Source organism: Phenylobacterium sp., assembly GCF_965229015.1.
Lineage (GTDB): Bacteria > Pseudomonadota > Alphaproteobacteria > Caulobacterales > Caulobacteraceae > Phenylobacterium.
The window spans coordinates 498358-609957 of record NZ_CBDDIM010000001.1 but is presented as its reverse complement, the minus strand read 5'-3'; the positions used below and the strand labels follow the sequence as shown (position 1 = coordinate 609957).

Sequence of the window (111600 nt, the reverse complement as noted above, 5' to 3'; positions counted from 1 at the left end):
CCTGCGACGGAGCCCTGGTGGCGACCCCGGCCGGCTCGACGGCCTATAATCTATCCGCCCACGGACCGATCATTCCCCTGGACGCCAAGGTCCTGGCGCTCACCCCCATCAGCGCCTTCCGGCCGCGGCGCTGGCGCGGCGCCCTGCTGGCTCACACCGCCAAGGTCAGTTTCGAGATTCTGGAGGCCGACAAGCGGCCGGTCAGCGCCGTGGCCGACAATTTCGAGGTCCGCGACGTGCTCGAGGTGCACGTCGCCGAGGCCCGCGACATCAGCATGCGCATGCTGTTCGACGCCGGCCGGAGTCTCGAGGAACGCGTGCTCGCAGAGCAGTTTTCCGTTTGATCTCCGGAGGTTCCCGCCTCATTCGTTGTTAACGCCTCCAATCTAGGCTTTCATCGACTAAGTGCAGGAGCCGAGTCGTGAGCCAAGAGAATTCCGGTCAGGTGATCCAGGTCCCCAACACCCTCCGCCTGAAGGTGGGCGGCCGGTTCGGAGCGATCGATCCCAGCGCCATCGCCAAGGCGGAAGCCGCCCTCAAGAGCCTGTCGGGCAACTTCTCCCAGTGGCTGAACGACGAGGTCACCAAGCTCGAAGGCGCCCGACAGCGGGTCAAGACCGAGGGCATGACCCCCGAGACCATGGAATTCCTCTATCTGCGCGCCCACGACCTCAAGGGTCTGGGGACCACCTATGAGTTCCCGCTGATCACCCGCATCGGCGCCTCGCTCTGCCGTCTGATCGACGACAAGGACAAGCGCATGCAGGCGCCCATGGCCCTGATCGACGCGCACATCGACGCCATCAAGGCCGCCGTGCGCGACGAGATCAAGACCGACGACCATCCGGTCGGCAAGGCCCTGATCCAGGCCCTGGAAGCCCGCGTCACCGAGACCGGGCTGTAGGCTAGCGGCCCCCTCTCCCGCTGGGAGAAGGAAGACACTCACATCACATTGGCGAGCGGCTCGGCGACGATTCCGTAGCCGGCGTCGGCCGGCAGGGTCAGGACGCGGCCCTCGGGGCGCTCCTCGATCTTCGGCAGGACGGTGACCAGGGTACGGCCCTGGGCGCGGGCCATGCAGTCGGCGGCGCTGTTGGCCTCGGCCAGCAGTTGCACGTTCATCCGGGTGGGGAAGATCACCTTGCGCTCGCCGGCCTGCGCCAGGCGCAGCACCTCCCCAGGCTCGATCCATTCGGCGTCCACCGTCTCGCGCCCGTCGCAGGCGGCCAGCTGGTCGGCGGGCGCGAGGGCCGCATAGAACCAGGTGTCGAACCGCTTGGGGGTCAGGGGCGGGGTGATCCAGCGGGCGAAGATGGTCAGGGCGTGGAGGTCGAGCTTGGCGTCCAGGTCCTTGACGACGTCGAGGAAGGCCAGCTCGCCGCGGTCCACCGCCTGGCGCACGTCCATCGGCGCGATCTGGTCGCCCATGGGCGAGCCGTCGGTGTGGGAGGCCAGCAGGATCCCGGCCTCCTCGAAGACCTCGCGGATGGCGGCGATGCGCAGGCCGCGCTGGTCGGCGTCGAAGTCGACATGGCCGAGGGTGTGCTCGGCCCAGGCCGGATCATGGTCGCCGGCGTGGGACTTGCCGCCCGGGAACACCAGGGCGCCGGAGGCGAAGTCGATCTGGTGATGGCGCTTGACCATCAGCACCTCGAAGGCGGGGTCGTCGCGCAGCAGCAGGATGGTGGCGGCGGGCTTGATGTCCGCGTCGGGGGCGATCTCGGTCATGTCGCCAGCTTGGAAGCCCGCGGCCCCCCGCGCAAGCCTGAGTGTCAGGCGCTCTCCGACAGGCGCACGGTCTTGCGCGCCTCCTGGGAGATGCGGTCCATCTTCTCCAGCAGGTATTCGACGTCCTCGCGGGCGGCGTTGGCCGGCTGGGTGAGGAACCGCTGCAGCATGCGCTCCTGGAACCGCTCACGGTCCTTGGCGCCGCCGTCGAACTCCATGGAGTGGAAGGTGTCCACCCCGGCGCGGAAGGCCGGGAACAGGCGCGCCGGCAGGCCGGCCCGCTCGTAGATGGCCCGCAGGCCCAGCGGGCCCGCGTCGTGGATCATCAGCCAGGTGCGGTGGTGCGGCACGCTGGCCAGCTCGGCCAGGCTCCACTCGAAGAAGGTCATGTGGCCGTGGGCCAGGGCGCGCAGCAGCAGGGAGGCGGTGAGCCGCTCGTGCTTGTGCAGGTGGCCCACGAAGCTCTTCACGTCCGGAGCGCGGCCGGCCTGGTCCACCAGGTCGATGGTGGCCCGCTCCTTGGTCCCCATGGCGATCTCGAGGGCGACCTCGGCCGACAGGGCGTGGTGGTTCAGCAGGTGGTCGCGGACCTCCTCGCTCACCAGGTCGATCAGCTTCTCGGTGACCGCCAGCGGCAGGACGTTGCGATAGGCGACGGCGGCCAGCACCCGCTCGGACTTCTCGAAACGCTCGATGACCTTGGCCAGGGCCCGATCGGCGAAGTCGGCGTTGTCGTTGGCGCAGGCGGCCTCCACGGCGCGCTCCACGCCATACTCGACGATGGCGTTGGTGACGGTCTGGGAGACTCGGGGGCGCTTGGCGATCACCACCTGGCGGACGGGGCCGCCGAGCCGAACGATCTCAGCCAGGTCCTCGTCGGTGAAAACCGGCGAGGCGGAGAGCATCGGCAGGGAGATGCTCTCGACGTCCTTGGCCAGCTTCAGGGCGACGTCGCGCGGCACGACGGTGGAGTTCTTCAGGGTGACGGCCAACGCCCGGCGCACCAGCTCGGCCGCGTCGGCGGCCATGACCCGCAGGATCTCCTGGGCCTGGACCCGCTCCTCCCCGGTCAGCTCGTAGCGGTCGATGTTCCGGCACAGCTTGTGGGCCGCCACGGCGCGCTCGTCCGGGGTCGCGCCCTTGACCAGGGTGCGTATGTCGTCGTCCGTCAGCGCGGCCCGCGTGGTCGCCATGTCTGCACCTGTCCCCGATCCGGAATCACCGGAGTCCCTCACAATCATAATGCCTGGTTAGGCTTAATGATCGGTTGCCTCGCACAGGCCGACGGAAGCTGTGGATTAACGGTGTCGGGTAACCTCCCGCCAACCCTGTGGCACTACCTTACGTGGCGACATCTCCCCCGAGGCGCCCCATGGCCACGACCACAGACGATCGGACGGCCGAACCCGTGAGGGGCGGACAATCGGTGAACCAGCAGGCTTTGGAGGCGCAAACCGCCCTCCTGCCCTACGCCCTGGCGGTCTTCGCCGTCAGCCTTCCGGCCTATGTCTGGGCCGGCAGCCACGCGGTCAACGCCGTCTGGATGACCGGCACCTTCGCCATCTTCGCCGCCGCCTGGGGCGCATTCTACGGCGTGGTTAACTGGCTGAAGGACCCCGAGGCCGCCGCCAACACCGAGATGCGTGGCCGGATCCATATCCTGGCGGCCCTGATCTGGGCCCTGGCCGTGGCGCAGATCGCCGCCTTCTCCGATGGCGCCGGCCCCGCCCGCGAACCCCTGCTGATGACGGCCCTGGCCGCCTCGGTGGTGATCATCTTCTTCGCCTCCCCCTGGCTGCCCAGCCTGCTGATCGTCGGACCGGCCGCCGCCGCCGGCCCATTGATCGCCCTCTTCTCGCGGCCGCAGGACCGCGACCTGGCCAGCAACGCCTGGGGCGCGGTGGCGCTCGCCATGGCGCTGGCCCTGATCCTCAACCGCATCCTGCGCCGCCAGTTCGCGCTCGCCGCCGAGCGCGAGATCCTGATCGCCGACCGGGCCGGCAAGGTCGAGGAGGCGCGGCGCCTGGCCCAGTCCAAGTCCGACCTCGTGGCCACCCTCAGCCACGAGATCCGCAACGGCCTGACCGGCGTGGCCCACGTCCTGGCCGCCGCCGCCGGCCGCAACGGCCGCGGCGCGCCGTCCCGCGAGCAGCTCACCGCCGCCCTGGACGCCGCCAACGACCTGATCTCGGTGCTCAACACCACGCTGGATTCCGAGACCGCCGAGGCCGGCCGCCTGTCGGTGGACGCCCGGCCCTTCGACGTCGTGGCCCTGCTACGCGATCTGGTGCTGCTCAACCGCCCCAACGCCTCGGCCAAGGGGCTGGAGCTCTCCCTGCACGTCGCCCCGGACCTGGCCGAGGCCTCCGCCGGCGCGGCCCTGGCCGACGCCCACCGCGCCCGCCAGATCATCGCCAACCTGATCGGCAACGCCGTGAAGTTCTCCGTCCGCGGCCGGGTCGAGGCCCGGGTCGAGCTGACCGCCGCAGGCCGCCTGGCCGTCGAGATCGCCGACACCGGCCCGGGCCTGGCCGCCGACGAGCTGGAGCGCGCCTTCGAACCCTTCCACCGCATCGAGCGCACCAGCGCCGGCACCTCGGGCGCGGGCCTGGGCCTGTCGCTGGCCCGCCAGCTCGCCCGGCTGATGGGGGGCGACCTGACGGCCCACAGCGCCGTGGGCGTCGGCAGCTGCTTCCGCCTGGAACTGCCCTATGACCCCGAGGCCACGGCCGAGCGGGTGATCGAGACCGCCGAGGTCGCCCAGCAGCCCGACCCCGCAGAGCGCCGCACCCTGAAGGTGCTGATCGCCGAGGACGACGCCCTGAACGCCGCCATGCTGCGGGCGGTGATCGAGCAACTGGGCCACCAGGTGGTCCACGCCGTCGATGGCCGCCGCGCCTTCGACCTGGCCAAGATCTGCGACTTCGACCTGCTGATGATCGACGGGCGGATGCCCAACATGGACGGCCCGGCCACCATCGCCGCCATGCGCGGCCTGGAGGACGGCAAGGCCGGCGTGCCCATCGTCGCGGTGATCGGCGGCGACGCCGACGAGGCCAAGGAATGTGTCGACGCCGGCGCCGACGCCGTGCTGCGCAAGCCGGTCAGCGTGGCCGCCGTGGCCCGCGCCGTGGCCGACGCCATCGCCGTCACCCGCCGGGACAGCCCGCAGGCGCGCCTCACCGCTTGAGGGGCGGGCCGCCCTCCCCCACTATGATCCCCAACCAACAAGGTGGGGAACGCGCGTGCTGCTCAAGGGTCTGAAGGTCGTCGAGTTCGCCTCCTATATCGCCGCCCCCGGGGCCGCGGGGATCCTGGCCGACTGGGGCGCCGACGTCATCAAGGTGGAACGCCCGCAGGGCGACCCGATGCGGCACGTCTTCGCCGACGCCAAGAGCGAGCTCACCGGCAATCCCACCTTCGGCATGGACAACCGCGGCAAGCGCGCCGTGGTGCTGGACATCGCCAAGCCCGAGGGCCGCGACGCCCTGGCCCGCCTGGCCGCCGAGGCCGACGTCTTCCTCACCAATGTGCGGCCCGTCTCGCTGAAGAAGTACCGGCTGGACGAGGAGACCCTGCGGGCGGCCAACCCCCGGATGATCTACGCCGTCGTCACCGGCTATGGCCTGGAGGGTCCCGACGCCCACCTGCCGGGCTTCGACGTCACCGCCTTCTGGTCGCGGGCCGGGGTGGCGCGGATGCACACCCCCAAGGGCTCCGACCCCTTCATCCTGCGCACAGGGGTCGGCGATCACACCACGTCGCTGGCCACCACCTCGGCGATCCTGGCGGCCCTCTATGAGCGGGAGAAGACCGGGGTGGGCCGGCTGGTCTCCACCTCCCTGCTGGCCACCGGGACCTATGTGGTGGGCTCGGACCTGGCGGTGCAGCTGGTGTTCGGCAAGCTGGCCTCCAACCGCCCGCGCACCGATCCCTTCGATCCCCTGGCCAACTTCTACAAGAGCCGCGACGAGCGCTGGTTCGTGCTCAACCCCCGTGGCGGCGCCGCCGACTGGCCGGTCCTGGCCACGGCCTGCGGCCGGCCCGACCTGCTGGAGGACGAGCGCTTCAAGGGCGGCAAGGCGCGCAAGGCCAACAACCGCGACCTGGTGGCCGAGTTCGAGGCCGCCTTCGGGGCCCTGGACTTCGACGAGATCGCCCGGCGCCTGGACGAGGCCGACCTGGTCTGGGCCCCGGTCCAGACCCCGGCCGAGGTGGCCGCCGACCCGCAGGTGGCCGCCGCCGGCGCCCTGATCGCGGTGGAGGACGGCCACGGCGGCACCTATCGCTCCCCCAACGCCCCGGCCCGCTTCCCCGGCGTCGACGCCACCCAGCGCCCCCCGGCCCCGGGCCTCGGGGAGCACACCCGCGTGGTTCTGGAGGAGATCGGCTACTCGGCCGCGCAGATCGACGCGATGATGGCCAGCGGCGCGGCGGGATAGGGGCCGGCTACCGGCCAGATCACGGAGGCTAGGGGTCCACCTTCGGGCTGGCGGCCAAAGTCGCAATTCGACCCAACTCGGACGCTGCTGCCGAGGACCAGTTCCTCGTTCGCTACTTCTCGCAGAGAAAGACGCCGACGTCCTTCGTCACCGTGAGGGTTCCGCCGCCGGCTTCGAACGCTCGGTCAATCACATTGCGAAGAGCCGCGGCTTCGTGATCCGAAGCCCTGTCGCCCGGGGGGCTCGAAGTGAGGTAGCTGAAGATGTCGGCGGGCTCGGTGCATGTCAGCGCGTCGGGGTAGCGCAGCAGCCGTACCTCCTTGAAAGCCGCCTCCAGCAGTGCTCGGCCGTTTTCCAGTGCGAACGCCCCGCTGCCGTCGCCGCCGCTCTCCTCACCGAAAACCTGGCGTTGCAGATCAAAGACCTGATGCATGTTCCTCAGGCCGTTGGTGGCGACGACGGCGAGGCCGCCGGGACGTAGGACGCGGACGATTTCCGCTACGCCATCGGCGGGGCTGGGCAAGTGGTAGAGCATATGGCTCGCCACTACCGCGTCAAAGCTCGTATCAGCGAATGGCAGGGCAGAGGCGTCTGCTACTTGTCCCTCCACCCGATCCCAATAACCTAGCCCTTTCACCCTCTCGACAGCCTCGGCGACCATACCAGCCGAGAAGTCGGTCAACGTCAGCCGCAAACTCGAGCCGACGAACTGGCGCGCGTCAGACCAGAACCAGCCAGCTCCACAGCCTACTTCTAAGATGCCGCCAGTGACCGGCCAACAGGGTTGACTTGCCAACCAGGCGAACCAGTCACCGCGCCCGTATTTGGCGTGAATGTTCGCGCGCGCCGCCAGCCGATCGGAATTGGAGTACTGAGTGCCGAGAAGGTAACGCCGGCTCGTCCACTCACCGTGTTCTTCTGTCATCGTTTGAACCTTCCAAAGCGGAAGCACCGGTCTCTATCGTTCCGCACCAAGGCCCGCTACCCACCCGTTGCCGAAGTTCGGCATGTCTGCTCAGCATGGCCAATGCGGCTGAACTTCGATGAGATCGTTGAGACGGTTGCGGCCAAACCTAAGCCGCTCCTGGTGGCGGTCGATGGCCTACCACTAGCTGGCAAGTCGACGCTGGCTGAGCGGCTCGTCAGGGAACTCGGCGCGGAGTGCCTCTGGCTCGACGATTTCGTGAAGCCAGAGGGGGAGTGGCCCTCGAGGAACAAGCCATCATTTCCCTTCGACTATGTTCGCTATGATGCGTTCATGGCAGCCATACATGCGTTGGCGCGCTTTGGCCGCTGTTCCTACCACCCTTACGATTGGAGCACCGGCTCCGTGTCCAGCGAGCTCAAGGTAGTGTCGGCCGAACGCCTTGCGGTGGTGGAGGGCGTTTCGGCCCTGCACCCCGATCTGGCGCCTCTCTACGATCTGAGAGTGTGGGTGGAGAGTGACCCGGGGACTACGCTCTCGGCGGCGTTCGACAGAGGTGTCGGTGTATGGGCGCGCGAGTGGGAGACGATGTTCCTGCCAAGCGCTATGCTCTATCTGCAGAGCGACCCCAAGACGCGAGCGGACGTGATCGCCGCCGGTAGAGGATCAGCCGGGTAAGCTCGGCGTCTGCTCCCCACCCATAGCTGACCTGCGGGACGTCTGCTCTCGGCGCATTGCGCGAATGTCCGCTCATCGGATCGAAGCGAGCGACTGCTTTCGACCCATAGCGGTAGTTGGGAACGTCCTCTGCGCGATGGTAGGATGACTGCTACTGCACAGGAGAGTTGGCGCGGTGGATGATCCTCAAAAAATCTGGGGCGACTACTACGACCGCATCAAGCGCCGGCGGATGGCGGAGGCGGGCTTGTTGTGGGCAGAGATCGAAGCTGCCGGGATCACGGCAGACACCGCGTTCATCATGGACTTCACTCACTTCGGTAGTGTTCGCGGCGATGTAGATGACCTCGCGCGGCAACTATCGGAAAACTACGACACCAAGGTCGTGGCTCGGAATGAGCCCAGTTACTGGGACGTCAAAGGCACCACGCGACCAGACGGAGTTTGCCTCACCAAGGCCCAATACCTCGCCTGGGTGGAATTCATGGCGGATGTGGCGCATTCGTATGCATATGTATTTTCCGACTGGACGCTTGAAGCCCCAGCGCTCGGTCGAAGTTTTCGGAGCGCTCATTTAGACGCCGACTAGTCGGAAATTGCGGCGAGTGTCCGAATTCCACCCATCTGTGACCTTCCGAAGGTCTGCGTCTTGGCGAGGCCTGCGATGTCTCCTCGAACCCCGAGATGAACGCCAAGCCTGCGTCCGATCTCTAGCTCTTATTGTCCCGGGCGTCCGACAGGACCCGCAGCATCTCGCTGGAGAAGATCGAGCCTGACAGGCGGGCGCTGGTGGAGCCGCTGTCGGGGCTCTGGGAACCGCGCAGGATCAGGTCCACCAGGGCGTCCTGCTCCTTCATCCGCTCGGTGCGCCGGGCCGAGGCATATTGCAGGAAGCCGTCGTCGGCCGGCGCGGAGGGGGCGTCGACGCCCTTTCCCATGCCGCCGGTGCGGGTGAGGTTGGCGTAGACCTCCGCCACCGTGGCCGCGCGGCCGTCGCGGTAGAAGATCGAGCGGTTGGCCTGGGCGGCGTCCGGGAACAGGGCGGCGGCCGAGGCGCCGGGCCGGGTGTTGGCCGCCTCGATCAGCCGGGCCGAGCCCTGGGGGCCCAGGAAGTGGGCGGCGTAGAGTTCGCCGGCCGTGGGGGTGCGGCCGGTGCGGCCCTTCAGATAGGAGGCGTGGTCCGAGGCCAGCTCGCCGGCCATCAGCGAGGCGGCGTGGGGATCGAGCCGCAGGTCCATCACCGCCTTGCGCGCCTCGGCCCCGTTCACCGAATAGCGGCCGTCGGACCCCTTGGTGATCAGGTCGGCGTAGCGGGCGTAGCCGTACTTGGAGCCATGCTGCTTGAGGGTGGAGAGCCAGGTCTGCTCGACGAACTGGAACAGGCCCGCCGCCGAGGACGAGGCGGCCTTGGCCTTGGGATTATATCCGCTCTCGCGATTGGCGGTCTTCATCAGGAAGGTGAAGTCGACCCCCGTCGCGTTGGACGCGCGTTGGATGGCGGCTTCGACCGCGCCCCTGAGACCCTGGATCGCCATGGTCCCTGGTGTGACGCGTCATGGTTAACGCCGCGCTAACCATGCTGCGGCGCAGGCGCGCAGTCAGGCCACGGCCGCCTCGGCCGGCCCGTCCCCGGCCCCCCGGTTCAGGCAGTCATCGAGGATGCTCAGCAGGCGGGACAGCTCGATGGGCTTGGCGATGAAGTCGTCCATGCCGGCGGCGAAATAGGCGTCGGTCTCGTGGGACAGCACGCTGGCGGTGACCGCGATGATCGGGGTGCGAGCCCGGCCGAGCGCCTGCTCCCGGGCGCGAATCCGCTGGGTGGCCTCCAGGCCGTCCATGCCCGGCATGTGGATGTCCATGAGGATCGCCGACCAGGCGCCGGTCTCCCAGGCCTCGATGGCCGCGGTTCCGCTGTCGACGGCCACGATCTCGATGCCGATCTGCTCCAGCAGGGTGCGGATCACCAGGCGGTTGGTGGGATTGTCGTCGGCCACCAGAACCCGCAGGGCGTCGTCGAACTCGGGATCGGCCTCGTCGGCGGCCGTGGCGGCGGGCGCCTCGGTCCGCGGCAGCGGCACACTGAAGCGGAAGCAGGATCCCTCCCCCGCCGTGCTGCTGAAGTCGATCTCCCCGTCCATCAGGGCCAGGATGTCGCGGCAGATGGCCAGGCCCAGGCCCGTGCCCCCGAAGCGGCGGGTCGTCGAGGCGTCGGCCTGGACGAACTTCTCGAACAGTCGGGGCGCGCGGTCCGCCGCGATGCCCAGGCCGGTGTCGGTGACGCTGACCCTGAGCTCGTCGCCCACGGCGTCGATGTGCGCGGTGACCGAGCCGGCCTCGGTGAATTTCAGCGCGTTGGCCAGCAGGTTGGAGATCACCTGGCGCAGCCGCACCTCGTCGCCATATCGCCAGCCCTGGGCCTGCGGCGTCACCTCAAGATGGAAGGCAAGGCCCCGCTCGGCGGCCAGGCCGCCATAGAGGGCGCCCAGGTCCTCGGCGAACCGCCCCAGGTCGAAGGGCGACGGCGAGAGCTCCAGGCGGCCGGCCTCGATCTTCGAGACGTCGAGGACGTCGTTGATGATTCCCAGCAGGGCGCGACCGGAGTCCTGGATGGTCGACAGGCGCGCGCGCTGCGGCTTGGACAGGGGATCGCCGGCCATGGCCTGGGCCATGCCCAGCACGCCGTTCAGGGGCGTGCGCAGTTCGTGGCTCACGGTGGCCAGGAACTCGGTCTTGCTGCGGCTGGCCCCCTCGGCCACCAGCACCAGGTGCTGGGCCTGGATGCGCAGGGCCTCATTGATGGCCAACTCCTGCTCGATCTGCCGGTTCAGCGCCTCGGCCGCCAGCCTGGCGCGGACTTCCCGGAACACCACGCCTCGCGTCATGGTCGACAGGCCGATGGCGCCGAAGCAGCCGGCCAGGCCGACGAAGGCGTATTGGGCTGTGGCGCCCGGGCCGATCTCGCCGGCGAAGATCACCAGGGCGACGAGGGCGGCGGCGACGCAGGGATAGAGAACGCGGCGGCTGGGGCCGACGGTGGCGAAGCCCAGGGCCATGATCACGAAATAGATCAGCTTGGGTGGCTCGAAATGCAGGGCGAGGTAGGCCACCACATTGGCGATGATCAGCAGGTTGGCGCCCAGGGTCAGGGCTTCCAGGCCGGGATAGGAGACGTCCTGTCGGCCGCACCAGGCGTAGCCGGCCAGGCAGAAGGCCGAGGCCCCGGCGGCGAGCCCCACCAGGGTGAGTAGGGCAGATCCGGTCTCGTAGAAGGGATGGCTGATCGAGATGATCAAATAATAGACACTGGCCGCAAGTAGATATCCCCGAACCACCGGGCGATATACTGACGCGAGCTCCGAGGCTGGCAACGCCAGGCGGCTATTGATGAGCATGTTCTGAACGAATCCCAGCCGTGCCCTGCATGTATGGCCGAGCTGGAATTTAATTCAAGTTAATGGGCGTTATACTCAAGCTGAGTAACCCCGAATACTTGCGACACTATGTCGCGTATCAGCGGCCGCGGGGCCACAACCTGACCTCCCGCCGGACAAGGTTTAGCTTCCCCAAGGTCAAGCCTCCGCCATGTTCGGGGCGCGACCCTGGAGCCGGTGACAAGAACAACAAAGGGAGGTCGCCATGGTCGTCCAACACCCACTGCTCGCCGGACACCCGCGGGATTCGCACGCCAGGCCCCAGCTCTCGCGGGCCATGACGGCGGCCATCGGGGTCTCCATCGCCGCCCATCTGGGCCTGGTGGCCTATCTGGCGGTCCAGCGGTTCCAGGCCCCGCCGGAGCCGGCCGCGGTCGCCCCCGACCCCGGCTTCAAGGTGGAGATCTACACACCGCCGGCCAAGCCGATCCTCGAGACCAAGCCGGAACTGCACCTGCGCGAGACCCCGCGCCCCGACGTGCCCCCAGTGGCGACGATCCAGGCGCCCCCCACGCCGCCCACCGTGCTCGAGACCGGTCCGCCCCCCACGACCATCGCCCAGACCGTGACACCGCCGAAGGTCATAGACCTGCCGGCGCCGCCGCCGGTGATCACCTCGCCCACCTGGCTGCGCAAGCCGGGCGCCCGGGAGTTCGCCCGCTTCTATCCGGAGAGCGCCATGCGCCGGAACATCGAGGGTGGGGCGACGCTCGCCTGCCTGGTGGGCGGCGACGGGTCGGTGAGCGCCTGCCAGGTGATCGGCGAGAGCCCCGACAACGCCGGCTTCGGCCAGGCGGCCCTGAAGCTCGCGGCCTATTTCCGCATGAGCCCCCAGACCCGCGACGGTCAGCCGGTGGACGGCGCCATCGTGCGCATCCCCATACGGTTCGACCTGGGGAACTGAGCGGGTCGGGCCTGTTCAGTAGCTCTTGGGCAGGCCCAGCACGCGCTCGGCGATGTAGTTCAGCACCATCTCGCGGCTGATGGGGGCGATACGGGCGATCATCACCTCGCGGAAGTAGCGCTCCACGTCGTATTCCTTGGCGTAGCCCATGCCGCCGTGGGCCAGGACCGCGGCCTCGCAGGCGTTGAAGCCCGCCTCGCCGCCCAGGTATTTGGCCGCATTGGCTTCCGCCCCGCAGTCGCGACCGGCGTCGTAGAGGGCCGCGGCCTTGAAGGCCATCAGGTTGGCGGCCTCCAGCTCGGCCCAGGAGCGGGCGAGCGGATGGGCCACCCCCTGGTTCTGGCCGATGGGCCGGCCGAACACGATGCGCTCCTTGGCGTAGGTCGCAGCCTTGGCCAGCGCCGCGCGGCCCAGGCCGACGGCCTCGGCGCCGAACAGCACCCGCTCCGGGTTCAACCCCTCCAGCAGGTAGTAGAAGCCCCGCCCCTCCTCGCCGATCAGGTCGCCCTCCGGGACCTCCAGGCCGTCGATGAAGACGCTGTTGGACTCCACCGCCTTGCGGCCCATCTTCGGGATCACCGTGGCCGAGATCTTCGAGCGGTCGAAGTCGGTGTAGAACAGGCTGAGCCCTTCGGTGGCCTTGCGCACCTGATCCTTCGGCGTGGTGCGAGCGATGATCAGGATCTTGTTGGCCCGCTGGGCCATGGTCGTCCACACCTTGCGGCCGGTGATCACATAGCCGTGGTCGGTGCGCACCGCCCGCGTCGTCAGGCTGGTGGTGTCGAGGCCGGAGTCCGGCTCGGTGATACCGATGCAGATCTTGTCTTCGCCCGAGATCAGCCGCGGGATGGCGCTGCGCTTCAGCGCCTCGGAGCCGAACTTGGCGATGGGCATGGGACCGAAGATGTTCAGGTGCAGGGCGCTGGCGCCGGAGAACCCCGCCCCGGACTGGGCCACGGCCTGCATCATGATCGCCGCCTCGGTGAGGCCGAGGCCCGCCCCGCCCAGCTCGGTCGGCATGGCCGTGCCCAGCCAGCCGCCGGCGGCCATGGCGGCCCAGAAAGCCTCCGGGAACTCGCCGGTGTCGTCGGTGCGCCGCCAGTACTCAGCGTCGAAGCCGGCGCAGACTCGGGCCACGCTGTCGAAGATCGCCTGCTGCTCGTCGCTCAGCCAGAAGGTCATCTGCCGTCCCTAGATGTTGTCGAACCGCCCCGGATCGAGCCGGGCGGCATAGGGACCGACATCCCCCTCCGTCACGCAAGCGGCGATGATCCTGGCCACCAGGGGGGCCAGCAGCCAGCCGTTGCGCCGCGCGCCCACCGCCAGCAGCACCCCGTGATGGCGGCCCCGGCCCACCATGGGCAGGCCGTCCGGCGTGGCGGCGCGGACCCCTGTCCGGGCGGTGACCTTCGCATCCTTCACCGCCGGGAAGAGGCGCGCGCCGGCCTCCAGCAACCGGGCCACCTGATCGGCCTCGACGGCGAGGTCTTCCGCCCCGACCTGCATCGTGGCCCCAAGGGTCAGGCCGTCCGCCGCAGCGGTGACATAGGCCCCCTGCCCCCGAACCACGATGCCGCCATAGGCCGGGCCTTCGGTGCGCAGGATGTGGCCCTTGATCGGGGCGAGCCGATCCAGCAGCGGCGCCATGACCGCCAGGTCGCGGCCCATGCCGGTGGCGATCACCAGTCGCTCGGCGCCCTCAAAGCCATCGGCGGCGCGGGCGTGGAAGCTGACGCCCGCGGCCTCCGCGGCCCGACGCAGGGCCACGAGCGTCGCGGCGGCGTCGATGCGCCAGTCCTCGCGGGTCAGCAGGGCGTGGCCCCAGCCGGGCGCGAGCCCCGGCGCCAGGCCGATCATGGCGTTGCGCGCCAGCTCGGTGGGATGCAGGCCAAGTTTGCGGATGCCGGCGTCGGCGGCGTGGAGGTAGGCGGCGTCGCCGACGGCCATCGCCCCCGCGCGATCCACCGTGACGCCGATCCGCGCCTCCAGGGCCGGCCACAGGTCGCGGGCCGCCAGCATCAGGTCGAAGTGGCCCCGCGTCTGCGCGTCCAGCACCGCCTCGAACACCGGCGCCAGCATGCCGGCCGCGACGGCCGAGGCCGTGCCGCCCTCCGGCGACGGATCATAGACCGCCACCTCGGCCCCGGCGTCGGCCAGGGCGAGCGCCGTCGTCAGACCGAGCGCGCCCGCGCCCGCGACCGTGATCCTCGGCTTGCGGCTCATGGGCCTAACCAACGAGCTTCGGCCCCGAAATCAAGTCATTCTCACGCCGAGGGCGAGGCGCCGCGCCGATAGCGGGCCAGGCCGAGGCTGAACAGGGCCACGGCGATGGCGGCGTAGAGCACCGCCCCGAACACCACCACGGCCAGGGTCTGGCCGCTGGGATGGCGCACCATCCCCATGGGCGCCAGCACCACGAAACCCGCGGGCAGGATGGTGAAGGCGATGGTCTTCACCGCCCCCCGGTAGATCGACCCCGGATAGCTGGAGAACAGCAGCATGAAGTCCGTCAGGTCGCGGGCGAAGCTGCGGGCGCCCGCCGCCCAGAAGGCCAGGCTGGCGAAGCTGATGCTGGCGCTGACATAGACGGTGGTCCCCGCCGCGATGGCCAGCAACAGGGCCGGCAGGTCGCTCCAGTCCAGCCGGGCGAACACCGCGAGCACGAAGATGGCGCCGGCCAGGTCGCCCCAGGCCGTGGCGATGCTCTCGCGGGCCAGCAGGCGCGGGATCAAGGCCTTGGGCTGGGTCAGCAGGGCGTCCAACTCCCCGCGCAGCAGGGTGGCGGCCAGGTCGCGGTAGCCGCCGAAGAACACCCCGGAGATCCCCACCACCGACATGGTCAGTCCGAACAGCAGGGCCATGTCCTGCAGCCGCCAGCCGCCGATCGACCGGAATCCGGCGAAGAACAGCACCCACAGGGTCAGGAAGAAGATGTCGTTGACGATCATCCCGCCCACCTGGATCGCGAAGTTGCCGCGGTCGGAGAAGGAGGTGCGGATCGCCGCGGCCGACTGGGCGGCATAGAGGCGAAGGGCGCGGATCATACCCCGCCCTCCCGCAGCACCTTGGCCAGGCCGGCCCGCCAAAGGGTCAGGCACAGCAGCGACAACAGACCGATCCAGAGCATCTGCCAGGCCGCCGCCGTCAGGAACATGGCTCCTGACGGATGCAGCGCCTGGACCCCGGCCCAATAGAGGTGGGCGGCGAAGGGGGTGGCCTCGCCGATCTTCCGCAGCCAGTCGGGATAGAGAGTGATGGGGGCGAACAGGCCGCCCAGCAGGAACATCAGCTTCTGGATCACCAACTGCACGGGCAGGATCCGCCGCGTCCAGAAGGCGCACAGCCCCGCCACCGCGTAGAGCAGCATGCCCACCGTCACCGCCAGCACGCCCAGGACGAACAGATAGGGATAGGTGGCGGCGGGCGGTCCCTGGCGCCCCGTCACCGTCAGCCAAGCCACCGCCGTGACGCCGAGGGCCGCCAGCCGCACCAGGGTCCCGCCCAGGCTCTGGGCCAGGCCCTGCAGCAGATAGAACTTCGGCCGCAGCAGGTGGGGCTCCAGGCCACCGGAGCGGATGTCGTCCTCGAACCTCAGATGCACGGCGGGCAGGGCCAGCGTGATCCACTCGGTCGCCAGGACGTAGAGCACCAGGTCCCCCTTCGGCAGGGGGATCGCGCCGGCCACGGGCTCGGCGGCGACCTTGTCCCAGAGGGCCGAGAGCACGGTCATGATCAGGACGTAGAACAGGCAGCGCCCGGCCAGCACGGTCCAGCCGGCCATCGCCTGGCCCGCCCCGATCCGCAGGGCGACGGCGGCGGCGGTCAGGTCACGCCGCATGGGTCGAGGCGTAGATTTCGGCGATCACCTCCTCCATGGGGGGATCCTCGATGGTGACGTCCTCGATCCCGCCGTCGGCCAGGGCCGCGGCGATCACCTGCTCCACGCGGGTCAGCTTCGTATCCACCTCCAGGATGGTGGCGTGGGCCTCGGAGGGCCTGCGCGTCACCCCGGGCAGGTTGAGCGACACCCCCTGCCCCGCCGACTGGAAGGTGATGATCTTGCGCCCCAGGAAGCGGCGGCGCAGCTGGTCAGTGGGCTGGTCCACCACGATGCGGCCCTGGTTGACGACGATGACCCGGTCGCAGACCAGCTCGATATCGCGCGTGTCGTGGCTGGTGAGCAGCACCGCCTGGCCGTGATCGCGGGCGTGCTCGCGGATGAAGTCGCGGATCGCCGCCTTGGCGGTGACATCCAGGCCGATGGTGGGCTCGTCCAGGAACAGCAGGTTGGGACCATGCAGCAGACTGGCGGTGATCTCGCACCTCATCCGCTGGCCCAGCGACATCCGGTGCACCGGCTGGTCCAGCAGGTCGGCCAGGGCGAAGCGTTCCGTCAGTTCGCCCAGTCGCTTGGCGAAGGGCGCGGCCTCCTGGTCGTAGATGTGGCGCAACAGGGCGAAGCTCTCGCGGGCCGGCAGTTCGCCCCAGAGCTGGGAGCGCTGCCCGAAAACCACCCCGATCCTGTAGGCGAGCGCCTTGCGCTGCTTCCAGGGTGTCAGGCCCAGCACGCTGGCCTCGCCGGAGGAGGGCTCCAGGATGCCCGACAGCATCTTGAGCGTCGTGGACTTGCCCGCGCCGTTGGGGCCGATGATGGCGACGCGCTCGCCCTTGGCGATCTCGAAATCGACGCCGGCGACGGCCTCGACCGTCACATGTTCAGGGGAGAAGGCCTCGAAGAAGCCACCGCGCCGCCTAGCGTAGCGGTAGGCCTTGGAGAGCGACTTGACGGTGATGACGGCGGACATGGCGGGCTTCGATTTCCGAGAGGGTCGATGGGTCTGGCGAGAGGCAGGCAAGCGGCGTCGGAGCCCGGTAATTGAGCTCTTCGCCGCACGGCATCTGGCCAAACAGATGGGTCATCGTCTCAGGTCGAAAACCCGCGAACAGGTTCGCGGAACGGGGTCATGTCTAGACGGCGATTCCGGATTTCACAACCAGGGCGCAACGAAGCTGCGCCCTGTGTGGCTTTCGCGCACGCTCATGCCTCAAGGCCTGCCGTTGGCTCAACGGGTTGCGAACTGCGTTACTAAGACGCCCTAGCGCCGCCAAGGCCGAGCGGCTGACGGCGCTGGGCGCCGACCAGGTGGTCAACTACGCGGAGATCGCCGACTGGGGCCGGCACGTGAAGAAGGACCTCACCGGCGGCCTGGGCGTCGACTGCGTCGTCGAGGTTGGCGGTCCGGCCACGGTCACCCAATCCCTGCACGCGGTGCGCTGGGGCGGCGAGGTGGTGCTGATCGGCTTCCTGACCCAGGACAATCCGGGCGTCGACTATTTCCACCTGAAGGGCAGCGGGGCAGTGGTGCGCGCCATCGGGGTCGGCGATCGCGCCGCCCTGGAGGACCTGGTCCGCACCGTCAGCCAGACGGGGATCAGGCCGGTGATCGACCGGGTCTTCACCTTCGACGAGGCCCAGCAGGCCTTCGAGCACCTCAAGGCCGCCCGCCACATCGGCAAGATCGTCATCAAGGTCGCCTAGCGGCGGCGGAACAGGGCCTCCAGGCCCTGGATCACGTCCTCCATCAGCCCGCCCTCGGTGTCGATAGGGTCGGCCAGCATCATGGAGGCCGCGCCGTGGCCGCAGGCCCAGACGGCGAGCGCCACCTTGTGGATAATGTCGGCGTCGCGGTCCTGCTGGGTGGGCGCCTGGGCGATTGCCGTTTCCAGCACGGCGAAGACGCGATCGCGGGCCGCGGCCACGTCAGGGTCGGCCAGGACCGCGGGGTCGAACATCAGGCCGTAGAGCGCTGGCTGAGCGCGGGCGAAACCGAAATAGGCCAGGGCCGTGGCCCGGATCGGGGCGTCGCCGGCCGTGGCCGCCGCACTCCGCAGGGCGGCCTCGAACTCGCCGAAACCCTCGGCCGCCAGTCCCGCCAGCAGGGCCTGCTTGGAGGCGTAGTGGTGATAGACCGAGCCCGGCGCGATGCCGGCCCGGGCGGCCAGGGTGCGCAGGTTCAGCTTGCCGAGCCCGCCCTCCTCCAGCAGGGCGCGGGCCTCGTCCAGCAGCAGGGCCCGCAGGTTCCCCACATGATAGCCGCGGCGGCGCGCGACCCCGACGGGCGGCCAGGGCATCAGCGGCCCTCCCCACGCAGGAGGTCGATCGCGGAACGGCGAGGCATCTGGTGCTCCGATGGATAGGTGATCATTGTTCAGCGGATTGCCCCCGGTTGTCGAGGCCGGGAAGCGCGGCGCGCTGGGATACGGGAGGAACGGCGATGAGCGGCGAGGTTCGGATCGAGATCGAGGCGCGGCCCGGCGGCGCCTGCGTGGCCCATGTCATCCTGGACAACGCCAGCAAGCTCAACACCCTGGGCAGCGCCCTGATGAAGGAATTCGCCGCGCGGATTGGCGCGCTGGCCAAGGACGAGAGCCTGCGGGCGGTGGTGCTGACCGGCGCGGGGGACCGGGCCTTCATCGGCGGCGCCGACATCGACGAGATGGCCGGCCTGGACGCCACGACGGCCCGGGCCTTCATCACTCGTGTCCACCGCTGCTGCGCGGCCCTGCGCGACCTGCCCGTCCCGGTGATCGGCCGGATCAACGGCTACGCCCTGGGCGCCGGCCTGGAGGTCGCCGCGGCCTGCGACCTGCGCGTCGCCGCGGACGGCGCGGTGTTCGGCATGCCGGAGGTCAAGCTGGGCATACCCTCGGTGGTGGAGGCCGCCCTGCTGCCGGCACTGGTGGGCTGGGGCCGCACCCGCCAGATGCTGCTGCTGGGGGAGACCTTCAGCGCCGCCGAGGCCCAGGCCTGGGGTCTGGTGGAGGCGGTGGTCCCGGCCGCAGGCCTCGACGCTCAGGTCGAAGCGTGGATCGAAAGTCTCCTGGCCGCCGAGCCGGCCGCGGTGCGTCTGCAGAAGGCCCTGATCCGCCGCTGGGAGGACCTGCCGATGAAGGACGCCATCGCCGCCGGAATCGACGCCTTCGAGGCCGCCTGGACCACCGACGCCCCCGCCCGGGCCATGTCGGAGTTCCAGGCCGCGCGGGGGGCCCGGCGAACTAACCATTGATCACCTAGGGCCTCGCCGCTAGCCTTTCCCCAACGACAAGTTGGAAACGGAACACATGGGCGCGGACTTCAAGGTCGCCATCCTGGGCGCGGGCTTCGCAGGCCTCTGCATGGGGCTGAAGCTGCGGGCCAGGGGCGAGACGTCCTTCGTGATCCTGGAAAAGGCCGACCGGGTGGGCGGCACCTGGCGGGAGAACACCTATCCCGGCAGCGGCTGCGACATCCCCAGCCACCTCTATTCCTATTCCTTCGAACCCAATCCCGACTGGCCGGAGATCTTCTCGGCCCAGCCCGACATCCTGGCCTACATCGAGGACGTGGTGGAGAAGCACAGTCTTTCCAGCCACCTGCGCTTCAATTCCGATGTGGTCTCGGCCGCATGGGACGACGGGGCGGCGTTGTGGCGGATCGGCATGGCGGACGGGTCAAGCCTGACCTGCGAGACCTTCGTCACCGCCTGGGGTCAGCTCAACCGCCCCAAGCTGCCTCCGATCCCCGGCCGCGACGATTTCGCGGGACCGGCCTTCCACTCGGCCCAGTGGGACGCCTCGGTCGATCTGGCCGGCAAGCGGGTGGCGGTGATCGGCAACGGCGCCAGCGCCGTCCAGTTCGTGCCGGAGGTGGCCAAGGTCGCCGGATCCCTGACCCTGTTCCAGCGCTCCCCCAACTGGATCGTGCCGCGCATGAACCGGCCCTACACCGCCGCCGAGAAGGCCCGCTTCCGGGCCGAGCCATCCTTCATGGCCAAGGTGCGCGGCGACATCTTCGAGATGGCCGAGGCCCGGCTTGAGGCCAAGCGCGCCGGGACTCTGCCGGTCGAGGAGGTCCCCATTCCCCTGGCCCACCTGCACGCCCAGGTCACCGACCCGGACCTGCGGGCCAAGCTGACCCCCGACTACGAGATCGGCTGCAAGCGCGTCCTGATCTCCAACGACTTCTATCCCGCCCTGACCCGGCCCAACGTGGAACTGATCACCGAGGCGATCAGCGCCATGACCCCACGCGGGGTGGTGGACGCCACCGGCCGCGAGCACCCGGCGGACGTGGTGATCTACGCCACGGGCTTCGAGACCCGCTCCTTCGTGGGCGACACCGGGATCACCGGGGTCGGCGGCCTGCGGCTGAGCGATGTCTGGATCGACGGACCGGAGGCCTATCTGGGGCTCTCCGTCACCGGTTTCCCCAATCTTTTCATGCTGTACGGGCCGAATACGAACCTGGGGCACAACTCCATCATCTTCATGATCGAGGCCCAGGCCGACTATGTGCTCCAGGCCCTGGAGGTCATCGCCGCGGCCGGCCCGGTGTCGGTGCGTCAGGAGGTCTCCGACGCCTACAACGCCGACCTGCAGAAGGCGCTCGCCACCACGCCCTGGGCCGGCGCCTGCACCAGCTGGTACAAGACCGCCGACGGCCGCATCCTCAACAACTGGCCTCACACCGCGCGCGCCTACGCCGAGGCGGTCGCGCGCTTCGAGGTCCAGGACTACGAGTTGGTGCGGGCGGTCCAGCCGGCCTGACCCGCTCGCTCCACTGGGTGGGGAAGCTCAGGCGGCGGCCGAGGCCGAGCCGACGGCCTCCGGCGCGGCCTCCAGCGCCGCCTGCAGGGCGGCGAACAGGCGCGCGGCCTCGATGGGCTTGGCCACGAAGCCGTCCATGCCGGCCTCGGCGTATTCCGCCACCTGGTGCGCCATGGCGTTGGCGGTGAGCGCGATGATCGGCGTGCGCGGCCGGCCCTCGGCGGCCTCGCGGGTCCGGATCACCCCGGTGGCGGTGGGGCCGTCCATCTCGGGCATCTGGACGTCCATCAGGATCACGTCCCAGGTCTCCCGCGCCCAGGCCTCGACGGCCAGCGCGCCGTTGTCGACCACGGTGGGATGGATGCCGATCTGGTGCAGCAGGGTCTTGAGCACCAGCTGGTTGACGGTGTTGTCCTCGGCGGCCAGCACCCGCAGGGCGCCGACCTCCATCTCGCCCGCCTGCGGCTCGTCGGCGGCGGGGGACGGAAGGGCCAGTTCCGCATCGCTCTTGGCCAGCGGCAGGGTGACGACGAAGGTGGTTCCCTGCCCCGGCGTGCTGTGGGCGGCGATCGCCCCGCCCATCAGCTGGGCGAGTTCGCGGCAGATCGCCAGGCCCAGACCCGTGCCGCCGTAGCGGCGGGTGGTGGAGGCGTCGGCTTGCTCGAACTTCTGGAACAGGCTGGCCAGGCGCTCGGCCGGAATCCCGATGCCGGTGTCGGCCACGGTCAGGGTCAGGCCGCCCTCGGTTCGCGTCACCGAGACCCGGACCTCGCCCGTCTCGGTGAACTTCAGCGCGTTGGAGACCAGATTGTAGAGGATCTGCCGCACCCGGGTGGAGTCGCCCACATAGACGCCGCGCGCGTCGCCATCGACCGCCAGGTCGAAGGACAGGCCTTTCTTGTTGGCGATGGCTGTGAAGGCCGCGTGCGCCCCGCGCGCCAGGTCGCTGATATCGAAGGCGGTCTCCTCCAACTCCAGCTTGCCGGCCTCGATCTTTGAGAGGTCCAGGACGTCGTTGAGGATGTGCAGCAGGGTCTCCCCGGACTGGCGCACCACGTCCAGGCGGGTGCGTTGCAGGGGGCTCAGCTCATCGGCGGCCATGGCCTGGGCCATGCCCAGCACCCCGTTGAGCGGGGTGCGGATCTCGTGGCTCATGGTGGCCAGGAAGGTGGACTTGGCCCGATTGGCGGTCTCGGCGTCCTCCTTGGCCTGCAGCAGGGCGCGCTCGGCCTCCTTGCGTCCGGTGATGTTCTGCAGGGCGCCGATCAGGCGCACCGGACGTCCGTCCCCGTCGGTGATCAGGCGGCAGGCGCCGGAGGTCCAGACCTCCCGGTCGTCGGCGCGGATCACACGGTACTCGGGACGATAGGCCTCGCCGTGCTCGACGTGCCGCTTCCACTGCGCCTCGACATCCGTCCGGTCCCGCGGATCGATGGTGGCGTAGATGTCCCGATAGAGTTCGTCGTAGGTCTTGGGCTCGGTGAAGAAGGTGTCCTCGGCGCCGGCCTTGATCAGCTCGCGGCGGACATAGTCCATCTCGTAGACATGGATGTCGGCGATCTCCATGGCCAGCGTCAGCCGCTGCTCGGACCGCTCGGTCCGCTCCAGGGCCTCCACCAGGTGGGTCACGTCGTGGCTGGCGGCCACCATGCCGCCCACCTCGCCCCGCGCGTTCCACCAGGGGGCCAGCTCGACATTGGTCCAACTGGGACGGCCCTCGGCGTCCTGGCCGGCCAGCCGCTCCTCGCGGATGGTCTCCCCCGCCAGGCAGCGGTCATAGGCGAAGCGCCAGCGCTCGGCCCAGGGCGTCACCTCGTAGAGGGTGTGACCGACCACGTCTTCGGGAACCCGGCTCACCTTCTCGGCCCAGCGAGGGCTGCAGCAGAGAATTCTCTGGTCCCGGTCGGTCAGCACCACCGCGCCCGGCAGGGCCGCGACGACGGCGGCCAGGGTCGCGGAGATGGCGTCGCGCTCGCGCAGGCTCTCTTCCCGGGCGCGGGTGGCCTGGGCGCGGACCCATTCGTCGGCGATGAAGGCCGCGAGGTCCTTCAAACGGCCGGCGAGGCTGGAGTCATAGGGCTTCACCTCGGTCCCCGTCACCGCCAGCACGCCGGGCGCGCCGCCGTCGGCCAGCTTGATCGGGGCGGCGGCGTAGAACCGCAGATAGGGCGGCGCCAGGACCCATTCGAGATCGGCGAAGCGCGGGTCGCGGCGGCCGTCCTCGATCCAGAGCGACTGGCCGGTCTCCAGCACGATGGCCGCGCCCGGATCGAGGGGGTGGTTGCCGGAGGGATCGCGGCTGCGCCAGGCGCGGCCCCCCTGCACCAGGATCACCTGGGCGTCGACGGGGCCGAACAGGGTCTTGGCCAGGCGGGTGGCGCGATCGCAGACCTCCTGGCTGAGATCCAGCTCGAAGGGACGCTGGGCGCCGGAGTCCGTCTCCGCGCTCGTCGAGATGAGGTGTTCCATTGGCCTCCCCCCGGCTTCTGGCGCGCTTTTCGTCGCCGAGCGTCATCCCGCCAGGGTTAAGGGCGTATTTATACGGTGCGTCAAAAAGACCACGACTTCTTGAAATGAGGAGAAGTCAGGCCCGCGCCGACGCCGCCGGCCAGGCCCAGCTCTCGAACTCGGAGGGGTGAATGAACTCTTTGCGGAACCAGGGCCGCTCGCGGGCGTCGAAGATCGACACCAGCCACTCGGCGACCCGGGCCACCCGCGGCGACTTCACGGCGTCGCGATGGTGGCAGAGCCAGAGGGTGCCGCTGGCCAGCGGCGGGATGTCCAGCATCACCAGGTCCTGGGTCATCCGCAGGATGGCGGTGGGAATGGGTCCGATCCCCGCGCCGCGCTGGATGGCGTAGAGCATGGCGGTCGAGGAGTTCACCACCAGGGCCGGGGCCGCCAGCTCCATGAAGGCGCTGGTCTTGGCGTGCCACTGGCCGCGCTCGCTGACCTGGGCCGAGTGGGCGATGAAGCGGTGACCCACCGCGGCCTCCAGCTTGGTGGGGGCGCCATAGGTGTCGATATAGTCCTGCGAGGCGAACAGGGCGTAGTGCAGGGTCGCCAGTTCGGTGGCCGCCACATCGGGGGCCCCGCCGCCGTCGGTGAACTGGATCGACAGGTCGATGTGGGCGTCCACCGGGTTCTCCCGGTAGAAGCCGCAGTCCATGGCCAGGCGGATGCCGGGGCTCTCCTTCATGAACTCCGCGATCTTGTCCCCCAGCAGGAAGCCGCCGACGCCCTCGGGGGCGGCGATGGTCACTTCGCCGGCGTCGTGGCGGTCGGCCTCCAGGGCCAGGCGCTCGATGTCCACCGAGGCCCGCTGCATGGACAAGGCCCGATCATAGATCCGCTCGCCGGCCCGGGTCAGGCTGACCCCGCGCAGGCCGCGGTCGAACAGCCGCACCCCCAGCCGGGTCTCCAGGTCGTCGATGCGGCGGGTGATGGTGGGCTGGCTGGTGCGCAGGCGGCGCGCGGCCGCGCCGAAGCTGCCGGCCTGGGCCGCCGCCACGAAGGTCTTGATGTCGTCCCAGTCGGCGCGTCCGCCGTCGTGATTTTCCATCCAACCCAACCAGAAACGTGGCGCCCCCATACGAAGTTCTGGGCTGCACGCGCTCGCCCCGAGGCTCTACCAAAAGCCGGCTTCACACAAGGCGCGTGACCAGCATGCCCGCCACCACCGACTTCGCACAAGCCACCCGCGACACCTTGTCGGGCCTGGGCCTGACCCTGGCCACGCCGGGCGAGATCGTCGAGGGACACGCCATCGCCGCACGCACGGTGAGCCCCGTCATCGCCAGCGTCGCCACCCTGCAGGCCGTCCAGGACCGTACCCGGGGCTCATCCTTCGCCTATCGCGACCCCGACGGCCGGCTGGCCGGCGTGCTCTGCGTCATCCCCCTGACGCGGGCCGCCGCGCCGGAGCTGGCGGCCGGACGGTTCGACGGGATCACCCCGCCTCTTGCCCAGGCCGCGCGGCCCGGCGAGCGGGTGATCGCCGTCTATGGCTGGGGCATGGCCGGGATCAGCTGGCGCGGCCGGGCCGTGGTCATGGCCGGCGCCGTGGCCATCCATCGCGAGATCTTCGACACCGTCCCCCTCTATGGCCGGGCGGCGACGCCCGGGGGCGAGCGCGCCCTGTTGTGGCGTCTGGGCGCCCGCCCCGTGCCGGGCCCCGGCGGCCTGGTGGTCTGCCCCGCCTGGACCGTCCACCGGAGGGCCGCCTGATGACCGCCAATGTCCGCCTGCCCCTGGAGGCGCGCGCGCCGGCCGAGGTGGACGAGGGCCAGCTGGAAGTGGCCGTCTGCCGCACCCTGGCCGACCTGATGCAGGCCATCGCGGTGCGCACCCTGGTCTATATGGGCGAGCAGGCCTGTCCCTATGACGAGGAGTTTGACGGCAACGATTTCGCCGGCGCCACCCACCTGGTCCTGCGCCGCAACGGCGAACCGATCGGGACCCTGCGGGTGCGCTGGTTCGCCGACTTCGCAAAGGTGGAGCGGGTGGCCGTGCGCAAGGAACACCGCCGCGGCCGGGCCACCCTGATGCTGATCCTGGCCGCCAAGAAGCTGGCCGAGAAGAAGAACTACCGGAAGATCCTCGGCTACGGCCAGGTGCGGCTGATCCCGTTCTGGGAGCAGTATTTCAACGCCTATGTCCGCCCCGCCCGCGACGGCTTCGTGGTCTCCGACCACGACTATGTGGAGATGGTGGTGGAGGGCGTGCCCCCGCCGGACGCCCTCACCCTCGACTCCGATCCCTACGAGCTGCTGCGGCCGGAGGGCGCCTGGAACGAGCCCGGCGTCCTGGACAAGTCGGCCGGTCGCGCCCCCAGCAATCCGGGCGCCTTCGCGTGATCTTCGCCCCGGACTCCTCGGCCCTGATCTGCCTGGACCTGCAGCGGGAGCGGCTCGCCGGCGAGGGCGCCGCGGGCGCCGTGGCGGCCTGCCGCGCCGTGCTGGAACAGGCCCGGCGGCGGCGCTGGCCGGTCCTGCACGTCCACAATCGCCACGCCCAGTTCGCCGGCGGCCGGCCGATCCCCGGCCTGGAGCCCTTGCCCAGCGAGGCGGTGTTCGCCCGCCAGGGTCCGTCGGCCTTCACCAACAAGACCTTCAGCCAGACCGCCCAGGCGCTGGGCGGTCCCCTGGTGCTGGTCGGCTTCTCCCTGGCCGACACGGTGATGGCCACCGCCTTCGCCGCCGCCGACCGGGACCTGGCGGTCGATGTCGTCGAGGATGCGGTGGGCGGCGATCCCGCCACCCGGCGCGTCCTGCTCAAACCCCTTGCCGCCCTGGCGCCCCGCACTCGGGTGCTGACCTTCCGTGACCTGTTTCTCGAGGACGCCACGCGGTTCGCCGCGGCGAACATGCCATGAGCGATTTCAAGACGCCGCTGAGCTTCCTGCCCGAGGGCCCGCCCCAGTGGACGGCCGAGATGGAGCTCGACGACCAGACCGCCGAGTTGCTGGAAATGGCCAGCCTGCTCAGCGCGCGGGACATGGCGACCCTGTCGGTGATCGTCCGCCGGGCCGCCGAAATCTCCGAATCCGAGGGCGAGGACGTCGCCATCGCCGTGCTGGACCAGATTCACGGCATCCTCGACGGCCGGGTGTCCGACGCCTGAGCCGCCGCCGCGACGGTCCGGCTCGCGCGCCGCACGTCATCAGGTTCCGATCTGCGCGAGGCTGCGACCCCTGATAGGCGAGAATTAACCCTGGGGTGCGGCCCTATGTCTTACGCCAGACAAATCAGTGGCGAGGGCCCCTTCGCAGGTGCAGAAAGGCCACGCGTGTTTACGCATCCGTGACCATAAGGACATGTCTGTGAGCGAGAACCTGGACGAGGCGGGCCCTGATCCCATCGACGTCGCCGTTGGCCACCGCATCCGCGTGCGGCGCAAATGGCTGGGAATCTCCCAGTCGAACCTGGCCGAACACCTGGGCGTGTCGTTCCAACAGGTCCAGAAATACGAACGCGGGGCCAACCGCACCTCGGCCTCCATGCTGGTCCGCATCGCCGAGAAGCTGGAGACCACGGTCGCCGAGCTGGTGGGCGAGAACGACCGCCCGAGCGGTGACGAGAGCCTGTTCGAGAAGCTGGCCGTGCCCGGCGCCGTCCAGCTCCTGGAAGCCTTCGCCAGCGTCCAGCAGCCCTCCCTGCGCACCGCCATCCTCAACCTGACCCGGTCCCTGATCGAAGAGACCGAGGAACCGGCCCCCAAGCGCGCGCGCTGACGCGCTAGGGCCGCTCGGCCGCGAAGGCCAGGTGGTGCAGGACGATCCCGGCGGTCGTCGCGACGTTCAAGGAATCAAAGCCCGTGGCCATGGGAATGGCCACCGTCGTCGCGCGCGCCAGGACTGAGGCCGCCAGGCCCGGCCCCTCCGCCCCCAGCAGCACGGCGGTCTTCGCCGAACGCCTGAGGTCCACGAGCCGGGTCGCGCCGCTCGGGCTCAGGGCCACGGTCGCGAAGCCCGCGCGCCCAAGCTCCTCCAGCAGATCCCCCGGCCCCGTCGCGAACGGGGTGACCAGGACCGCCCCCACCGAGACCCGGATGGCCTTGCGGTACAGCGGGTCGCAGCAGCCGCTGTCCAGCAGCACCGCGTCGACGCCGAAGGCCGCGGCGTTGCGGAACAGGCCGCCCATGTTGTCGTGGTTGCCGATGCCCGACAGCGCCAGGACGAGCGCCCCCTCCCCCAGCCCCGCCAGCATGTCGGCCGCGCTCGGGGCGTCGCGCCGCCGGCCCAGGGCCAGGATGCCGCGATGGATGTGGAAGCCCACCACCGCGTCCATGGCCGCCTGGCTGGCCGCATAGACCGGCACGTCGACCGGAACCTGCTCCAGCAGGTGCGCCAATCCCGCCACCCGCTTCTGCGCGATCATCAGCGAGACCGGCTCCACCAGGGTCGAGCGGGTCAGGACGTTGAGCACCACCTCGCCCTCGGCCACGAACAGTCCCTCGCGCCCCACCAGGTCGCGTTCCCGCACGTCGCGATAGGCCGCGACGCGCGGGTCGGCGGGGTCGTCGATCGGGATGATCACGAAGCGGCGTCTACCAGATCTTCACCCGGTCGGCGGGCGCCAGGTAGAGCTTCTCGCCCGGCTTGGCCCCGAAGGCCGGATACCAGGCGTCCAGGTTGCGCACCGTGTCGGCGCGGTATTCGCCGGGCGAATGGCCGTCCGTCAGCAAGGCGCGGCGCAGGGCGGCCTCACGGGCCTTGGACCGGTAGTTCTGGGCCCAGCCCAGGAAGATCCGCTGGTCGGCGGTCACCCCGTCGATCACCGGCGCCGGCGCGCCCTTCAGCGACAGGTGATAGGCGTCATAGGCCGTGGCCAGGCCGGCCAGGTCGGCGATGTTCTCCCCCAGGGTCAGGTCGCCGTTCACCACCAGGTCCGGCAGCGGCTTGTAGGCGTCGTACTGGGCCGAGAGCTGCTTGGCCGAGGCCTTGAAGTGGGCCATGTCGGCGTCGGTCCACCAGTTCCTCACATTGCCGTGCGCGTCAAACAGGGCGCCGGCGTCGTCGAAGCCGTGGCTGATCTCGTGGCCGATCACCCCGCCGATGGCGCCGTAATTCACCGCCGGGTCCGCCTTCGGATCGAAGAAGGGCGGCTCCAGGATGGCGGCCGGGAAGCTGATGGAGTTCTGCATCGGCGCGTTCAGCGCATTGACCGTCTGGGGCGTCATGTACCACTCGCCGCGGTCCACGGGCTGGCCGAGCTTGGCCAGGTTGCGGCGGTATTCGAAGAGCTCGCCCCTCTGCCAGTTGCCGTAGGCGTCGCCGGCCACGATCTGCAGGCCGGAATAGTCGCGCCACTTGTCGGGATAGCCGACCCCAACCTGGAAGTTGGCCAGCTTCTCGTGGGCCTTGGCCTTGGTGACCGGGTCCATCCAGTCCAGCCGGTCGATGCGCTTGTCGAAGGCGGCCAGGATGTTCTTCACCATGCCCTCGACCTCCGCCTTCGATTCCGGCGGGAAGTACTTGGCGACATAGAGTTTTCCGATCGCCTCACCCAGCGCATTGCCGGTGAAGTCGACGCCCCGCTTCCAACGGGCCGACTGCTCCGGCGTGCCCGACAGCGCCGTGCCGTTGAAGGCGAAGCTCTCGTCCACGAAGGCCTTGGAGAGATAGGGCGCGCCCCGCTCCACCGTGTGGAAGGCCAGGTAGTCCTTCCAGGCCGCCAGCGGCTCGGACGCCACCAGCCTGGCCTCGCCCGTGATGGCGGTGGACTGCCAGGCGCCGAACATGGGTTGGCCCGCCAGGCCGGCGGCGGTCAGGAAGGCGTCCCAGTCCATGCCGGGCGCCTTCTTGGAAAGCTCCGCACGGGTCCATTGGACGTTGGTCTTGGGGATGTCGAAGGTGTCGGCCGCGGTCCAGTGGGTGGCCGCGATCTTGGTCTCCAGCGCCAGGACCCGGGCCGCGCGGGCGTCGACGTCGCTGAAGCCGGCCAGCCGAAGCTGGTTGGCGACGTGGGTCTTGTACTTGGCCCGCAGGTCCACGTACTTCGCGCCGGCGTCGAGATAGTAGGTGCGGTCGGGCATGCCGAGCCCGCCCTGGATGATGTAGGGCAGGTAGCGGCTGGTGTCGTTCAGGTTCTCCACCACCCACAGGCCAAACAGCCGGTCGGTCTTGGTGTTGGTGGCGTTCATGACGTCCACGTCGGCGCGGATCGAGCCGCCGAGCTGGGCCGACAGATCCTTGCGGGTCTTGATCGCCGCGATCTGCGCCAGTTCCGGGGCCAGGGGCGTGGCGCCCTTCGCCTCGACGGCCGCCTCGTCCATGAAGCTCGCATAGTAGTCGCCGATCATGCGGGCCTCGGACCCGGCCGGGCCTTTCGTCTTGGCCGCGGTCTCGATCAGCTCGACGGTGCGCTTGGAGGCCGCCTCCCGCAGGACGGCGAAGGTGTTGTAGCTGGAGCGGTCGGCGGGGATCTCGGTGGTCTTCACCCAGGTCCCGTTGGCGTAGCTGAAGAAGTCGTCGCCCGGCTTCACCGAGGCGTCCATGCCGGCGGTGTCGAAGCCGAAGGTCCCGTAGGCGGGCTTGGGCTTCGGGGCCTCGGCGACCGGGGGCGGCGTGGGCGCGGATGGCGCGGCGGCCGTGGTCGCGCAGGCGGCGAGGATCACCGGCGCGCAGGCGGCCAGCAGCAGGGTTTTCAGATTGGTCATTCAATTGCTCCCAAGGGACCGGGCGCGTCACGGCGCGCTCTCAGCGTTTGAGCCTTCATACACCGGCGCGGCGATTTGGGCGCCCGGCGCGGATTAATCTTCTGTCATGCGAGGCGGTTAGCTACCGCCGCACGTCCAGCCCGCTCGCCGACAGCAGGGCCTCGACATCGGCCAGGGTCGCCAGATTGAAGTCCCCGGGGATGGTGTGCTTCAGGGCCGCCGCCGCCACGGCGAAGTCCAGGGTGTCGGCCTCGCTCAGGCCGGCCAACAGGCCGTGGATCACCCCGGCGGCGAAGGCGTCCCCGCCGCCGATGCGATCGATGATGGGGTTCAGCGGCCGGCTCTCGGTGCGCCAGGCGCCCTGGCGGGAGAACAGGAAGCCGGTCAGGTCGTGGTGGTTGACCGTGTGCTGCACCCGGTCGGTGCAGGCCAGGCGCTTGAGGTTGGGCCAGGCCTTGAAGGCCCGCTCGGCGGCCCAGCGGCGCAGGCCCTCGGCCTCGAGGCCCTCCGGGGCGGCGGTCTTCAGCACCAGGGCGATGTCGCGGTGGTCGCCGAACACCAGGTCGGCCTGGCTGAGCATCTCGGACAGGATCGCCGGGGCGTCGCCGTTCCAGGCCTGCCACAGGGTCGCGCGATAATTGCAGTCCATGGAGACGGTCAGGCCCAGGCGGCGCGCGGCGCGGACGGCGTCCACCGCGGCCCCGGCGGGGTCGGGCCCGATGGCGGCGGTGACCCCGGAGACGTGCAGCCAGCCGGCCCCCTGCAGGGCCGCCTCCCAGTCGATGGCCCCCGCCCCGCGGCAAAAGGCGGAATCGGCGCGGTCGTACAGCACCTGGGCGGTCCGCTGCCCGGCCCCGGGGGTCAGGAAATAGAGCCCCATCCGGCCGGGTATCCGGGTGACGCCCCCGGTGTCGACCCCATGGCGGCGCAGTTCGTCGATCGCCGCCTGGCCCAGCCCGTTGTCGGGCAGGACGCTGAGCATGCGGGCGGAATGGCCGAAGCGGGCCAGGGATACCGCCACATTGGCCTCGGCCCCGCCGAAGCAGACCTTCAGGCTCGGCGACTGCAGCAGGAGCTCGTTCTCGGGCGCGGCCAGGCGCACCAGCACCTCCCCGAAACAGACCACTTGTCCCGCCACGCGTCTCTCCTGTCGGCGCGGCGCAGGGGCCGCGCGCCCTACCCTAAACAAAGCGGCGCGCCGGGGAACCGGCGCGCCGAAAGTCTCTCCTCGGGGGGATGGTCTAGTAGGTGTAGCGCACGCCCAGCAGGTATTCCCGGCCGGTGTGATGGTAGAAATTCACCAGGTCCCGCTCGCCGTTGAACTGCTCCTGGAACTCGTCGGTGAGGTTCACCCCTTCCAGGGTGAATTTCAGGTGGTCGTTCCAGGTGTAGGTGAACGAGGCGTCGACGTTGAAGGTCTCGTTGGTGCCGTCATAGGGCACCGGCAGGGCCGCGGTGTTCTCCTGCCCCAGGACGCGGGTCAGGTACTTGTCGCGGTGACTGGCCGAGACCCGGGCGCTGATCTTCTCATCCTCATAGTACAGGGTGACGTTGTAGGCCTTGCGCGACAGACCGGTCAGGTCGGTGGTGGCCACCGTGGCGCCCGCCGCGTTCAGGTAGTTGATGGACGACTTCACGCTCGTGTAGTTGGCCAGGATCCCGGTATTGGCCAGCGGGCCCGGCAGGAAGCTGAAGGGCTGCTGGAAGCTGATCTCGAAGCCCTTCACATCGCCGCCGGGGGTGTTGATCGGGGTGGTGAAGTTCCAGGTGGCCGAGGGACTGCAGCCCACCGTGGCGCCGCAGGCGGCGGTGGCGACGCTGTCGGGGATGCCGAAGCTGTTGCCGCTGAACACCTGCTGGGTCGAGAGGGTCTGCACGAAGGTGTCGATCTCCTTCTTGAAGAAGGCGACGCTCAGCAGGGCCTCGGGCCGGTAGTACCACTCGAAGGACAGGTCGTAGGCCTTGGCCCGGAACGGATCGAGGTTCGGGTTGCCGGCGGTGACGCTGCGCGAGGAGCCGGAGACGCTGACGCTGGCCCCAGGGGTCAGGCTGCCCAGGTTCGGCCGCGACATGGTCTGGGCCGCGCCGAAGCGGATCAGGAAGTTCTCGAAGGGCTCGATCACCGCGTTCAGGGACGGCAGGGTGTCGTCGTACTCGCGGTCCACCGTGATCGGCACCGGGGCGCCGGCCAGGAAGGTGTAGCCCGAGGCCGACTGCTGGGTCTTCACATAGCGCACCCCGATATTGCCGCGGAACGGCATGCCGGCCAGCTCGGTGTCCCAGTCGGCCTGGATGAAGCCGCCCTTGTCCTTCTCTCCCACGGAGTTGTTGTTGGAGAGCGACGGCTCCTTGCCCAGCCGCCAGGCCCCGCCGAAGGCGGTGGGGTCGTTGAGCATGAACAGGGAGAGCGCGGTGAAGTAGTTGGGCGAGATCCAGGTGGTCGGCGTGCCGGCCGGAACCCCCAGGCCCTCGGTGGGCAGGGTCACGGTCTTGGCGTAGCTGGAGGTCGGGATCGCCAGGACGCCGGCGGGAACCGTGGTCTCCTGGTTGGAGGAGGTGCCGTTGGAGCGGCGCATCTCGGTGGTCTCGAACTCGTACTTCTTCCAGGACAGCCCGCCCTTGAAGGTCAGGATGTCGTTGGCCTTCCACTCGCCGTCGAAGGAGACGGTGTCATAGGTATTCACCGCCGTCTGGGGCCGCATCCGCACCTGGGTCAGGGTCCAGGCGCCGGGATTGGCCAGGTCGGCGTTCCCGTAGCTCAGCAGCGGGGCGCGCCCCTGGCCGTAGTCGAACTTGTAACCGTCGACGTTGAACTGATCCCAGATGATCGTGGTCTGGATCGGGTTGTCGTGATCGGACTTGGAGTGGCCGGCGACGGCGTGGACCTTCAGGCTGTCGGTGAGCGAATGGCTGAAGTCCAGGGAGTACTGGGTGAAGGTGGTGGACAGCTCGTCGTAGCGATCCTCGATCCGCAGGTCGACGTCGTTGAAGGTGCCGGCCGTCATCACCCCGTTGGTGATGGTGGAGGACACCACATTGGTGTCGGCGATGCCGCAGGAGGTGTTGACGTTGGCCGCGGTGCAGGCGCCGCCGACGCTGAAGGACGGGGCCTCCAGGAACTGCTCCTCGCGGTTGCCGTCCAGCTTGGCATAGAGGTAGTCGAAGGTCAGCTCGGTGGCGTCGGTCGGCTTCCACTGCAGGGCGAAGGTGGCGCCCAGGCGCTCCTGTTCCTGGTCATAGCGATCATAGCGCGGGAAGCGCGGGTGGAAGGCGGCGTTGTTGGCCGCCGCCGCCGGATTGACCGTGGCGGGCAGGCCCGCGCCGTTCGGCAGGGCGTCGAAGCCCGGCGAGAACGAGGTGCCCGGCGCCCAGCGCACCGTCGAGGTGCCCACGTCCAGCAGCGAGCGCTTGGTGTAGGCCAGGCTCAGCAGGGCCCCCAGCGTCCCGTCGGCCCAGGTGTTGGAGATCATGCCGGCGGCGCGGGGTGAGGCGTCCTCCGACAGCGAGTTGTAGCTGGCCTGGGCCGAGGCCACGAACTTGAACCCGTCATAGTCCAGGGGCCGGGCGGTGCGCAGGTCCACGGTGGCGCCCAGGGAGCCCTCCTCCGTCTCGGCCGCGGCGGTCTTCTGCACGGTGATCGAGTTGAACAGGTCCGAGGCGAAGATGTTGAAGTCGAAGTTCCGGCCGCGGTTGGTGCCCCCCGAGGCGTCGGTGCCGCCGGCGGTGGAGAGCGCCTCCATGCCGTTGATGCGGACCCGCGTGAACTGGGGCCCCAGGCCGCGCACGGTGATCTGACGACCCTCGCCGCCGTCGCGGGTGATGGCCACGCCGGAAATCCTCTGGATGGATTCCGAGAGGTTCAGGTCTGGGAACTTGCCGATGTCCTCGGCCAGGATGGTGTCGCCCGCCGTGGCGCTGCCGCGCTTCAGCTCCAGGGCCTGCTGCAGGCTGCCGCGGAAGCCGGTGACGACGATCTCCTCGACTTCCGTCTGCTGCGCGAAGGCCGGCGCGGCGACGGCCATGGCCAGAGCCGCCAGGGACGCGCCACTGAGCAGCGCGCGCGTTTTCGTCCAAGACCCAGTGCGGACCATCTGTCCCTCCCTGTGCGAAGCCGCCTGCGACGTGACGCCGTCAGACGGAGGGCGCCAACCGGCGCATCCCCGCGTTTCCCCATTTATGACACCGGTGTCATTAGCCGCTACGAGCCTCTGACACCGGTGGCAATGAGAATAGCCATGGTTCTGTCTTATTCGCAAGACCGGTCGCTCGAAACGCGAACAGCCGGCGCCTCAAAGCTTTGCAGTGCGCTGAAACCGCCACGCCGACCGGGTTTGGATGCGACAGGAGATGGGCCGGTCTCCCCGCCCCCAGGGCCGGGCGACAGCCTAGGGACCGAGCGGCGCCGACTGCGGGTCGGGCTTGGCCTCTTCGGGATTGAGGGTCGGGCGCGGCAGGTCCAGGCCCATGGCCTTGGCCAGCTTGATATCCAGGCCATAGGGGTCGGACCGGTACACCACCACCCCGGCCTCGTTCACGAAGGCCGAGTGATAGAGCAGCCGCACCGGGATATCGGCGCCGAGCTGGACGATCCCGGTGTCGCCGGTGGCCAGCACCGCCTCGAAGCGGTCGCTCACGCCATAGAGACCGGCCAGGTGGCGCGCGAAGTCCACGGCGTTCTCCACCCGCACGCAGCCGTGGCTGCGGTGACGGGCGGCGCGGGCGAACAGGCTCTTGGAGGGCGTGTCGTGCAGATAGATGGCGTAGGGATTCTGCATGTCGAACTTCACCTGGCCCAGCGCCGCCTTCGGACCCGGCCGCTGCACGACCCGTCCGTTGGTGATGTACATGTTCTCGCGGCGCAGATAGGCCGCGCCGCGCGGCAGGATCTCGGCCCGCGCGATGCTGGCCGGCACGTTCCAGGGCGGATTGACCACCAGCTGGCTGAAGCTCGATTGCAGGCTGGGGGTCTGGCGGTTGGCGCTGCCCACCACCGTGCGGCCCGACCAGTCGGCGACCCCGTCCCTGTAATAGGTGAAGAAGGCGCCCGCCGTGTTGACGTCGATCCGCGTCCCCGGCGCCTCGCGCCGCAGCCAGCGGCGCCGCTCCAGGTTCAGCACCAGCTGGCGGGCGTGGTCGGTGGGGCCGGCGTTGAGCACGCCGATGGTGTCGTTGCCCACCTTGCCGGTGGCCTGCATGCCGTTCTCGGCCTGGACCCGCTTCAGGGCCTCGACGATCGGCGCCGACAGGATCTGGGAAGCCAGGGGCGGTCCGGTGAGATAGCCCAGGTCGTAGAGCCGCTGGGCGATCATCGGCACGCGGTAGTCGGCGACGCCCGGCAGGATGGCGGCGCCGGTGGGAATGGCCGCGACGCCGGCGCGGGTGATCAGGGCCCGCAGGGCGACATAGGCGGCCGACAGGGCCTGGTACTCGGCGTCCCGGGGCGGCAGGCGGTCGAGCCAGGCGCGCAGCTCGCGGCGGTCCAGGGCCTGGGACAGGCCGGCGATCACGTCGGTGCCCTGGCGCTCCAGGGTGAACAGGCCCTGGGACGCCGCGGCGGGGTCCACCAGGCCACGGGCCAGGCCGTCGGCATAGGTGATGGCGGCCAGCGTCAGGGCGACGTCGCGGCTGGCCAGGTCGCGGCTGGGGGCGGGCTGGAAGGCCGCGCCGTCCAGGCCGTGGCGGATGGCGCCTTCCAGGGCCGCGGAAAAGGCCTTGGCCTGATCCTCGGTCCAGGCCAGCGTCCAGCCGCGCAGGCTGTAGAAGCGTTTGGCCCGCGGATCGGTGGCCAGGGCCTGCAGGACCAGGGGATCGATGACCGGCGAGGTCGGCGCGAGGGGGAACAGTTGCGCCCGGGCCGCGGCCGGTCCAGCCAGTCCCAGGCCCAGGGCCCACGCGCCCAGTTGGCGGCGTGTGGCGCGCGCCGGCTGTTCCGTCTCGTCCCCCGGGCGCCCGTCTCTGGCGCCGTCGCCCCCGAACAACATCAATTCCAGCTCACACCTGTATGCCTCAGCTATGGGGCAACGCGCGAACCGCGACTAGGTCGCTCGCGCCACAGGTGATCCTGCAAAATGGCCTCAGCGGGCCAGCCAGCCGCCGTCCACCGGCAGCAGGGTCCCGTGCACGTAGTCGGCGGCCGCCGAGGCCAGGAACACCGCCGCCCCGCCGATGTCGTCGGGCCGGCCCCACCGCCCGGCCGGGATGCGGGCCAGGATATCGCGCGAACGCACCTCGTCGGACCGCAGGGCCTCGGTGTTGTTGGTGGAGAAATAGCCCGGCGCGATGGCGTTGACGTTGATCCCCTTGCCCGCCCACTCGTTGGCCAGGGCCTTGGTGACGCCGGCCAGGCCGCTCTTGGAGGCCGCGTAGGAGGGCACCCGGATGCCGCCCTGATAGGACAGCATCGAGGCGATGTTGATGATCTTGCCGCCCCGCCCCTGCTCCATCATCCGCCGGCCCACCGCCTGGGTGAGGAAGAAGGTGGTCTTCAGGTTGACGTCCATCACCGCGTCCCAGTCGTCCTCGGTGAAGTCCACGGCGTCGTTGCGGCGGATGATCCCGGCGTTGTTCACCAGGATGTCGATCCCCCCCAGGTGCTGCACGGTCTCGGCGACGATCCGGCCGATGGGCTCCATCGTCGAGAGGTCGGCTGCGATGTCGTGGAAGCGCCGGCCCAGGGCCTCGACGGCGAAGCGGGTGTCCACCGGCGGGGTGCGGCCCACGGCGGCGATGTCGGCGCCCGCCGCGGCCAGGGCCGTGGCGATGGCCTGGCCCAGCCCCGTATTGGCGCCGGTGACGATGGCGGTCCTGCCGGTCAGGTCGAAGGGGGACATGGGCCCTACTTCAGCTGGCAGATGTCGAGGACGTGCATGTCCGTATAGTCCAGATTCTCGCCGCCCATGGCCCAGATGAAGCCGTAGTTCGAGGTCCCCGCCCCCATATGGATCGACCAGGGCGGGCTGATCACCGCCTCGTCGGCGCCCACCACGATGTGGCGCATGGCCTCGGGCTCGCCCATGAAGTGGAAGACCTTATTGTCGCCGGCCAGGTCGAAGTAGAAATAGATCTCCGAGCGGCGGTCGTGCAGGTGCGGCGGCATGGTGTTCCACACGCTGCCCGGCTTCAGGAAGGTCACCCCCAGCAGCAGCTGGGCGGACTCGCAGACGCCGGGGATGATGTACTGGTAGATGGTCCGCTCGTTGGACGTCGCCGCCTCGCCGCGCTCCAGCGGATTGGCCTGGCTGATGGCGATGTGCTGCAGCTTGCAGACCTTATGGGCGGGCGTTGAGGCCAGGTAGAACTTGGCCGGGTTCGCGCCGTCCGTGCTCTCGAAGGTCACGTCGACGACGCCCATCGGAATGTAGAGCCCGTCGCGGGACGCCATGTCGAAGGCCTGGCCGTCGACGGTGATCCTGCCGGCCCCGCCGACATTGACCACCCCCAGCTCGCGCCGTTCCAGGAACGGATGGCCCGCGGCCGAGGCCGGCTCGCTCTGGGCCGGCAACTTCACCGCCTTGCTCACCGGGGCCGCGCCGCCGATCACGAAGCGCTCGTTGTGGCTGTAGTTCAGGCTGACCGTGTCGGCCGTGAACAGGTCCTGCACCAGATAGCGGTCGCGCAGCTCGTCATTGCCGGCGCCCTTCATCATGTCCGGGTGCGTGGCGTGATAGGTTTTCTTGAACATGATCAGGTCCTTGCAGGAAGGTCTTAGGCCGCCAGGCGCTTGCGCGGGCGGTCCAGCTTGTAGGCGCGTTTGGGGAGATTGTAGGCGAGGTCCACGGCCAGTTCGGCGGCCTCGTCCTCGTCCATGCGATGCTCGGCCACCAGCTTGGCCAGGAACGAACAGTCCACCCGACGGGCGACATCGTGGCGGGCCGGGATCGACAGGAAGGCGCGCGTGTCATCGTTGAAGCCGACGGTGTTGTAGAAGCCCGCCGTCTCCGTGGTCTGCTCGCGGAACCGGCGCATGCCCTCGGGGCTGTCGTGGAACCACCAGGCGGGGCCCAGCTTCAGGATCGGATAGTGTCCGGCCAGCGGCGCGAGTTCGCGGGCGTAGCTGGTCTCGTCCAGGGTGAAGACGATCACCGAGAGATCCGGCTCATTGCCGAACCGGTCCAGCAGGGGTTTGAGCGCCCGCACATAGTCGGTCGGCGTGGGGATATCGGCGCCCTTGTCGCGGCCGTAGCGTTCGAAGACCTGCCGGTTGTGGTTGCGGAAAGAGCCGGGATGGATCTGCATCACCAGGCCATCCTCCAGGCTCATGGCCGCCATCTCGGTCAGCATCTGGGCGCGGAACAGCTCGGCTTCGGCGGCGGTCGCCCGGCCGGAGACGATGGTGTGGAACAGGGCCTCGGCGGCCACCGGGGACAGGTCGGCGGTCGCCGCCGTCGGATGGCCGTGGTCGGTGGAGGTGGCCCCGGCGTCGGCGAAGGCGGCGCGGCGAACGCGGTGGGCCTCGAGATAGCCAGCCCAGGACAGGACATCCTGCCCCGACAGATTGGCGAACCGCTCCAGGGCGGCCTGGAAGTCCTCGTGCTCGGCGTCGATCACCGGATCGGGCCGGTAGGCGGTGATCACCTGCCCGCCCCAGCCGCTCTCGCGGATCGCCAGGTGGTGCTTGAGGCTATCGGCCGGGCTCTCGGTGGTGGCCAGGGCCTCGATGTTGAAACGGTCGAACAGGGCCCGCGGCCGGAAGGCCTCGGTGGCGAGCTTCTCATTGATGGCGTCGAAATAACTGTCGGCGGTCTCCGCGCCCAGCCGCTCGGTGAAGCCGAACACCTCGGAGAACACGTGGTTCAGCCAGAGGGCCGAGGGCGTTCCTCGAAACAGGTGCTGGGCGCTCGCGAACAGGCGCCAGGCCTCCCGCGGATCTGCGTCCGACGGTCTGGCCTTCGAGGCGATCCCCAGCGTCTCCAGGGGAATCCCTTGCGAATAGAGCATCCGGTAGAGGTAGTGGTCGGGCGCCAGCAGCAGTTCGGTGGCGTTGGAGAACGGGGCGTTGGCGGCGAACCACGCCGGGTCGGTGTGGCCGTGGGGCGAGATGATCGGCAGCCCCCTCACCTCCCGGTACAGTCGCCGCGCGATGTCCCGCGTTCCCGCCTCGGCGGGGAACAGCCGGTCGTCGTCGAGGATCAGCGGCCTGGGCATCAGGGGTCTTGGGCGTTTCCGGAGGCGGTCTGAAGCCGCTCGTGTGCACCTAAGGTAACCGGTGTCATTGACCCGCGCAATGGCCTGGGGCGGGGATTCACCCCTAGGCTAGGGGCGAGACCCAAGCATGGCGGTGCATCTGGTAGACCTCCTGCGAGGGGGCCGGGAAGTCGGGGTCGGCGAAGGCCCCGAGGGCCACGGCCACAAGCTCCGGCTTTCGACTGGGGCGCCAGAACACCGTCGACCCGCAGGTCCCACAGAAATGGAAGGTGATGGGAAAGCCGGAGTCGGCGTCGCGGGCATAGGCCACGGACTCGCCGGTGATCGTCGTCGCGCTCGCGTCGTAGAACACCGCCACCCCGAACGGCCCGCCGGTCCGCCGCTGGCAGTCCAGGCAATGGCACAGGGACACCTTGCGGGGCTCGCCCTGGCAGGCGATCTGAACTTGGCCGCAGCCGCACCGCGCCGTTCGCATCATGTCGCCACTCCTTCGGACTCAGGGCTAACCTGATCGGGGAAACGTTGAACCGATAGGCTGGGCCCATGGCGGACTTCAAGGACCTCGACGACCGCGCCTGGTCGGTCCGCGAGCTCTACGCGCAGCTGGAGACCGAACGCTACGGCCGCCCCTGGAGCCGCGAGGAGGTGGCCCTGGGCTTCGTGGGCGATGTCGGCGACCTGGCCAAGCTGGTCCAGGCCGCCGAGGGCGTGCGCGCCATTCCCGACGCGAAGGCCAAGCTCGCCCACGAACTGGCCGACTGCCTGTGGAGCGTCATGACCCTGGCGCGGCTGTACGAGGTGGACCTGGAGGGGAGCTTCCTGAGCACGATGAATGAGTTGGAGGCGCGGCTGAAGCCATGATCGGCTTCCGGCCGCTGGCGGCCTCCGACTTCCCGATGCTGACCGGCTGGCTGGCCGAGCCCCACGTCCGGCGCTTCGTGCAGAAGACCCCGATGAGCCTCGACGCGGTCACCGCCAAGTACGGGCCGCGGGTGCAGGGCGAGCAGCCGATCATCTGCCACATCGCCTGCGTGGACGGCGTCCCCTTCGGCTACCTGCAAGCCTACCGCAACCGCGACTGGCCGGACGCGGCCGACGGCCAGACCGACGGGATCAGTCCGGACCTGTTCATCGGCGAGCCGACGTTCCTCGGGCGTGGATTGGGCCGCGCCATGCTGGACGCCTATGTGCGCGACCTCGCCCTGCCCCACTTCGCCGAGACCATCGCTTACATCGCCCACGACCTGGCCAACACCGCGGCCCTGGCTTGCTCCCAAGCAGTGGGCTTCACGCCTCTGCGCGAGTTCGTCGAGGACGGCGAGCCGATGCTGTTGTTGCGGTTGGAGCGGTAGGCGCCTCCCCCCAGTGTCATCCCGGTTTCCGCGCAGCGGAAGACCGGGACCCAGACGCACCGATCTATCCAGCAAACCCCGCGCATATGGGTCCCGCACGTCCGCGCTGCGCGCTCCCTGCGGAATGACACGGATTGTTCGTGTCGTTCGTGAGGTTCGTGGTCGATCTTCTTGTTTCCACGGCGCCTAGGCCGCCTCCAACCGCCGCGCCTTGCTCCCCGCCTTGTTGGAGAATTCCAGCACCCCGTCCTCGATCTTGGTGAAACGCAGGTTCATCAGGTCCAGCGCGTAGTTCTGGTGCAGCTTCCAGGGCGCCTTGGTCCCCTGCTTGGGGAAGCTGGCCATGGCCCGCTGCACATAGCCCGAGGAGAAGTCGAGCCACGGGACCTCGCCGATCGTGGGATCGGTGTTGCGCGGCGTGACCTGGCGGTTCCCCATCCTGCTCATGTGGTTCAGCAGGCGGCAGACATACTCGCAGGTCAGGTCGCACTTCAGCGTCCAGGAGGCGTTGGTGTAGCCGAAGGCCGAGGCCAGGTTCGGCACGCCCTCGTACATCATCCCCTTGTAGGACAGCGTCTTGCCCGGATCGACGGGGCGGCCGTCGACGGTGAGCTTCAGGCCGTTCATGGCCTGCAGGACCAAGCCGGTGGCCGAGACCACGATGTCGGCCTCCAGCACCTTGCCGGACTTCAGCTGGATCCCCGTCTCGGTGAAGGTCTCGATGTGATCGGTGACCACCTCGGCGGCCCCGCTCTTGATGGCCGCGAACAGGTCGGAGTCCGGCACCAGGCAGATGCGCTGGTCCCAGGGATTGTAGGTCGGGGTGAAGTGCTTATCGACGTCGTAGTCGGGGCCCAGCTCCTTGCGGACCATGCCGACGATCCCGGCCTTCACCTTGGCCGGCTGCTTGCGGGCGTAGTTGTAGAAGAACATCCCGAACAGCACCTTGCGCCAGCGGGTGATGGCGTAGGCGAGCTTGCCCGGCAGCTTGTCGCGCAGCCAGTTGGCCGCCCGGTCCTCGGCCGGCGCCGAGACCACATAGGTGGGGGAGCGCTGCAGCATGGTGACGTGGGCGGCGGTCTTGGCCATCTCCGGCACCAGGGTCACCGCCGTGGCGCCCGAGCCGATCACCACCACCCGCTTGCCGGCGTGGTCGATGTCCGGCGTCCACTTCTGCGGATGGACCAGCTGGCCCTTGAAGCGCTCGACGCCGGGGAATTCCGGGGTGTAGCCGCCGGCGTAGCTGTAATAGCCGCCGCACAGGAACAGGAAGTTCGCGCTGACCGTGGCGGCCTTGCCATTGGTCTCGATCTGCACGGTCCAGCAGGCGTCCTCGGTGGACCAGGCGGCGGACTTCACCTGAGTCCCGAAGCGGATGTGCTTGTCGATCCCGAAGTCGCGGGCCGTCTCGCGGATATAGTTCAGGATCGAGGGGCCGTCGGCGATGGCCTTGGCCTCGGTCCACGGCTTGAAGGCGTAGCCCAGGGTGAACATGTCGCTGTCGGAGCGGATACCGGGATAGCGGAACAGGTCCCAGGTGCCGCCGATGGCGTCGCGGCCCTCCAGAATCGCATAGGTGCGGTCCGGGCAGTTGGTCTGCAGGTGATAGGCCGCGCCGATCCCCGACAGGCCCGCCCCCACGATCACCACGTCAAAGTCCGCCATACCCGATCCCCAAATTTCCTGAACCGCCACTTAGACACAGGCCCCGCGCGGAAAGGAAGACCCCTCTAGGCTTCCCCGATCCATGCCAGGTCCGGCCGCGACAGCCGCAGCAGGTACATCCGACGGTCGAGGGGATCGAGGTCGGTGCGTCGTCGCACCGGCGGCGCGCCGCGCACCGGGCGGTAGTGGTCGGTCTCGGACTCCAGCACCCCCTCGCCGCGGGTCAGGCCCGGCAGCCGCTGTTGCAGTTCATGGACCCGCGCCGCCGGGATATCCCCCTCCAGGCGACAGACGGCCCCCTGCATGAGCGGCGGCCGGGGCGCCGCCTCCAGCCGCGCCAGCAGGGGCAGGAGGGTCCCCAGGGTGTCGCCCGGGATCTCCAGCTCGAAGCGGTGCATGGGCTCGCACACCACCGACCCGGCCTGCTTCAGGGCCGCCATCAGCACCAACGGCGTCAGGTTGCGGAAATCACCGGCCGTGCTCGACATGCTCTTGTCGAAGATGGCGTGCGAGTGGCTCTGGCGCGGCTGGTAGCCGGAGTGGGTCATGGTCACCACGCAGTCTGTCACCGGCCAGCCGTACAGCCCCTGGGCCAGCGTCTTATGCACCGTCTCCTCCACCGCCTTGTGGAAGGCCAGGGGAATGGACCCCAGTTCCACCTCCAGGCGGAACACCACGCCGGAATGCAGCGCCCCCGGCTCGATCCGCAGGCCCACCGTGGCCAGGAAGGGATTGGGCTTCTGTCGCAGGACCTCGGCGGCCGACCCGACGCCGGCCACCCGCTCGATGCACAGGGTCGTCGTGGCCTCGAAGGCCACTTCCACCCCGAACTCGCCCGCCAGGGTCTCGGCGATCACCTCCTTCTGCACCTCGCCATAGAGGGAGACGAAGACCTCCTGGCGCAGGTCGTCCTGCCGCAGGCCGATCAGCGGGTCCTGTTCGGAGAGCTGGGCGAGCGCCGCCAGCATCGCCCCCTTGTCGGCGGCGCGCAGGGGCCGCACCAGGGTTTCCAGGGTGGGCGCGGGGAAGTGGCGAGCCGCCGCCCCGGGCCGGGGCTCGCCGATCGCGTCGCCGATCCGCACCTCGGCCAGACCCCAGACCTTGCCGATCCGCCCGGCGGCCAGGGCCTCGGCCCGAACCGCGCCGCCCCGCTCGAAGACGCTCAGCGCCGTGACCTTGCCCTCGCCGTCCTGGCCGAAGGTCACGCGGTCTCGCGTCCGCAGGGTCCCGGAGAACATGCGCACGAAGGCGATCTTCTCCCCCGCCGGTCCGCGCTCCACCTTGAACACCGCCCCGGAGACCGGGCCCTCAGGCTTGCCGCGAGCGGCGGGCAGCAGTTCGGCGATCCCGGCCATCAGGGGCGCGATCCCCGCCCCGGTGATGGCCGAGCCAAAGAAGACCGGATGCAGCTGCGCCCGCCCGGTCTGCACCGCCAGGGCCTTGCGCAGGCCGCGATAGGACAGCGCCCCGCCCTCTACATAGGCCGCCAGGATCGCGGCGTTGTGGTCGGCCAGCCGCTCGGCGAGCAGGCCGATGAAGGCCGCATCGTCGCCCCCGAAGGGCGTCACCGCCGCCTCGCGTCCGCCCAGGCTCAGGACCGCGCCCATCGGAACCGCCGCCCGGGTCAGCCGCTGGCCGATGGCCGCCAGCAGGGCCGCCTCCTGGGCGCCGCGGCGGTCGATCTTGTTGACGAAGATCAGGGTGGGGATGGCCAGGCGCTGCAGGGCGCGCATCAGCACCCGGGTCTGGGCCTGCACCCCCTCCACCGCGGAGACCACCAGGACCGCGCCGTCCAGGACGCTGAGCACCCGCTCCACCTCGGCGATGAAGTCGGGGTGGCCCGGCGTGTCGATCAGATTGATCGTCACGTCGTCGATGGCGAAGGACGCCACGGCGGACTTGATGGTGATGCCCCGGCGGCGTTCCTGCGCCAGGGAGTCGGTCTGGGTGTCGCCGCCGTCCACGCTGCCCATCTGGGCGATGGCCCCGGCGGCGTAGAGCAGGCGTTCTGTAAGGCTAGTCTTTCCGGCGTCGACGTGCGCCAGGATCCCAAGGTTGAGCGTTCGCATGCAGCGTCATGTCCTGTCGATAGGGGGCTCCTCTCTCGATGGTCATGATGCTTTGGCGCACGGGGCTCTCCGGGTTCGGTGAATGAGGCGGTCAGTACGTCAGAGGTCGCCGGACTCGGCAACCCGCGTTCTCGCAAGCGGCGCCCGCGCAACCCCAGGTGTGGCTTTCGCGTCCAGGCTCGGCTTTCGTCGCCGCCGCGCGACGTGCGGAGCCGGGGACTAGGCGCGCGCTTTTTCTTCGACGCCCTGTCGGCCCCGGGCATACTGGTTCGTCCTAGCCTCGATCAGGGACGCTCCGATGCTCTACGCCATCCTCTGCTACAACACCGAAGAGATCGTCACCGGCTGGACCCAGGCGGAGGACGACGCCGTCATGGCGAGCCTCGACAAGGTCCACCAGAAGCTCATCGACGAGGGCCGCTTCGGCCCCGCCATCCGCCTGATGCCCACCACGGCGGCCACCTCCCTGCGCCGCGAGGAAGGCCTGGTCCTGGACGGCCCCTTCGTGGAGACCAAGGAGCAGCTGCTGGGCTTCTACATCGTCGTGTGCAAGGACCTGGAGGAGGCCCTGGACACCGCGCGCCAGCTCACCAAGGCCAATCCGGCCTCGGGGGGCGGCTATGAGGTGCGGCCCCTGCGGCTGTTCCTGCCCGGCGTGCCCGGGATCGGCGCCTCATGAGCGACCTGGCCTGGATCGAGCAGGCCATGACGGCCGCCCGGCCCCAGGCCGTCGGCGCCCTGCTGCGCTATTTCCGCGATCTCGACACCGCCGAGGAGGCCTTCCAGAACGCCTGCCTGCGGGCGCTGAAGGCCTGGCCGGAGAACGGCCCGCCCCGCGATCCGGCCGCCTGGCTGATCATGGTGGGCCGCAACGCCGCCATCGACCAGGTCCGGCGCCAGAGCCGCCAGACGGCCCTCCCCGCCGAGGACCAGATCTCCGACCTCGACGACGTGGAGAGCCCGCTGGCCGACCGCCTGGACGGCGCCCACTACCGCGACGACATCCTGCGGCTGCTGTTCATCTGCTGCCATCCCGACCTGCAGCCCACGCAGCAGATCGCCGTGGCCCTGCGCATCGTCTCGGGGCTGTCGGTCAAACAGATCGCCCGCGCCTTCCTGGTGAGCGAGAGCGCCATGGAGCAGCGGATCACCCGCGCCAAGGGCCGCATCGCCCGGGCCGATGTGCCCTTCGAGACGCCCGGCGCCGTGGAGCGCTCCGAGCGCCTCGCCGCCGTGGCGGCCATGGTCTACCTGGTGTTCAACGAGGGCTATTCCGCCGGCCCCGACGAGGTCGCCGCCCGCAGCCCGCTCTGCGAGGAGGCCATCCGGCTGTCGCGCCTGCTGCTGCGCCTATTCCAGGCCGAGCCGGAGATCATGGGCCTGACCGCCCTGCTGCTGATCCAGCACGCCCGGACGGCCGCCCGCTATGACGCCAGCGGCGAGATCATCCTGATGGAGGACCAGGACCGGTCCCTCTGGAACCCCGGCATGATCGCCGAGGGCCTGGCCCTCATCGACAAGGCCATGCGCCACCGCCGCCCCGGCCCCTACCAGATCCAGGCCGCCATCGCCGCCCTGCACGCCCGCGCGGCCACGCCGGCCGACACCGACTGGCCGCAGATCGACCGGCTCTACGCCCACCTGGAGATCCTCACCCCCTCCCCGGTCATCACCCTGAACCGCGCCGTGGCGGTCTCGAAGGTGGCCGGCCCCCAGGCCGCCCTGGACCTGATCGAGCCCCTGGCCGAGCGGCTGGCGGGCTATTTCCACTTCTTCGGGGTCAAGGGCGCCCTGCTGCTGCAACTCGACCGCAGGGACGAGGCCCGCGAGGCCTTCGGCCGCGCCATCGCGCTGGCCAACACCCCGGCCGAGGCCGCCCACATCCGCCTCCACCTCGACCGCCTGCAGCAGGACAGCGCCGGCGCGGCCTAGGGGACAGATCGACAAGTCCAACGACGGGAGACCCGACATGACCGCCGACGCCCAACACGAACTCGTCCTCGAACGCGTCTTCGACGCCCCGCCGGAGAAGGTCTTCCAGGCCTGGACCGACCCCGCCATCCTGCCGCGCTGGTTCGCGCCCCGGCCCTTCACCACGCCCAAGGTCGAGATCGACCTGCGGCCCGGCGGCGTCTTCAACATCCTGATGCGGGCCGAGGACGGGACCGACTATCCGAACCCGGGCCTCGTCCTGGAGGTCGTGCCGAACCGCAAACTGGTGACCACCGACGCCTTCGGCCCCGGCTGGGTTCCCGCCGGCCAGCCCTTCATGGTGGCGGAGGTCACCTTCGAGCCCCTTGAGGGCGGGAGGACGAAATACACCGCCCGCGCCCGCCACTGGACCGCCGAGGCCAAGGCCCAGCACGAGCAGATGGGCTTCCACGAGGGCTGGGGCCAATGCGCCGACCAGTTGGCCGAGGTCCTGGCCACGATGTGACGCCCGCGGCGGAAATTCCGCGGCCGCCTGTCGGATCGCCGTCGCCCCGCTCGTCCTAGGATCACAGCGCCGCAGGGGCGCGCACATCGGAGAGCCGATATGACCCAGACCATCGATCCCGTGTTCAAGGGGGTCATCCCCTATCTCAGCGTCGAGGGCGCCGGCGCGGCGTCGGAGTTCTACCAGAAGGCCTTCGGGGCCAAGGAGCTGGCCCGCCTGCCCGCCGACGACGGCAAGCGGTTCATGCACATCCACCTGGAGATCAACGGCGGCTCGTTGATGCTCAGCGACGCCTTCCCCGAACACGGCCACGCCCACCAGCCCTCCCACAGCTTCACCATGCAGCTCGTCGTCCCCGACCTGGATGTCTGGTGGAAGCGCGCCATCGCCGCCGGCGCCACGGCCTCCACCGAGCCCCAGGTCATGTTCTGGGGCGACTATTGGGGCGCCCTGGTGGACCCGTTCGGCGTCCACTGGGCCTTCAACCAGCCCGTCGAACAGGCCTGAAAATACAGGGAAAAGGGGGAGCAAGCTCATGTCCGCTGAAACCACCTCGAAAGCCATGGTGTGGACCGGCCGGGTCCTCACCGGCCTGTTCGCCGCCTTCATGGTGATGGACACCGGGATCAAGCTGGTCCGCCTGCCCGTGGTGGCCCAGACCCTGACGCAACTCGGCTATCCGCCGGAGCAGGGTCTGGCCATCGGGATCATCGAGGCGGTCTGCCTGGCCCTCTATCTCTGGCCGCGCACGGCAGTCCTGGGCGCCATCCTCTTCACCGCGGTGATGGGCGGGGCCATCGCCAGCCACATGCGGCTGAACGACCCCCTGGTCAGCCACACCCTGTTCGGCGTCTGGCTCGGTCTCGTGATGTGGGGCGGCCTGTGGCTGCGCGACGCACGGTTGCGGACGATGATCCCCCTGCGCCGCCCCTAGGAGAACCTCGTCCCAGGCGCCCGACCTGTCGATTTCGCGGCGCCTGGTTCGTCGTTGTGGCGAGGCCGGCCTGTCGCCGCCTCAGAGGAGGACCCGTCCCATGCCCCGCTACCTGCTCACCATCTACCAGCCCGACGGCCCGGCCCCGCCGCCGGAGCGGCTCGGCCCGATCATGGCCGACCTGGCCCAGGTCAATGCCGACCTGCGCGCCGCCGGAGGCTGGGTCTTCGCCGCCGGCCTGACGCCGGGCGCCCCGGCCCACGTGCTGCGGCTCACCGACGGCCAGGTCCAGATGACCGACGGCCCCTTCGTGGAGGCCAAGGAGCATGTGGGCGGCTTCACGGTGATCGAGGCGGCCGACCTCGAGGCCGCCCTCGCCTGGGGCGCCCGCTTCGCCAAGGCCATCACCCTGCCCATCGAGGTTCGCCCCCTGCAGGCGAACGGCTGAGCCTCAGTGGGCCTTGGCGGGCCCGATCTTGTGGACCAGGTGCAGGACGCCGACGATCACCGCGCCCACCGCCAGGCCCACCAGGGCCGAGCCCGCCGCGAAGCCGATCCAGCCGGTGATCTCGCCGACCCCCGGGACCTGACCCGCCCAGTGCGACAGGCCCTCCACCAGGTGCGGGATGGCGTTCCAGCCGAAGTGCTCCAGGCCGTGCACCAGGATGCCGCCCCCGACCCACAGCATGGCCGCCGTGCCGATGGTGGACAGGCCGGCCAGGACCGGCGGCATGGCCCGCACCAGGCCGCGCCCCAGGGCCCTCGCCGCCCGGGTGCGCCGCTGGGCCAGGTGCAGGCCGATATCGTCCATCTTCACCAGCAGGCCCACCACCCCATAGACTCCGATGGTCAGCAGCAGGCCCACGAGGGCCAGGGCCGCGGCCTGGATGGCCAGCGGCCGGGCGGCGACGTCGGCCAGGGCGATGAACATGATCTCCGCCGACAGGATCAGGTCGGTGCGGATGGCGCCGGCCACCTTCTCCGCCTCCAGCTCCGTGGAGGAGAGCGCCAGGTCGTCCTCGTCGTCCCCGGCCTCGTGCGGCAGGAAGACCTCGAGGATCTTCTCGCTGGCCTCGAAGGTCAGGTAGGAGCCGCCCAGCATCAGCAACGGCGTCACCAGCCACGGCGCGAAGGCGCTGAGCGCCAGGGCGCCGGGCAACAGGAACAGGAACTTGTTGCGCAGGGAGCCCATCGCGATCTTCCAGACGATGGGCAGCTCGCGGTCGGGGGTGAAGCCCATGGCGTAGCCCGGCGTCACCGCGGCGTCGTCCACCACCACCCCCACGGCCTTGGACCCGGCCTTGCCCGCCGCGCCGGCCACATCGTCCACGGAAGCCGCGGCGATCTTGGCGATCCCCGCCACGTCGTCCAGCAGCGCGGCCAGGCCGGAAGCCATCAGTCAGTCCCTCGAGAGTCGGTCCGCCTCAAATCGGTGAAAACGCCGAAGGCTCCAAGCGGAAACTCGGCCTCCCTCGCCCGGCCATGACCTGGCGGGTAATGGCGCGGCCTCCCCCCGCGCCCTAGTCTCGCGCCAGGATGAAGACGGGAGGGAACCCCATGACACGCTTCTGGCGGACCTGGATGACGGGATGGTGTTGGGGCGTCGCCCTGTTCGGCCTGGTGCTGGCCGGGGCGGGGCTGGAGGCCACCAGCGGCCCTACCCGCCTGATCTTCGGCCTGCTGGACGGTCCCGAGGCCCTGGAGCTCAACGCCCAGATGCGGTTCAGCGTCGCCCTGATGGGCGCCGTCACCCTGGGCTGGGCGCTCACCCTGCTGGCGGCCATCGGCGCGGCGCACCAGCTTGGCGAGCGCGCCCGGACCACCTGGCGCGGGATCACCGCCAGCCTGCTGGTCTGGTACGTCCTCGACAGCAGCCTGTCCGTCGCCACCGGCTTTGGCCTCAACGCGGTCTCCAACACCGTGATCTTCGCGGCCTTCCTGGTTCCGATCCTGCGCGGCGGGGTCCTGCGCTGACCCCGCCGTAAGCCCGGGTTAACCACAAGCCGCCAAGAGTCCCCGTCTCCCGGAGACTTCGATGACGCGCCTGGCCCTGGTGATGATCGCCCGCGACGAGGCCCACCGTATCGCCCGGGCCCTCGACAGCGCGCGGACCCACGTCGACCTGATGATCGTGCTGGACACCGGCTCGGTTGACGCCACCGTCGACGTCGCCCGGGCCTGCGGCGCCCAGGTCCACCACTTCGCCTGGGTCGACGACTTCGCCGCCGCCCGCAACGCCTCCCTGGACCTCTCGCCGGCCGACTGGAACCTGGTGCTGGACGCCGACGAGTGGATCGAGGCCGGCGCCGAGTGTCTGGCCGCGCCCCTGCCCCACGACGCCATGGGCTGGGTGCGCCGCGACAACCGCCTGGACCAGTCCGGCGCCGACACCTTGGCCCAGACCTGGATTCCCCGCCTGCTGCCCCGCGGCGTCCGCTACGAGGGCCGCATCCACGAACAGCCGATAGGCCCGGCCAAGGGCGTCCGCCTGCCCCTGACCCTGGGGCATGACGGCTTCACCGCCGAGAACCTGGCCCGCAAGGGCGACCGCAACGAGGTCCTGCTGATGGCCGAGCTGCGGGACCAGCCGGAGGACCCCTATCTCTGGTTCCAGCTCGCCAAGGAACTGCAGGTGCGCGGCCGCCCGCCCCAGGCGGCCTTGTGCTTCACCGAGTCCCTGCGCCTGGCCCCCGCCGACGTCCCCTGGCGCCACAGCCTGGTGGTCCGCGCCGTCACCGCCCTGAAGGAGGCCGGCCAGCTCGACGAGGCCCTGGAGCTGGTCCGCGCCGAGACCCCGGCCTGGACGCTCTCGCCGGACTTCCACTTCGCCGCCGGCGATCTCTATCTGGCCTGCGCCACCGCCGCCCCGGACCGGGCGGTGGGCGAGTTCCTGCCCCTCGCCGAGGCCGCCTGGAAGACCTGCCTGGAGATCGGCGAGCAGCCGCACCTGGACGGCGCCGTGCGCGGCCGCGGCGGCCACATGGCCGCCCACAACCTGGCGGCCCTGTACGAGACCTTCGGTCCCCCCGAGGCCGCGGCCAGGTACCGCCAACTCGCCGACGCCGGCTGAGGCCCGCCATGCTCGATCGGCGCTGCCTCTTCGTCCTGCCCCTGCTGGCCGCCGTGGCGACCCGCGCCTGGGCCGCGGCCGAGCCCGTCAAGATCGCCTTCGTCGATACCGGCAACACCGGCCGCAGCCTGATGGCCGAGACCCTGGCCCGGGCGCTCGCCGCGCGGCGGAACCTGCCCATCGCGGTGATCTCGCGGGGCCTCGACGTCGACCCCTTCGACGAGGCCCCGGAGCTCAATGCGCGCCGGCTGATGGCCGGGCGCGGCTTCGACGTCGCCGACCACCGCGCGCGGCGCCTGGAGGCCGCCGACGTCGCCCATGCCGACCTGATCCTGACCATGACCCCGGCCCACGCCGCCAAGGTCGTCGCCCTCTATCCGGAGGCGGGGTCCAAGACCTTCACCCTGGCCGCCTACGCCGCCGGGACCGACACCCCCATCCCGGACGCCTGGGGCAAGCCCATGGACGCCTATCGCGCGGTCCTGGCCCAGCTCGACCTCTACCTGCCGCCGGCCCTGGCCAGGGCGGTCCGGTCAGCCCCCCTTCCGCAGGGGTCTTGAGAAGCCGGTCTCCGCCGGGCTGAAGCCGGTGGCCTGGCAGAATTCCGCCAGGCCCTCGGCCTCCAGCGGGGCGGCCAGGACCAGGTCCCCGCAGCCGGCCATCCGCGCGGCCTGGGAGGCGGCCTTCAGCAGCAGCCGCCCGATCCCGCGCCGCCGGGCCTCGGGCGCCACCAGCAGGGCGCTCACCACCCCCTGGGGCCGGTCGGCCAGCAGGCCCTGACGCGCGTGCAGCACGATCAGCCCGCTGGGCGGCCCCCATTCGACCGCCAGCAACACCGTGGCCCGCTCGGCCCGCATCCGCTCCAGCCGCGCGGCCACCGCCGCGGGCGGCGCCCCCAGCAGTTCGGCGAGGCCCGGCGCGTCCACCGCGTCGGCGGCGCGAATCTCCAGTCCATGGCGGGTGGTCAAGCGTCTCTACCTCGGCGCCGGGCGGCGTCCCTGACCCTAGCCCGCCGCGCTGCGATCGGCGACAGGGGTTGCGCCCCCAGCCTTGGCGCCGGGGTGATCGAGATCATGCTGTCGCGGTATCGGGCCTGAGGCGGCCCCTGCCCCGCCGCCCCGGCTGGGCTATACCGGTAGCCCGGCCGCAGCGAGGAAGCCCCGTGACCCCCGTCCCCATCGTCTACTTCTCCGACGTCCTCTGCGTCTGGGCCTATATCGCGCAGCTGCGGATCGACGCCGTCCGCCGCGCCTTCGGCGACCAGGTGGTGTTCGAGCACCGCGTCTGCTCGGTGTTCGGCGACACCGCCCGCAAGATCCCCGCCGCCTGGGGCCAGGAAGGCGGCTACGAGGCCTTCAACGCCCACCTGCGCCACGCGGCCGCCGCCTTCCCCGAGGTGGAGCTGAACCCCGAGGTCTGGCTCACCGCGCGGCCGGCCTCCTCCTGGGGCGCCCACCTGTTCCTCAAGGCCGCGCAGCTGCACGAGGCGGCCGGCGGCGCCGCGCCAGGCCTGGCCGAACAGCTGGACCGCGCCCTGCGCCGCGCCTTCTTCGTTGAGGCCCGCGACATCGCCCGCCGCGAGGTCCAGGACGAGGTGGCCGCCGGGCTCGGCCTCGACCTCCCCCGCATCGGGGCCGCGATCGCCGACGGCCGCGCCTTCGCCGCCCTGGCCAGCGACCACCAGGACGCCGAGGCCATGCGCATCCAGGGCAGCCCCAGCTTCGTGCTCAATGACGGCCGCCAGAAGCTCTACGGCAATGTCGGCTTCCGCATCCTGGAGGCCAATATCCAGGAGCTGCTGCGGGCCCCCACCCCCACCCAGGCGAGCTGGTGCTAGGGGCGCCCTAGGCCCAGCGCTGCGCCGCCTCGTCCCGCAGCTGGCGCTTGAGGATCTTGCCCGAGGCGATGCGCGGCAGCGGCTCGCTGGCGAAGTGGAAGTAGCGGGGGATCTCGAACCGGGCCAGGCGCGGCGCCAGGAAGGCCCGCAGCTCGCCCTCGTCGATGGGGCTGCGCGCATAGATCGTCGCCCCCACCTCCTCCCCCAGCCGGTCGTCTGGCACGCCATAGACGCTGGCCTCGATCACCTCGGGGTGCTCCAGCAGGGCCGCCTCCACCGCCCCGCAGCCGATGTTCTCCCCGCCGCGGATCACCAGGTCCTTGATGCGGTCGACGATGTAGACGAAGCCGTCCTCGTCCACATAGGCCACGTCCCCGGTGCGCATCCAGCCGTCGACGAAGGTCTCGGCGTTGGCCTCGGGCCGGTTCCAGTAGCCGCGCATGATCGAGGCGCCGCGGATCTGCAGCTCGCCCCGCGTTCCCGCCGGCTGCTCCACCCCGGCCTCGTCGACGATGCGGATGTCCAGCACCCCCGACACCCGCCCCGAGCTGGCCGGATGGGCCAGGTAGTCGGCGCCGGCGATACTGGTGCCGATGGCGTTGGTCTCGGTCATGCCCCAGCCGGTGTTGGGCGCGGCGTTGGGGAAGGCCCTGTCGATGGCGCGCACCTGTTCCGGCGCACGGCTCGCCCCGCCCCCGCCCACGGCGATCAGGGAACTCAGGTCGCGCCCCTCGCGCCGGGCGATCTCCACCAGGTCGCCGGTCACCGCCGGCGGACCGTTGAAGCCGGTGATCCTCTCGCGCTCGATGATCTCCACGGCCTGGGCCGGGTCCCACTTGTACATGCAGACCAGCCGGCGCTGGGCCCGGAAGCTCTGCAGCAGGCTGACGTGCAGGCCCGAGACGTGGAACAGCGGGATCGACAAGAGCGCCGCCGGCTGCGGCCCGCCGGCCACCGGCGCGAACCCCGCCAGCATGCCCGCCTGGGCGTCCAGCTCCCAGGACAGCAGGGCGCTCATGATGTTGCGGTGGGTGGAGACCGCCCCCTTGGGATGGCCCGTCGAACCGGAGGTGTAGAGCATGATGGCGTCGTCGTCGGGCCCGACCTCGCGGGCCGGCGGCGCCTCGGGCGCCCCGGCCATCACCGCATCGAAGCCGCGCACGCCGGGCGCCAGGGCCTTGGCCGCCCGCACCGCGATCACCGCCAGGTCCTTGGGCGCGTCCTCGCAGGCCGCCAGCCGGTCCAGCCGCTCCTGGTCGGCCAGCAGCAGCTTGGCGCCGGAGTCCTTCAGGCCGTATTCCATCTCGTGCGGCTGCCACAGCGCGTTCATCGCCACCGCGATCGCCCCGATCGAGGTGGCCGCCATGAAGCCGAGGATCCATTCGGGATAGTTGCGCAGCGAGAGGGCGACCCGGTCGCCCTTGCCCACCCCATAGTCGGCCACCATGGCCGCCGCCAGCCGCTGCGACCGCGCCCAGGCCTCTTCGAAGCTCAGCCGCTCGTCCTCATAGACGATGAAGGGCAGGTCGCTGCGCCCGGCCTCGAACAGGGCCCGCAGATTGACCGGCGCGTTCCTGAACGCCCGCACCTTGCGCCCCAGGGCCTCGATCTCCCCCAGCTCATAGGGCAGCCCCGGTCCGGTCAGCTGCGCCAGCGCCTCGATCCTGTTCACGTGTCTCTCATCCCCAACCGCCGGACTTAGCGCCAGGCTGACGGGGCGTTAGGCGCCAGAGTTCGGCGGCGATGTCCAGCCACCCCGCCGCGATCCCGCCCCCCGCTCATCCCGGCGAAGGCCGGGACCCAGATTCATCCCCGGCGGCGGGACAATGGGCGAGAGTTCCCCGTTGGAAGCACCAGGACCTGAGCGAGGCGAATTTCATGCACTGTCACCGTAATTCCAGGCGCGGCGAGCAGGGGTCGGCTTTGCGCCAGGAACGGAAGTTGGTCTCATGCCGGAAAGCAGACCTTCGGCATGACGACGAGTTTGCTATCGCCCCATCGCTGGCACAACGCACTGTGCGTTCATTACGCCGCCGCCTTGAACCGCTCGAACCTAAGCGCCAGACGGTCCCGATCCGGGCAGTCCTGCGTGCGGTTTGGAAGGCGCAGCAAGCCGCCATCCAGTCCCTTGATAGCCTCCAGCACAGGCCCGTCGTTCTGGGCTAGAAGCCGTTCCGACACATGCAGCCGGTAGTCAGGGTCAATCCCGATCAGATGCGCGTCAAACGCCGCATGATGGATCTTCGACAGCGGAATGCCATTGCGCACGACCGGCTGACCGAAGCGCTCATCCCGATCCTCGATGATATGGGCGGCGTCCAGCAACATGGGTTCGGGCAAGCCCGACAAGGCGCAACGTCCCCGATACGCCCCGATCACGGCCTCCCGGAAGGATGCCTGATGGAGCCGTTGCTTTACCGCCCGCAGGGCGTAGCGCCGCTCGACCTCGGTCTCAGGCGGCGCCAGCGTCCCGTGCCCGGGAAGACCGAAGGCGATCCGCGCGCGGCGTCCCGCCGCGTCCCAGCCCCCGATGAAGGCCGGCAAGATGGCTTGGTAGCGACCTGGCGCGATGCCCAGGAAGTAGATGATCGGCATGTTGTTCTCGAACGCTTCGCGCAGCCAGCGATTGTCGGCGGCGTCCGGGTTCTCGCCCATGAAGGCGTAGTCGACCATTTCGTCGCCGTCGAAGATCTGGCGGTGGACCTCGCGCTGATCGTCGTACCAGACGCGATTGCCTGACTTCGGGAACACCGTGTTGACCGACAAGAGGAAGCGCATCTGCGCTGGCTTGAAGATGCCGCGCCTTGGATTGACGAGCGGATAGCGCTGGCCGTCGACGTAAAAGCCTTCGCCCAGCTGTTGCGCAGTCAGGTGGTCGTGTACCTCGCAAAGGGACCTAACCCGCTCGAAAGCCGCAGCGCGCAGACGGGTGTCGAGATCCAGATCTGGCATTCCCCTCCCCGCGTCGCCGCCGACGGCGTCAGTCTACCGGATCAGCGCGTCGCGTCATGACGATTCAGAGCGACCTGGGCGAACCGGTGAAGGTCGAAGTCCGTCCGCCCATACAGGCGACCGATCCCCCCCTCGACCACGTCGACCCCGACGTTGGCCTCTTCGGCGATCGCGAGGACCTCGTCGGCCGCCGATGGCGGCAGGAAGAACGCGACATACGGGAACGCCGCGACGTGGTGCCCCCCGAAGCCGCCGGCGTTGCAGCTCGAGACCGGCGTGGCGCCCAAAGCCGAAAGCGCGAGTGTCGCGCCAATGACCCCCACGTCGAGCCCCCAGAGATCATCCTCGGGAAAATCGGCTTCCTCGCGTTCTACGTCGATGCGCTCCGCCTCGTCATCGAGGTCCGCTGCAGCCGCCAAACGCTCAAAGAGCTCGGCCTCCTTACGAAGCGCCGCCTCGAGCTGCGCCCAGTTGATGCCGCGAAGGTCGCGGTAGTGCTGGTTGCCCTCCAGCCCATCCTCTTCGCCGCGCTCGGCGTCCTCGTCGGACAAGACCCGCAGACTGCGAGGGTCGAGCACCCGGACGATCGGCTGAGAGTAGCTTCGCACAGCGACCGTCCCACGCCAGGAGACCGCTTGACGGAACGGCCAATGAGAACAAAATAGAAACTACGCTCGACGCGGCGCCGTCATGGCGCCACTCTGGCTCACATGATACCCGATTCGAAATCCTCGACCGTCCGCACGCTGGATCGCCTGAACCTCCGCCTTCCAGGCGAGACCTTCGAGGCGATCGATGCAGCCCGCCAGGCGCGTCCGGGCAACATCTCGCGTAACACTTGGATAACCGAGGCCGTCGAAGAAAAACTGGCCCGGGAACGTGAGCAGTGCGACTCGGAGAAAGCCGCAGACCAACATGCGTAGCTTCTACGAGTTCTTTGCCGGCGGCGGGATGGCGCGCGCAGGCCTTGGGGACGGATGGTCGTGCCTGTTCGCCAACGACTTCGACGCCAAGAAAGGCGAGACCTATCGCCTCAACTACCCGGCGGACGACGTTCTTAGGGTCGATGATGTTCGCAAAATCAAAGCCAAAGAGCTGCCGGGTCAGGCCGACCTGGTCTGGGGTTCGTTTCCCTGTCAGGACTTGTCGCTCGCCGGCGGTGGCGCTGGCCTGAAGGGTGAGCGGTCAGGGACGTTCTATCCCTTCTGGGACATCGTGAAGGGTCTGATCGCCGACGGCCGAGGGCCCAAGGTGATCGCGCTGGAAAACGTGCTGGGCACCCTGACCTCCCATAGCGGCAGGGACTTCGAGGCGATCTGCAAGACCTTTGCAGATGCCGGCTACCGATATGGCGCACTCGTCATCAACGCCGCGTTGTTCGTCCCGCAGTCCCGCCCCCGGTTATTCGTGATCGGTGTCCGCGCCGATGTGGCGGTCGACCCAGGCCTGCTCTCCCCGGGCCCTATCGCTCCCTTCCACACGCCCGCCCTGCAGCGCGCGTTCGAACGGGTGGAGAAGGCTGCGCTCAAGCACCGGATCTGGTGGAACGTTCCAGGTCCTGAACGTCGCAACGAGAATTTCGCGGATCTGATCGAGGAAAACCCGACCAGCGTCCGCTGGCATACGACGGCCGAGCGCGACCAGCTGATCGCGATGATGTCGCCCGTGAACCGGGCCAAGCTGGAGAAGGCGAAGACGGCCGGTCATCGGATGGTCGGCGGGATCTACAAGCGCACCCGTCTCGATGAGAACGGGGACAAGGTGCAGCGCGCCGAGGTGCGGTTCGATGACGTCGCCGGCTGCCTGCGCACTCCGGCCGGCGGATCAAGCCGGCAGGTGATCATCGTCGTAGATGGCCCGAAGGTTCGCACCCGGCTGATCTCATCGCGGGAGACAGCGCGGCTCATGGGCTTGGATGAGGACTACCAGCTTCCGAAGAATTATAACGAAGCCTACCACCTCACCGGGGATGGTGTGGCCGTCCACGTCGTGCGGCACCTAGCCCAGCACATCTTCGAGCCGCTCACCAAAGCTCCCATCCCCACGAAGGCTGCGGCATGACCGTCATCCCCTGCGAGCGGGACTCCATCCTCCGCGCGCAGATCGAGCGCTTCGTCGAGACCCTGAAGACCGAAGCCCATCGGTTGGGCGACCACGGCTTGTCCGAGAAGGACTTCTATGAATCGCCGATCCTGCGCGGTGCCATTGAGGTCATGCGGGGGGAATACTCGGCGAAGCTTGGTCCCAAGCGCGAGTTCGTGCAGCACATTCTCAATCACCTTGAAGACGGCGGCCATATCGCAGGATGGGAACGCGATGAGGGCCGCGCCCGCCACGACTACACTGTCCGACTGAACAGCGCGCGGGTCGCCGTTATCGACCTCAAGGGATGCCTCGACGGCAACAACACGACGATTTCCGAACGTCCAGCCGGGGCCGACGAATTCGTGGTCTGGAGCGTCTGCACCAACGTCGGAGCCGATCCGGAGCTGAATGCCTGGTCTGGTGTGCACACCCGCTTGGGGGCGGAGATGATCGCCCGCGGCCAGCGCGTAGACGGGGTGATCATCTGGGACTGGGTGTCCGGCTGTGCCGGTCGTCCCTGCCCGAAGCTCGGCGCCGACCCCATGGCGCGACGCACCGCGGTGGGGCCCTTTTCCCTACCGCCGCCATGCATCTATGTATTCCCCGCCCAGATCCCGAGCCAAGATGCGCCCATCGCGGAAGCGCAGGCGTTGGAGACGGTCGAGCTGCTGACCGCCTTCAACACCGCATTCGGCGGGCGTCCGCAGGAGGTCAATTTCGTCGACTTCGAGGTTGCGCAGCGCGACGGCGGAACGCGCCGCCGAACGATCGTTCGTCGCGATGGGGTACAGCAGCGGGCGTCCCGCATGACGCCGATCCGTCGTGCCTGACCAGCCCGCGCTGCTCCCGCGTAACCCCGATGCGGTCAACTTCCCGCCGTTCGAGACGGAGGACCTGCGCGCGAACCTGGTGCGGTTCCTCGACACGCCGTTCGATTGGCCGGCCGATCAACCAATGCTGGTCGGGAACTTCCGCTGGGGAGTGTACGCCTTCTTCGACTACGATGGCGAACCGATCTACGTGGGGCAGACCAACGAGCGGCTGCGAACGCGCATTCGACGCCACCTCACCAATCAACGGACCGACGCGGTGGCGATGTCGGTGCTGGACCCCTTCGAGGTGTTGGACATCGAAGTCTGGCCGCTTCCGCAGTTTCAGGATGCGCCGCGGTCGGATGCGGCGGCGCGCCAGCACCTGGACGCCCTCGAGCGCCTGATCACCGAGCAGGCGGTGCAAAATTCCCAGTTCAAGGCGATCCTGAATGAGAAGGATCCGCCTCCCGGATTGCTGTCGGTGAAGGCGCCACGCTCATCGCGCGGACGCATTGTGTCGGAACGGGTCTTCGAGCTTCGGTCGCATCCCGACTTCCGACTAGCGAGGCGCGCCCAAATCCTGTCGCGCCTGGCGCAGGTCATTTCGGAGCGGAAAGTTCAAGGCGGACTTCGCCGCGTGCTGCTGACCCAAGCCAAACGCCTGCAGTGGTTGGCATCGCGGCGCTACGAAGCGCTAGGCGGGGCCGCCTCCGTCGCGACCGAACATGAGGACGATGACGCCGGCTAAGTCTGACAACGCGATGCCAAGGTCTACTGAAACCCAGCTATCGCCACCCTGGTCTGACTTCGCTGCCGGAAGCGGGACTTCGGAATGACAGCTAGGAGCCCAAAGCAGCTCCCCCCTACCCCACCCTCCCCGTCGACTCCCGCACCACCAGCTGCGGCTGCACCTCGTGCGCGTCCGCCCGCTTCTCCCGCAGGGCGTTGGGCACCAGCATCTCGCCGGCGATCCGGCCCATGTCGCGCAGGGGCAGGCGCACCGAGGTCATGGGGGGCCAGAGGCGCACGGCGATGGGGGCGTCGTCATAGCCCACCACCGAGACGTCCTCGGGGATGCGCAGGCCGGCCTCGCGGGCGGCGGTGTAGACCCCGGTGGCCATCTCGTCATTGAGACAGAAGACCGCCGTGGGGCGGGCCTCCAGGGCGAAGAGCTCGTGGGCGGCGTTGACCCCGCTCTCATAGGTGTAGGCGCCGATCTTGGCGTAGTCCGGCGCCAGGTGAAGGCCGCGCTCGGCCAGGCCGGCCTCGAAGCCCTTCTTCCGCTCGATCGAGGAGCGGAAGGTGGGGGGGCCGGAGATCAGGGCGATGCGGGTGTGGCCGAGGTCGGCCAGGTGGCGGGCGGCCTCGGCGGCGCCCTTGCCGTCATGGCTCACCAGCATGCGGTCGGGTTCGTCCAGGGCGACGGAGCCGATCCGCACATAGGGGACGTCCAGCTCGCGCAGCAGGGCGGCCAGCTTCTCGTCCTCCGAGACCGGCGAGGGCAGGACCACGGCGAACAGCTTCTGGCGCTCCACGAAGTCGCGCATGTCGGCCAGCAGGCGGGGCGAGTGGCGGTCCACCGGGCGGACCACCAGCTCGAAGCCGGAGCCGGCCATGGCGTCCAGCAGGCCCTGCTGGTGGCTGATGGTGTGCTGGGGGTTGGGGTTGTCGTAGATCAGCCCCACCAGGAAGGAGCGGCGGAAGGCCAGGCCGCGGGCCTGGGGGTCGGGGACGTAGCCGGTCTCGCGCATGATGGCGAGCACCGCCTTGCGGGTCTCCTCCTTGACGAAGGGGCTCTCGTTGATGACCCGGCTGACGGTCTTCTTCGACACCCCGGCCAGGCGGGCGACGTCGTTGATGGTGTGCCGCTTGCGGGCCGGGTCGGCCTCGGCGGCGCGGGCCGTCTTCTCGGGGGGGTCGCCTGGCGCCAACGGGGTGTCCTCGACTCTGTCGCCCGTATGTAGCCCGCGCGCGGCGCCCGCGCCAAGCTGGCCCCTTGCGGTGGGCATGACACCGGTATCATGCTGACGCCATGCGCAGCCTGCTCCAGATCCATCCCGACGACGACGTGGCGGTCGCACTTGTCGGTCTTGGCGGTCAAAGTGTTGTCGGTGGTTGGCCGGTCGCGGCCGACATTCCCGCGGGCCACAAGCTGGCCGTCCGGGCGGTGAAGGCCGGCGACCCGGTGCGGAAATACGGCTGGCCCATCGGCCGGGCCCTTTGCGACATCGCGCCTGGCGACCACGTCCACAGCCACAACCTCGTCACGGGGCTCTCAGGGCTCGAGGACTACCGTTTTCTTCCCTCCGTGGCGGCCGACATGTCGGCGGGGCGCGGCGAGACCTTCGACGGCTACCTGCGCCCCGACGGCCGGGTGGGGACCCGCAACGAGATCTGGATCCTTTCCACCGTCGGTTGCGTGGCCCGCACCGCCCAGAAGATCGCGCAGGAGGCCAACCGCCGCTTCGCCGGCCGGGTCGACGGGGTGGTGGCGCTCACCCACCCCTTCGGCTGCTCCCAGCTCGGCGACGACTTGGCCGCGACCCGGTCCATCACCGCCGCCCTGGCCCGCCACCCCAACGCCGGCGGGGTGTTGATCGTCGGCCTGGGCTGCGAGAGCAACCAGCTCGCGCCCTTGCTGGCGGGGCTGGAGGGGATGGACCCGGCCCGCCTGAAGGCCTTCTCCGCCCAGCTCTCGGAGGACGAGATCGAGGAGGGCCTGGCGGCGGTCGAGGCCCTGGTGGCCGTGGCCGAGCGCGACGTGCGCCAACCCCGCCCGCTGTCGGACCTGGTGATCGGCCTGAAGTGCGGCGGCTCGGACGGCCTGTCGGGCCTGACCGCCAACCCCCTGGTGGGGCGCATCGCCGACAAGGTGACCGGCGCCGGCGGCACGGCCATCCTCACCGAGATTCCGGAGATCTTCGGCGCCGAACGGCTGCTGATGGCCCGCGCGGCCGACGAGACCGTGTTCGACGGCGTGGTCAAAGTCGTCAATGATTTCAAGACCTACTTCCTCTCCCACGGCGAGCCGATCAGCGAGAACCCCTCCCCCGGCAACCTGTCCGGCGGGGTCACCACCCTGGAGGAGAAGTCCCTGGGCGCGGTGCAGAAGGCCGGCCGCGGCCAGGTCACCCAGGTGCTGCGCTACGGCCAGCGCACCGACCGGGCCGGCGTCGTCCTGCTGGAGGCGCCGGGCAATGACGCGGTCTCCTCCACGGCGCTCACGGCGGCGGGCGCCACGGTGATCCTGTTCACCACCGGGCGCGGCACCCCGCTGGGCTTCCCCGCCCCCACCCTGAAGATCGCCACCAACTCCAGCCTGGCCCAGCGCAAGCCGCGCTGGATCGACTTCGACGCCGGGCCGCTCGCCAGCGGACTGTCCATGGAGGCGGCCGCCGAGGCCCTGATGGCCACGGTGCTGGCCACCGCCTCGGGCCGCCCCACCCGGGCCGAGGAGAACGGCGAGCGGGAGATCGCGCTGTGGAAGCGCGGGGTCACACTTTGAGACTGTCGGAGGTGACGCTTTCCCAGGTTGCTCAAGGGGTTGAAGTCCCAAGCTATGACCGCGCCGGGGCGCCGATCGGCGTCGTCCACTTCGGCCCCGGCGCCTTCCACCGCGCCCACCAGGCCTGGTATTTCGACAAGATGCTGGCGGCAGGCGCCGGCGCCTTCGCCGTGGCGGCGGTGTCGCTGCGCAGCGGCGGGGTCCGCGCGGCGCTCGCCCCCCAGGACGGCCTCTACGTCCTGGCCACCCGCGAGGCCCAGCCCAGCTTCCGGGTGATCGGGTCGATCAAGGCGGTGCTCACGGCGCCGGAGACCCCGGAGGCGGTGTTCGCCCAGCTGATGTCGGCCCGGCTGGTGACCGCCACGGTGACCGAGAAGGGCTATTGCCTGACGCCGGCCGGCGGCCTCGACCTGGCCCACCCCGACATCGTCCATGACCTGACCCGGCCGCCCTTCCCCGTCAGCCTGGTGGGCTGGCTGGCCCAGGGCCTGGCGCGGCGGCGGGACGCGGGGCTGGCCCCCTTCCTGACGCTCTCCTGCGACAACCTCCCCGACAACGGCGGCAAGCTGGGGCGGGCGGTCGCAGCCTTCGCCCGGGCCTCGGGGGACGACGCCCTGGCCGACTGGATCGCACGCGAGGCGGTGTTCCCCTGCAGCATGGTGGACTCCATCACGCCCGCCACCGACGACGCCCTGCGCGATCAGGTGGAGGCTGCCGTCGGCCTCTTCGACGCCTGGCCGGTGCAGCGGGAAGGCTTCCTCCAATGGGTGGTGGAGGATCGGCTCGGAGACCTGTCGCCCGCCTTCGCCGCCGCCGGCGTCACCCTGACCGCCGACGTCGCGGCCTTCGAGCGCGCCAAGCTGCGGCTGCTGAACGGGGCTCATTCGACCCTGGCCTATGTCGGCCTGCTGAAGGGCCACGAGACGGTGGCCCAGGCCATGGCCGACCGCGAGCTGGCGGCCTTTGTCGAGACCCTGATGGCCGACGACATCGCCCCCTCCCTCGACCCCGGCCCGGACCTCGACGTCCCGGCCTATATCGCCGCCATCCTGGCCCGCTTCCGCAACCCGGCCATCGTGCATCGGCTGTCGCAGATCGCCTGGGACGGCTCCCAGAAGCTGCCCGTCCGCATCCTGCAGACCACCGCCGACGCGCTCGCGGCCGGGCGTTCCGTGGCCCGTCTGGCCGTGCCGGTCGCCGCCTGGATGCGGTTCATCGAACGCCGGGCCAGCGGGGGCGGCGAGATCGTGGACCCCCTGGCCGGGGACCTGGCGCGCCGCAGGGGCGTGGCCGAATTCCTCGCCCTTTCAAGGGTCTTCCCGCGGGACCTCGCGGCCAACCCGGTCTGGCGTGGGGCGGTCGAGGCGGCCTATGCGGCCCTCTAGGTCCCCTTGGCCTTGGCGCTGGAGTCCAGCACCTCGGGCCGCCTGGGCGTCATGTCATCGAGGTTCCAGTCGGCCGGGTTGAAGGGCCGCGCCGTGGGCTTGGGGTGTGGGTAGCCGTGGAGAGCCTGCTCGGAATCGATGATCGTCCCGCGCCCCTCGGCCACGTCGGCCAGCAGCCGGACGTCGTCATAGTCCCGGTCCCAGGGCCGAGCGCCGGCGTTCGTCAGCACCGACTTCTGCACGTCCACGGCGGCCATCGGCTTGAAGCCCTGCGGCCAGGTCGGCGGCGTCTTGGTCTCGATGATCCTCGCCGGACCGGTGGTGTAACGGCCCAGCATGGGCAGGGGCCGGCCGATGCGGTCCACGGCGATATTGTCCCGGGCGTAGTACTCGACGTCCCCGTCGCCCCCGAGCTCGAAGAAGGCCACCTGGTCGGGGGTGGAGATGCCCGCCCGCATGGCGTTGCCCACGGCGACGATCTGGCCGGTCTGGTAGGGATGATCGCCCCACTCATTGGCCTGCAGATTGTAGTGCAGCACCCGCTGGCCCGGATCGAAGATCAGGTTGTTGGCCATCACCGCCCGCACCCCGCCCTTGAAGAGCGCGTTGCGCTCATAGTTGTGCGCGTAGAGGTTGCCGACGATCAGCAGATCGCTGGCGTTGTCGTGGATCAGGCTGCCCTTGGAATGCTCGATCTTGCCGTGGGTCGAATAGGCCAGGCTCTCGGCGATGATGTTGTTGGAATAGGTGATCCGGTGGCTGGTGGCCGCCCGCCAGTCGTCGGGGGTCTTGCCCACGAACCTCAGGCCGGAGACCGATAGGTTCTCATCCGTCGCCCAGGTGAAGGTGCAGTGGTCGACGATGACGTTGTAGGCCCCGCTGACCGTGGAGAAGGCGTCCTCCTCCCAACCGCTCTTCTTGGGCTGACCGGCCTCGCCGGGCCGCACGCGGATATGCTGCACGATCACGTCATGGGCCGAGACGTCCATGCCGCCGCGAATCAGGGTGACGCCCGGGGAAGGCGCGGTCTGGCCGGCGATGGTGAGGAAGGGCTCGTCCACCTTCAGGGTCCTGCGGTCGAGGTCGATGACCCCGCCCACCTCGAAGACAACGATGCGCGGCCCCTTGGCCTCCAGAGCCTCGCGGAGGGAGCCGGGCCCCTCGGAGGCCAGGGTGGTGACCTTGATGATCCGCCCGCCACGGCCGCCGGGCGTGGTGGCGGCCCAGCCCTGGGCGCCCGGGAAGGCCAGGGGCTCGGCGGCCTGCGCCGCGCCGGCCGCCAGCAGGATCGAAAACGCCGCGGCCGCGGCCAGACGGATGCCCATGGAAGCTCTCCCTGACGTCCCTGGAAATTGCACATTTGGGACTTGATTTGAAAATGACACCGGTTTCCTCTAGAGACAACAGCGCCTTTTGCGGGCGAGTGGGGTGGGAGGCGATTTCGCGTGAGCGTTCCGGCGGCAGGCATGGCCGAGGGCTTCCCCACGGACGACGTGGCGGCGCGGTTCGTTCGCGCGCGGCGTTCGGCCACCGCCCTTCCCGATTTCCCCGGCCCCCTGCCCAGCGACCTGGCCACCAGCTACCGGGTGCAGGACGCCGCCATCGGCCTGTGGGACGACGAAGTCGTGGGCTGGAAGGTGGGGCGGGTGCCACCCGAGCATGAGCAACGCCTGAACAGCAACCGCATCTGCGGTCCGGTCTTCGGCCGCGCCGTCTGGCATGTGAAGCGCGGCGACCTGACGCCCTTCCCGGTATTCGTGGGCGGGTTCGCCGCGGTGGAGGCCGAATATGTGGCCCGCATCGCCGTCGACGCCCCGGCCGACAAGCTGACCTGGACCGCCGAGGAGGCCGCCGAGCTGATCGGCGCCATGCATATCGGCATGGAGCCGGCGGGCAGCCCCCTGGCCAGCATCAACATTCTGGGCCCCACCGCGGTGGTGGCCGATTTCGGCAACAACGCCGGCCTGATGATCGGCGCGGAGATCGCCGACTGGAAGAGCCGGCGGATCGAGGAGCTACGCTGCGAGACGCAGATCGAGGGCCAGGTGGTGGGCCAGGGCGGCGCCTTCGTCCTGCCCGGGGGTCCGATCGAGTCCATCCGCTTCCTGGCCGAGAACACCGCGCGCCGGGGTCGGCCGCTCAAGGCGGGGATGTATGTCTGCACGGGCGCGGCGGCCGGCATCCATGACATCGTGGCCGGCCAGACCGGCGCGGTGCGGTTCGACGGCTTCGGCGAGATCGCCTGCGCGGCCTATCCGGCCGAGCCCGCGACCTGAACGATCAAGCTCCCGCGCTCGGCGACGGCGCGGGGGATCAAAGATGTCGCCGAGGCGAAGAAACCAGAGGGCGCTTGGCCATGACGACCACCACCGAGTCCGGAGCCGCGCCGGCGGCCGGCAGGATGACCCGCCGCCGCTGGGTGGTCTGCGCCCTGCTCTTCACCGCCGTGGTGATCAACTATGTCGACCGCCAGATGCTGGGGGTGCTCAAGCCCTTCATGTCCAAGGAGATGGGCTGGAGCGAGACCGACTACGCCGACATCGTCTTCTATTTCCAGGCGGCCTACGCGGCCTCCTACCTGCTGTTCGGGGCCTTCGTGGACCGGGTGGGCGCCAAGATCGGCTACGCCACGGCCTTCATCATCTGGCAGGTGGCCCACATCGCCCATGCCGGCGCCACCAGCCTGCAGCAGTTCTTCCTGGTGCGGATGCTGCTGGGGATCGGCGAGGGCGGCAACTTCCCTGGCGGGGTGAAGGCGGTCACAGAATGGTTCCCCAAGAAGGAGCGGGCCTTCGCCACCGGCATCTTCAACGCCGGCTCCAACATCGGGGCGGTCATCACTCCCCTGCTCGCCCCCATGATCATGCTGGCCTACGGCTGGCGCGCGGCCTTCGTCATCACCGGGGTCATCGGCCTGCTGTGGATCATCGCCTGGGTGATCATGTACCGCGCGCCGGAGAAGGAGCCCAAGGTCAACGCCGCCGAGCTCGCCCACATCCGCTCCGATCCCGAGGACTCCGACCGGAAGGTCAGCTGGCTGAAGGTGGCCGGCAAGCGCGAGACCTGGGCCTACGCCATCGGCAAGTTCCTGATCGACCCGGTCTGGTGGATGCTGCTATTCTGGCTGCCCGACTACTTCAAGAAGACCTTCGAGCTGGACGTCACCACCTTCGGCCTCGTGCTGGCGGCGGTCTATCTGATCTCCGATGTCGGCAGCGTGTTCGGGGGCTGGATGTCCTCGCGGCTGATGAAGGCCGGGCGCAGTCTGAACGTCTCGCGCAAGCTCACCATGCTGCTCTGCGCCCTGGCCACCCTGCCCTACTTCTTCATCAACCAGATCCACGACCTGTGGACCGCCACCGCCGTGGTCGGGCTGGTGGCCGCCGCGCACCAGGCCTTCTCGGCCAACCTCTACACCCTGCCCGGCGACGTCTTCCCCAGGAGCGCGGTGGGCTCGGTCATCGGGATCGGCGGCATGCTGGGCGGGATCGGCGGCATGGTGATGGCCAAGTCGGTGGGCCAGGTGCTGGAGCACGCCGGGGGCTATGGCCCGATCTTCGCGGTCTGCGGCTGCATCTACCTGCTGGCCCTGCTGGTGGTGCACCTGCTGTCGCCGCGCCTGGCGCCCGCCAGGCTCGACTAGGCCGACCCCCTACCGAAATCCCGATGTCAGCGGGCGTGTGGCGACCCGTCGATCGCCCACGCCTTCGCCCCCACCGCGCAGGGCGCGGGCGGAAGCGCGCCGGCATGACGCGGCGGCGCCTTGTTAAGTTGACGCACGAGTCATTTTCGGCCAAAGCCTGATCGAAGACCGGAGGAACCACATGAGCGACGGATCGATCGATCTCAACAGCGATGCGCGGGCGAAGGCCTACGCCACCCCGCTTGAGCTGTTGGACCCGGCGCAGCCGGAGCTGTTCCGCAACGACGCCCACTGGCCGGTCTTCGAGCGCCTGCGCAAGGAAGATCCCGTCCACTACACCGCCGAACACGAGTTCGGCCCGTACTGGTCGGTGACCAAGTACAACGACATCATGGCCGTGGACACCAACCACGAGGTCTTCTCGTCCGAGGGCGGGATCACCATCGCCAACCAGACGGCCGGCGAAGGCCCCCTGCCGATGTTCATCGCCATGGACCCGCCCAAGCACGACGTGCAGCGCAAGACGGTCAGCCCGGTGGTGTCGCCGATGAACCTGGCGATCCTGGAGCCGCTGATCCGCGAGCGCGCCGCCAAGATCCTCGACTCCCTGCCGATCGGCGAGGAGTTCGACTGGGTCGACAAGGTGTCGATGGAACTGACCGCCATGACCCTGGCGACCTTGTTCGACATGCCCCAGGAAGACCGCCGCAAGCTGACCTACTGGTCCGACGTGGTCACCGCGGCGCCCGGCCAGGGCCTGATCGACACCATCGAGCAGAAGATGGAGATCTTCGTCGAGTACCACGCCTATTTCACCAAGCTGTGGAACGAGCGGGTCAACGCGCCGCCGAAGGGCGACCTGATCTCCATGCTGGCCCACGGCGAGGCCACCCGGAACATGGAGCCCCGCGAATACTTCGGGAACATCGTGCTGCTGACCGTCGGCGGCAACGACACCACCCGCAACACCATCTCGGGTTCGGTCCTGGCCCTGAACCAGAACCCCGACCAGTACAAGAAGCTGCGCGAGAACCCCGGTCTGATCCCCTCGATGGTCTCCGAGACCATCCGCTGGCAGACCCCGCTGGCCCACATGCGCCGCATCGCCACCCGCGACTTCGAACTGGGCGGCAAGACCATCAAGGCCGGCGACAAGGTCGTCATGTGGTACGTCTCGGGCAACCGCGACGACGAGGTGATCGCCAACCCCAACGCCTACATCATCGACCGCGAGCGTCCCCGCCAGCACCTGTCCTTCGGTTTCGGCATCCACCGCTGCGTGGGCAACCGCCTGGCCGAACTGCAGCTGAAGATCATCTGGGAAGAGATCCTGGCCCGCTTCCCCGACATTCAGGTCGTGGGCGAGCCGAAGCGCAGCTATTCGAGCTTCGTGAAGGGCTATGAGAGCATGAAGGTGGTCATTCCCAGCCGCTACTGAATATCCTGATTTTACTGACGGGTATGTACAATATTGACGCCGCTCTCCCCTCGGGAGGGCGGCGTTTTCATTTCAACGCTCTCACCTGACCAACACGCCAAAAGCATAGAATTTTGCACAGAGCATCGTTCGCATAACGATGTTCTACATACCTTAGTTAACTTTGGAGTCGACCTGGAATAACGTCGTTTTATTGACGTCTGCGTACAATAATATGCGGCGTTTTCTCCTGAAAGACGTCCCTTTCATTCCCCAACGTCAATGTCGTCGTTGTTTTTAAACAGAAAATGATCTCTATCCGAACGTCGTTCGACTCTTCAGTTTCACTGCGTTGCAGCCGAGAGCCGTACAAGAGCTCCGGTGGCGTTGGGAGGTACTAGGATGAGGAATTCTCTGCTTATTCGGAGCGCGCTGGTGGCAGGCGTCTCCGCCGTCGCACTGGCGTCCGCCGGTTCGGCCATGGCGCAAGCCGGCGCCCCTCCGGTCATGATCGAGGAACTGGTGGTCACCGCTGAAAAGCGTGAAGCCAGCCTGCAGGACGTGCCGGTGGCGATCACCGCCTACACCAGTGAAAAGCGCGACCTGCTGGGCGTCGCCACTGTCGAGGATCTGGCGCGCATGACGCCCAGCCTCAGCTACACCAACAATGACCGCCTCTCGATCCGCGGCTTTGGACGTCTGACCAACGCCATCGGCACCGACCCGTCAGTGGCGCTGTATTCGGACGGCGTGTTCTCCAACTCCATGGCCGACGCCTCGACCCCGTCGCTGTTCATCGAGCGGACCGAAGTCCTGCGCGGGCCCCAGGGCACCCTGTACGGCCGCAACTCCATCGGCGGCGCGCTGAACATCATCGGCAAGCGCCCGACCGAGGACTTCAACGGCGAAGTCCGCGCGACCCTTGGCAACTACGGCGTCTGGCGCACCGACGCCCTGGTGCGCGGCTCCATCGTCGACCACCTGCGCTTCCTGCTCGGCGGCTCGCTCGAGCGCCGTGAAGAAGGCTTCATCCACAACAACGGCCCGGCCGGCGACACCGGCGCGGTCAAGCGCTACATGCTGGAAGCCCAGGTCGAGGCCGACCTTGGCGAGAACATCGTGGCGCGCCTGCGCTATACGAAGTTCGACTGGGACGACAGCTACGGCGTCGGCAACGTCTTCGAGAGCACGATCTCGCCCTATGACACCACCGCCCTGGTGGGCCTGGGCAACCCGGCGCTCTACTACAACGCCACCCTGGGCTTCAGCGGCGTGAACCCGGCCATCGCCGACCCCTACAAGATCAACACCAACCGCACCAACTACGGCAAGCTGTCGGACCACAACCGCCTGCAGGCCGACGTGACCTGGGACCTCGGCGATCTGACCGTGAAGTACCTGGGCGGCTTCCAGGCCTATACCTACGACACCGGCGGCGACCAGGACGGCACCGCCCGCACGGGGAACTTCAACGTCCCGGCGGCGACCCCCTTCGGCGCCTACACCGCGGCGAACGTGTCCCCCGACCAGGCCTTCTTCTACCAGGAGCGCCAGAAGTGGTTCTCCAACGAAATCAACGTCTCCACCAACTGGGACGGCCCGCTGCAACTGATCGGCGGCATCTACCAGTACCACCAGACCTATGATCAGCCGCAGGGCCTGCGGGTGATCGGCGATCCGACCGTCCAGAACCCCATCAGCCTGGCCACCGGCGGCCTGGCCGCGCCGAACCCCGAGGGCAACTACCTGAAGGTCGACGGCCATCTGGAGGTGGACTCCTACGCCGCCTTCACCCAGTTCGACTGGGAGCTGAACGACACCTGGAAGATCACCGGCGGCCTGCGCTACACCAAGGACGAGAAAGAGGGCACCGACTTCGCCCGCTACGTCTCCCGTTCGCCCACCACCACCACAGTGCTGGCGCTCGGCGGCGTCCCCGGCGCGGTGGGCGGCAACCTGGCGGTGGACTTCACCACCTTCGTGGTCTGCGGCGGCCCGACGATCGCCACCTGCCTGGCCAACCCGATCTATTCCAACCTGACCCAGCTGCCCACCGGCGGCCTGCAGCGCAAGCTGTCGGGGTCGTGGGATGCGGTCACCGGCACGCTCGGCCTGCAATGGAAGCCCGATCCGGACACCAACGGCTACCTGCGCTACAGCCGCGGCTACAAGTCCGGCGGCTGGGTCGCCTCCAACGGCCTGTCCCCGCAGCCCTATGCGGACCCGGAATATGTCGACAGCTATGAGCTGGGCCTGAAGAAGACCTGGGGCGGCCGCCTGCAGATCAACAGCGCCCTGTTCTACAACGACTATCAGGGCTTCCAGACGCCGCTCACCGTGGTGCTGAACCCGTCCACGGGCTCCACCGGCACCCAGTTCCTGAACCTGGACGCCAAGGTCTGGGGCCTGGAGGTCGAAGGGCAATGGTCGCCCATCGACAACCTGGTCCTGTCGGCCAGCTACGCCTATCTGAATACCGAGATCCAGAAGGGCTGCTGCTTCGTCGACACCACTGACCCGAAGGCGCTGCAGCCGGGCGCCCGCCCGGTCGGCGCCCCGCTGGCCAGTGGCGCCCGCAACCAGACCCTGGTGGGCAACCAGCTCCCGCTGGCGCCTGAGAACAAGTTCAACCTGAACGCCAACTACACCTGGCAGTTCGACGCCGGCTCGCTCACCGCCGGCGCCAGCTACACCTATACCGACGACCAGCAGACGACGATCTTCGCCTCGCCGCTCTACACCGCCCCCTCCAACAGCCTGGCCGACGCCCGGTTGATCTGGAAGGACGGCGAGGACCGCTTCACCGTCATCGGGTTCGTCAAGAACCTGACCGACGAAGTGGCCTATCAGAGCTCGACTCCGACGGTCCCGTCGCCGCAGGTGGGCAACCGCCGCACGGTGAAGCTCAACTTCCCGCGCACCTACGGCGTGGAGTTCCAGTACCGCTTCTAAATCGCGGACCGGAAACGACAATTGGGGCGGCGCCGGAAACGGCGCCGCCCTTTTCCGTGGGCGAGCGACCTAGCCCAGGTTGCGCTTGAACAGGGCCAGCAGGCGTTCCCAGTGGCGTTCGGCGCTGGCCTTGTCGTAGGCGGCGCGCTGGGGGAAGGCGAAGCCGTGGTGGGCGCCGGGATAGATCTCCACCTCGCCGTTCACCTGGTTGGCGGTCACCGACTGGCTCAGCGACTCGACCATCTCCAAGGGCGCGTAGGGATCGTCCTCGGCGCAGGCGAAATAGACCTCCCCCTTGACCTTCTGGGCGGCCAGGTGGGGGCTGTCGTGCGCGTCAGTGACCAGGGACACGCCGTAGACCGAGGCCGCGGCCTTGATCTGGTCGGGGAAGTGGGCGGCGGCGTTGATGGCGTACTGGCCGCTCATGCAGTAGCCCACCGCGCCCATCGGGCCCTTGGCGGCCGCGGGATCACCGGCGACATGGGCCAGCAGGGCCTTGGTGTCGCTCATGATCAGCGGGATGTTGATGGAGGACATCAGGGCGAACATCGCCTTGCGGTCCTCCTCGGTGGCGAAGCCCCCGAGTTCCAGCACGCCGGAGCGGTAATAGAGGTTGGGCAGGACCACATAATAGCCGCTGGTGGCCAGGCGTCGGGCCATGTCGCGCAGTTCCTCGCGGATGGCCGGGGCGTCCATGTAGAAGAAGATCACCGGGTGCGGCCCGTCCCGTTCGGGATGGACGATGAAGGTGGTGGTCGCGCCGTCCGGCGTGGCGATGTCGATCGTCTGCTCGATCATGGCGGCGCCCTAGAAGTTCACGCGGGCGCTGATGGCGCCGTCCACCAGCATGTTGATCCCGGTGGTGAAGGACGACCGGGGGCTGGCCAGGAAGACGGTGGCGGCCGCCACCTCCTCCGGCGTGGCCATGCGGCCGGTGGGGTTGCGCTTGATCATCTGCTCGAAGAAGGCCGGCATGCCCGCCTTCACATTGCCCCAGACCCCGCCCTCGAAGAAGACCGTCCCCGGCGAGACGACGTTGCAACGGATGTGCTTGGCGGCGTTCTCCTTGGCCAGGCCCTTGGCGTAGTGGATCTGGGCGGCCTTCATGGCGCCGTAGGCCGAGGCGCTGGAGGCCTCGGCGGCGGAGACCGAGGAGGTGATGACCATGCAGGCGTCGCCCTTCTCGGCGGCGGCCTTCTCCAGGAAGGGCTTGGCCGCCTCCATGGCGTTGACCGCCCCCATCAGGTCGATGTCGAACATCGCCTTCCAGTCGGCCTCCTGGGCGCCCTGAACCAGGGCGCTGGCGTTGGAGACCAGGATGTCGATGCCCCCAAGAGTCTCGCCGGCCTGGGTGACGAAGGCCTTCAGGGCCGGGCCGTCGGCGATGTCCACCACCGCGCCCCAGGCCTCGACGCCCTTGGCCTGCAGGGCGGCCACGGTTTCGGCCACCTGGTCGGCGTTGCGGGCGCAGATGGCGACCTTGGCGCCCTCCTCGGCGAACAGATCGGCGATCGCCCGGCCGATGCCCCGCGTCGCGCCGGTGACCACCGCCGTCTTGCCCTTGAGTCCCAGATCCATGGCCGTCTCCCGTTTGGTTGGTTGCGACCTTTCTAGCGCGGGGCGCGCCGCCCGCGAGGTCTTTCTGGCCTCGGCGTTCCAAGTGATTGACGCCCCCTCGGCCCCGGACCAAGTAGGACCATGCTCGATCAGTTCGACGCCCGCCTCGACGCCGATTTCCCCGCCGTCGATCCCGCGCGCCTGATCGCCGCCCTGACGCCCCTGCTCCCGGCCGACGGCCTGAAGAGCACGGTGGAGGCCCTGCGGCCCTACGAGACCGACGGCCTGGCCGCCTACCGCTCCCTGCCCGCCGTCGTGGCCCTGCCGGAGACCACCGCCCAGGTGCAGGCGGTGCTGCGGGCCTGTTTCGAGCTGGGCGTCCCCGTTGTGGCCCGCGGCGCGGGCACGGGCCTGTCGGGGGGCGCCCTACCCTTCCCCGGCTGCGTCCTGTTGAGCCTGGCCAAGTTCAGCAAGATCCTGTCGATCGACCGCGAGGCGCGGACGGCGCGGGTGCAGCCCGGGGTGCGCAACCTGGCGATCTCCGAGGCGGTCGCCCAGCTGGGCCTGTTCTACGCGCCCGACCCCTCCTCGCAGATCGCCTGCAGCATAGGGGGCAATGTGGCGGAGAACGCCGGCGGCGTGCACTGCCTGAAATACGGCCTGACGGTGCATAACCTGCTGTCCCTGGAGATGGTGACCCTGGAGGGCGAGGTGCTGCGGCTGGGGTCGGACGCCTATGACGCCCCGGGGTTCGACCTGATGGCCCTGATGACGGGGTCCGAGGGCCTGCTGGGGGTGGTGACCGAGATCACCGTCAAGCTGACGCCCCTGCCCGAGACCACCCAGGTGCTGCTGGCGGCCTTCGACGACGTGGCCGTCGCCGCCCAGGCGGTGGCCGAGATCATCGCCGAGGGAATCATCCCCGCCGGTCTGGAGATGATGGACGGCCCGGCCCTGCGGGCGGCGGAGGACTTCGCCCTGGCGGGCTATCCCAAGGCGGCGGCGGCCATCCTGCTGTGCGAGCTGGACGGCGCCGCGCCGGACGTGGCCGAGGAGATCGCCCGGGTCTCGGCCCTGCTCACCGCCTGCGGCGCCGTCGAGGTGCGCCTGGCGCGGGACGAGGACGAGCGCCGCCGCTTCTGGGCCGGACGCAAGGGCGCCTTCCCGGCGGTGGGGCGGATCGCGCCGGACTATTACTGCATGGACGGCACCATTCCGCGCCGGTCCCTGCCCCATGTGCTGACCGAGATCACCCGGCTTTCGGAGGTCCATGGCCTGGCGGTGGCCAATGTCTTCCACGCCGGCGACGGCAACCTGCACCCCCTGATCCTCTACGACGCGGCCAAGGATGGCGACCAGGACGCCGCCGAGGCCCTGGGCGGGGCCATCCTGGAACTCTGCGTCGCCGTGGGCGGCACCATCACCGGCGAGCACGGGGTCGGCCGCGAGAAAATCAACCAGATGTGCGTGCAGTTCAGCCCCGCCGAGATCGCGGCCTTCCACGCCCTGAAGCGGGCCTTCGATCCCAGGGGCCTGCTCAATCCCGGCAAGGCCATCCCGACCCTGGCCCGCTGCGCCGAGTTCGGACAGATGCACGTCCACCACGGGGAACTGCCGTTTGCCCACCTCCCCCGGTTCTAGCGTCGATCTCACCGAGGCCCTGGCCGCGCGCGTACGCGCGGGCGATCCCCTGCGCCTGGAGGGCGGCGGTACGCGGGCCTTCTATGGCCGTCCGGTGGCGGGCGAGCCCCTGTCCCTGGCGGGTCATCGCGGCGTGGTGGACTACGATCCCAGCGAACTGGTGATCACCGCGCGGGCCGGCACGCCGCTGGCCGAGATCGAGGCCCTGCTGGCGGCCGAGAACCAGATGCTGGCCTTCGAGCCGCCGGTCTTCGGGGCGGCGGGCACCCTGGGCGGGGCGGTGGCCACAGGGTTGTCGGGCCCCCGACGGCCCTTCGTCGGTCCCTTGCGCGACTATGTGCTGGGGGCGCGGATCATGAACCCGCAGGGCGAGGTCCTGCGGTTCGGGGGCACGGTGTTCAAGAACGTCGCAGGCTTCGACGCCTTCCGGCTGATGGCCGGGTCGTTGGGCGCCTTCGGGCCGATCCTGGAGGTGTCCCTGCGGGTCGCGCCCCGGCCGCGCGCGGAACAGGCGCTGGTCTTCGAGATGGAGAGCCGGGCCGCCCAGACCTGGGTCACCGGCCTGATGGGCCGGCCCCTGCCGCTGTCGGGCGCCTTCCACGATGGGGCCCGCCTGCACCTGCGCCTCTCCGGCGGCGAGGCCGGGGTGGCGGCGATGCGGGCCGAGCTGGGGGGCGAGGCGGAACCGCTCTCCACCTGGGAGGCCATCCGCCACATGACCCATCAGGTCTTCCAGGCGCCGGTGCTCTGGCGGGTCTCGGTCCCGCCGACGGGCGCCGCCGAGGGCTTCGAGGGCACGGCCTGGGACTGGGCCGGGGGGCAGCGCTGGCTGACGGCCGAGACGGTCGATCCGGCGGTCTGGGCCCAGGCCGCGCGCCTCGGCGGCCACGCCACGCTGTTCCGAGGCCAAGCGCCAAATGGGGGAGTTTTCCAGCCGCTTCAGCCCGGCGTCTTCCAACTCCACAGGCGCGTGAAGGCGGCCCTGGACCCGGCGGGGGTGTTCAATCCCGGCGTCATGTATGAGGGGCTCTAGATGAAGACGGTCATCCAGGGTCCGCTGGCCGGGACCACCGGCGGGGACATCGCCGCCCACGCCCTGCGCGCCTGCGTCCACTGCGGCATGTGCAACGCCACCTGCCCCACCTATCAGATCACCGGCGACGAACTGGACGGGCCGCGCGGCCGCATCTACCTGCTGAAACAGGCCCTGGAGGGTCAGCCGGTCAGCGCCACGACCCTCAAGCACCTCGACCGCTGCCTGGGCTGCCGGGCCTGCGAGACCACCTGTCCCTCCGGGGTGCAATACCACCGGCTCTACGACATCGGTCGCGAGGCGGTGGTGGACCAGGTCGGCCGTCCCTGGCCCGAGCGGCTGGCGCGGGGCCTGATCCGCAGGGTCACCACCTCGCCGGCCCTGCTCGGCGCGGCGCTGGCCCTGGGCCGCGCGGTCCGCTTCGCCCTGCCCAAGGCCCTGGCCGCCAAGGTGACGCCGCGCGTGGCGCCCGGCGCTCGGCCGACCACCTCCCATGCGCGCCGGATGCTGATGCTGGCCGGCTGCGCCCAGTCGGCGGCCGCGCCGCACTTCAACGCCGTGACCGCCCGCATCTTCGACCGGGTGGGCGTCACCCTGGTGGAGGCCCCGCGCGCCGGCTGCTGCGGGGCGGTCAGCTTCCACCTCGACGCGCCGCACGAGGGCGCGGCGGCCGCGCGCCGCAACATCGACGCCTGGTGGCCGGAGATCGCGGCGGGCGCCGAGGCGGTGGTGGTCAATTCCAGCGGCTGCGCGGCCTTCATCAAGGACTATCCCGACGTCCTGCGGGACGACCCGGCCTATGCGGAGAAGGCCCGGGTGGTGGCCGGCCTGGTCCGCGATCCGATCCAGTTGCTGTCGGAGGCCAACCTGACGCCGCGGCGCGCGCCCGCCGATCCGCGCATCGCCGTCCACGAGCCCTGCACCCTGCAGCACGGCCTGCGCCTGACCGGCCAGATCGGAACCCTGCTGCGGGGCCTGGGCTACGCCCCCCAGCCGGTGGCCGACGCCCACATCTGCTGCGGCTCGGCCGGCGCCTATTCCCTGCTGCAGCCGGAGATGTCGGGCAGGCTGAAGGCCGCCAAAATGGCCAACCTCAACGCATCGCAGCCGGGCGCCATCTACACCGCCAATATCGGCTGCTGGATGCACCTGGCGCCCGACTCCACCGCCCCGGTCCGCCACTGGCTGGAGGCGGTGGACGAGGTCACGCGGCCGTAGGGGCGGTGTGCGAGGCCGGCACGCTGGTGTCGAAGCCCGGCTCCCAGATGATGCGGTTGAACTCGCGGACGGCTTCGACCTCCATGGCGGTCTCGGCGAAGGTCGCCGCGATGGCGCCCGGCGCCGCGGCGGCCGGCTGACGGTCCAGCAGGATCCGCAGGGAGCGGCTGTGGCGCATGCGGTGCAGGGTCAGCTTCAGGAGGGCGGCCTCGGCCTCGTCGGCGTCGCGCAGGAAGGCCTTGTCCGCCGCCGCGCGGGTCTTCTCCGGCCCGTAGGCGGCCACCAGCAGCTCGGGACGGCGGCCGATGGCCCGCCAGGTCTCGGGCCATTCGGTGGCCAGGGTCACCCACATGGCCAGTTGGCGCCAGCGGCGGGCGCGCCGGGCGCTCTCGGCGTCGTCGCCCTCGGTGAGCTGATAGTTGAAATAGATCCGTCCCACCGTCTCGTAGATGGCGAAGGCGTTCATGATCCGCTTGATCTGGCGGGGGTTGTTGGGAAGGCTCGCGGCCAGTTCGGACAGCACGCTGGAGACCTCGGCCTGGTAGCCGGCGTCGGCGCCGGCGGCGGCCACCAGCTTGCGGCTGGCCAGGGCGTCCAGCACCTCGCGGGCGATCCCACTCGCCTCCGCGCTCACCTTGGCGGCCTCGATCTCGGTCTCATGGCGGCTGACCGAGCGGGGCGCGGCCAGCGACTCGTCGAGGGTGGCGACGAAGGCGGTCAGGGCGGCGGCGTCGGGGACCACGGCGGCGGCGCGGCGGCCCTCCACATTGGCGCGGGTGTAGAGGTCGCGCATCTCCGGCTTCATGGCCGGGAGGCGGAAGGAGAGCTGGAAGACCTTCTCCACGAACCGCGCGCCCAACTTGGCCTCGGCGCCCACCGTGAGGCTGGAGAGCTTCTCGTGGCTGATCTCGTGGGAGGTCTCGATCCAGGCGCGATCCCCCAGCACCAGGACGAACAGGCGCGGCGAGCGGACGATGGTCTGCAGGCCCCGCAGCACCTCCACCACCCCCTGCGGATCGCAGCGGTCGAGGTCATCGACGATCAGCAGGACGGGGCGGCCGGCGGCCCGCAGCACCTTGTCGAACATCCGCCGGAAGCGGCCGACCGGATCACCCACCCCGATCTGCTTATGCTCGGGCGTGAAGTCGACGTCGGGGGCCAGGGACTGGCCGAGCACCGTGAACAGGGTGAGCATGGCCACGCCGCCGAAGCCCAGGGCGGTCAGTTGCGTCACCGTCTTGCCGAGCATGGCCGAGATCGCGGGGCTGCTGAGCGCCGCCCAGACCGCGAGGCCGAAGACCGCCACCAGCAGCAGCTGCACCCGGACCTTTGTGTTGAGCAGCTTGTAGCTCAGGCGCTCGGCGTGGACCGCGGCGTAGGTCGTCAGCTTGCGGGCCAACACCGGGATCTGGTCGATGCGATCGTCGTCGAAGACCCCGCGCCAGGCCGCGCCGATGTCCTGGCGCAGGGCCGCGGTGACCTGGTCGTAGACCGAGGTGAAGACCTGCCACCAGGGCGGCTGGGCGTACTGGTCGCGCCAGGCGTTGTGGCGGGCGACGATCCAGGGCTGGCGGGCCTCGGCATAGGTCTTCGGGTCGTCGCGGGCGTAGTCGGGCACGAAGACGCCGCTCAGGTCGGTGGCGGCCAGGGCCTCGCCGGTGAGGGTCGGCGCCAGGCTGCTGCGCAGGAAGTGGCCCTCGGTGAGCGGCTCGCCGCCGGGGTTGAGGGTGCGGGCCACGAAGTTGGCGAAGGTGGTCTTGCCCCCGCCCCAGGGGGCGTCGACGTGGACGATGAAGGTGTCCCGGTCCCAGGGCCGCGCGGCCTTGGCGGGCGCCGATCCCGGCGAGCAGTGGTTCATCTCGCACCAGATCATGTGCAGCCGGCGGGCGAGGAACAGGGCGAGCGGCCCCCGGTCGAGGCCGTCCTCGGTCTCGGCGGGCGCGTCGTCGACGAAGCGGATGCGGGCGTCGGTCTCCGGCGTCTTCGGCGCCGGTCGCGGCGGCGGCCGAGCCCCTTCCTTTCTGAGCAGCAGGGCGGTCACGGCGTCCGGGCGAATGTGGTCCAGTCGGGCCAGCGCCGCCTCGATACCCTCCCCCTCCGCCAGGGCGCTCTCCACCACCGCGGCGTCCAGGGGCAGCTTGAACGGCTCGTCGACCCGCCCAAGCGCCAGGTTGATGACGCCCATGGCCTCGGGGCGGAGTGGATGCACCGTGCCCTGGTGCGGGATCAGCTTCCCAGCCTGCTTCTCGATCATCGGGCGCGAGATGGGCTCGATGAAGGGCATGACCACCAGGATCGGCCACCAGCGGACATTGGCGTCGTCGACGAAGGTCATGTCGGGTCCGGCCGCCAGCACCCCGCTGGCCAACAGCCGCTCCCCCACCAGCATGATCACGCTGTCGCCGCGCTTCATCTCGCGGCTGTAGGGCGCGCCGCCGCCCCGCTCATAGGTCCCCCGGCCGTGCCACCAGAAGACGATCTTGCCGGCCTCCAGCTCGCGCACCCAGGGATCATCGATGTTGTCGGGGGTGGCGTAGAAGATCCAGACCGGCGTGGCCGGCGTCGTGCGCGACGGGCGTGGCGCCGCCTGCTTCCGCGCCCGCGTCCCGGGTGAGGCGGACGTAAGGGGTTCTGGAGCTTCCATCACCGACACCTTTCCTCGCGCAGGTCGCCACTGTGCCCCAGGCCTGGGCCGCCGCCAACTCATGCGCGCAACCGCCCGACACGCCCTTCCCGCGCGCATCCCGCCTCACCGCCGTTGACAGCCCGGCCCCGGCGGCGGTCTCATGCGTCGATAAGCCAGCGGGCCGCTCGACCGGCCCGCTGCCGCAAAAGACATTTAGGGATACGACCATGGCTGATTTCGGCGGCGCCGATCTGGACGCCTTCCGCACCCAGGCCCGGACCTGGCTGGCGGAGAACTTTCCCCCCTCCCTGAAGGATCGCGCGGACATCGCCGCGGCCGAGGCCCCCGTGCCGGTGGAGGGCGACTACAAGCTCTGGAAGGAGGCCATGGGCGCCAAGGGCTGGGGCGTTCCCACCTGGCCGCAGGCCTATGGCGGCGGCGGCCTTTCGGCGGCCGAGACCCGGGTGCTCCGGGAGGAGATGGCGGCCATCGGCGCCTGGAACCCCATCGGCGGCATGGGGGTGATGATGTTCGGCCCCACCCTGCTGGAATATGGCACCGAGGAGCAGAAACAGCGCCACATCCCGCCCATCGTCCGTGGCGAGCTGCGCTGGTGCCAGGGCTATTCGGAGCCGGGCTCGGGCTCCGACTTGGCGAGCCTGCAGACCAAGGCTGAGGACAAAGGTGAATATTTCCTCGTAAATGGTTCAAAAATTTGGACTTCTGGCGCTCAATACGCCGACTGGTGCTTCTGCCTGACCCGCACCGATCCCAGCAAGAAGCATGAGGGGATCAGCTTCCTGCTGATCGACATGAAGACGCCCGGCGTCGAGCCGCGGCCGATCCTGCTGATCTCCGGATCCTCGCCCTTCTGCGAGACCTTCTTCACCGACGTGAAGGTCCCCAAGGAGAACCTGGTGGGGCCGCTGAACGGCGGCTGGACGGTGGGCAAGCGGCTGCTCCAGCATGAGCGGAACGGCCTGTCCGGCGGCGGCGACGGCCGGCCGCGGCACGATCCGAAGATCCTCCGCGAGACCGCCAGGAAGTACCTGGGCGTCGACGAGACCGGCCGGCTGGCCGACCGCGACTTCCGCGCCCGGCTGGTGCAGCACGACATGGACGCGCGCGCCTATGCGCTCACCATCCAGCGGGTGGCGATGGAGGGCCGCAGCGCCAACGGGCCCAGCGCGGCCACCTCGATCATGAAGAACGCCAGCTCCAAGATCGGCACCGACCACTGCGAGCTGATGGTGGAGGCCATGGGCCAGCGCGGCCTGGGCTGGGGCGGGGAGGATTTCACCGCGGAGGAACGGGCCGCCCAGCGGGCCTATCTGCGTATCAAGTCCAGCACCATCGCCGGCGGCTCCTACGAGATCCAGAACAACATCATCTCCAAGCGGATCCTGGGCCTGCCCGACACCAACATCCACACCTACTAGGACGCGGACTTGCGGGCGGGCGCGGTTGACCCGCGTCCGCGCTGCGCCTAAAGCGCGGCCATGGCCACCTCGACCACCATCCTTGCGATGACCGACCTGCGGAGCGTGCTGAACGCCCGCGGCGGCCGAGGTCTGCGCGTCTTCGGATAGACCGCGGGATCAGGCTGAGCCGTTCCCGGGCGCTCCGGGGACGTGAAACACCGCCTGACATTCCCAAATCTATCTGGAGGAGCCGCCGTGCTTTCCCTCTACCAATCCAATGGGTTGGTCCACTGGACCGACCGTGAGATCCGCCTGCGCGAGATGATGCAGGCCCACTTCGCCGCCGAGGTGGCAGCCTTCCTGACGGACGCCAACCCCGCCTGGGACATCCGCCGGGTGGAGGCGCCGCAGCTGACGCCCCGCGAGCTGGTGTCGGACGCCTACGGCCCGGAGGACATCTTCTTCCTGCAGCGCCTGGGCGAGCATGACGCCCAGCTGGTCCTGCGGCCGGAGACCACCCCCTCGACCTACATCTACATGCAGCACCTGCTGAACAGCCACGCGCGGGTGAAGCTGCCGCTCTGCGTCTGGCAGGCAGGCAAGTCCTTCCGCCGCGAGCAGGACCAGGTGAGCAAGCACATGCGGCTCAAGGAGTTCTGGCAGATGGAATTCCAGTGCGCCTACACCGCCGACACCGCCAACGACTATCACGCCGCCAGCCTGGAGCCGGTGCGGCGCATGATCGAGGCCATGGTGCGCCTGCCGACCCGGATCGCGCCGTCCGACCGGCTGCCGGCCTATTCGGAGGTGACGATGGATGTGGAGGTCGACAACGGCGACAAGTGGATGGAGGTCAGCTCCATCTCGCGGCGCACCGACTTCCCCCAGTCCGCCCGTTTCGCCACCAAGGGCGGGACGATCCGCGAGGTGGAGGTCCGCGTGCTGGAGATCGCCATCGGCCTGGACCGCTGCGTCTACAACTGGGGCGTGGCCGACGCACGGTAGGGTCGGCCCCCTCCCCTGGCCAGGCCATTTGGCCAGGGGAGTTCCCCGACGTCAGCCCTGACAAGGCGTGCGGTTTGCAGCATGGTTCATCGCAAGGGAGCGACGCCGCCAAGAGCGCCGCCCGTCGGAGGACAGAACCATGGTCTACATCCTGGGCGGCTGGCAGAGCGACTTCGCCAAGAACTGGGCCCGCCAGCAGATGGACTTCGCCGACGCCTTCGCCGAGGTGGTGGGGGAAGGCCTGGCGGCCGTGGACCTGGAGGCCAAGGACATCGACACCGGCCATGTCGGCAACTTCGTCGGCGACCTGTTCGCAGGGCAAGGCCTGCTGGGGGGATTCTTCGGCCTCGTGCATCCCGACTTCGACGGCATGCCCACCTCGCGCCACGAGGCGGCCTGCGCGTCGGGCAGCGTGGCGATCCTGGCGGCCACCGCCGAGATCGAGGCCGGCCGCTACGACATCGCCTGCGTCGTGGGCCTGGAGATGATGCGCAATGTGTCGGGCCAACAGGCCGCCCAGAACCTGGGCGCCGCGGCCTGGGCCGGGCACGAGTTCCAGGACGCCACCTATCTGTGGCCCAAGGCCTTCTCCGACCTGGGCGAGGAGTATGACCGCCGCTGGGGCCTGAAATACGAGCACCTGATGCGGATCGCGGAGATCAACTTCGCCAACGGCCGCAAGAACCCCAACGCCCAGACGCGCCAGTGGGCCTTCAACGACAAGAGCTTCACCGCCGACGACGAGGCCAATCCGGTGGTCGAGGGCATGATCCGCAAGAACGACTGCGGCCAGGTGACCGATGGCTCGGCGGTGGTGTTCCTGGCCTCCGAACAGGCGGCGCGGGACTATGCCGGCAAACGCGGCCTGCCCCTGGAGAGCCTGCCGCGGATCCAGGGCTGGGGACACCGCTCGGCCCCCATCAGCTACGACCGCAAGGTCCGCGCCAGCCAGGGTGAGCCCTATGTGTTCCCGCAGGTGAAGCGGGCCATCGACGACGCGCGGCGCCGGGCCGGCGTCTCCGACATCGCCCAGTTGGACGCGGTGGAGACCCACGACTGCTTCACCACCACCGAGTACATGGCCATCGAGCACCTGGGTCTGACCGCGCCGGGCGAGGCCTGGAAGGCGGTGGAGGACGGCTCCATCGAGATCGGCGGCCGGCTGCCCATCAACCCCTCCGGCGGCCTGATCGGCGGCGGCCACCCGGTGGGCGCCACCGGGGTGCGCATGACCCTGGACGCCTACAAGCAGGTGACGGGCAAGGCCGGCGACTACCAGGTGGAGGGGGCGAAGACCGTCCAGACCCTGAACATCGGCGGCTCCACCACCACCACCGTCAGCCTGGTGGTCGGCCTGTGAGCGCCAAGCTCGAGGTGATGCAGGCCCTGATCGCCGCCTGGTCCAAGGGCGACGTGGACGGGGCGCTCGCCCACATGCACGACGACATCGTCTGGCACTACGCCGCCAGCGTCGCCCCGCCGCTCAAGGGCAAGGTCAAGGCGCGCAAGTTCCTGGAGAACTTCAAGAGCCAGATCAGCGAGGTCCGCTGGCGCATCTTCGACTATGCCGAGAACGGCGACCGGCTGTTCGTGGAGGGGGTCGACGAGTACCTCGCCAAGGACGGGGGCCTGGTGGCCGCGCCCTATGCGGGCGTGATCGAGTTCGACGGCGACCTGATCAAGGGTTGGCGCGACTATGTCGATATCGGCGTCATGGAGGCGCAGAAGGCCGGACACCCGCGCTCGGCCTGGGTCGACGCCCTGATCGATCGGCCCGCCCTGTGAGCCACGCCCCCGAGATTCAGGCCCTGCTGGACAAGCAGGCGATCACCGAGGTCCTGGCCAGCTATTGCCGGGCGGTGGACCGCGCCGACCTGCCCCTACTGAGGGCCTGCTATCACGACGACGCCACCGAGGACCACGGCGGGACCTTCAGCGGCTCGGCGGCCGACTATATCGCCGGCATAGCGCCCATCCTGCCCCGCGGCGGGGTGATGACCCACACCACCACCAATGTCCTGATCGCCCTGGAGGGCGACACGGCCCGGGTGGAGAGCCACATCCTGGCCTTCGCGCGGCTGAAGAAGGACGGGGAGAAGTTCGACACCTTGACCCTGGCCCGCGCCGTCGACCGTTTCGAGAGGCGCGACGGCACCTGGCGGATCGCCGCCCGGCGCATGGTCTGGGAGTGGAACCACGAGATGCCGATGGCCGAGACCTGGGGCCGTGGCCTGATCGCGCCCGACGCCACCGTGCTGGTGCGGGGTCGCAAGACCCCCGATGACCTGATCTACGGTTAGGTCAGCCTTGCGTCACCTGTCCCCCTCCCCCGCTCATCCCCGCGAAAGCGGGGACCCAGGCTCTTTCTCCCTTGGGGAAGTCTTGGTGCGATCTGAGCCCACCGAACGGCCGCGAACCAAAAACACCTGGGTCCCCGCTTTCGCGGGGATGAGCGGAATAGTGCCATGGAACTGAAGGACAGCGTCGTCCTGGTCACCGGCGGCAACCGCGGCATCGGCGAGGCCTTCGTCCGCGCCCTGTTGGCGGCCGGCGCCGCCAAGGTCTATGTCGGGGCCCGCGACCCGGCCAGCGCCGCCCATCTGGCCGCCGAGGCGCCCGGACGCGCCGTGCCCCTGGAGCTGGACGTCACCAAGCCGGAGCAGATCGCGGCGGCGGCGCGGGCCTGCGGCGACGTCTCGATCCTGATCAATAACGCCGGAGCCTTCCACAACCAGACCCTGATGACCGCCCCCGACCTCGCCGCCGCCCGCGACGAGATGGAGGTCAACTATTTCGGTCCCCTGACCCTGGCCCGCGCCTTCGCGCCCATCCTGGCGAGGAACGGCGGCGGGGCGATCTGCAACGTGCTGTCGTCCGGCGGCCTGGTGGCCGTGCCGGCCATGGGCGGCTACAGCCCCTCCAAGTTCGCCGGCCGCGCGGCCACCACCTGCATCCGCGCCGAACTGGCCGGCCAGGGCACCAGCGTCACCGCCCTGATCGTCGGCTCGGTGGACACCCGGATGGCCGCCCATGTGGCCGGCGCCAAGGAAGACCCCGCTGACATCGCCAAGGCGGGGCTGAACGCCCTCCGCCGGGGCATCGACGAACTGGACACCGACCGCATGGCCATAGAGGTCCGCGCCTCCCTGGCCCGCGACCCGAAGGCGCTGGAGCGGAGCATGGCCAAGATGCTCACCGCCGCCCAGGTCACCACAGGACGCTAGGGGAAGACCCATGGAAATCGCCAACCTTCTGGCCCTCAACGCGGCCATCTCCATCGCCCTGTTCATCGGGCTGTGGCTGTTCAGCATCCGCATCCAGGACCCCAGCTTCATCGACAGCTGGTGGCCCCTGGGCATGGTGGTGATGGCGGTCACCAGCTACGCCATCACCGGCGGTCGCGGCCCCCACGCCCTGGCGCTCACCGTGCTCTGCGCGGTCTGGGGGCTTCGGCTGGGGATCTACCTGCTCTGGCGCTGGCGCAAGCACGGCGCCGACCGTCGCTACGCCACCATGATGGGCAAGGCCAAGCTGGAGCGCGGCTGGGGCTACGCCAAGGCCTCCCTGCTGCTGGTCTTCGCCCTGCAGATGCCGTTGCAGTTCGCCGTCTGCCTGCCGGTGCAGCTGGGCCAGGTGCACGCCACGACGATGCTGGGGCCCATCGCCTGGGCCGGGGTCGTGCTGGCGGTGATCGGCATCGCCTTCGAGAGCCTCGGGGACTGGCAGCTGATGCGCTTCAAGGCCGACCCGGCCAACAACGGCAAGGTGTTGGACACCGGCCTGTGGCGCTACACCCGCCACCCCAACTATTTCGGCGACGCCTGCGCCTGGTGGGGCCTCTGGCTGATCGCCGCCGACACCGGGCTGGTGGGGGCGCTCTCCATCATCGGGCCGGTGCTGATCACCTTCCTGCTCACCAAGTGGAGCGGGGTGCCCACCGTCGAGGGCCGCATGCGCCGCAAACGGCCGGACTACGAGGCCTATGTGGCCCGCACCTCAGGCTTCGTGCCGATGCCGCCGAAGAAGGTGGCCTAGCCCTATTCCTCCTCTAGGCCGCGGGCCGTGTCGGGGGAGGTGGATCGAGGCCAAAGGCCGCGAGACGGAGGGGGTTTGGGCCGTGCGGTTCTTACCGCCCTCGCCCCCTCCACCGCTTCGCGGTCCCCCTCCCCCGGAGGGGGAGGAATTTAGCCCGCCAGCATATCCCGCGGCGCCCAGACGGCGTGGGTGCCGCTGCACAGTTTGTGCGGAAGCCGGATGCGGCAGACGGGGCCGGCGGCGAGGTCCTTGGCGTCCAGCAGGACGCATTCGGAGGTCCCGGTGTTCTCGTCGGTGAGGAAGCTCACCAGATATCCGTCGTCCTCGTCCACCGCGCCGATGCGCGGGCAGAAGGGCGCCTCGCTGGCATAGACCCCCTCGGGCAGCATGAACTCGCTGCTCGCCCCGGTTTCCAGGTCGTGCTTCACGAAGCCCCGGAACAGGAACCAGCCCTCCTTGGCCACGGTGGAATAGGCGTAGCGGTACTTCCGCCCGGCATAGCGGGCGTTGATCATGCCAAATTCCAGGATGCGGTCGTCGAGGTGGCCCTCGGTGGTCTCCCCGGTCTTCAGGTTGAAACGCCAGCGGTGCAGCTTGGGCTTGAACCGGTATTCGTCGAGATAGGCCATCATGTGCTCGAAGCCGGGGGGCGCGTCCTTGTTCGGCTCCGGGGTCGGGTCCTCCTGGAAATAGCCGTCCAGCACGATCTCGTCGCCCTCCTCATAGGCGTTCAGCCAGTGCAGGACGTAGGTGGGCTTGGCCTCGAACCAGCGGATCTCGCCGCCGTGGCGCGGGACGATGGCGAAGCGCGAAGGGATCCCCTCGTGCATCCGCACCGCGTGGATATTCCGCTCCAGCAGCTTGGCGTCCCAGAACACCGGCAGGTCGTTGAGGATCGAATAGTGCTCGGTGAAGGCCATGTCGTGCGGCAGGCGCGGGCCCGGCAGCGGGATCGGCATATAGGTCTTCAGCCGGTTGTCGGGGCCCACCACGCCATAGTGCATGTAGGGGGCGTGCTTGGAGTAGTTGAAGAACATCAGCTCGCCGGTGGCCTCGTCCACCTTGGGGTGGGCGCTGATGCCGTCGATGGGCACCCAGCTCTCCAGGCCCTCCTGATCCAGGGTCAGGGGATCGAGGCGATAGCCCTCCCCGCACTGATAGAAGGTCGAGAGCGCCTTGCCCGCATGGACCACGATGTCGGTGGAGGAGGAATCCTTCAGGAAGCCGTGGGCGCCCCAGCCCGGCCGCTTGGCCAGCTGGACCGGATCGGCGAGGCCGCCCCACAGGGAGGCGGCGGCCTCCTGCTCGGCCTCGAAGCCGCGGGTGCGCACGAAGCGGTTGCGGTAGCTGGCCTGGCCGTCCTTGAACTCGATCTGGTGGATCATCCCGTCGCCATCGAAGGGATGGAAGCGGCCCAGCGGCTGCTGCGCCTGGTTCTCGGTGTTGCGCAGATAGACGCCGTCGAGATCGGTGGGGATGGCGCCTGCGATCACCTCCAGGTCGGTGGCGTTGACCTCCTCGTGCAGCGGCGTCCAGGCCCCGTTGAGATAGGGGTGGTTGCTGGGCAGCAGGCTGGTGACGACGGGCGGAAGCCGTTCGACCTTCATGGAGACGCGTCCTCGGTGGCGGCCCTTCTGAAACCGGGGCCATGAACGCACCCTAGCGGGGCGCCCGCGCCGGACAAGGGCGCCGTCGGGGCAAGGCGCGCCGAGGGCCTCGCCTCCCCAGGACGCCCAGGTCGGACTTTTCCGGACTCTATTTCACCTCCAGGTGCGACAAAATGGACCGGGCCAAGCACGCCCGAGGGCCCACTTCGTTAACGAATCTTTCAGCGCAAATCACCGTGCGCCGACAGCTTGAATCAAGCGCAACCCCTTATGAGTCTAGGGCTGCAGTCACGCTGGCCCCAGCGCGCCCGGCTAGACTCTTGTGAGGCGCCCGCGCGACTCTTGGTGAATCTAGTTTAAGGAACGGCGACAGTATTCCCGCGATTCATGACTCTTAAAGTTCCGCGTAACGATTCAAGAACCCTGCCCCACTACAAAGGCCTCAGAGCAAAAATGCTCCCGCTCACCAAAACGGTGAACGAAACCTAAAAGTGGGGTTATCCAGATGCCGAATAGCGTCAACACCAATGTCGGGGCCATGGTCGCCCTGCAGAACCTGAACCAGACCAGCTCGGAACTGATGACGGTTCAAAACCGCATCAACACCGGCAAGAAGATCGCTTCCGCCAAGGACAACGGCGCCATCTGGGCCATCGCCCAGAACCAGCGTGCGACCTCCGGCTCCCTGAACGCGGTCAAGGACTCCCTGCAACGTTCGCAATCGACCGTCGATGTCGCCATCGCCGGCGGTGAAGCCGTTTCCGACCTGCTCCTGCAGATGAAGGAAAAGACCCTCGCCGCCTCCGACTCCAGCCTCGACACCGCCTCGCGGACCGCCCTGAACGAAGACTTCATGGCCCTGCGCGACCAAATCGCCAAGTCGGTCACCAACGCGACCTTCAACGGCGTGAACATGATCAAGACGAGCGGCACCACCATCGCGGCCCTGGCCAACGATGATGGCACCTCGAAGATCACGGTCACCGCCCAGGACCTCTCCCTGACTGGTATCGGCCTCACGGCCACCTCCTCGATCGGCACCCAGACCGATGCGGCCAACATGATCACCACGATCGGCACCGCCATCAGCACCGTTTCGACCGCTCTGTCGAAGCTGGGTACGGGCTCCAAGGCTCTGGCCTCGCACCTGACCTTCGTGGGCAAGCTGCAGGACTCGATCGACGCCGGTGTGGGTAACCTCGTCGACGCCGACCTGGCCAAGGAAAGCGCCCGTCTGACCTCGCTGCAGACCAAGCAGCAGCTCGGCGTCCAGGCGCTCTCGATCGCCAACAGCTCGTCCTCGGGCCTGCTCAGCCTCTTCCGCTAAGCGCCCAACAAGCTCCAGTACGCGTACAGAGGGGAAGGTTCCGCCACGGCGGGGCCTTCCCTTTTCTGTTTGGGCCCCTCGCCCGATGAAAGCGCTTTCACCCTTTCCAGACCTCGCCGTCTCGCACCGGCGTGGACTATCGCAGGCAGTTGAGGGGCGACGGGCGCGCGGGCCGAGGTCGCCAGGGCCTATGCCGCGGCGGGGCTGGACCTGGACAAGGACCTGGCCGCCATGAACGCCGCCCCCCGCCAGGCGGCCGATGCACGGGCGGTGGCCTATCTGACCGCCCACTACGTCCCCACCGGCGCCCTGACCCGGCCGGTCCTGACCCTGCACACCACCGACGATCCCCTAACCGTCTCGGCCAACGAGGGCTCCTACGCGGCCAAGGTGGCGGCCCGGGGCAAGGGGAGGCTGCTGCGCCAGGTCTTCGTGGCCCGCACCGGCCACTGCGCCTTCCAGCCCGAGGAGATGGTGGCGGCGGTGGACATGCTGGCGCAGCGGGTGGAGACCGGACGCTGGGCGCCCCTGCCCCGGGCCCCCTTCACAGCCTTCAAGCCGGGACGCCTGCTCCGGCCCTGATCAGGTCCAGCACCTCGTCGGTGGACCGCACGTCGCCGAAGCTGCGGTAGACGTTGTAGAGCGCGGCGTTGTGGTCCTGGTCGCGGCGGGCCGCATTGCCGTCGGCCACCATGATCACCCGCAGTCCGAGCGTGCTGGCGTCGCGGGCGGTGGACTCGCAGCAGATATTGGTCAGGGTCCCGGTCACCAGCACGGTGTCGATCCCCCGCGCCTCTAGCAGCGGCGGCAGGGTCGAGCGGCCGGGGAAGAACGCGCTGGTGGCCGACTTCTCCGCCAGGACGTCGCCCCTCTGAATCTGGAACTCATGCCAGAGCCGTTCGGCCAGGGTCCCCTCCCCGCCGCTGGCCGCGAACATCGCCGCGACCCGCTCGCCGTAGAACTCGACGGACGCCGGCGTCGGGGCGTCGTTGGTGGGCAGGACCCAGGCGACCGTCCCGCCGGCCGCGCGCAGGGTGTCGGCGATGGCGCGGATATTGGGGACGATGCCGCGGGTATAGGGCAGCTCGTTCAGGAAGAATGGGACCATGTCGATGACCAGCAGGGCGGTCCGTTCCGCCGTGATCTGCTCATAGGCGTGGCGGCGGCCGCGGCGGTCTTCCTGGCGCGCGTATTCACGCGGCTCGATATGCCAATCGTGCAGCAAGGCTTCCATGTCGTCGCTCCCTGGCGAGGAGCAGACATGATTCGCCGCCGCGCGAACAGAGCAAGAACAAGACCTGAAATGACGTGGGAAACCGCCAGGACGGCGAAGCAGCGATGGTACCGCCTCTCAGGCTTGAACTGAGGACCTCCGGTTCCACAAACCGGCGCTCTAACCAACTGAGCTAAGGCGGCGCATCGCGAAGGCGTGTTCTAGTCGGGCGCGGCGCCCGGATCAAGCGGCGGACGACAGGACCCCGGCCCTAAATCTCCGACTGCCGGCCAGGGTCTCGCCGGACGTCAGGCGGAGGTTGAAATCCCCGGAGGGCTTGGTGTCCACCTCGGCGATGGCGGCGCGGCTGACCAGGCGGGAACGGTGGATGCGGACGAAGCCGTCGGCGGCCAGGCGGCGCTCCATCGCCGCCAGGGAGGCGCGGTGCAGGATCGTCGCGCCGGGGGTTCGCAGCTGCACATAATTGCCCGCCGCCTCCACCCAGAGCAGGTCGGCGACCGGCACGAAGCGGCGGCGCGCCCCGTCGCGCACCTCGATGGCGGCGAGGCTGTCGGCCGGCGGCGCCCGGCGGGCGCGGACCTCGCGCCAGATGGGGTAGCAGGCCACCGTCCCGGCATAGACCAGCAGGTCCTTGCGCAACTCGTAGGGCCAGTCGTCGAGCGGCCCCAGGGGATCGTAGACCGCGCCCAGCACCAGATAGGCGGCGCTCCGCAGCAGGCCCATGGCGACGACGTGAACGAGGGAGAAGGCGAGCGCGGCGCCCAGGTGCGCGGCGATCCAGCCGTAGGGGCCCGAGAGGCGGGGCGGCGCGCGCCGGACCAGCCAGAGCACGGCCGGCAGCAGGGCCACCATCACCAGGCCGCTGGAGGTCTCCCAGACGGCTGGCTCCCACCAGGAGACCGGCGCGCCGGCTTCGGCGCGGTCGTGCAGGACACTGAGGATGTCGACGGCGATCACGCTCGCGCAGAAGGCGGCGAAGAGGCCGACGAACAGGACATCGCCCCGGCGATCGCCGGCGCTCTCCCCTCCCCTGGACGGACTCGCGTGGGTCATGGGCTTGAGCATAGCGCAAAGAAAAGGCCCCGGAGGCGAACCTCCGGGGCCGATGTCTTCAAGCGACCTTTGGGGTCAGCCCTTCGGCAGGGTGAACCGGATCGGGATCCGGATGCTGCCGCCGTCGACGGGCGAACCGTCGAGGGTCTTGGGCTTCATCCTGAACAGCTTGCTCAGCTTCAGCGCCGCTGAGCCGAAGTCCTGATCGCTCGGATCTTCCGAGACCACAGAACAGCCTTCCAGGGTTCCCTTGGCCGTGACCGTGCAGCTGATCATCGCGCGGCCTTCAACGTTCATCCGTTGAGCCCGCTCCGGGTAGTACCGGGCGATGTCTTCGCCGCTGGGCTTGCGGGCCCAGTCAGGGTTCGAGATGACCGACGGGCGCGGAGGCGCCACGGGGGCCGGAGCCGGGGGCTTCGGTTCCTCGATCCGCTTCTCGACCGGCGGAACCGGCAGAGGGGGGATCGTCGGCATGTCCGCCGGCACGTTCACCGGAGGCCGCGGTTGCAGCTTCGGCGGCGGCGGCGGCGGGGTGTTCGGCGGCGGCGGAGGCGGGGGCGGCGGCGGCGGCGGGGCGGGCTTGATGATCGCCACGTCCGTCACGTCGTCCGAGTACTCCTTGAACTCCGAGTGGAACTTGGCCTTCCACAGATAAAAGCCGACCACGCCGTGCACGATGATGGAGCCGATGATGGCGGCCGTCACACCGTTGTTGCGCTTTTTGACCGGCGCATCGAACGGATTGTGCCCGGGGTGGGTGATGTCTTCAGCCATGCTCCACCCCTACTGCTTGTCTTCGCCGATCAGCGCCACGCTATAAAACCCGTTGTCCTGGAGCTGGTTCATCACGCCCATGAAGTCCCCGTAGAGGACGTTCTTGTCGGCGCGGATGAAGATCCGCTCTTTCTCCGGATTGCGCTTGTTGCCGATATTCTTCCGCAGGTCGTCGCCCAGGGTGGCGATCTCAGTGGGATAGTCCCCAATGAAGAGTCGGCCGGAGTCCTGGATCGATATGTAGACCGGCTTAGGAGGGTTGGTAGACGGCTTCGCCACCGCGTCGGGAAGTGCGACCTTCACCGTTACGGCGGCCATGGGAGCCGCCACCATGAAGATGATCAGGAGGACCAGCATGACGTCCACGAAGGGCGTCACATTGATCTCGCTGTTCGCTTCCACGGCGTACCTGCCACCCCCAGAACCTGAGAGTTTGGCGCCCATGGTGATTAGGCCCCTTTGTCGAGCTGCCGGGAGATGGCGTTCATCAGCTCAGCCACGAACCCTTCGGTACGCGCACCGTAAGCGGAGATGCGGGTCTGGAAGTAGTTGTAGAAGATAACCGACGGGATGGCGGCGAACAGACCGATACCAGTGGCCAGCAGCGCTTCGGCGATACCGGGAGCGACGACGGCCAGGTTGGTGGTGTTGGTGTTCGCGATCCCGATGAACGAGGTCATGATCCCGTAGACGGTGCCGAACAGACCGATGAACGGACCGGACGAACCGACCGAGGCCAGGAACTGCATGCCGCTCGAGAGGCGACGGCCGAGGGACGCCTGAACGGCGGCGACGGCGTTTTCCGCACGGTGCAGGACCGTTTCACGGTGAGCGCCGGCGACAGCCAGGCCCGCTTGACGCGACAGTTCGACTTCTTGGGCGGCCGCGGCGGCCATGTCGGCCAGCGGGTTGCCTTCGAATTCGTCGGACATGCCGATCCGGCCCATGTCGTTGATCGACTTGGCCGAGCGGAAGGCTTCAAGGAAGCGATCCGTCGTACGGTTCAGAGCGCCGTATTCGAGCAGCTTGGTGACCAGCAGGGTCCACGAGAAGATGGAGCAGAGCACCAGGCCGATCATGACGACCTTCACGACGGCTTGCGCGTCGAGGGCCATCTGAATGACGCTGAGCTTGCCAGCGTTCTTCATTTGGGGCGGAGCAGCAGCGTCGGCCGGAGCGGCCTCGGCGGCGGGAGCAGCGGCGGCGTCGGTAGCCGGAGCGGCGGCGGCATCAGCGGCGGGAGCCGCGGCGGCGGCGTCAGCGGCAGGCGCGGCCGGAGCGGCGGCGTCCTGCGCGAACGCCGGCGCGCTCGCCATCAGCGCCAGGGCGCCAATGAGAGCGATGAAAGGAGTCGTTCGTTTGTTGTCGAGCATCTGTCGCCAGTTCCTGATTGGTCTAGCACGTTTGGACCGAGGGTCGTCGCGCGAGAGCGTCTCCACCCCAATTGAAAATGCCCGCCGTTCCTCGCGTAACCACGAAAGGAACAACGGAGCCGCTATCGCTGCGCCCGACCCCGTAACCCGTGTCGCAAGGCGCGACGGTCGTGTTCCGGTGGCGGGAGCGACCTCGCCCTCCCCGAGGGGAAGTTGAAGTCTTACCGCTATGTTAGACGTGCGGCAGGGGTGCTTTGGCAACCCCTTTTCCAAGCGTCAAGGGGGGGGACCGCCAAGCGCAAGCATATGGATGTGTCGGAAGATACGGTATTGCTGCACCGCACAACGCATTACACAAGTATTCCCGATCGTTTTTCTACTTGCGAGGGAATTTATGTGCTGCGTTGCAGCAATTTCGACGGAACGCCGGTCTTGAAATAACACGGTCGCCGAACAGCTCCGGCGCACTCGCGCCTGATTTTCGGTCATGTCGTCGTCGTGGGAGGCAAATGGGAGTCCAAGGCCGAGCCGTCAAGCTCCGAGGCCTCGACTCGCGCGCGCAAGCCGCCGGCCATGGCCTGGCGGCCACAGTCGTCCGGTGGGGGCGCCTCGGCCCAGCCGGAGCCCTAGAAGCTGTAGGTGACGCCCGCGCGGAGTGTGCGGCCCGGCTGCGGGGCGATGTCCTTCAGGAAGGAGGTGTGCTCGCGCGCCTCCTGGTTGGTCAGGTTGCGGCCGTCGAGGAAGAGCTTGAAGTCCTGGTCGGCCAGGGGGCGCCAGGACACCCGGGCGCTGAGCAGGGTGTAGGCGTCGGTCGGCAGCTCGAAGGCGCTGAGCCGTCCCTGCTCGGCCACATAGCGCACCTCCACCTGCCCCTCGAGACGCGGCGCCTTCCAGACCAGGCGGCCGGTGACCGAATAGGGCGGGATCCGCGCCGGCGGGCCGACGTCGGTCTGGCCGTGGACATAGTCATACGAGCCCTCGGCCGACAGCACCCCGTCACCGCCGCGCCAGAGGTCGTAGGCGCCCTCCAGTTCGCCGCCGTAGAAGGTGGCGTCGGTCTGGGTGAAGCGGACCACCGGCAGCTCGCCGGCCGGATCGATGGCCCCGGCGTCGTCGACGAACAGGCCGGTGCGCATCTCGTCGATGAAGCCCTTGTAGTCGGCGCTGTAGATGTGGGCCTCGACCCGGCCATTGTCGCCCGTCCACCGCAGGGTCGCCTCCAGGGAGGTGACCTGCTCGGCGTCCAGGGTCGGATCGCCGATCTCGTAGCTGCCCGTGCCCCCATGGGGACCGTCGGCGAACAGCTCGAACTCGGTGGGGGCGCGGCTGTTGTGGGCCAGGCTCAGGCCCAGGAACCAGTCGCTGGCCGGACGCCAGAAGGCGGCGACCGAGGCCGAGGCGTTGGTGAAGTCCTGCTTGCCCGCCGCCGCGGTCCAGTTGGTCCCATAGGAAGCCGCCGCATCGCTGGTGGGCCGGCCGCCGAGATCGGCGTCAAGGGTGCGCCGGTCGACTCGCAGCCCGGCCTCCACACCCCAGGTGTCGCGGTCCAGGCGCTGCAGCAGGAAGGCGCCGATCTCCTGGATGCTCACCGGCGGGATGAAGGCCTCGGCCCCCAGGGCCTCGAAGTCACGGCCCAGCACCTGGACGCCCACCGCCCCCTTCCAGCCGTCGCGCTCCCGCTGGACCAGCTCCAGGCGCCCCTCGGCGCCCTTGGAGAGGAAGGTCGTGCCCACCGCGCCGCTGGCCACGTCCACCTCGCGATGTTCGTAGTCGGCGTAGCCCACGGAGAACCGGGCCTTCTCGAAGGGGCCGGTCTCGAGGCTGGTCTCGCCGCGCAGGTCGTAGCGGGTCTGGTCGAGGTCGATATAGACCGGACCCTCGGCCGGCGGCGGCCCGACCTGGACCACCTGCGGGAACGGCACGCCGTACTGGGTCTGGGTCCGTTTCACCGAGGCGCCGAGGAAGCCGCGGTCGCCGATATAGGAGAGACCGACCCCGTAGGCGGTGAGATCCACGTCGGTGTTCTTCACCACGCGGTCCGGCAGGGCGGTGACGCCGTTGGCGGCTTCATACCTGGAGGAGACCGGATTGGAGGGGCTGTCATAGTCGCCGCTGGCGCGCCGGACCGCGTCGAGGGCGACGACCCAGGGCCCCTTCCCCGCCTTCAGCCCGGCCGAGACCGAATAGCTGTCGTCGGCCGAGCCGTACGACGCGGCCACATGGCCGTCCGCGGCGCCCGTGGCCGGGGTGGAAGGCACCCGCTCGTCGAGGATGTTGACCACCCCGCCGATGGCCGAGCCGCCATAGGCCAGGGTCGAGGGGCCCCGCAGGACCTCGATGCGCGAGGCCTCCCCCGGATCGGAGGCCACGGCGTGGTCGGGGGAGAGCGAGCTGGCGTCCACCAGGCCGACGCCGTTCTGCAGGATCAGCACCCGCGGTCCCGACAGACCTCGGATGATCGGACGGCTGGCGCCGGGGCTGTAGGCGGTGGAGCGCAGGCCCGGCATGCCGTTGAGCAGGTCGCCGATCCCCACCGGGGGCGCGGTGGAGAGCTGGGCCTGGGTCACCACATTGATGCTGGTGGTGGCGGAGTCGAGGGAGACGGCATAGGGCGCGCCGGTGACGATCAGCTCCGAGACGGTGGGGCCCGCCTCCTCCGCCATGGCCGGGCCGGAGCCGAGAGCCGAAACGCAGACCGCGGCGAGAAGAAGCGTTTTGGCGCGCATGTGGGAACCCCTGAAAGCAAGCCCGGGGACCACTATGTTATATCATAACATCACTCAAGCGGATTTCTGACCGGAACCCGCGCGACCGGCGGAGCGCCTGGAAAACGGGCGCGGGCGCCCTCCCCCGCCCTCCGAGGTCTCGTGCGTGACGGACGCCTGGACCGGCGGCCTCGTCAGATAGTCACGCCTAGGGAATGTATCCCGTGCTCGCCTCCACCGCGGCCAGAGCGGTGAGGTTGACGATGCCCCGGGCGGTGACGCTGGGGATCAGGACGTGGATCGGCTTGGACATGCCCAGCAGCATGGGCCCCACCAGCAGGGCGCCGGTGGAGGCCTGCAACAGGGTCAGGCTGATATTGGCCGCGTCGAGATTGGGCATGACCAGCAGGTTGGCCGCGCCCTTCAGGGCGCTGTCCCCCACCAGGCGATTGCGCTGGCCCTCCAGCAGGGCGGCGTCGGCATGCATCTCGCCGTCCACCTCGAGGTCCGGAACCTGGGCGCGCAGCAGGGCCAACGCCTGGCGCATCTTGCGCGCGCTGGGGGAGTTGGAGGCGCCGAAGCTGGAATGGGAGAGCAGCGCCGCCTTGGGCTCCAGGCCGAAGCCACGCACCGTGTCGGCGGCCAGCCGGGTCATCTCGGCGATCTGCTCGGCCGTGGGGTCGGGATTCATGTGCGTGTCGCAGATGAACAGCACCCCGCCCCGGGTGATCAGGGCCGACAGGGCGTGGATGCGGTCGATGCCCGGCCGCCGGTCGATGATCGGCATCACATAGGTCATGTGTCGCCACCAATCGCCGGAGCCGCCGCAGAGGGCGGCGTCCACATAGCCGGACTCCAGCAGCATGGCGGCGGCCACGGTGGGCCGGCGCTCCACGCGGCGGGCGGCGGCGTCCGGCGGCGCGCCGCGGCGGCCCACCAGGTCCTGGTAGCGCGCCACCAGGGGAGCGAAGACCTCGCGGTCCTGGGCGGGGTCGAGGATCTCCACCTCGGCGTCCGGCCGCATGCGCAGACCCAGTTCGGCGATGCGCGCGAGGATCACCTCGCGCCGGCCCACCAGGACCGGCCGGGCCAGGCCCTCGTCCACCACCGTCTGGACCGCCCGCAGGACGCGGTCGTCCTCGCCCTCGGCATAGGCCACCTTCTTCATCGCCTTGCGGGCGGCCTCGAAGATCGGACGCATCAGCTGGCCCGAGCGGTAGACGAAACGCTCCAGCTCGGTGCGGTAGGCGGCGAAGTCGGCGATGGGCCGGCGCGCCACCCCGGTGTCCATGGCCGCCTTGGCTACGGCCGGGGCGATCTGCAGGATCAGGCGGGGATCGAAGGGCTTGGGGATGATGTAGTCGCGGCCGAACAGCGGCGCGGCCCCGCCATAGGCGGCGGCCACCACTTCGGACGCCTCGGCGCGGGCGAGCGAGGCGATCGCCTCGACGGCGGCCAGCTTCATCGCCTCGTTGATCACGCTGGCGCCGACATCCAGGGCGCCGCGGAAGACGAAGGGGAAGCAGAGCAGGTTGTTGACCTGGTTGGGATAGTCGCTGCGACCGGTGGCGACGATGGCGTCGGGCCGGGCGGCCGCCACCAGTTCGGGCAGGATCTCCGGCTCGGGATTGGCCATGGCCAGGATCAGCGGGTTGGGCGCCAGCAGCGACAGCCACTCGGCCTTCAGCACCCGCGGCGCCGAGAGCCCCAGGAAGACGTCGGCCCCGGACAACACCTCCGGCAGGGTGCGGGCGTCGGTCTGGCGCGCATAGGCGGCCATGTTGGGGGGCATGTCGGGCTCGCGGCCCTCATAGACCACCCCCTTGATGTCGGTCAGGGTGATGTTCTCGGGCTTCAGCCCCATCAGCACCAGCAGATCGACGCAGGCCAGGGCCGCGGCGCCCGCCCCCGAGGTCACCAGCTTGATGTCGGGCAACGACTTGCCCTGCAGGACCAGGGCGTTGCGCACGGCGGCGGCGCAGACGATGGCGGTGCCGTGCTGATCGTCATGGAAGACCGGGATATTCATCCGCTGGCGCAGGGCCCGCTCGATGGCGAAGCACTCCGGCGCCTTGATGTCCTCGAGATTGATCCCGCCAAAGGTCGGTTCGAGGGAGGCGACGATATCGACGAAACGGTCGGGATCCAGCGCGTCGATCTCCAGGTCGAACACGTCGATGCCGGCGAATTTCTTGAAGAGGACGGCCTTGCCCTCCATCACCGGCTTGCTGGCCAGGGGACCGATATTGCCCAGGCCCAGGACGGCCGTGCCGTTGGAGATCACCGCCACCAGGTTGGCGCGCGCCGTCATCTCGTCGGCGGCGGCCGGATCGGCGACGATCGCCTCGCAGGCCGCGGCCACCCCGGGGGAATAGGCCAGGGCCAGGTCGCGCTGGGTGTCCATGCGCTTGGTGGGCTCCACCGACAGCTTCCCCGGCCGGGGAAGGCGGTGATAGTCGAGCGCGGCCTTGCGGAAGTCGTCGTCCATGGGTGTCAGGTCTCCTGAGGAGACCTCTGGGACGATGCGGCGTCATCTTCAAGGCCTAGGCCCGATGGACGCGGAATGATGTTCGGGAAGAAGTGGTGCCTGGGGGCGGATTCGAACCACCGACACGTGGATTTTCAATCCACTGCTCTACCAACTGAGCTACCCAGGCCTAGGTCCCGCGCCGCGGGAGCCGCGTCTATAAAAGAGGGTCGGGGCGGTGTCCAGCGAGGAGCATCAATTCCCGTCATCCTCGTCGTGGAGGCTGTCGGCCTCGTCCTCCTCCACCGGAATCGCATAGCTCCCCACCAGCCAGCGCTGGAGGTCAACGTCGGAACAGCGACGCGAGCAGAAGGGCCGGTATTCGGTCGAGGACGGCTTCTTGCAGATGGGACAGGGGGCGGCGGTCACAGGGTCTTCACGTCCAGGCGGTCACGGGGCCAGTCGGGATTTGCCTCTATAACAAATCGCGCGCCGATGCGCGCCGCCAGGGCCTCGGCATGGGGCTTGGCGACCGCGGCCACCGAGGGCGCGCAGGTGGCGGCCAGGCGTCCGCCCGGATCGCTCGACGCGTCCGCCTCCAGGCGGCGTATCAGCCGCAGGGCCAGGGTGAGGTCGGACAGCCCCCCTGCCCCGTCGCCGAGAATGTCGCGGATCGCCCGGCCTCGGCGCGGCACGGTCATCTCCATGGTGCCGAAACGGCCCACGGGGCCGATGGCGACGCCGGGATTGTCGGGGGAGAAGGCCGTGCGGGCCGCCGTCAGCAGGGCGTTGCCGTCATGACCGCGGCCGACGAGGTCGATCACCACGATGCCCCCCAGGCCCTTGAGCCGCAGCAGGCGGGCGGATTCGGCGAGCGCCGTGAGATTGGCCTGGCGGGTGACCCGCTTGACGTCCTGGCCCTTGCGCTCGCCGACGTCGACGTCGATGGCCACCAGGGCCCGGGTCGGCTCGATGGCGAGGGTGCCGCCCCCCGCAAGCGGATGGATGGTCTCCAGCGCCTCGGCCTCGGCGGCGTCGGCCATGGCGCGCGCCGCGCGGCCTTCGATGATGGCGGTGTCGCGGGCGAAGCTCGCCAGCTGTTCGGCGAGGTCCGGGGCGGCGGTCATCAGTCGGGGCTTACCCTCGGCCGGGCCGACGAGCCGCACGGTGGCGAGCTTGCCGTCGCGGGGCTCGCTGCGGACCTCCACCTCGATCGCCTGGCCCTCGACGGGCCGCGCCTCGGGCCGGAAGGCCATCAGGGCCTCGACGCCGCCGAGATCGATGAAGGCCGAGGCGAAGGCCGGCTCCACCTTGCGCACCCGGCCCACCAGCCGGGCGCCGAGGCGGGTGAGTTCGGGGTCATTGTCGCGGAGGATCAGCAGGCGCTCCGGCGCGCCGTCGAGGGTGACCACCCCGCGGCTCTCGCCGATCCCGCGATCGAGGTAGAGCTTGCGCACGCTCATGACCGCGAAAAGCCCAGGCCCGTCAGCAGGTTCTGGGTCTCATACAGAGGCAGGCCCACCACGGCGGTGTAGGAGCCCTGCAGGGCGATGACGAAGGCGCCGGCCCGGCCCTGGATGGCGTAGCCCCCGGCCTTGCCTACGCCCTCGCCGCCGGCGAGGTATTCCGAGATATCGGCCGGCGTCAGGCGCTTGAAGTGCAGGCGGGTCTCCACCAGGCGGCTGGCGGCGCGGCCGTCGGGCGACCGCAGGGCCACGGCGGTCAGCACCTTGTGAGCCCGGCCCGACAGCAGCGCCAGGCAGGCGCGGCCCTCGGCCTCGCTCTCCACCTTGGGCAGGATCCGGCGGCCCACGGCCACCACCGTGTCGGCGGCCAGGACATAGGCGGCGGGCTGCTCGGCGGCGACCTTGGCCGCCTTGGCCACGGCCAGCCGCAGGGCCAACAGCCGCGGCGTCTCGTTGGGAAGGGGGGTTTCGTCGATCTCGGCGGCCACGACGGCGTCGGGCGCGAGACCGATCTGGGCCAGGAGATCGAGCCGCCTGGGGCTCGCGGAGGCCAGCACCAGGCGCGGCGTCGTCATCAGGGGGCCGTGCGCCCGCTAGCGGACGCGGAAGGTGATGCGGCCCTTGGACAGGTCGTAGGGGGTCATCTCCACCAGGACCTTGTCGCCGGCCGAGACCCGGATGCGGTTCTTGCGCATCTTGCCGGCGGTGTGGGCGATGATCTCGTGATCGTTCTCGAGCTTCACGCGGAAGGTCGCGTTGGGCAGGACTTCACTGACCGTGCCCGGAAACTCCAAAAGTTCTTCTTTAGCCATGCAGGCTCCAAATAGACGCCGATAAAAGTCGAACGGCCCACGCCTGAATCGAGGGGCGCGAGCCGTGGGAGAGCCCTCTATCATAACGCGGAGCCCGCCGCACGGTCGAATGCCATGGCTGGAAAGGGAGAGGATTGAGCGATCACCCCGAGGAACGGGCGCGTTACTTCGTTCTGCTGGAGCTTGCGCACCGGGACGCCGATGTCCTGGCCTTCTGGCTGACCGGCTCGCGCGGCAAGGGCCGGGCGACCGCCGCCTCAGACTATGACTGCGTGCTGATCGTGCGCGACGCCGTCTTCGACGACTGGCGCGCGCGTCATGCGGGGCGGGACCGCGGGCGGACCGACTGTTCTGTGATGACCCTGGAGGGCCTGCGCCGCCACGCCGCCTGGGGCGAGGCCGAAGCCTGGGACCGTTACAGCTACGCCCATGTCCGGGTGCTGGTGGATCGCACCGACGGTCTCTGCCAGCGGATCATCGATGAGAAGGCGCGGGCGCCCGCGAGCGAGGTCGCCGCATTCATCGACCGGTCGCTGGACCACTATCTCAATCAGACCTATCGGGCCCTGAAGTGCCTGCGAGACGGCCTGCCCTTGGCGGCGCGGCTGGAGGCCGCTGGGGCGGTCACGCCCGTGCTGGACGCCCTCTTCGCCCTCGACGGCGGCCGATTGCGCCCCTTCGCCAAGTATCTGGAGTGGGAGTTGGTGGAACATCCCCTCGCCCGCGCACCCGCCGATCTCGCGCCGCGCCTGGCGCGCCTGCTCGATCCGGCCGAGGCCGGCCCCCTGCGCCGGCTGCTGGCCGATGTCGAACCGATCTTCCGTGAGGCCGGCCACGGCGCGGTATTCGACGCCTGGGGCGCCGACCTGGCCTGGATGCGCGGCTAGCGCGGAAACCGCTGGGCGATGTGGGCGGCAAGCGCGTCGCGCACCTCGCGATAGGCCGCCAGCCGCGCCTCCCGGGAGCCCTCCACCAGGGTCGGATCGAAGGTCGGCCAGTACTCGATCTCGGCCGCCCGGCCGCGGGTCATCTCCACCGCCCGATGCTGGGCCTCCGGGGTCAGGGAGACCACCAGGTCGAAGGAGGTGTCCTCCAGGTCATCGAAGGTCTTGGGCTTGTGATCGGCCAGATCGACACTCAACTCCGCCATCACCGCCTCGACGAAGGGATCTACGCCCTCGGCCTCGTCGCGCTTCAGGCCGCAACTGTCCACGAAGACGCGGTCCCCCAGGGCGCGCATCATCAGGGCCTCGGCCATGGGCGAGCGGACACGGTTGAAGTTGCAGGCGAAGAGCACCGCCCCTGGCAAGGGCGGCGCGGGCGGATCAGCGGCCATCGAACCCTATCCCCGCCAATGCAGGGCGCAGATGAGGGTGAAGAGCCGCCGGGCGGTGTCCAGATCGGTGTCGATCTTGCCCGCCAACCGCGTCCGTAACAGGTTCGAGGCCTCGTTGTGCAGGCCGCGCCGGCCCATATCCAGGGCCTCGATCTGCGACGGGGTCGAGTTGCGGATCGCCTGGTAGTAGCTCTCGCAGATCAGGAAGTAGTCCTTGATCAGCCCCCGGAACGGCGAGAGCGACAGGATATGGCGGCGTTCGTACTGCGGCCCCGCCACGTCCAGCACCAGCCGGTTCTCCACCAGCCCCATCTTCAGGTCATAGGGTCCGCCCTCGGCGCCCTCGGGATGGAAGTAGTTCTCCTCCAACAGATCGAAGATCGCGATCTGCCGCTCCTGCTCCTGGTCACGCGAGACCGCGGCGAGGGATTCCTCGTCGATCTCCACGGTCTGCAGGCGGTGCTTGGTGCGGTCTTCGTCGGCCATGGCGGTCGGTGGGGAACGGGTCAGCGACGTTTATTGCAAACCAACCCCTAACGTCACCCTGCACGATCGCCTCACCTTGTTCGCGGACATAAAAAATCGCCCGGCGCTGGGAAGCGCCGGGCGAGGTCGGTCGGGGGGAGGAAACCGAGCTGGGGCCTAGTAGCCGTAGGCGGCGTACTGGTAGCCGGTGGGCTGGACGTAGCGGGCCTTCACATAGCCGACGCCGACGCCGCCTTGCCCCACCAGGATCCAGTCGCTGCCGCGCACCCGGGCCAGGGCCTGGAAGCGCTCGCCGGCCCGCAGTTGGCCCACACGCTGGGCCGCCGTGGTGGGGGCGCCGCGCAGGTTCACCGTGGTGCGGGCCGCGAAGGTCCCGCCGTCCCGGACATAGGCGGCCGGGGCGATGTCGCCCGACAGACGATAGCCGGCGTGGCTGTAGGTGGCGGGCTGCTGGTAGGCGGGCTGGCTGTAGGCCGGCTCATAGGTCTGGCCGTAGCCGTAGGCGCTCTGGGCCTGGCCCTCGCGCTGCATCTTGCAGCCGACATAGGAGCCGGTGGCCGCGCCCACCACCGCGCCGATGGCGGTGCCCGTGCCGCGGTCGTTCTTGGCCAGGTTCGAGCCCGCCGCCGCCCCCAGCAGGGCGCCGATCAGGGCGCCGCCCGCCTGCTTGCCGCCGGGCGCGTCGCAGCTGACGATGGAGCCGAGGCCCGAACCGGTGGGCGCGCGATAGGTCTGGGCCGAGGCGCCCGAGGCGGCGCCGGCGGTGAGAGCGGCGGCCATCGTCGCGACAGCCGCGCTGCGGATCAGCTTGGTGGAAGTTTGCATGGCTTGGTCTCCGTCTTGGAATGGGTTCGAAGCCTCATCGGCTCCGATGACCTCACCCTAGAGACCCCACCCTGAACCGGCGCCTGGACGGCGCTGTCAGAAAGCGTTCAGCTTCGGGAAGGGCCGTTGGCGGTCGCGCGAGCGGGCTCATCCCTTGCCGTGGAAGGGGTTGTGGGCGCCGTCGGAGCCGGAGCCCCCACCGGCCGGTAGGCGATCTCCACGCCTTCCCGCTCAAAAAGAGTCTTCAGGCGGCGATTATATTCGCGCCCCACCGCCCACTGATCGCGCGGCCGGGTGGTGACTCGCGCCTTGAGCAGCACCCCGGTGGGATCGAGACGGTCCACCCCCAGCACCTCGAAGGGCCGGGTGATCTGGTTGGCGAACTCCGGCTCGGCCCGCATCTCGTCCCCCAGTCGGCTCATGACCTCCAGGGCCTTGTCCACGTCCGAGCCGTAGGTGACCAGGATCTCGAACACATAGGAGGAGAAGGTCTTGGTCCGGTTGTGGATCACCTGGGCCTCCGAATAGGGGAAGATGTGCAGGGTGCCGTTCTGATCGCGCAGGCGGATGGTGCGCAGGGTCATGGCCTCCACGGCGCCGCCGGAGTCCCCGATCCGCACATTGTCCCCCACCGAGACCACGTCCTCGGCGATCAGGAACAGGCCGGTGAGGAAGTCCTTCACCAGGGTCTGGGCGCCGAAACCGATCGCCACCCCCACCACGCCGGCGCTGGCCAGCAGCGGCCCCACCTTCACCCCAATCTCGGAGAGGAAGGTCAGGACCGAGACCACCACCAGGACGCTCTGGATGAAGCCCCGGATCAGGGGGCCAAGCGTGCGGATCTGCGCCGCGCGGCGCCCGTCCCCGCTGCGCCGCGCCACCCCGGCCACCATATGGTCGACCACGAAGCCGGCCACCTCCACCGCCCCCACCGCCAGGATGACGACGCCGAGCGCCCGCAGCAGCCCGCCGCGGGTTCCCCCCCCCATCCAGGCGAAGGGATCGATTCCCCAGACCCGCGCCATCAGCAGCAGGGCGCCGCCCAGGATCGTCAGGCGGATCAGCAGCCAGGTCAGTCCGGCCGCGCGCGACACGCTGGCCTGCCGAACCTCGGTCGGCGTGTCGGCCAGGCGGCGGATCCAGAAGTTGAACAGGCGCCTCAGCCCCGCGATCATCAGCAGGGCGACCGCCACCACGACCACGGAGAACAACAGATTGAGGGCGGCTTCCCGCGGCCCGAGGCGCGCCAGGTCGGCCCAGACGTCGCTCAGGGTGGTGACCAGGCCTTCGCCGGCGGAAGGTTGCGCCGCTGAAGCGGCCATGGCCGCTGGCGCGGCGGAAGCAACAGGCATGCGGAAACGGTCTCTGGCTGCGCCCACCCCGCCGGAGCGGCAAACGCCTTGGACCGCCTAGGGTTCCTGGATCTGACCCAGCCGGATGGCCGCCGATCGCGCGTGGGCGGGCAGGCCCTCGGCGTCGGCCAGGGCCGCCGTCGGCGGCCCCAGGATCGCAAACGCCGCCTCGTCGCATTTCACGATCGAGGTGCGCTTGATGAAGTCATAGAGCGACAGACCCGACGAGAACCGCGCCGCCCGGCTGGTGGGCAGGACGTGATTGGAGCCGGCGACATAGTCGCCAATGGCCTCGGGCGTGTGTCGGCCCAGGAAGATGGCGCCGGCGTGCCGCACCCGGTCGGCCAGCCGCTCCGGCGCGTCCAGGGCGAATTCCACGTGTTCGGGCGCGATCAGGTTCACCAGTCGTGGCGACTCCTCCAACGGCGCGATGATCACCGCGCCGTGGTTGCGCAGCGAGACCGACGCGTCCTCGCTCGTCCCCAGGCTCTTCAGCTGCAATGCGATCTGGGCCTCGACGGCGTCGGCGAAGGCCTCATCGTCGGTGATCAGGATCGATTGCGCGGCCGGATCGTGCTCGGCCTGGGACAGCAGGTCGGCGGCGATCCAGTCGGGCCGGCTGGCGGCGTCCGATACCACCACGATCTCCGAGGGGCCGGCCAGCGCGTCGATCCCGACGGCGCCATAGACCCTGCGCTTGGCGGCCGTGACGAAGGCGTTGCCCGGTCCCACGATCTTGTCCACCGGCAGGATGGGTCCGGCGCCATAGGCCAGCGCCGCCACCGCCTGGGCGCCGCCGACCCGCCAGATCTCCGTGATCCCGGCCTCCTTGGCCGCCGCCAGCACCGCCGGCTGCAGGCGCCCCGGCGGGGTCACCATGGCGATCCGCTCCACCCCGGCCACCGAGGCCGGGACGGCGTTCATCAGCACGGTGGAGGGATAGGCCGCGCGGCCGCCGGGCACATAGATCCCCACGGCCTCCAGGGGGGTCCAGCGCCAGCCCAGCTCGACCCCGGCCTCGTCGGTGAACCACTGGTCGGCGGGACGCTGGCGCTCGTGATAGCTGCGGATCCGCTTGGCCGCGAAGGCGATCGCCTCGCGAACCTCCGGCGCGCACTGGGCGGCGCCGGCCTCGATCTCCTCGGCCGTCACCCGGATGGTGTCGGCATCGATCTCCGCGCGGTCGAACTGGCGAGCGAAGCGCAGGACGGCCTCGAGTCCCTCGGCGCGGACCGCCAGGAGGATGTCGCGCACCAGGACGTCGACCTCTTCAGGGGTCTCGCGGCGTTCGTCGATGAAGGCGGCGAAGGCGGCCTCGAAGCCGGGCTCGGAAAAACGGAAGCGGCGCATGGGCGCTCTTTAGCGGCGCGCGGCCGCGAACGCTACGCCTTGTCAGGTCTGGTGCGTGGGGGTCCGCGGCGTCGGCCAGGGCGCGGAGATGTCGGCCAGGACCGCGTCGACGCACTCCACGGCGATCCGCAGGTCTCCGCCGCCGGCGAAGCTGAGGGTGATGGTCCCGCCCGGGGGATCGCCCGGCTCGAACTCCAGGGTCAGCAGTTCGATCACCGCGGCCTTGGCGCCCCGCCGCAGATTGCGCGCCTGCACCCCAAGGACCGAGCCGATCTGCAGGGCCGATCGCACGCGCTCGCCCCCCTTCCCTTCCCAGCGGTAGCGATTGAAGCTCACCGTCACCCGGCGGGCCCGGCGTTCCACGGTGATGTCGCCGATCTTCGCCACCGAGTCCTGCAGCGCCGCCGATATGACCGCGAGGTCCTCGGCGTCTTCCGCCAGCAGGTGGAGCAGATCGCTCATGGTGTCGTCCCAGATTGCGCCCTTGGAGGCGTTCCATCCCGCGCATCGGCGATCCGTGGGGGTGAGGCTATCTAGCCCGAGGTTGGGCTGGGCGGAAGGCGGCCGGTCGGTGGCTGGTCCGTTGGCGTGTCGGGCGGAGTCTTGGGGTCGGACGCCTTGCGTCGCCGCAGATTGGCGCGCAGCGCCTGGGCCAGTTGCGCCTCGCGTTCCTGCGCCTGCGTCTTGCCGGATTTCGCCATATTCGAAGGGGTGCGGCGACGCGTCCGGCGCGTCAAGTTCTCTTCCCGCCGCTTTTAGGCTTCACGCGGCCCTCGACGTTGGCTATAGCCCGCCCTCGCCTTTTCGCCGTTGTAGCTCAGAGGTAGAGCGCATCCTTGGTAAGGCTGAGGTCCAGGGTTCGAATCCCTGCAACGGCACCACTACAAGCCTCTGTATTTGCAGAGGATTTCAGAGGGACGGATCGCACCAGCGGTCCGTCCCTTTGTTATTCTGGCGCCCTACGCTCCGGCGTCGGCGCGGGCGCAGCCCCGTCCGGACAGGCCAGGACTGCAACCCCGGCCGTCAATTGCGCGCGGATCGCCTGTCTGGCCGCCGCGGTGAGGCCTTCGCAGTAGAGATCCACCCCCAGTCGGACCGCGGGCGCGGCCTGCGCGCAGCCGCAGAGGACAAGGGCGGCCAGGGGCGGAAGAATCGATTTCATTATTGGCTCCTGTCGAGGCTGGTTATATATCCGGGTAATATTTCGGGCCGAGGCCGGGAGGTGGGACCGCCATGGACGACGAGACCTTCACCGCCTTCGCCGGCCATGATCGGCTGGCCGCCGGCGCCCTCTCCCAGGTCGCCCTCGCCGCCAAGGCGGCCCACGACGAGGGGTTCGAGCCGATCCTGGTGTTCGATGACGCCACCGGCCGGACCGTGGAGTTGGACCTGCGCGGCTCGGCCGCCGACGTCCTGGCGCGTCTGCCGGCCACAGAACCGCCGCCCAAACCCGGGCGCGGCCGGCCCAAGCTCGGCGTCACCGCTCGCGAGGTGACCCTGCTGCCCCGGCATTGGGAATGGCTCGCCGGCCAGCCCGGCGGCGCCCAAAACCGCGCGACGTTGTCAAGAACAAAATAAGAACATCTTGGGGACGCGCCCTTCCAGGCTCGCGGCGCGCGCCCTCCCCCGATGTGTCATCCCGCATGGAGCGGCGCAGCCGCGGAAGTGCGGGACCCAGAGGCGCCGGTCCATCCTGATAGCCCCGCGCGTCTGGGTCCCGGACAGCCGCTGGCGCAGCTTCCGGGATGACACCCTTGTTTGTTCGTGTGGTTCGTGTGGTTCGTGGTTCCGTCCTCTTGGGCGCTGGAGCCGCGAGGACCAACAAGACTGTCCGCGAACCACACGACCCCACGAACAGCTGCGCCTGGCCCAGCTTGGCCGTCGCCCGCGCCGGGCCTAGACTGCCCCTCCCCACGCCCGGAGCGCCCGCCATGCAGGTCGCCGTCCTCACCTTCCAGGCCTTCAACGAGCTGGACTCCTTCGTCGCCGCCGCCCTGCTCAACCGGCTCTCGGCCCGCGGCGTCCAGGCCTGGATCGTCTCCCCCACCCAGAGGGTGGTCTCCAAGGGCGGCATCGCCATCGACCGCCAGAAGCCGCTGGCCTTCGCCAATATCGCCGACGCGGTCATCATCGGCAGCGGCATGGCCAGCGAGGTGGTGGCCGCCGATCCCCACATCCTGGCCACCCTGCAGCTCGACCCCGCCCGCCAGCTGATCGCCAGCCAGTGCTCGGGCGCCCTGCTGCTGGCGGCGCTGGGCCTGGTGTCGCCGGGCCAGCCGGTCTGCGCCGACCACATGACCGCCCCCGGCCTGGCCGCCCACGGCTTCCGGGTGCTGGAGACCCCCTTCCACGCGGCGGGCAATGTCGCCTCGGCCGGCGGCTGCCTGTCGGCCACCTATCTCGCCGCCTGGATCGCCGCCCGCGCCCTGGGGCCGGAGTCCGCCCGCGAGATGATCCACGGGGCGGCCCCCGTGGGGGAGAAGGACGCCTGGGTCGAGCGGACCCTGGCGGTGATCGCCCCCTTCCTGGCGCCCGTCGCGGCCTGAGGGGCCATTGCCTCGGGCGCCGGCTGCCCCTACCCCTGGCCTCAACGGACGCCGGCAAGGCGCGCAACGAGGCGGAGACGAGACATGGACGTGCGGGGCAAGGTCATCGTGGTCACCGGCGCAGCCGAGGGCATCGGGGCGGCGCTCGCCCGCCGCTTCGCCGCGGACGGCGCGGCCCATGTCGCTGTGGTGGATCGCAACGCCGAGGGCGCCAAGGCCGTGGCCGCGCAGATCGGCGGGACCGCCCACACCGTCGACGTCTCCGACGGCGCCCAGGTGGCCGCCATGGTGGCCGCCGTCGAGGCCGCCTGGGGGCGCATCGACCTCTTCTGCGCCAATGCGGGCGTCGGCGACGGCGACCCGGACCGGGAGAACGCGGTCTCCTCCCCCGACGCCGTCTGGGCTCGGGCCTGGGGGGTCAATGTCATGGCCCATGTCCACGCCGCCCGCGCCGTCCTGCCGGGCATGATCGCCCGTGGCGAGGGCTACCTGCTCAACACCGTCTCGGCCGCGGGCCTGCTCTCCCAGATCGGCGGAGCCGTCTACTCGACCACCAAACACGCCGCCGTCGGCCTGGCCGAGAGCCTGGCCATCACCCATGGCGACCAGGGCATCAAGGTCTCCATCCTCTGCCCCCAGGGCGTCGACACCGCCATGCTGCGGGCCGGCGGCTCCGGCTCCCCCCAGAGCCTCGACGGCGTGCTCACCCCCGACGAGGTGGCCGGCCACGTCATCGAGGGCCTGGCCGCCGAACGCTTCCTGATCCTGCCGCACCCCGAGGTGCTCACCTACATGCAGCGCAAGACCGCCGACTACGACCGCTGGCTCGGCGGCATGCGGCGCCTGCGGGCCAAGGTGATGGGGAAGGGCTGACCGCGGCCGGGCCCGGTCCTCTCGCGAAGATCGTTCTGACAAGACCGTCAACGTGAGGTAGCGTTCAGCCGAACATCGATGGCTGGGGGGCTGACATGGTCGGACATTCGGGTCGGAGCGGCTGGGTCGCCCTTGCGGTTCTGCTTCGGGTGGGATTGGCAGCCCTGGCGCCGGTCGCGCTGCTGAGCCTCGGAGCTTGCGCCATCTTCGCGCCGCCGCCGCCGCCGCCTCCCCCGCCACCGCCTCCTCCCCCACCGCCGCCACCGGCCTACGGGCCGCTGATCTATGAGGCGCGGGGGGTGGTCATCGACCGCACCCAGGCGCTGGAGGCGATGTCAGGCGGCTACGCCGTGGTCCTGATGACCCGGGACGCCCGGGAGAATCCCGCCCTCTGCGCGGCCTATCGGTACCGCCTGGCGCCCGTGGTCAGCGTCCGCCCGTACGGCTGGCGCTCGCATGAACTTGGCGTGGTCGCGCGTGCGGTCTACTGGCCTGTGCGCAGCGTCGCTGGAATGGTCGGGGCCGTCCCGCCGCCCTGCGCCCGCCTGCTGGCCGCCTACGACTTCGACCGCGCCCGCGCCCTGATGGGGACCCTGAAGCTGGAGGGCCCCGGCCCGTTCCTTGTGGTGGTCAATTCCGGGCCCAAGGTCTCCGGCTTCACTCGCCTGGGGGTCTTTGACCTGCATCGCATCCCGCGCGACGAGATTCCGGAGACCCTCGGCGCCTTCAGCGACTACTTCGCCCAGTCCGCCGCCGCCTGGAAACCCGACCTGATCCGCGCCGCCCTCGTGCGCCAACACCTGAAGGTGCTGTTCGACGACGACCTGGCCCCGCGCGTGGCGATCCTCATCGGCCTGACCGGCTCGGCCAACGCCGCCGAGAGGGAGCCCTGATGCTTGCCCCGATCATCAAGCTGGTCACCGACTGGCGCAACGCCCTGGCGGTGATCCTGCTGCTGGGTCTCGCGCTGTGGATTCGCCCCGACGCGGGCGGCTTCACCGCCCTGGCCGTCGTGGTCTTCGCCCTGGTCTATCTCGGCGCGGCGGCGGCCAAGGCCCTGCGGCCCGGCAAGCCGCCGCCGCCCGGCGACCCCAAGCCTCCGGCCTGAGGTCCGGCCGCCCAGGTCGGGCCGGGGCCCTCGAACCTTGAGGCCCTAGCTCTTCGGCATCGCCGCCGGAACCACCCGTCCGCGGATCATCTGGATCTGGCCGCGCTCCTCCAGCTCCAACGCGGACTCAAAGCTCATCCCCTCCAGGGTCGCATCGAAGGTGCGCTTGGAGATCCGCAGGGCGTCGGGGCCGGCCTTCAGCATGGCCGCAGCCAGGCGCTCGCCCTCGGCGGCCAGCCCCTCGTCGGGGATCACCTTGGAGACCAGGCCCACCCGGGCGGCCTCCTCGGCGTGCATCGGCTCGCCGGTCAGCAGCATCTCGCGGGTCCGGGAAATCCCCATGGTCCGCTGCAGCCGCCAGCTCACCGCCAGCTCCGAGCCCGACAGGCCGATCTTGATGAAGGCCGGGTGGAAGGCCGCGCTGGCCCCGGCCACGATGACGTCGGCGGCGAGCGCGATGGCCAGGCCGCCTCCGGCGGCGGCCCCGTGCACCAGGGCGATGATCGGCTGCGGGCAGGCCCGCATGGCCTTGAGGGTGTCGCGCAGCATCCAGTCGCCGTTCGGCCCGTCCCGCAGCCGGTCCGGCTGGCCGCCGGCCTTCAGGTCCGCGCCGGAGGAGAAGCCCCGCCCCGCCCCCGCCAGCACGATGACGCGGCACTCGGTGTCCCGCCGACGGGCCTCGAAATAAGCCAGCAGGGCGTCCGACAGCGGCTGGTTCAGAGCGTTCAGCCGCTCGGGCCGGTTCAGCGTCACGAAGTCGGTTTCGCCACGCCGTTCCACCAACAGCACATCTTGATCAGCCACGCCGGCCTCCTTCGATTGAAAGCTTCTTCCGCGCGGGACGCCCGTCGCAGTCCCCCGACACTCACCGGAGTCACCGCCGGAGTCACGGAGAACGGTGAGGTTTGGCCCTTCTCCCCCGGCCCCTTGCCATTCCCCGCCGTGAGGTCGCTAGACTGGCGGCCATAAAAAGGGGGAGGAACCCGATGGGCGAGATCATCAGCGGCGAACGCCGGCTGTCCTCGGCGGCGCTCAACGAACGGGCCTCCCGCGCGGCCACCGGCCTGGCCTCCCTGGGCGTCGGCGCCGGCGACCTGATCGCCATCTATCTGCGCAACGACCTGGCCTTCCTCGAGGCCACCTTCGCGGCGGGCCTGCTGGGCGCCTATCCGACCCCGGTCAACTGGCACTATGCCGAGGCCGAGGCCCGCTACCTGTTCGAGAACTCCGGGGCCCGAGCGATCATTATCCACGCCGA

At 69.5% G+C, this 111600-nt stretch carries 109 protein-coding genes and 3 tRNA genes (2 of these 112 cut by a window edge); 57 read left to right on the top strand and 55 right to left on the bottom strand.

The window, feature by feature from the left end; all coding sequences use genetic code 11:
- Together ACO06I_RS02990 and ACO06I_RS02985 are read left to right on the top strand one after the other, a co-directional pair.
- A protein-coding gene (locus tag ACO06I_RS02990; protein ID WP_421931145.1) for an NAD kinase crosses the window boundary here: on the top strand, positions 1-344 show its 3' end. 439 nt of this gene lie to the left of the window's left edge; 344 of the gene's 783 nt are visible here — the last part of the coding sequence; its start codon lies beyond the left edge, outside the window; it ends in the stop codon at positions 342-344.
- A 77-nt stretch (positions 345-421) separates the two neighbouring features.
- Positions 422-904, top strand: a complete 483-nt coding sequence (locus ACO06I_RS02985; RefSeq protein ID WP_421931144.1) for an Hpt domain-containing protein — start codon at positions 422-424, stop codon at positions 902-904.
- 38 nt (positions 905-942) lie between these two features.
- Here the strand turns inward: ACO06I_RS02985 and ACO06I_RS02980 are convergent, their stop codons facing one another.
- Positions 943-1728, bottom strand: a complete 786-nt coding sequence (locus ACO06I_RS02980) for an NUDIX hydrolase (protein WP_421931143.1) — start codon at positions 1726-1728, stop codon at positions 943-945.
- 44 nt (positions 1729-1772) lie between these two features.
- The gene (locus ACO06I_RS02975; RefSeq protein ID WP_421931142.1) at positions 1773-2921 is read right to left on the bottom strand and encodes a DUF2336 domain-containing protein; all 1149 of its coding nucleotides are present in this window, start codon (positions 2919-2921) and stop codon (positions 1773-1775) included.
- A gap of 179 nt (positions 2922-3100) precedes the next feature.
- Here ACO06I_RS02975 and ACO06I_RS02970 point away from each other — a divergent pair, with 179 nt between their 5' ends.
- Together ACO06I_RS02970 and ACO06I_RS02965 are read left to right on the top strand one after the other, a co-directional pair.
- On the top strand, positions 3101-4918 hold the full coding sequence (locus tag ACO06I_RS02970; RefSeq protein WP_421931141.1) for a hybrid sensor histidine kinase/response regulator: 1818 nt from the start codon (positions 3101-3103) through the stop codon (positions 4916-4918).
- Between the two features lie 55 nt (positions 4919-4973).
- Positions 4974-6170, top strand: a complete 1197-nt coding sequence (locus ACO06I_RS02965; RefSeq protein WP_421931140.1) for a CaiB/BaiF CoA transferase family protein — start codon at positions 4974-4976, stop codon at positions 6168-6170.
- Between the two features lie 112 nt (positions 6171-6282).
- Here ACO06I_RS02965 and ACO06I_RS02960 read toward each other — a convergent pair whose 3' ends face one another.
- On the bottom strand, positions 6283-7095 hold the full coding sequence (locus ACO06I_RS02960) for a class I SAM-dependent methyltransferase (RefSeq protein WP_421931139.1): 813 nt from the start codon (positions 7093-7095) through the stop codon (positions 6283-6285).
- 102 nt (positions 7096-7197) lie between these two features.
- Here ACO06I_RS02960 and ACO06I_RS02955 point away from each other — a divergent pair, with 102 nt between their 5' ends.
- Positions 7198-7773, top strand: coding sequence for a uridine kinase family protein (locus tag ACO06I_RS02955; protein ID WP_421931138.1), 576 nt, complete (start codon positions 7198-7200; stop codon positions 7771-7773).
- A gap of 175 nt (positions 7774-7948) precedes the next feature.
- The gene (locus ACO06I_RS02950) at positions 7949-8362 is read left to right on the top strand and encodes a hypothetical protein (protein WP_421931137.1); all 414 of its coding nucleotides are present in this window, start codon (positions 7949-7951) and stop codon (positions 8360-8362) included.
- A 121-nt stretch (positions 8363-8483) separates the two neighbouring features.
- On the opposite strand, the gene ACO06I_RS02945 is transcribed toward ACO06I_RS02950, so the two are convergent.
- Entirely contained in the window at positions 8484-9308 is an 825-nt protein-coding gene (locus ACO06I_RS02945) for a transglycosylase SLT domain-containing protein (RefSeq protein WP_421931136.1), read from the bottom strand.
- Positions 9309-9371: 63 nt separating this feature from the next.
- Positions 9372-11066 carry an ATP-binding protein gene (locus ACO06I_RS02940; RefSeq protein WP_421931135.1) on the bottom strand — a complete coding sequence of 565 codons (1695 nt, stop codon included), beginning with the start codon at positions 11064-11066 and terminating at the stop codon, positions 9372-9374.
- A 343-nt stretch (positions 11067-11409) separates the two neighbouring features.
- Here ACO06I_RS02940 and ACO06I_RS02935 point away from each other — a divergent pair, with 343 nt between their 5' ends.
- Positions 11410-12108, top strand: coding sequence for a TonB family protein (locus ACO06I_RS02935; protein WP_421931134.1), 699 nt, complete (start codon positions 11410-11412; stop codon positions 12106-12108).
- Positions 12109-12123: 15 nt separating this feature from the next.
- Here ACO06I_RS02935 and ACO06I_RS02930 read toward each other — a convergent pair whose 3' ends face one another.
- From ACO06I_RS02930 to ACO06I_RS02910, 5 genes are read right to left on the bottom strand one after another with little or no spacing between them, the layout of a single operon-like run.
- Complete coding sequence (locus ACO06I_RS02930) at positions 12124-13290, bottom strand: acyl-CoA dehydrogenase family protein (protein WP_421931133.1); 1167 nt, start codon at positions 13288-13290, stop codon at positions 12124-12126.
- Positions 13291-13299: 9 nt separating this feature from the next.
- Positions 13300-14331, bottom strand: a complete 1032-nt coding sequence (locus ACO06I_RS02925) for an NAD(P)/FAD-dependent oxidoreductase (RefSeq protein ID WP_421931132.1) — start codon at positions 14329-14331, stop codon at positions 13300-13302.
- Between the two features lie 41 nt (positions 14332-14372).
- Positions 14373-15152 carry an ABC-2 family transporter protein gene (locus ACO06I_RS02920; protein ID WP_421931131.1) on the bottom strand — a complete coding sequence of 260 codons (780 nt, stop codon included), beginning with the start codon at positions 15150-15152 and terminating at the stop codon, positions 14373-14375.
- Complete coding sequence (locus tag ACO06I_RS02915; protein ID WP_421931130.1) at positions 15149-15946, bottom strand: ABC-2 family transporter protein; 798 nt, start codon at positions 15944-15946, stop codon at positions 15149-15151. Before ACO06I_RS02915 ends, ACO06I_RS02920 begins: the two co-directional genes overlap by 4 nt.
- Positions 15936-16913 carry an ABC transporter ATP-binding protein gene (locus tag ACO06I_RS02910; RefSeq protein WP_421931129.1) on the bottom strand — a complete coding sequence of 326 codons (978 nt, stop codon included), beginning with the start codon at positions 16911-16913 and terminating at the stop codon, positions 15936-15938. Before ACO06I_RS02910 ends, ACO06I_RS02915 begins: the two co-directional genes overlap by 11 nt.
- Before the next feature lie 266 nt (positions 16914-17179).
- Between ACO06I_RS02910 and ACO06I_RS02905 the strand changes: the two genes are divergently transcribed.
- The gene (locus tag ACO06I_RS02905; protein WP_421931128.1) at positions 17180-17647 is read left to right on the top strand and encodes a zinc-binding dehydrogenase; all 468 of its coding nucleotides are present in this window, start codon (positions 17180-17182) and stop codon (positions 17645-17647) included.
- Here ACO06I_RS02905 and ACO06I_RS02900 read toward each other — a convergent pair.
- On the bottom strand, positions 17644-18240 hold the full coding sequence (locus ACO06I_RS02900; protein WP_421931127.1) for a TetR/AcrR family transcriptional regulator: 597 nt from the start codon (positions 18238-18240) through the stop codon (positions 17644-17646). The two genes, ACO06I_RS02905 and ACO06I_RS02900, sit on opposite strands and share 4 nt — an antisense overlap.
- A gap of 143 nt (positions 18241-18383) precedes the next feature.
- On the opposite strand from ACO06I_RS02900, the gene ACO06I_RS02895 reads away from it, so the two are divergent.
- Together ACO06I_RS02895 and ACO06I_RS02890 are read left to right on the top strand one after the other, a co-directional pair.
- On the top strand, positions 18384-19175 hold the full coding sequence (locus tag ACO06I_RS02895) for an enoyl-CoA hydratase (RefSeq protein WP_421931126.1): 792 nt from the start codon (positions 18384-18386) through the stop codon (positions 19173-19175).
- A 55-nt stretch (positions 19176-19230) separates the two neighbouring features.
- Positions 19231-20694: a flavin-containing monooxygenase gene (locus ACO06I_RS02890; protein ID WP_421931125.1), complete on the top strand. Its 1464-nt coding sequence runs from the start codon at positions 19231-19233 to the stop codon at positions 20692-20694.
- Positions 20695-20721: 27 nt separating this feature from the next.
- Here the strand turns inward: ACO06I_RS02890 and ACO06I_RS02885 are convergent, their stop codons facing one another.
- Together ACO06I_RS02885 and ACO06I_RS02880 are read right to left on the bottom strand one after the other, a co-directional pair.
- A complete protein-coding gene (locus ACO06I_RS02885) occupies positions 20722-23163 on the bottom strand; it encodes an ATP-binding protein (RefSeq protein ID WP_421931124.1) in 2442 nt (813 codons plus the stop codon).
- Between the two features lie 115 nt (positions 23164-23278).
- Positions 23279-24256 (bottom strand): LysR family transcriptional regulator, encoded by a 978-nt coding sequence (locus tag ACO06I_RS02880; protein WP_421931123.1) that lies wholly within the window; start codon positions 24254-24256, stop codon positions 23279-23281.
- A 104-nt stretch (positions 24257-24360) separates the two neighbouring features.
- On the opposite strand from ACO06I_RS02880, the gene ACO06I_RS02875 reads away from it, so the two are divergent.
- From ACO06I_RS02875 to ACO06I_RS02855, 5 genes are all read left to right on the top strand, one after another.
- On the top strand, positions 24361-24921 hold the full coding sequence (locus ACO06I_RS02875; protein WP_421931122.1) for a hypothetical protein: 561 nt from the start codon (positions 24361-24363) through the stop codon (positions 24919-24921).
- Positions 24921-25550: a GNAT family N-acetyltransferase gene (locus tag ACO06I_RS02870; protein ID WP_421931121.1), complete on the top strand. Its 630-nt coding sequence runs from the start codon at positions 24921-24923 to the stop codon at positions 25548-25550. The genes ACO06I_RS02875 and ACO06I_RS02870 overlap by 1 nt, the downstream gene beginning before the upstream one ends.
- The gene (locus ACO06I_RS02865; protein WP_421931120.1) at positions 25547-26068 is read left to right on the top strand and encodes an isochorismatase family protein; all 522 of its coding nucleotides are present in this window, start codon (positions 25547-25549) and stop codon (positions 26066-26068) included. The genes ACO06I_RS02870 and ACO06I_RS02865 overlap by 4 nt, the downstream gene beginning before the upstream one ends.
- Complete coding sequence (locus tag ACO06I_RS02860; RefSeq protein WP_421931119.1) at positions 26065-26316, top strand: hypothetical protein; 252 nt, start codon at positions 26065-26067, stop codon at positions 26314-26316. Before ACO06I_RS02865 ends, ACO06I_RS02860 begins: the two co-directional genes overlap by 4 nt.
- A gap of 199 nt (positions 26317-26515) precedes the next feature.
- Positions 26516-26926 (top strand): helix-turn-helix domain-containing protein, encoded by a 411-nt coding sequence (locus ACO06I_RS02855; protein ID WP_421931118.1) that lies wholly within the window; start codon positions 26516-26518, stop codon positions 26924-26926.
- Positions 26927-26930: 4 nt separating this feature from the next.
- On the opposite strand, the gene ACO06I_RS02850 is transcribed toward ACO06I_RS02855, so the two are convergent.
- The 9 genes from ACO06I_RS02850 to ACO06I_RS02810 form a co-directional block, all read right to left on the bottom strand.
- Positions 26931-27731 carry a TrmH family RNA methyltransferase gene (locus ACO06I_RS02850; protein ID WP_421931117.1) on the bottom strand — a complete coding sequence of 267 codons (801 nt, stop codon included), beginning with the start codon at positions 27729-27731 and terminating at the stop codon, positions 26931-26933.
- Between the two features lie 10 nt (positions 27732-27741).
- The gene (locus tag ACO06I_RS02845) at positions 27742-29853 is read right to left on the bottom strand and encodes a M13 family metallopeptidase (protein ID WP_421931116.1); all 2112 of its coding nucleotides are present in this window, start codon (positions 29851-29853) and stop codon (positions 27742-27744) included.
- A 121-nt stretch (positions 29854-29974) separates the two neighbouring features.
- Positions 29975-30991, bottom strand: coding sequence for a sugar kinase (locus ACO06I_RS02840; RefSeq protein ID WP_421931115.1), 1017 nt, complete (start codon positions 30989-30991; stop codon positions 29975-29977).
- A 103-nt stretch (positions 30992-31094) separates the two neighbouring features.
- Complete coding sequence (locus ACO06I_RS02835; RefSeq protein WP_421931114.1) at positions 31095-33875, bottom strand: TonB-dependent receptor; 2781 nt, start codon at positions 33873-33875, stop codon at positions 31095-31097.
- A 363-nt stretch (positions 33876-34238) separates the two neighbouring features.
- On the bottom strand, positions 34239-35834 hold the full coding sequence (locus ACO06I_RS02830) for a L,D-transpeptidase family protein (RefSeq protein ID WP_421931113.1): 1596 nt from the start codon (positions 35832-35834) through the stop codon (positions 34239-34241).
- A gap of 93 nt (positions 35835-35927) precedes the next feature.
- On the bottom strand, positions 35928-36683 hold the full coding sequence (kduD, locus tag ACO06I_RS02825; RefSeq protein ID WP_421931112.1) for a 2-dehydro-3-deoxy-D-gluconate 5-dehydrogenase KduD: 756 nt from the start codon (positions 36681-36683) through the stop codon (positions 35928-35930).
- Between the two features lie 5 nt (positions 36684-36688).
- Complete coding sequence (gene kduI, locus ACO06I_RS02820; RefSeq protein WP_421931111.1) at positions 36689-37534, bottom strand: 5-dehydro-4-deoxy-D-glucuronate isomerase; 846 nt, start codon at positions 37532-37534, stop codon at positions 36689-36691.
- Between the two features lie 23 nt (positions 37535-37557).
- Positions 37558-38997 (bottom strand): glucuronate isomerase, encoded by a 1440-nt coding sequence (uxaC, locus tag ACO06I_RS02815; RefSeq protein ID WP_421931110.1) that lies wholly within the window; start codon positions 38995-38997, stop codon positions 37558-37560.
- A 103-nt stretch (positions 38998-39100) separates the two neighbouring features.
- Positions 39101-39475, bottom strand: a complete 375-nt coding sequence (locus ACO06I_RS02810) for a GFA family protein (RefSeq protein ID WP_421931109.1) — start codon at positions 39473-39475, stop codon at positions 39101-39103.
- A 65-nt stretch (positions 39476-39540) separates the two neighbouring features.
- Between ACO06I_RS02810 and ACO06I_RS02805 the strand changes: the two genes are divergently transcribed.
- Both ACO06I_RS02805 and ACO06I_RS02800 read left to right on the top strand, forming a co-directional pair.
- On the top strand, positions 39541-39858 hold the full coding sequence (locus ACO06I_RS02805; protein WP_421931108.1) for a MazG nucleotide pyrophosphohydrolase domain-containing protein: 318 nt from the start codon (positions 39541-39543) through the stop codon (positions 39856-39858).
- Complete coding sequence (locus tag ACO06I_RS02800) at positions 39855-40349, top strand: GNAT family N-acetyltransferase (RefSeq protein WP_421931107.1); 495 nt, start codon at positions 39855-39857, stop codon at positions 40347-40349. The genes ACO06I_RS02805 and ACO06I_RS02800 overlap by 4 nt, the downstream gene beginning before the upstream one ends.
- 186 nt (positions 40350-40535) lie before the next feature.
- Here the strand turns inward: ACO06I_RS02800 and ACO06I_RS02795 are convergent, their stop codons facing one another.
- Together ACO06I_RS02795 and ACO06I_RS02790 are read right to left on the bottom strand one after the other, a co-directional pair.
- Positions 40536-42014, bottom strand: a complete 1479-nt coding sequence (locus ACO06I_RS02795; protein ID WP_421931106.1) for a flavin-containing monooxygenase — start codon at positions 42012-42014, stop codon at positions 40536-40538.
- A gap of 65 nt (positions 42015-42079) precedes the next feature.
- The gene (locus ACO06I_RS02790; RefSeq protein ID WP_421931105.1) at positions 42080-44083 is read right to left on the bottom strand and encodes a GTP-binding protein; all 2004 of its coding nucleotides are present in this window, start codon (positions 44081-44083) and stop codon (positions 42080-42082) included.
- Between the two features lie 298 nt (positions 44084-44381).
- On the opposite strand from ACO06I_RS02790, the gene ACO06I_RS02785 reads away from it, so the two are divergent.
- The 6 genes from ACO06I_RS02785 (at position 44382) to ACO06I_RS02760 (ending at position 47902) form a co-directional block, all read left to right on the top strand.
- Positions 44382-44762 carry a YciI family protein gene (locus tag ACO06I_RS02785; RefSeq protein WP_421931104.1) on the top strand — a complete coding sequence of 127 codons (381 nt, stop codon included), beginning with the start codon at positions 44382-44384 and terminating at the stop codon, positions 44760-44762.
- A complete protein-coding gene (locus ACO06I_RS02780; RefSeq protein ID WP_421931103.1) occupies positions 44759-46015 on the top strand; it encodes an RNA polymerase sigma factor in 1257 nt (418 codons plus the stop codon). Before ACO06I_RS02785 ends, ACO06I_RS02780 begins: the two co-directional genes overlap by 4 nt.
- 37 nt (positions 46016-46052) lie before the next feature.
- Entirely contained in the window at positions 46053-46520 is a 468-nt protein-coding gene (locus ACO06I_RS02775; RefSeq protein WP_421931102.1) for an SRPBCC family protein, read from the top strand.
- A 99-nt stretch (positions 46521-46619) separates the two neighbouring features.
- Positions 46620-47027 (top strand): VOC family protein, encoded by a 408-nt coding sequence (locus tag ACO06I_RS02770; protein WP_421931101.1) that lies wholly within the window; start codon positions 46620-46622, stop codon positions 47025-47027.
- A 28-nt stretch (positions 47028-47055) separates the two neighbouring features.
- Positions 47056-47454, top strand: a complete 399-nt coding sequence (locus tag ACO06I_RS02765) for a DoxX family protein (RefSeq protein WP_421931100.1) — start codon at positions 47056-47058, stop codon at positions 47452-47454.
- A gap of 100 nt (positions 47455-47554) precedes the next feature.
- A complete protein-coding gene (locus tag ACO06I_RS02760) occupies positions 47555-47902 on the top strand; it encodes a YciI family protein (RefSeq protein WP_421931099.1) in 348 nt (115 codons plus the stop codon).
- A 3-nt stretch (positions 47903-47905) separates the two neighbouring features.
- Here ACO06I_RS02760 and ACO06I_RS02755 read toward each other — a convergent pair whose 3' ends face one another.
- Entirely contained in the window at positions 47906-48850 is a 945-nt protein-coding gene (locus tag ACO06I_RS02755) for a DUF808 domain-containing protein (protein WP_421931098.1), read from the bottom strand.
- Between the two features lie 161 nt (positions 48851-49011).
- Between ACO06I_RS02755 and ACO06I_RS02750 the strand changes: the two genes are divergently transcribed.
- From ACO06I_RS02750 to ACO06I_RS02740, 3 genes are all read left to right on the top strand, one after another.
- Positions 49012-49428, top strand: a complete 417-nt coding sequence (locus ACO06I_RS02750; RefSeq protein WP_421931097.1) for a hypothetical protein — start codon at positions 49012-49014, stop codon at positions 49426-49428.
- A 61-nt stretch (positions 49429-49489) separates the two neighbouring features.
- A complete protein-coding gene (locus tag ACO06I_RS02745) occupies positions 49490-50524 on the top strand; it encodes a glycosyltransferase (RefSeq protein ID WP_421931096.1) in 1035 nt (344 codons plus the stop codon).
- A gap of 8 nt (positions 50525-50532) precedes the next feature.
- Entirely contained in the window at positions 50533-51084 is a 552-nt protein-coding gene (locus ACO06I_RS02740) for a hypothetical protein (RefSeq protein ID WP_421931095.1), read from the top strand.
- Here ACO06I_RS02740 and ACO06I_RS02735 read toward each other — a convergent pair.
- On the bottom strand, positions 51058-51492 hold the full coding sequence (locus ACO06I_RS02735) for a GNAT family N-acetyltransferase (RefSeq protein WP_421931094.1): 435 nt from the start codon (positions 51490-51492) through the stop codon (positions 51058-51060). The two genes, ACO06I_RS02740 and ACO06I_RS02735, sit on opposite strands and share 27 nt — an antisense overlap.
- A 194-nt stretch (positions 51493-51686) precedes the next feature.
- Here ACO06I_RS02735 and ACO06I_RS02730 point away from each other — a divergent pair, with 194 nt between their 5' ends.
- Positions 51687-52361: a DsbA family oxidoreductase gene (locus ACO06I_RS02730; protein ID WP_421931093.1), complete on the top strand. Its 675-nt coding sequence runs from the start codon at positions 51687-51689 to the stop codon at positions 52359-52361.
- A gap of 7 nt (positions 52362-52368) precedes the next feature.
- Here the strand turns inward: ACO06I_RS02730 and ACO06I_RS02725 are convergent, their stop codons facing one another.
- The 3 genes from ACO06I_RS02725 to ACO06I_RS02715 all read right to left on the bottom strand — a co-directional run bounded on the left by ACO06I_RS02725 (position 52369) and on the right by ACO06I_RS02715 (position 55864).
- The gene (locus ACO06I_RS02725) at positions 52369-54033 is read right to left on the bottom strand and encodes a class I adenylate-forming enzyme family protein (RefSeq protein ID WP_421931092.1); all 1665 of its coding nucleotides are present in this window, start codon (positions 54031-54033) and stop codon (positions 52369-52371) included.
- Positions 54034-54386: 353 nt separating this feature from the next.
- Entirely contained in the window at positions 54387-55313 is a 927-nt protein-coding gene (locus ACO06I_RS02720) for an HNH endonuclease (protein ID WP_421931091.1), read from the bottom strand.
- A gap of 41 nt (positions 55314-55354) precedes the next feature.
- A complete protein-coding gene (locus tag ACO06I_RS02715) occupies positions 55355-55864 on the bottom strand; it encodes a hypothetical protein (RefSeq protein WP_421931090.1) in 510 nt (169 codons plus the stop codon).
- A gap of 159 nt (positions 55865-56023) precedes the next feature.
- Here ACO06I_RS02715 and ACO06I_RS02710 point away from each other — a divergent pair, with 159 nt between their 5' ends.
- From ACO06I_RS02710 to ACO06I_RS02695, 4 genes are read left to right on the top strand one after another with little or no spacing between them, the layout of a single operon-like run.
- On the top strand, positions 56024-56236 hold the full coding sequence (locus ACO06I_RS02710) for a hypothetical protein (RefSeq protein ID WP_421931089.1): 213 nt from the start codon (positions 56024-56026) through the stop codon (positions 56234-56236).
- Positions 56229-57374: a DNA cytosine methyltransferase gene (locus ACO06I_RS02705; RefSeq protein ID WP_421931088.1), complete on the top strand. Its 1146-nt coding sequence runs from the start codon at positions 56229-56231 to the stop codon at positions 57372-57374. The genes ACO06I_RS02710 and ACO06I_RS02705 overlap by 8 nt, the downstream gene beginning before the upstream one ends.
- Positions 57371-58228, top strand: a complete 858-nt coding sequence (locus ACO06I_RS02700) for a hypothetical protein (protein WP_421931087.1) — start codon at positions 57371-57373, stop codon at positions 58226-58228. The genes ACO06I_RS02705 and ACO06I_RS02700 overlap by 4 nt, the downstream gene beginning before the upstream one ends.
- Positions 58221-58958 carry a GIY-YIG nuclease family protein gene (locus ACO06I_RS02695; protein WP_421931086.1) on the top strand — a complete coding sequence of 246 codons (738 nt, stop codon included), beginning with the start codon at positions 58221-58223 and terminating at the stop codon, positions 58956-58958. The genes ACO06I_RS02700 and ACO06I_RS02695 overlap by 8 nt, the downstream gene beginning before the upstream one ends.
- 115 nt (positions 58959-59073) lie before the next feature.
- Here the strand turns inward: ACO06I_RS02695 and ACO06I_RS02690 are convergent, their stop codons facing one another.
- The gene (locus ACO06I_RS02690) at positions 59074-60141 is read right to left on the bottom strand and encodes a LacI family DNA-binding transcriptional regulator (RefSeq protein WP_421931085.1); all 1068 of its coding nucleotides are present in this window, start codon (positions 60139-60141) and stop codon (positions 59074-59076) included.
- 101 nt (positions 60142-60242) lie between these two features.
- Here ACO06I_RS02690 and ACO06I_RS02685 point away from each other — a divergent pair, with 101 nt between their 5' ends.
- Positions 60243-61715: a UxaA family hydrolase gene (locus ACO06I_RS02685; protein WP_421931084.1), complete on the top strand. Its 1473-nt coding sequence runs from the start codon at positions 60243-60245 to the stop codon at positions 61713-61715.
- 11 nt (positions 61716-61726) lie between these two features.
- Positions 61727-63100, top strand: coding sequence for a mannitol dehydrogenase family protein (locus ACO06I_RS02680; RefSeq protein ID WP_421931083.1), 1374 nt, complete (start codon positions 61727-61729; stop codon positions 63098-63100).
- On the opposite strand, the gene ACO06I_RS02675 is transcribed toward ACO06I_RS02680, so the two are convergent.
- Complete coding sequence (locus ACO06I_RS02675; RefSeq protein ID WP_421931082.1) at positions 63097-64425, bottom strand: pectate lyase family protein; 1329 nt, start codon at positions 64423-64425, stop codon at positions 63097-63099. The two genes, ACO06I_RS02680 and ACO06I_RS02675, sit on opposite strands and share 4 nt — an antisense overlap.
- A 120-nt stretch (positions 64426-64545) precedes the next feature.
- On the opposite strand from ACO06I_RS02675, the gene ACO06I_RS02670 reads away from it, so the two are divergent.
- From ACO06I_RS02670 to ACO06I_RS02655, 4 genes are all read left to right on the top strand, one after another.
- Positions 64546-65376 carry a 2-keto-4-pentenoate hydratase gene (locus ACO06I_RS02670; RefSeq protein ID WP_421931081.1) on the top strand — a complete coding sequence of 277 codons (831 nt, stop codon included), beginning with the start codon at positions 64546-64548 and terminating at the stop codon, positions 65374-65376.
- Positions 65377-65456: 80 nt separating this feature from the next.
- Positions 65457-66743 (top strand): MFS transporter, encoded by a 1287-nt coding sequence (locus ACO06I_RS02665; RefSeq protein WP_421931080.1) that lies wholly within the window; start codon positions 65457-65459, stop codon positions 66741-66743.
- Between the two features lie 181 nt (positions 66744-66924).
- Positions 66925-68181 carry a cytochrome P450 gene (locus ACO06I_RS02660; RefSeq protein WP_421931079.1) on the top strand — a complete coding sequence of 419 codons (1257 nt, stop codon included), beginning with the start codon at positions 66925-66927 and terminating at the stop codon, positions 68179-68181.
- A gap of 414 nt (positions 68182-68595) precedes the next feature.
- Positions 68596-71112 carry a TonB-dependent receptor gene (locus ACO06I_RS02655; RefSeq protein ID WP_421931078.1) on the top strand — a complete coding sequence of 839 codons (2517 nt, stop codon included), beginning with the start codon at positions 68596-68598 and terminating at the stop codon, positions 71110-71112.
- A gap of 69 nt (positions 71113-71181) precedes the next feature.
- On the opposite strand, the gene ACO06I_RS02650 is transcribed toward ACO06I_RS02655, so the two are convergent.
- A complete protein-coding gene (locus ACO06I_RS02650) occupies positions 71182-71910 on the bottom strand; it encodes a dienelactone hydrolase family protein (protein WP_421931077.1) in 729 nt (242 codons plus the stop codon).
- Positions 71911-71919: 9 nt separating this feature from the next.
- Complete coding sequence (locus ACO06I_RS02645) at positions 71920-72690, bottom strand: SDR family NAD(P)-dependent oxidoreductase (protein ID WP_421931076.1); 771 nt, start codon at positions 72688-72690, stop codon at positions 71920-71922.
- Between the two features lie 120 nt (positions 72691-72810).
- Here ACO06I_RS02645 and ACO06I_RS02640 point away from each other — a divergent pair, with 120 nt between their 5' ends.
- The 3 genes from ACO06I_RS02640 to glcF are packed head-to-tail and all read left to right on the top strand — an operon-like array spanning position 72811 to position 76561.
- Positions 72811-74310, top strand: a complete 1500-nt coding sequence (locus ACO06I_RS02640; RefSeq protein WP_421931075.1) for an FAD-linked oxidase C-terminal domain-containing protein — start codon at positions 72811-72813, stop codon at positions 74308-74310.
- Entirely contained in the window at positions 74288-75343 is a 1056-nt protein-coding gene (gene glcE, locus ACO06I_RS02635; RefSeq protein ID WP_421931074.1) for a glycolate oxidase subunit GlcE, read from the top strand. The genes ACO06I_RS02640 and glcE overlap by 23 nt, the downstream gene beginning before the upstream one ends.
- Positions 75344-76561, top strand: coding sequence for a glycolate oxidase subunit GlcF (gene glcF / locus ACO06I_RS02630; protein WP_421931073.1), 1218 nt, complete (start codon positions 75344-75346; stop codon positions 76559-76561).
- On the opposite strand, the gene ACO06I_RS02625 is transcribed toward glcF, so the two are convergent.
- Complete coding sequence (locus ACO06I_RS02625) at positions 76548-79205, bottom strand: P-loop NTPase fold protein (protein WP_421931072.1); 2658 nt, start codon at positions 79203-79205, stop codon at positions 76548-76550. The genes glcF and ACO06I_RS02625 overlap by 14 nt on opposite strands.
- A gap of 209 nt (positions 79206-79414) precedes the next feature.
- On the opposite strand from ACO06I_RS02625, the gene ACO06I_RS02620 reads away from it, so the two are divergent.
- The 7 genes from ACO06I_RS02620 (at position 79415) to ACO06I_RS02590 (ending at position 85648) form a co-directional block, all read left to right on the top strand.
- A complete protein-coding gene (locus tag ACO06I_RS02620) occupies positions 79415-80626 on the top strand; it encodes an acyl-CoA dehydrogenase family protein (RefSeq protein ID WP_421931071.1) in 1212 nt (403 codons plus the stop codon).
- A 237-nt stretch (positions 80627-80863) separates the two neighbouring features.
- Positions 80864-81613 (top strand): aminoacyl--tRNA ligase-related protein, encoded by a 750-nt coding sequence (locus tag ACO06I_RS02615; protein WP_421931070.1) that lies wholly within the window; start codon positions 80864-80866, stop codon positions 81611-81613.
- A 139-nt stretch (positions 81614-81752) separates the two neighbouring features.
- The gene (locus ACO06I_RS02610) at positions 81753-82973 is read left to right on the top strand and encodes an acetyl-CoA acetyltransferase (RefSeq protein ID WP_421931069.1); all 1221 of its coding nucleotides are present in this window, start codon (positions 81753-81755) and stop codon (positions 82971-82973) included.
- Positions 82970-83398, top strand: coding sequence for a nuclear transport factor 2 family protein (locus ACO06I_RS02605; protein WP_421931068.1), 429 nt, complete (start codon positions 82970-82972; stop codon positions 83396-83398). Before ACO06I_RS02610 ends, ACO06I_RS02605 begins: the two co-directional genes overlap by 4 nt.
- Positions 83395-83913: a nuclear transport factor 2 family protein gene (locus tag ACO06I_RS02600; protein ID WP_421931067.1), complete on the top strand. Its 519-nt coding sequence runs from the start codon at positions 83395-83397 to the stop codon at positions 83911-83913. Before ACO06I_RS02605 ends, ACO06I_RS02600 begins: the two co-directional genes overlap by 4 nt.
- A 165-nt stretch (positions 83914-84078) precedes the next feature.
- Positions 84079-84837, top strand: coding sequence for an SDR family oxidoreductase (locus tag ACO06I_RS02595; protein ID WP_421931066.1), 759 nt, complete (start codon positions 84079-84081; stop codon positions 84835-84837).
- Between the two features lie 10 nt (positions 84838-84847).
- Positions 84848-85648 carry a DUF1295 domain-containing protein gene (locus ACO06I_RS02590; protein ID WP_421931065.1) on the top strand — a complete coding sequence of 267 codons (801 nt, stop codon included), beginning with the start codon at positions 84848-84850 and terminating at the stop codon, positions 85646-85648.
- Between the two features lie 149 nt (positions 85649-85797).
- Here ACO06I_RS02590 and ACO06I_RS02585 read toward each other — a convergent pair whose 3' ends face one another.
- Complete coding sequence (locus tag ACO06I_RS02585; protein WP_421931064.1) at positions 85798-87255, bottom strand: carotenoid oxygenase family protein; 1458 nt, start codon at positions 87253-87255, stop codon at positions 85798-85800.
- Positions 87256-87760: 505 nt separating this feature from the next.
- Here ACO06I_RS02585 and ACO06I_RS02580 point away from each other — a divergent pair.
- Positions 87761-88582: a flagellin gene (locus tag ACO06I_RS02580; protein WP_421931063.1), complete on the top strand. Its 822-nt coding sequence runs from the start codon at positions 87761-87763 to the stop codon at positions 88580-88582.
- 231 nt (positions 88583-88813) lie between these two features.
- On the top strand, positions 88814-89164 hold the full coding sequence (locus tag ACO06I_RS02575) for a hypothetical protein (RefSeq protein ID WP_421931062.1): 351 nt from the start codon (positions 88814-88816) through the stop codon (positions 89162-89164).
- Here the strand turns inward: ACO06I_RS02575 and ACO06I_RS02570 are convergent.
- From ACO06I_RS02570 to infA, 13 genes are all read right to left on the bottom strand, one after another.
- Positions 89136-89816 (bottom strand): isochorismatase family protein, encoded by a 681-nt coding sequence (locus ACO06I_RS02570; protein WP_421931061.1) that lies wholly within the window; start codon positions 89814-89816, stop codon positions 89136-89138. The genes ACO06I_RS02575 and ACO06I_RS02570 overlap by 29 nt on opposite strands.
- A 105-nt stretch (positions 89817-89921) precedes the next feature.
- Positions 89922-89998, bottom strand: a tRNA-His gene (locus tag ACO06I_RS02565).
- Between the two features lie 40 nt (positions 89999-90038).
- A complete protein-coding gene (locus tag ACO06I_RS02560) occupies positions 90039-90869 on the bottom strand; it encodes a LytTR family DNA-binding domain-containing protein (RefSeq protein WP_421931060.1) in 831 nt (276 codons plus the stop codon).
- 75 nt (positions 90870-90944) lie between these two features.
- Positions 90945-91643, bottom strand: coding sequence for an energy transducer TonB (locus ACO06I_RS02555; RefSeq protein WP_421931059.1), 699 nt, complete (start codon positions 91641-91643; stop codon positions 90945-90947).
- Positions 91644-91652: 9 nt separating this feature from the next.
- Complete coding sequence (locus ACO06I_RS02550) at positions 91653-92087, bottom strand: biopolymer transporter ExbD (protein ID WP_421931058.1); 435 nt, start codon at positions 92085-92087, stop codon at positions 91653-91655.
- Positions 92088-92092: 5 nt separating this feature from the next.
- Entirely contained in the window at positions 92093-93016 is a 924-nt protein-coding gene (locus ACO06I_RS02545) for a MotA/TolQ/ExbB proton channel family protein (RefSeq protein WP_421931057.1), read from the bottom strand.
- Between the two features lie 626 nt (positions 93017-93642).
- Entirely contained in the window at positions 93643-95742 is a 2100-nt protein-coding gene (locus ACO06I_RS02540; RefSeq protein WP_421931056.1) for a TonB-dependent receptor, read from the bottom strand.
- Between the two features lie 187 nt (positions 95743-95929).
- Positions 95930-98209, bottom strand: coding sequence for an NADP-dependent malic enzyme (locus tag ACO06I_RS02535; protein WP_421931055.1), 2280 nt, complete (start codon positions 98207-98209; stop codon positions 95930-95932).
- A gap of 93 nt (positions 98210-98302) precedes the next feature.
- Positions 98303-98378 (bottom strand) — tRNA-Phe (locus tag ACO06I_RS02530).
- Positions 98379-98443: 65 nt separating this feature from the next.
- The gene (gene yacG / locus ACO06I_RS02525) at positions 98444-98617 is read right to left on the bottom strand and encodes a DNA gyrase inhibitor YacG (RefSeq protein WP_421931054.1); all 174 of its coding nucleotides are present in this window, start codon (positions 98615-98617) and stop codon (positions 98444-98446) included.
- Entirely contained in the window at positions 98614-99651 is a 1038-nt protein-coding gene (locus ACO06I_RS02520) for a ribonuclease E/G (RefSeq protein WP_421931053.1), read from the bottom strand. Before ACO06I_RS02520 ends, yacG begins: the two co-directional genes overlap by 4 nt.
- Positions 99648-100229, bottom strand: coding sequence for a Maf family nucleotide pyrophosphatase (locus ACO06I_RS02515; protein ID WP_421931052.1), 582 nt, complete (start codon positions 100227-100229; stop codon positions 99648-99650). Before ACO06I_RS02515 ends, ACO06I_RS02520 begins: the two co-directional genes overlap by 4 nt.
- An 18-nt stretch (positions 100230-100247) precedes the next feature.
- On the bottom strand, positions 100248-100466 hold the full coding sequence (gene infA / locus ACO06I_RS02510; RefSeq protein WP_215341158.1) for a translation initiation factor IF-1: 219 nt from the start codon (positions 100464-100466) through the stop codon (positions 100248-100250).
- A 134-nt stretch (positions 100467-100600) separates the two neighbouring features.
- On the opposite strand from infA, the gene ACO06I_RS02505 reads away from it, so the two are divergent.
- Positions 100601-101353 (top strand): hypothetical protein, encoded by a 753-nt coding sequence (locus ACO06I_RS02505; RefSeq protein ID WP_421931051.1) that lies wholly within the window; start codon positions 100601-100603, stop codon positions 101351-101353.
- Here ACO06I_RS02505 and ACO06I_RS02500 read toward each other — a convergent pair.
- The 6 genes from ACO06I_RS02500 to ACO06I_RS02475 all read right to left on the bottom strand — a co-directional run bounded on the left by ACO06I_RS02500 (position 101350) and on the right by ACO06I_RS02475 (position 106277).
- Positions 101350-101802 (bottom strand): low molecular weight phosphatase family protein, encoded by a 453-nt coding sequence (locus ACO06I_RS02500; protein ID WP_421931050.1) that lies wholly within the window; start codon positions 101800-101802, stop codon positions 101350-101352. The two genes, ACO06I_RS02505 and ACO06I_RS02500, sit on opposite strands and share 4 nt — an antisense overlap.
- A gap of 6 nt (positions 101803-101808) precedes the next feature.
- Positions 101809-102288: a UPF0262 family protein gene (locus tag ACO06I_RS02495; RefSeq protein ID WP_421931049.1), complete on the bottom strand. Its 480-nt coding sequence runs from the start codon at positions 102286-102288 to the stop codon at positions 101809-101811.
- Between the two features lie 156 nt (positions 102289-102444).
- On the bottom strand, positions 102445-103113 hold the full coding sequence (locus ACO06I_RS02490) for an SH3 domain-containing protein (protein ID WP_421931048.1): 669 nt from the start codon (positions 103111-103113) through the stop codon (positions 102445-102447).
- Positions 103114-103220: 107 nt separating this feature from the next.
- Complete coding sequence (locus ACO06I_RS02485) at positions 103221-104465, bottom strand: mechanosensitive ion channel family protein (protein ID WP_421931047.1); 1245 nt, start codon at positions 104463-104465, stop codon at positions 103221-103223.
- Between the two features lie 57 nt (positions 104466-104522).
- Complete coding sequence (hisD, locus tag ACO06I_RS02480; protein WP_421931046.1) at positions 104523-105815, bottom strand: histidinol dehydrogenase; 1293 nt, start codon at positions 105813-105815, stop codon at positions 104523-104525.
- A gap of 42 nt (positions 105816-105857) precedes the next feature.
- On the bottom strand, positions 105858-106277 hold the full coding sequence (locus tag ACO06I_RS02475; protein WP_421931045.1) for a DUF2948 family protein: 420 nt from the start codon (positions 106275-106277) through the stop codon (positions 105858-105860).
- Between the two features lie 344 nt (positions 106278-106621).
- On the opposite strand from ACO06I_RS02475, the gene ACO06I_RS02470 reads away from it, so the two are divergent.
- From ACO06I_RS02470 to ACO06I_RS02445, 6 genes are all read left to right on the top strand, one after another.
- Positions 106622-106696: transfer RNA gene (locus ACO06I_RS02470), tRNA-Thr, on the top strand.
- Positions 106697-107048: 352 nt separating this feature from the next.
- Positions 107049-107393: a DUF2239 family protein gene (locus tag ACO06I_RS02465; RefSeq protein ID WP_421931044.1), complete on the top strand. Its 345-nt coding sequence runs from the start codon at positions 107049-107051 to the stop codon at positions 107391-107393.
- A gap of 353 nt (positions 107394-107746) precedes the next feature.
- Positions 107747-108361, top strand: a complete 615-nt coding sequence (locus ACO06I_RS02460; protein WP_421931043.1) for a DJ-1/PfpI family protein — start codon at positions 107747-107749, stop codon at positions 108359-108361.
- An 84-nt stretch (positions 108362-108445) separates the two neighbouring features.
- Positions 108446-109234, top strand: coding sequence for an SDR family oxidoreductase (locus tag ACO06I_RS02455; protein ID WP_421931042.1), 789 nt, complete (start codon positions 108446-108448; stop codon positions 109232-109234).
- A gap of 299 nt (positions 109235-109533) precedes the next feature.
- Positions 109534-110127 (top strand): hypothetical protein, encoded by a 594-nt coding sequence (locus ACO06I_RS02450; RefSeq protein WP_421931041.1) that lies wholly within the window; start codon positions 109534-109536, stop codon positions 110125-110127.
- Positions 110127-110342 (top strand): hypothetical protein, encoded by a 216-nt coding sequence (locus tag ACO06I_RS02445; RefSeq protein WP_421931040.1) that lies wholly within the window; start codon positions 110127-110129, stop codon positions 110340-110342. Before ACO06I_RS02450 ends, ACO06I_RS02445 begins: the two co-directional genes overlap by 1 nt.
- A gap of 45 nt (positions 110343-110387) precedes the next feature.
- Here ACO06I_RS02445 and ACO06I_RS02440 read toward each other — a convergent pair whose 3' ends face one another.
- Positions 110388-111146, bottom strand: coding sequence for an enoyl-CoA hydratase/isomerase family protein (locus ACO06I_RS02440; RefSeq protein WP_421931039.1), 759 nt, complete (start codon positions 111144-111146; stop codon positions 110388-110390).
- 182 nt (positions 111147-111328) lie between these two features.
- On the opposite strand from ACO06I_RS02440, the gene ACO06I_RS02435 reads away from it, so the two are divergent.
- Positions 111329-111600, top strand: partial view of an acyl-CoA synthetase gene (locus tag ACO06I_RS02435; RefSeq protein ID WP_421931038.1) — the 5' end (the start) only. Its footprint extends 1267 nt past the window's final position; only the first 272 of its 1539 coding nucleotides appear in the window; its start codon is at positions 111329-111331; its stop codon lies beyond the right edge, outside the window.

Bases quoted from the DNA above. Each gene is read 5' to 3' on its own strand.
- ACO06I_RS02485 (WP_421931047.1), bottom strand. From the start codon at position 104,465: ATGCCTGTTGCTTCCGCCGCGCCAGCGGCCATGGCCGCTTCAGCGGCG.
- ACO06I_RS02770 (WP_421931101.1), top strand. From the start codon at position 46,620: ATGACCCAGACCATCGATCCCGTGTTCAAGGGGGTCATCCCCTATCTC.
- ACO06I_RS02665 (WP_421931080.1), top strand. From the start codon at position 65,457: ATGACGACCACCACCGAGTCCGGAGCCGCGCCGGCGGCCGGCAGGATG.
- ACO06I_RS02935 (WP_421931134.1), top strand. From the start codon at position 11,410: ATGGTCGTCCAACACCCACTGCTCGCCGGACACCCGCGGGATTCGCAC.
- uxaC (WP_421931110.1), bottom strand. From the start codon at position 38,997: ATGCCCAGGCCGCTGATCCTCGACGACGACCGGCTGTTCCCCGCCGAG.
- ACO06I_RS02835 (WP_421931114.1), bottom strand. From the start codon at position 33,875: ATGGCCGTCGCCGCGCCGGCCTTCGCGCAGCAGACGGAAGTCGAGGAG.
- ACO06I_RS02810 (WP_421931109.1), bottom strand. From the start codon at position 39,475: ATGATGCGAACGGCGCGGTGCGGCTGCGGCCAAGTTCAGATCGCCTGC.
- ACO06I_RS02960 (WP_421931139.1), bottom strand. From the start codon at position 7,095: ATGACAGAAGAACACGGTGAGTGGACGAGCCGGCGTTACCTTCTCGGC.
- ACO06I_RS02805 (WP_421931108.1), top strand. From the start codon at position 39,541: ATGGCGGACTTCAAGGACCTCGACGACCGCGCCTGGTCGGTCCGCGAG.
- ACO06I_RS02925 (WP_421931132.1), bottom strand. From the start codon at position 14,331: ATGAGCCGCAAGCCGAGGATCACGGTCGCGGGCGCGGGCGCGCTCGGT.
- ACO06I_RS02750 (WP_421931097.1), top strand. From the start codon at position 49,012: ATGACACGCTTCTGGCGGACCTGGATGACGGGATGGTGTTGGGGCGTC.
- ACO06I_RS02610 (WP_421931069.1), top strand. From the start codon at position 81,753: ATGGTCTACATCCTGGGCGGCTGGCAGAGCGACTTCGCCAAGAACTGG.
- glcF (WP_421931073.1), top strand. From the start codon at position 75,344: ATGAAGACGGTCATCCAGGGTCCGCTGGCCGGGACCACCGGCGGGGAC.
- ACO06I_RS02740 (WP_421931095.1), top strand. From the start codon at position 50,533: ATGCTCGATCGGCGCTGCCTCTTCGTCCTGCCCCTGCTGGCCGCCGTG.
- ACO06I_RS02445 (WP_421931040.1), top strand. From the start codon at position 110,127: ATGCTTGCCCCGATCATCAAGCTGGTCACCGACTGGCGCAACGCCCTG.
- ACO06I_RS02780 (WP_421931103.1), top strand. From the start codon at position 44,759: ATGAGCGACCTGGCCTGGATCGAGCAGGCCATGACGGCCGCCCGGCCC.
- ACO06I_RS02550 (WP_421931058.1), bottom strand. From the start codon at position 92,087: ATGGGCGCCAAACTCTCAGGTTCTGGGGGTGGCAGGTACGCCGTGGAA.
- ACO06I_RS02590 (WP_421931065.1), top strand. From the start codon at position 84,848: ATGGAAATCGCCAACCTTCTGGCCCTCAACGCGGCCATCTCCATCGCC.
- ACO06I_RS02890 (WP_421931125.1), top strand. From the start codon at position 19,231: ATGGGCGCGGACTTCAAGGTCGCCATCCTGGGCGCGGGCTTCGCAGGC.
- ACO06I_RS02720 (WP_421931091.1), bottom strand. From the start codon at position 55,313: ATGCCAGATCTGGATCTCGACACCCGTCTGCGCGCTGCGGCTTTCGAG.
- ACO06I_RS02625 (WP_421931072.1), bottom strand. From the start codon at position 79,205: ATGGAAGCTCCAGAACCCCTTACGTCCGCCTCACCCGGGACGCGGGCG.
- ACO06I_RS02500 (WP_421931050.1), bottom strand. From the start codon at position 101,802: ATGGCCGCTGATCCGCCCGCGCCGCCCTTGCCAGGGGCGGTGCTCTTC.
- ACO06I_RS02910 (WP_421931129.1), bottom strand. From the start codon at position 16,913: ATGTCCGCCGTCATCACCGTCAAGTCGCTCTCCAAGGCCTACCGCTAC.
- ACO06I_RS02685 (WP_421931084.1), top strand. From the start codon at position 60,243: ATGCGCAGCCTGCTCCAGATCCATCCCGACGACGACGTGGCGGTCGCA.
- hisD (WP_421931046.1), bottom strand. From the start codon at position 105,815: ATGCGCCGCTTCCGTTTTTCCGAGCCCGGCTTCGAGGCCGCCTTCGCC.
- ACO06I_RS02775 (WP_421931102.1), top strand. From the start codon at position 46,053: ATGACCGCCGACGCCCAACACGAACTCGTCCTCGAACGCGTCTTCGAC.
- ACO06I_RS02650 (WP_421931077.1), bottom strand. From the start codon at position 71,910: ATGATCGAGCAGACGATCGACATCGCCACGCCGGACGGCGCGACCACC.
- ACO06I_RS02520 (WP_421931053.1), bottom strand. From the start codon at position 99,651: ATGAGCGTGCGCAAGCTCTACCTCGATCGCGGGATCGGCGAGAGCCGC.
- ACO06I_RS02595 (WP_421931066.1), top strand. From the start codon at position 84,079: ATGGAACTGAAGGACAGCGTCGTCCTGGTCACCGGCGGCAACCGCGGC.
- ACO06I_RS02945 (WP_421931136.1), bottom strand. From the start codon at position 9,308: ATGGCGATCCAGGGTCTCAGGGGCGCGGTCGAAGCCGCCATCCAACGC.
- ACO06I_RS02710 (WP_421931089.1), top strand. From the start codon at position 56,024: ATGATACCCGATTCGAAATCCTCGACCGTCCGCACGCTGGATCGCCTG.
- ACO06I_RS02660 (WP_421931079.1), top strand. From the start codon at position 66,925: ATGAGCGACGGATCGATCGATCTCAACAGCGATGCGCGGGCGAAGGCC.
- ACO06I_RS02800 (WP_421931107.1), top strand. From the start codon at position 39,855: ATGATCGGCTTCCGGCCGCTGGCGGCCTCCGACTTCCCGATGCTGACC.
- kduI (WP_421931111.1), bottom strand. From the start codon at position 37,534: ATGTTCAAGAAAACCTATCACGCCACGCACCCGGACATGATGAAGGGC.
- ACO06I_RS02495 (WP_421931049.1), bottom strand. From the start codon at position 102,288: ATGGCCGACGAAGACCGCACCAAGCACCGCCTGCAGACCGTGGAGATC.
- ACO06I_RS02970 (WP_421931141.1), top strand. From the start codon at position 3,101: ATGGCCACGACCACAGACGATCGGACGGCCGAACCCGTGAGGGGCGGA.
- ACO06I_RS02580 (WP_421931063.1), top strand. From the start codon at position 87,761: ATGCCGAATAGCGTCAACACCAATGTCGGGGCCATGGTCGCCCTGCAG.
- ACO06I_RS02880 (WP_421931123.1), bottom strand. From the start codon at position 24,256: ATGGAAAATCACGACGGCGGACGCGCCGACTGGGACGACATCAAGACC.
- ACO06I_RS02570 (WP_421931061.1), bottom strand. From the start codon at position 89,816: ATGGAAGCCTTGCTGCACGATTGGCATATCGAGCCGCGTGAATACGCG.
- ACO06I_RS02545 (WP_421931057.1), bottom strand. From the start codon at position 93,016: ATGCTCGACAACAAACGAACGACTCCTTTCATCGCTCTCATTGGCGCC.
- infA (WP_215341158.1), bottom strand. From the start codon at position 100,466: ATGGCTAAAGAAGAACTTTTGGAGTTTCCGGGCACGGTCAGTGAAGTC.
- ACO06I_RS02920 (WP_421931131.1), bottom strand. From the start codon at position 15,152: ATGATCCGCGCCCTTCGCCTCTATGCCGCCCAGTCGGCCGCGGCGATC.
- ACO06I_RS02870 (WP_421931121.1), top strand. From the start codon at position 24,921: ATGACCGCCAATGTCCGCCTGCCCCTGGAGGCGCGCGCGCCGGCCGAG.
- ACO06I_RS02575 (WP_421931062.1), top strand. From the start codon at position 88,814: ATGAACGCCGCCCCCCGCCAGGCGGCCGATGCACGGGCGGTGGCCTAT.
- ACO06I_RS02885 (WP_421931124.1), bottom strand. From the start codon at position 23,163: ATGGAACACCTCATCTCGACGAGCGCGGAGACGGACTCCGGCGCCCAG.
- ACO06I_RS02930 (WP_421931133.1), bottom strand. From the start codon at position 13,290: ATGACCTTCTGGCTGAGCGACGAGCAGCAGGCGATCTTCGACAGCGTG.
- ACO06I_RS02745 (WP_421931096.1), top strand. From the start codon at position 49,490: ATGACGCGCCTGGCCCTGGTGATGATCGCCCGCGACGAGGCCCACCGT.
- ACO06I_RS02860 (WP_421931119.1), top strand. From the start codon at position 26,065: ATGAGCGATTTCAAGACGCCGCTGAGCTTCCTGCCCGAGGGCCCGCCC.
- ACO06I_RS02915 (WP_421931130.1), bottom strand. From the start codon at position 15,946: ATGCGGCGTGACCTGACCGCCGCCGCCGTCGCCCTGCGGATCGGGGCG.
- ACO06I_RS02535 (WP_421931055.1), bottom strand. From the start codon at position 98,209: ATGGACGACGACTTCCGCAAGGCCGCGCTCGACTATCACCGCCTTCCC.
- ACO06I_RS02955 (WP_421931138.1), top strand. From the start codon at position 7,198: ATGCGGCTGAACTTCGATGAGATCGTTGAGACGGTTGCGGCCAAACCT.
- ACO06I_RS02645 (WP_421931076.1), bottom strand. From the start codon at position 72,690: ATGGATCTGGGACTCAAGGGCAAGACGGCGGTGGTCACCGGCGCGACG.
- kduD (WP_421931112.1), bottom strand. From the start codon at position 36,683: ATGTCCCCCTTCGACCTGACCGGCAGGACCGCCATCGTCACCGGCGCC.
- ACO06I_RS02790 (WP_421931105.1), bottom strand. From the start codon at position 44,083: ATGCGAACGCTCAACCTTGGGATCCTGGCGCACGTCGACGCCGGAAAG.
- ACO06I_RS02675 (WP_421931082.1), bottom strand. From the start codon at position 64,425: ATGGGCATCCGTCTGGCCGCGGCCGCGGCGTTTTCGATCCTGCTGGCG.
- ACO06I_RS02975 (WP_421931142.1), bottom strand. From the start codon at position 2,921: ATGGCGACCACGCGGGCCGCGCTGACGGACGACGACATACGCACCCTG.
- ACO06I_RS02640 (WP_421931075.1), top strand. From the start codon at position 72,811: ATGCTCGATCAGTTCGACGCCCGCCTCGACGCCGATTTCCCCGCCGTC.
- ACO06I_RS02705 (WP_421931088.1), top strand. From the start codon at position 56,229: ATGCGTAGCTTCTACGAGTTCTTTGCCGGCGGCGGGATGGCGCGCGCA.
- ACO06I_RS02555 (WP_421931059.1), bottom strand. From the start codon at position 91,643: ATGGCTGAAGACATCACCCACCCCGGGCACAATCCGTTCGATGCGCCG.
- ACO06I_RS02830 (WP_421931113.1), bottom strand. From the start codon at position 35,834: ATGTTGTTCGGGGGCGACGGCGCCAGAGACGGGCGCCCGGGGGACGAG.
- ACO06I_RS02895 (WP_421931126.1), top strand. From the start codon at position 18,384: ATGAGCGGCGAGGTTCGGATCGAGATCGAGGCGCGGCCCGGCGGCGCC.
- ACO06I_RS02755 (WP_421931098.1), bottom strand. From the start codon at position 48,850: ATGGCTTCCGGCCTGGCCGCGCTGCTGGACGACGTGGCGGGGATCGCC.
- ACO06I_RS02760 (WP_421931099.1), top strand. From the start codon at position 47,555: ATGCCCCGCTACCTGCTCACCATCTACCAGCCCGACGGCCCGGCCCCG.
- ACO06I_RS02980 (WP_421931143.1), bottom strand. From the start codon at position 1,728: ATGACCGAGATCGCCCCCGACGCGGACATCAAGCCCGCCGCCACCATC.
- ACO06I_RS02455 (WP_421931042.1), top strand. From the start codon at position 108,446: ATGGACGTGCGGGGCAAGGTCATCGTGGTCACCGGCGCAGCCGAGGGC.
- ACO06I_RS02900 (WP_421931127.1), bottom strand. From the start codon at position 18,240: ATGCCCTGGCCGCCCGTCGGGGTCGCGCGCCGCCGCGGCTATCATGTG.
- ACO06I_RS02465 (WP_421931044.1), top strand. From the start codon at position 107,049: ATGGACGACGAGACCTTCACCGCCTTCGCCGGCCATGATCGGCTGGCC.
- ACO06I_RS02765 (WP_421931100.1), top strand. From the start codon at position 47,056: ATGTCCGCTGAAACCACCTCGAAAGCCATGGTGTGGACCGGCCGGGTC.
- ACO06I_RS02795 (WP_421931106.1), bottom strand. From the start codon at position 42,014: ATGGCGGACTTTGACGTGGTGATCGTGGGGGCGGGCCTGTCGGGGATC.
- ACO06I_RS02875 (WP_421931122.1), top strand. From the start codon at position 24,361: ATGCCCGCCACCACCGACTTCGCACAAGCCACCCGCGACACCTTGTCG.
- ACO06I_RS02785 (WP_421931104.1), top strand. From the start codon at position 44,382: ATGCTCTACGCCATCCTCTGCTACAACACCGAAGAGATCGTCACCGGC.
- ACO06I_RS02700 (WP_421931087.1), top strand. From the start codon at position 57,371: ATGACCGTCATCCCCTGCGAGCGGGACTCCATCCTCCGCGCGCAGATC.
- ACO06I_RS02845 (WP_421931116.1), bottom strand. From the start codon at position 29,853: ATGACCAATCTGAAAACCCTGCTGCTGGCCGCCTGCGCGCCGGTGATC.
- ACO06I_RS02585 (WP_421931064.1), bottom strand. From the start codon at position 87,255: ATGAAGGTCGAACGGCTTCCGCCCGTCGTCACCAGCCTGCTGCCCAGC.
- ACO06I_RS02460 (WP_421931043.1), top strand. From the start codon at position 107,747: ATGCAGGTCGCCGTCCTCACCTTCCAGGCCTTCAACGAGCTGGACTCC.
- ACO06I_RS02540 (WP_421931056.1), bottom strand. From the start codon at position 95,742: ATGCGCGCCAAAACGCTTCTTCTCGCCGCGGTCTGCGTTTCGGCTCTC.
- ACO06I_RS02515 (WP_421931052.1), bottom strand. From the start codon at position 100,229: ATGACGACGCCGCGCCTGGTGCTGGCCTCCGCGAGCCCCAGGCGGCTC.
- ACO06I_RS02620 (WP_421931071.1), top strand. From the start codon at position 79,415: ATGGCTGATTTCGGCGGCGCCGATCTGGACGCCTTCCGCACCCAGGCC.
- ACO06I_RS02560 (WP_421931060.1), bottom strand. From the start codon at position 90,869: ATGACCCACGCGAGTCCGTCCAGGGGAGGGGAGAGCGCCGGCGATCGC.
- ACO06I_RS02475 (WP_421931045.1), bottom strand. From the start codon at position 106,277: ATGAGCGATCTGCTCCACCTGCTGGCGGAAGACGCCGAGGACCTCGCG.
- ACO06I_RS02490 (WP_421931048.1), bottom strand. From the start codon at position 103,113: ATGCAAACTTCCACCAAGCTGATCCGCAGCGCGGCTGTCGCGACGATG.